The organism is Nostoc sp. MS1 (assembly GCF_019976755.1).
In the GTDB taxonomy this organism is placed as follows: Bacteria; Cyanobacteriota; Cyanobacteriia; order Cyanobacteriales; family Nostocaceae; genus Trichormus.
On the sequence record NZ_AP023441.1, the window covers coordinates 1,857,501 to 1,972,843 of the forward strand.

Genomic DNA, 115,343 nt, shown 5'->3' on the forward strand with positions numbered 1-115,343 from the left:
AGCTGCTTCGTCTAATCGCTGGATTCGATATTGCTGTCCCACTACCCCAAAAGGTAAACCCTTTGGTTTAGGCTCTTCCCCTTTCGCTCACCACTACTTGGGGAATCTCTATTGATTTCTTTTCCTCCAGCTACTAAGATGTTTCAGTTCGCTGGGTTGGCTCATACCTGTCTATATATTCAACAGGCTGTACATAGGGTTGCCCCATTCGGACACCTCCGGCTCAATGTTTGCTTCCAACTCCCCGGAGTATTTCGTCGGTAACCACGTCCTTCTTCGCCTCTGTGTGCCTAGGTATCCACCATTAGCCCTTATTAGCTTGACCACAATACATTGGTTTCCACCTGCATCCACTCAACACCCATTGGATGTCTGTGTCTGCCTGCTTATAAATCGCGTTTCTATGCAGTTTTCAAGGTTCTGGCTAGGCATTCACCCAGCAGTCTAACGAGTTTCTCTCTATTAGTTGCTGACTTTTTCCTAATTCTTTTTTTGTTAGCTTCTCGCTTCAGGTGGAGGTTAGCGGACTCGAACCGCTGACATCCTGCTTGCAAAGCAGGCGCTCTACCAACTGAGCTAAACCCCCATCATGAATTTTGGATCTTGGATTTGCGATTTTAGATTTAAAAATACAATCTAAAATCCAAAATTTAAAATCTAAAATTCTTCAGGTGGGCCATCCTGGACTCGAACCAGGGACCTCACCCTTATCAGGGGTGCGCTCTAACCACCTGAGCTAATAGCCCATATCGAACCAAATCATAGTTTGAAAGCTTCAACAATATCTACGACCGACCTAGAGTAGACCATCTCACTTCCTATTTGCTTTGTGCTTTCGGTCACTGAGTTGGGTAGGTCTCCCTAAAAAGGAGGTGATCCAGCCACACCTTCCGGTACGGCTACCTTGTTACGACTTCACCCCAGTCACCAGCACTGCCTTAGGCATCCTCCTCTCCGAAAAGTTGGAGTAATGACTTCGGGCGTTGCCAGCTTCCATGGTGTGACGGGCGGTGTGTACAAGGCCCGGGAACGAATTCACTGCAGTATGCTGACCTGCAATTACTAGCGATTCCTCCTTCACGCAGGCGAGTTGCAGCCTGCGATCTGAACTGAGCTACGGTTTACGGGATTTGCTTGACATCGCTGTTTAGCTGCCCTCTGTCCGTAGCATTGTAGTACGTGTGTAGCCCAAGACGTAAGGGGCATGCTGACTTGACGTCATCCCCACCTTCCTCCGGTTTGTCACCGGCAGTCTCTCTAGAGTGCCCAACTTAATGCTGGCAACTAAAAACGAGGGTTGCGCTCGTTGCGGGACTTAACCCAACATCTCACGACACGAGCTGACGACAGCCATGCACCACCTGTGTTCGCGCTCCCTAAGGCACCTCTTCCTTTCAGAAAAGTTCGCGACATGTCAAGTCTTGGTAAGGTTCTTCGCGTTGCATCGAATTAAACCACATACTCCACCGCTTGTGCGGGCCCCCGTCAATTCCTTTGAGTTTCACACTTGCGTGCGTACTCCCCAGGCGGGATACTTAACGCGTTGGCTCCGGCACGGCTCGGGTCGATACAAGCCACGCCTAGTATCCATCGTTTACGGCTAGGACTACTGGGGTATCTAATCCCATTCGCTCCCCTAGCTTTCGTCCCTCAGTGTCAGTACAGGTCTAGCAGAACGCTTTCGCCACCGGTGTTCTTCCTGATCTCTACGCATTTCACCGCTACACCAGGAATTCCTTCTACCCCGACCGTACTCTAGCTATGTAGTTTCCACTGCCTTGATGAGGTTAAGCCTCATTCTTTGACAGCAGACTTACATTGCCACCTGCGGACCCTTTACGCCCAATCATTCCGGATAACGCTTGCATCCTCCGTATTACCGCGGCTGCTGGCACGGAGTTAGCCGATGCTTATTCCTCAGGTACCTTCATTTTTTTATTCCCTGAGAAAAGAGGTTTACAACCCAAGAGCCTTCCTCCCTCACGCGGTATTGCTCCGTCAGGCTTTCGCCCATTGCGGAAAATTCCCCACTGCTGCCTCCCGTAGGAGTCTGGGCCGTGTCTCAGTCCCAGTGTGGCTGATCATCCTCTCAGACCAGCTACTGATCGTCGCCTTGGTGCGCTCTTACCACACCAACTAGCTAATCAGACGCGAGCTCATCTCCAGGCAATAAATCTTTCACCTCTCGGCACATCCGGTATTAGCAGTCGTTTCCAACTGTTGTCCCCGACCTGGAGCCAGATTCTCACGCGTTACTCACCCGTCCGCCACTATCTCCGAAGAGACCGTTCGACTTGCATGTGTTAAGCATACCGCCAGCGTTCATCCTGAGCCAGGATCAAACTCTCCGTTTTGAAGATTTTGTTTTTAGCTCATTGGCTGCTCTTTTTACACCTCAGCCTGGTGTTTTTTATTTTCTTGACGCAGGCTATTGTTGTATACTAGCTTTCAAACTATAATATTTTCAAGGTTCGGTTCCCTTGGAAGCGTCGCTCTTTCGCGTCCGCCTCTCAGGCACTTATCCAATATATCTAACCCAACTAGAACTGTCAACTACTTTTCCATCTTTTTTTGGAAAATACTTTTTCGTCTCCTTAAAATGTATGTATGGCAAGGGTTTAAAGAGTATGGAGTAGAGTCTATTGGATAGACTGCTCGGAAATACAATTACTTGTGGTCATGATGGTGACTGGTTGAGTACCCACTTTAACCATTGTCCGAAGGAACTAATGGCATTTAATCGCTTGACACCAGGCGCATGGGCTGAGGCAAGTCCATCAACTGCGACTAGGGAGGCGTACTGTAAACCTAAAAAGCTATCGACGGCTGCGTAAGGACCTCCAAGAGTAATTGCTCCGGCTGCATACATTTGTCCTTTACCATTGCGCATTTCTGAGATTTCAAAGTTATTGGCGACGGTTAAACGGCCCAGGTAGTTTAAAGGCAAATTGTATTGTTTAACCAAGTCTTCTAATAAAGGGTTGGCTTGCACTTTGGCATCTAACCCAGTGGCATCAACAATGAAATCGGCTGTGAGTTTCATTTGTCCGAAGCCTTTTTCTTGTATTTGGGTGATGGTACGATTTTGCGCATCTCTTTCTACTCCCATCACTTCGCCAAAGGTAATTTGATACCAGCCTTCTCTTAGTCCTTCTTCTGTAATACGTTGCCAGTCTTGGCGGTCGGCCGTGGTTGTACCACCCCAGTCTGTTAGTAAGCGTTTGCGTTCTTCTGGTGTGGCTTGTTCTAACATGACTCGGAGTTCACCACTCCAGCAAGCTTTTGGCCAGTTGAAGGGTTGAAATTCGTAATGGTTTTTGACTATGCGTGTGGCTTTTTCAAATTTGTTGCCTTTGGGTTTAGGCGATCGCATTAAATGCAAAACTGTAATATTAAGATTCTTTCGCCTTGCTTCATATATGCGCTGGACTATGCGGGAAGCTACAATTCCTCGTCCACGAATGAGGACTGTGCCGCCTTGGCGTTCTAAGTGTTCATATACATGATCGTGTGCTTCATAAGCATTCACGACAGATTTAAAGTCTTGATATTTTTCTCTATAAGCTTGTAAGTCTGGAAGAAACTGAATTGCTGGATAGCCTGTAGCTAAATGTATATAGCGACTGACAACAAAAGCATGATTGCCTTGTCCGCGAGAATAAGCGACACAGTATCTACCATCATCTGTTTTGCGAATTGCTCTAACTCGCCCGTAACGATAAATTTGATTCCAGGCGATACGTTTGGCTTCTCGGTCGATGGAGTCGAAGACATTGGCTGCACGGGGAGTGTAAGTTTCGGCAAAGGTTGGTTCAGCGAATATTTGCCATAAATATTGTAGTGCTGTGTTTAGCTTACCTTTTGTGAAATCCCGCCAAGCTTCGCGCCAAGCGTAACTCGGCCAACCCCAGATATTATCAGGGCAAGAGTCAGAGTTTGAGCGTAATCTTTCATGTAAAGGTATTTGAGAGTTTAGGCAAAGGCGTTTATAACGCGCATAAGGCTCTGATTCTAGTCCTAAAGATATTATTTTCTCAGCACGAACACCGCTAATTCGCAATAAATCAGTCCAAATAAAGCTACCTAGTCCTCCTCCAACCCCTAAATAATCACATTCATCCACAGGTAGTCCTGTGGCGTGGAGTGCTTGTACAGAAACCTGTTCTACTTGAAATGCTGGTGGGGGAAAATTACTTCCTAACGGTGTAATAGGCGGTGTTGGCGGTAGGTTGGGATCGGGAATATTGGTATTAGGATTAAATTGAATTAAGGAAGGCGGATTTGTGACTGGTGTAGTGGCATTAAAAATCAAAGCCACCATCATTATGTATGGGCCTATTTGTAATGTATCTCCATGAATGAGAACACCACGTTTTTGTTGTTGACCGTTGATGAATAGACCGTTAATGCTACCTTGATCTATTACTATCAGTTGGTTGTTTTCCCAAACAATCAGGGCGTGGTAACGAGAAATTTCATTACTATTAAGTAACAGTCGAGAAACACGTTGTCCTTCTAGTTCCACAGGTAAACGTGCAAATTCTCGACCAAAGGCTATAGGTAGAGCCAACTTTGGTTCTCGTCGTTCTCCTGTTGTTGGATCTTCCCAACTCAATTGTATTTCTAGGTTAGTCATTGGTTATTAGTCCATAGTCATTAGTGAGCCAGTCCTGTAGGCGGGTTTCCCGCCGTAGGGAACTGGCGAACCCGTAAGGGTCAAAAGTCCATAGTTAGTAAGTATTCCCACTTCTCTAGCTGATATCTCTTAGTCAACATTCCTTTAATTGGGTGCTACGAGTACGCTGACTGCGGCTGCTAGAGATGTGCCACACCAAGGGCAACCTACTTGCAGATTTTCTAGGGAGGATACGCGATGGCATTTTGGACACTCTAAACCATATATTCCTTGTGGTGGTGTAATTGGATGATTGTGATGTATCGGTGGTGGCGTTGGTTGTTGGCGTACTGGGGGTGTAACTGGTTGAGGTCTGGCTACGGGTGGTTGTGGTGGGGCTAGAATTGTGGCGGGAATAGTGTTGATAGTGACAGTAGTGACTTGGAGTTTGGCTTGCCCTAATTGGATAACACTGCCTTGATTTAAAGGTCTTTCTCCTTGGATAAGTTGCTGTCCATCTACAAGGGGGGGGTTTTGCGATCGCAAATTTCTGATATAAAAACTTTGCTGCTGAGGATTAAAAAAAATTTCTACGTGTAGACCTGATACAGTCGGATTGGTTAAAACAATGTCGCACCGGAGAGGATCTCTACCAATGCGGACAGTACCAGGATTTTTACTGGGCTGTTGTTCGTAAATTTGCTGAGTTTTATTCTGTCCAGAATCTTGCCACTGTAGAGTTAGTGCGTTCATTGTTTTAATTTGGATAACTCTTATTTGGTTACTTCAACTTCCTTCTGTGCGATTCCTAACATGAGTAAGGAGTATCAGGCAAGTGTTGAGAACAAACTTCAACAAACTTTTAGTAGGTTTGTGCAAGTTCAGTATGGGTTGTTATTAGTCACTAATAATTTATGAGTTTGTTAGGTATATTCTTTCAATTTTATCGATTGGATGCCAGTTTATCGGCTACGCGCGTGGTTTCTGGTAGGCGATACTTTGGTGTGCAACGCAATACGTAGTCAATGGCAGTAGGTAAACTGACTTTATGGCCTGGAGATACATATACAGGTTTGACTCCTATACGAGTTCGTAACACAGCACCAATGGTTTCGCCCTTATGAATTAATGGTTGCCAACTACCTCTGGTGTCTGGTAGTTCTTCATGTTTACCAATTAGTAAGGATTTAGCTACACCAATTGTTGGTCTATTGAGCAGTACGCCTAAGTGGCTGGCTATACCCAATCTTCTGGGGTGCGCTATTCCTTGACCGTCGCACAAAATAATATCTGGTGTTGTTTTAATTTTTTCTAAGGCATCAAGTACGGCTGGTATTTCTCGAAATGACAGGAAACCGGGAATGTAAGGGAAGGATGTAGGACGGTATGCTAGGTTGGTTTCGATGACTTGCAAATCGGGAAAACTTAGGACTGCAACGGCTGCGCGGCTAATTGTACCGTCGGCTTCAAAACCCATATCAACACCAGCTACGTACTCTACAGGTTGTTTAAACTGATCTTCTGTGATTACCTGACCCCGTAATTCTTCTTGAATGACTATGGCTTCTTCTACTGTCGAAGGCCAAGGATGAGGTTGATAAATCTTCATACTTAAAGATTGCGTATAAATACTAATTTTAGCAATTTCATTAAATTTACTTAGATAAAGAAAAGATTTTTAAATTTTTAAAATAGTGTTGTTTGTGTCGTTCAATTGGGAATCCTTAGCATAGAGGATTTATTGCCTAATTTTGGGCTTGATTTGCGTATGACACAGGCAAAACTGGTAAAACTTGCTAAACAGGGAAATACTCAGGCGATCGCATTTTTGATGAATCGTCATTTAAAACCCAAGGGTATTACGGCAAAAGTTATCTTGCAAGACACTTGCTTGCAGATAATGCTAGAGTCTGCCCAAGTTCCTAATCAGCAAGCCTTGGTTGCATTTGTTCACAAAGGAATTAATAGTTTAGGTACTACAGCTATTGAGAAGGTAAAAGTATATGGTCAGCAAGTGGGTGAGGAATTACCGACTTGGACTGACGAGTTTGAGATAAATATAAGAGAAGCTTTAGAAGAACCTCATGCTTTTACTATTTCTATCATCTTAAATAGTAATAATGAATGCGATTTAACAAATCATAATTTTGAAAATATTGCTGAACGAATGACAAATGACATTTTGTCATCTTGTAAAGATTATTTAATTAAAAAAGTAAGTGTAAGTAATGGAATATCTGTAGTTTCCAAAGAACGCCAATAAGTATTATTTTTAGTTTGTCATCGTAATTAATCTAGCAAAATATATCTACTCATTCTCGCTACATTTAACAGTTGAATTGTGTTAAATAATTTTTCTTGCATAACAAAAAGTATCACTTGTCTAGCTTAGATATATTTTTTAATAATTTAATATTGCTAATTTTATATTCATAAGTAATTATGGGCTTGAAAATTCTCTGAGGCTTTAGTAAGGATGATGAAAAAGCCAATTTTTTTAGAACAGGTCAAGTATAATCTAAAAGACCTTTCTTGGCCTGCATGGTTTCCATATCCCACTTCTTGGTTTAGGGCATTAATTTTAGTGCCAATCGCTTTACCAAGTACACATTTAATAGTATTTGGCTTAACAGGTATAATGATATCTGTTGTGGAAAATAGTCCTCTACTTTTATCGTTGTCTATTTTAGTTGGATTAATATTACCAGCCACGGTTTTAGCTTTCTTCTACCATTTTGTTTGGTATATGTGGCATAAGCGTCAATACAGAGGTTATTTATCTAAGCTTATGCCTAGTTTTATCAGTTTTTGGGAAGCTTTATATACTATTTTTGTATTAACTTTATCTTTCACTGTTATAATATCTCTTTTTTCGGAATTAGCTTTTCTAGATTGTAAAGTTGCTGAACGAGTAGAATTATTAAATGTATGTACTGGACGTTTTACTGAACGTGCAATTAAGTTAATTCTCAGCAGTATTAATAATGGAGATTTTCTGATTAAGCCTTGGTTTATAATTTGGTTTTTTACTGCTGGGTATCTTTATCAAGTTGAATGTTTAATTAGAAAGTTTTTGATTTATCAATTAAATAAAATATTTAAAAACAAAGCTGATATTCAGAATAATTATAGAGCAGAAGTTGAATTTGATGTTCAAAATGAGGTAGAACTAGCGTCAGTTAAAAAAAGAAGTAAACCACAACGTAAATTCGCAGTGAGTAACCAGAAATATAAGTCACAACCTCAAAGGTTGAAGCTGGGAAAGTTAATATTAAATTTATTGGTTTTAGTTGGCGCAGGAATATATTTCTATACTAAATTTCCAGAAATGAAGAATAATTTAAGTTCTTACATATCTGCGCCTAATTTAACTCCAACTATTAAACCTGATATGGGAATCTTTCAAAAAGGGTTTAATAAAGCACTCAATGCAGCCAATTTAACAAAAACCGCAAAGTCTTACAAAGAATGGAAAAAAGCTATAACTCAATGGCAAGCTGCGATCGCACTTATGAAAACAGTACCACCTTCTCACCCTAATTATGCGATCGCCCAACAACAAATTACTGAGTATAAAAAAAGTTTAGGCTACGCACAAGAAAATACAAAACCTGCTAAATAATTAAACGCTGTTTTGATAATATACAAGCAGAATAGCGATTTCACCCAGATTATGACAGGAAAACAGACACGGCGTAATTTTCTCATGACTAGTGCTGCTGTAACTGGAGGTATTGTGGTGACGACTGCTTTACAACGTAATGCTGCGAGTAATACTACTCCACCATCAGTAACGATGCCGGAACGCATTTTAGGACGCACAGAAGTAAAATTACCTATTTTTGGGTTGGGAGGTGCAGGACAAACTCCATTATCATGGGAAGGAAAACAGGCTGATGCTGAAGCAATTATCAACAAAGCTTTAGAACTGGGTATTCGCTATTTTGATACGGCTGCAAGTTACGGGCCGAGTGAAGATTATTTAGGCAAAGTTTTACCACCCCATCGTGCAAAGATATTCTTAGCTAGTAAGACTGATCAAAGAGATAGAGATGATGTATGGCGAGAATTAGAGCGATCGCTCAAACGTCTAAATACAGATTATCTTGATTTATGGCAATTACATCACGTTTCTTTTGCCGAAGAACTTGACACTATATTTAGTCCCTCTGGTGCAATTAAAGCTTTAGAAGAAGCCATTGCCCAAAAATTAGTAAGATTTGCAGGTATTACTGGACATCGTGATCCAGATGTAATTGTTGAAGGTTTACGTCGTTACCCTTTCCATACAACACTTATACCAGTTAATGCTGCGGACAAACACCACCCGCGTCCTTTCATTCCTGTAGTTTTACCAGAAGCGCAAGCCAAAAATGTTGGTGTCATTGCGATGAAAGTCCCGGCTTATGGAAGGTTGTTTAAACCAAATGGGTTGACAGGTATGGAACAAGCGATGGGATATACTTTATCTCAGCCTGGAGTTCATTGTTGTGTAATTGCGGCGGAAACTGTTGAGCAATTAGAAAGTAATGTGAAAGTAGCCCGTGCTTTTCAGCCTTTAGGTGAGAAAGAATTGACTGCGATCGCCCAACGTACTGCTAGTATTTGGGAAGATAGTACATTTTTTCGGAGTTGGACTTAATAATTCGTAATTCATAATTACAATACATAATCAACACATTCATATTTTTGTACGGCTTGGGAAATGTTGAGTTGTAGTAGCTTTTCTGTTCCTAATTCGTAGCTAATATTGGGTTTAGTTGGTGATATATTCAGTGTGCAGATAATTTCTGCGGCGACAGCTTTAGCTAATAATGGCGGTACAGAGTTACCGACTTGACGGAAGCCGTGCCATTTGGTGATATGAAATCTAAACCAGTCTGGGTAAGAATGTAATCTTGCTGCTTCTCTGACTGTAATACATCTTGGCGTATATGGATGAATTGGTCTAGGAGAGGTGAACGAACCTTTATACTTATCTGTTCCAGCCCTTAAAGTATTGCAGACACCGGCCGGATGTAATTTATGAAAACGGCTAATGGGTTCTCTTTCACCTGGGACTGTAGCGGCGAAGCGTTCGATGGTTGCTTGTGAATGTTTGGTTCTTAGGCTGGAGGAAAGAAGGCGGGAATCAAATAGGCGATCGTATGAATAATCATCTGCTACAGTTTTAATATTGCGGAGTATTGCAGCGTAATTACTTGGTTTACTATAATCGGCAATTGTCCAATCTTTTGTTAATAAATCTGTGTATTGTTCTACTTCTGGTAAATCTCCAATTGCTTCCCAAACAGTAGGGCAAACTGGAAGGTGAGACAAATGTTTTGCTTTCAATTTATGATAATTCACAGGCTTAGTTATTGGTTGAGGATATTTTGGTAATCCCATATCCTTCCTCGCACCAATGAGAAATAATCTTTCCCGTGCTTGCGGTACTCCATAATAAGCAGCATTGAGAATTTGGTAATTTTCTTCTACTTGATAGCCGTTAATTTTAAACTCGTAAATCAAAGCTTTGAGAATTTGTTTATGTTCGCCGATGGTAATTCCCCGCACATTTTCCATGACGAAAAATTTCGGTTGTAATTCTAGTACCAGCCGATGAAAATGAAATACTAAGGAATTACGGGGGTCATCAAAAATCCTTTTTCCCATCAATGAAAAGCCTTGACAGGGACTACCGCAGATGACAACATCAATTTCACGGTTGCCGATATTTGAGCGATCGCGGATTTCATTACCTGTTGTATTCTCTACACTTTTACATAAAACCGAGCAGAAAGGAAAGTTATATTCATGAACTGCACAGTGAATTGGATCAATTTCTACAGCCGCTAAGACATCAAAGCCTGCTTGTTCAAACCCCAGCGTCATTCCACCCGCACCCGCAAACAAATCTACAGCGATGGGTCTTTGCTGCAAAGGTTTGAGTTCTAAGTGCTGGGTGCGAATCATACCAATTTTGAATTTAAAACCTTTAGCTCAAAATTCCCGCTTATCAAACAATACTATTTATCGCTCTTTAATGTATTTTTAATTCAGGTGGTAATTTATAAATTATAAAAGTGTTTAAACTACTGCTTTTAGTATATTCTATCACATCAAATACTTAAAATTTGTTCTTGTAAAACATCTTCATAATTTACTTAAATAGAAACTAGCATAGTATTATCGGCACTATCCCAACTATCTTTATGGTCACTAGTCCCTTGACATTAAATCTAGACACAGTTCATCTTACAGACGAACAGTTTTATCAACTATGTCAAAATAACAGTGAATTGAAATTTGAACGCACTGCTACAGGTGAATTAATTATTATGCCCCCGGTTGGTGGTGAAAGTGGAAATAGAGAAGCAGACTTAATTATTGATCTCGGTAACTGGAACCGTCAAACGGGACTTGGCTATACTTTTAGTTCTTCTACTATATTTAAACTACCAAATGGAGCAGACCGTTCTCCTGATGCAGCGTGGATTCGTCGGGAACGTTGGGAAGCACTTACTCCTGAACAAAGACGGAGATTCCCCCCCATTGCGCCAGATTTTGTGATTGAATTAAGGTCAGCAACAGATGATATGGAAAAGTTGCGCCAGAAAATGCTGGAATATTTAGATGCTGGGGTGCAGCTAGGATGGTTAATTAATCCGCAACAGCAGCAAGTAGAAATTTATCGTCCAGGACAAGCAGTAGAATTGCAAAACCTGCCTACAGAATTATCAGGTGAAAATATATTACCAGGATTTAGATTGAGTTTGGATTGTTATAGTCAATAGTCATTGGTCATTAGTCATTAGTCCATAGTCAACAGTCCATAGTCAAAAGGCAGGAGGTAAAACTCTTGAATTTTGAATTGATTACTCCCTTTTTTCCATCATTTGCAAAATTTCTTTAGCTGCCCGATCGCACACTCCTAATTCTCCCAAACACTGGCGCATTTCTTGATAATCTGCCAAGGTTTGCGATCGCCGTTCAGGATTAAGTAATAATTCCATTGCCGCTTGAGTAATATTCTCTGATGTTGCGTCTTCTTGCAACAACTCTGGCACAATTGGCTTCATCACTACTAAATTAGTTGGTGACGCAAAGGGGATAGAACCTTTGAGAATTTTTCTGGCAATCCAAACTGTAACGGGATGCAAGCGATAAACTACAACTTGCGGCACGTTTAACAATGCGAGTTCTAAATTAACTGTGCCGGATTTGGTAATGGCAATATCGGCGGCGGCAAAAATTTCTTTTTGTTGTCCTGAAACAACTGTCGCCTTCAAACCATAACTCTTGATGGCTGACTCAATTGGTTGTCTGTAAACTTCCAAAGACAGAGGAATCCAAAAATGAGCCTCTGGTATTTGAATTTGAATATTTTGGGCAGCTTGAAAAATTGCTGGTAGGAGATATTTTAACTCTTGCCTACGGGAAGCGGGGAGGAGAGCGATCGCTTTCTGTTCTGGTGTAATGCCTAACTTAGTCCGTGCTTCTTCTCTACTGGGAACGTTCTGCATCCGGTCAACTAAAGGATGACCTACCCAGGTAACATCAGCACCATTGTCACGAAAATAACGGGCTTCTTCTGGAAAAATTGCCAGTAGTTTATCTGTAAAGCCAACTATACGAGAGGTATTACGCAAACTCATAGACCACACCCACTCCTGGGGTGCGATGTAATATGCTACAGGCACGTTTGGTAAATGCCTTTGCATATACGTACCAATACCGATATTTGGCCCCATGTAGTCGATTAATACTACCAAGTCTGGGGGATACTGTTTTAAATAGGCGATCGCTCGACGCTGTATTAGCAAAGTCGGCAATACATAAGGCAGAGACTCCAAAATCCCCATTGAACCAATACTACTGGTATTGCCCAATATTTTTGCTCCCGCCTCTGCCATCTTGTCGCCACCCAAGGCCACAATATCTAATTCCCAACCCACAGCAGCAGCTTGGCGTTTCAACGCCGCAATTAACAGCGATCCTTGCAAATCGCCAGAAACTTCCCCAGTGCTGATAAATATTCTGATGGGAGTAGAGAGTGGGGAGTGGGGAGTAGGGAGTGGGAAGTGGGAAATATTATTCTGCTCCTCTGCTCCTTTAGCTACCATCTCCTCCTGCCTTCTGCCTTGTCTTCGACACGCTCCGCGAACTGCCTCCTGCCTCCTAGTCATCACTCCCACCTGATTTACCTTTACCGGGAATCAAGCCGCGTCTTCCAGGCATTTGCGAGAGTAGCAGGAAGCGGCGCAGGTTTTGTAGGTGTTCGGTGTCTCCTAAAGATTCCAATTGTTCTAATGCTTCTTTAAAAGTTAAGTTAGAACGGTACAAAATACGGAAGGCTTTTCTGAGGAGTTGCAAATCGCTGGTTTCCATACCAGAGCGTTTGAGTCCCACAAGGTTAAGAGTTCTAATTCTGCCTGGGTTGCCTTCTACTAACATATAGGGCGGCACATCGCGGTCAATACGTGCCATTCCGCCTACCATTGCTTGTCTACCAATGTGTACAAATTGATGCACGCCTAAAACTCCGCTTAATCTGGCGGATGATTCTATGTGGACATGACCTGCTAATGCTACTGAGTTAGCGATAATTACGGAGTCTTCAATTATACAATTATGAGCAACGTGGACATAAGCCATTAACAAATTATTGTGACCAATAATTGTGGCTTGCCCGGCTCCGGTAGCACGATTAATAGTGACATACTCACGAATTAAGTTATTGTCACCAATTTTGACCCAGGTTGGTTCGCCTACAAATTTGAGATCCTGGGGTTCCATACCGATAGCTGCACCTGTAAAAATCTGATTTCGCGCCCCAATCTCACAAGGCCCTTCTAGCACCGCATGAGCGCCAATAATTGTTTCCGGGCCGACTTTAACATGCGCTCCAATCACAGCATAAGCACCGACTTGCACTGTTGAGTGCAGTTCCGAGTTTGGATGAATTACAGCAGTTGGGTGAATAAGCGTCTTCAAGGGTGAATCTCCAGAACTGTCTTGAGGAGCCAGTGCCTTGCTTTGGTTGTCAAAGTTTCAGCGCCTGGCGTTGCTGAGTATGTGAGTTTTCAGTGACCGATATGTCGGGCAAGCAAGTTGAGTGTGTGAGCGGCGAAAATCAAGAATTTATAAGATGCTATTGTGGCGATTTTTCTTTACTGCTATCCTATTTCAGGATTGAGTAAAGGTACTTCACGGCTGTACCTGTACCACGTAAGCTAAATTATCAGTTGATCAGCGAAAACATTAATTCGCCTTCTGCTGCTAGTTGTCCGTCAACTTCGGCACGAGCCTGCATTTTGCTGAAACGACGTTGTTTAATCCATAACAGTTCCACCGTCATTACCAGTTGGTCTCCCGGTACTACTTGGCGGCGGAAACGGACTTTATCAATACCAGCAAACACAAATAAACCATCTTCTAAGTCGGGTAGTTGTCTAATCACGATACCACCAACCTGTGCCATTGCTTCCACAATTAGCACTCCAGGCATTAATGGTCTACCTGGGAAATGACCTGTAAATTGTGGCTCGTTAACGGTGACGTTTTTGATACCTACCGCGCTTTTACCTGGTGTGTAGTCAATGATTTTGTCTACTAGTAAGAACGGGTAACGATGAGGGAGTAATTGCTGAATTTCTTCAGATGTAAAAGTCTTTTTAGGTTCCAGGGGTATTGCCTCCTCATGAGTTGGAGGTTGTTCAGTAGATGTGGGTGCTTTTACTTCAGAGAGAATTGACATTAGCAGTGTGGTTGGTAATCTGGGGGTTAACTGAGGTAGTGGGGATTTAGTGAGTGACAGCTAAGATTTTTTGTGCCAGTTGAATGTGTAAATTATGGCTAGCTTTATACGCTAAAAAATGAGCGCGGGGAAAATACCCCAACAAACTCAAATCCCCTACTAAATCCAAAATTTTATGACGTACTGGCTCATTTGCAAATCTTAATGGTGGATTTAACCAGCCATCAGGGCCACAAACTAGCGCATTATCCAAACTACCACCTTTAATCAACCCAGATTTCTGTAAATATTCGATTTGATGTAATAAACCAAATGTCCGTGCTGGGGCAATTTCTTGGGCAAAGCTTTCCGCCGCTTGGTTCTGCTTGGTAGTTAGTGACCAACTGTGCCATTGATTACCAATGGCTGGTAAGTCAAAATCAATACCGTAGCTAAAGCGGGTTTCCGATGCTGGGATAGCAGCAACAAAAGCATCATCTTGATAAATCCAAATTGGTGCGGAAATATCTAAGGGAACTGAGTTATCTGTAACTACTTGGGGTGCTAAACCAACTTTGGCAATACTACTTACCCATTCTTTAGCTGAACCATCTAGAAGCGGCACTTCTGGACCATCTATTTCGATACGAGCATTATCTACACCCATCCCCGCCAAGGCTGCTAATAAATGTTCGACTGTACGCACGCTGACTTGATCCTTCCCTAACTGAGTGGAAAGGACAGTCTCATGCACAGCCGCAACTTGAGCCGGAATTATGGGTGAATCTGGTAAATCTACTCGCACAAAGTAACGACCACTACCAACTTCAGCAGGCAGTACCCGTACTTTGGTATTTACACCACTATGCAGCCCAACTCCAGTCAGCGCGATCGCTCCTGCTAAAGTGTGCTGTTTAATACCTTCCTCATTCATCTCTGGTAAAGACCCTGGTGTTGACTATGGACTGTGGACTGTGGACTGTGGACTAATGACCACTTTAAAATCTTTCACCGATACCGAAGTTAATTCGGCTATCACCATTATCATTGATACCGTAGTCGATCCGAATCGGCCCCAGTGGTGATTGTACTCGCACACCCAGACCATAGCCATAGCCAGTACCATCTTTATTCAGGACTTCAGCTACTTTGTTTCCGGTTCCTAAGTCAGTACCGACATCTACGAACAACGCACCACTGACTACAGAAAAGACAGGGAAACGATATTCCACAGTTGCTTGGACATAGCTACGTCCACTACCTAAAGCACCTTCTTCATAACCCCGTACTGAGTTACTACCACCAAGGCTAAAAGCTTCATAGGGAGGCAAATCACCAAAGACTGTACCGCCTTGGACATTAAAAGCTAGGGTTTGCGGGCCTTTAGTAAAATTAAGGAACTTCACAGGAAGATATTGACTATAGCTACCCCGGAGTCTAGTTAGGAAAATACTACCTGAGCCTACTGGTACTGATTGGTCTATGCCAAAACGTAAGTAAGAACCGCTAGTAGGTTGCAAGGGGTTATTGCGGCGATCGCGTTGCGCTCCCAATTGTAACAGCAATAGATCATCTTCTCCTGTACCTGAGAAGGTGAGGGGAACAAGATCGCTGATGCGGTTGCCATTATCATCAAATACAGCGCCTTCTTTTCTTAATCTCCCGTCAGCATCACGGGTAGTTACTCGCTGATACTGAAAACCGGCTGAAGCTGTCCATTCTGCTCTTTCAAAGGGATTAGGTGCAAGAGGACGGGTGAAGGTAACACCGCCGCCTAAACGAGTTACACGGGGACGATCTTGTCTGCCTGTATCGGTGGGATTATTCGGGTCAAAGGTTCTGAGGTCTTCGTCTGGCCCGTCAAAAATTAAGGAAATTGAACTACGGCGGAAAATATTTGCTGTGTAAGAAGTACGGTAAGGATCGCCTGCTATCCAAGGGTCAGTGAAGCGTAGGTCAAACAGAAATAGTTCATTTTGTCCTAACTGGACTTCTGCACCTAGTTTTTGGTTTCTGCCGTTGAGGTTCTGCTGTTGATAGCTGACTGTACCAAACAACCCACTAGCAGAACTAATACCAGCACCAGCCGCAATGGAACCACTACTCCGTTCCACAACGTTAACGACTACATTTACCTTGGTGGGGTCTGTACCTGGGTCAAGGGAAACGTTGACATCTTCAAACAATCCTGTGCCAAATACACGTTGTAAGTCTTTTTGTACAGTGTTACGGTTGAACACTTGTCCTGGCTTTAACTGCAATTCTCGCGTGACGATATATTCCTGCGTCCGTCCCCGAATTGGTTCTCCTTTCTCGTTAACATCCTGACCTTCTTTGTTGCGGAAGCGGACGTTAATATTTTCTACCACCCCTTCTGCTACTTGTAGGGTAACAACTCCATTTTCAGAAACTTGTGGCGCACCAACTACGTTAGCGAGGACGTAACCTTGGTCTTGATAGCGTTTTGTTAATTGCTTAATCCCTTCTTGTAAATCACGTAAATTAAGGATTGTGCCGTATTGTTTACCGAAGATTTCATCAGCAGTTGCTTGGGGTAATACAGATGGAACGTTACTACCTGGGTTAGCTTGAATTTGGACTTTGGTTAACACAGGGTTGGGTTGGACAATAAAGCTAACTCTCACCCCTAAAGGTGTATCTTCTGGTACTGCTTGGACGTTAGAGAAAAAGCCTGTGCCAAAGATGGCATTAATATCTTCTTGTAACTGGGAACGAGTGGTTGTCCGTCCAGCTTGGGTACGAATTACGTTGTAAACTTGGGTTTCTAATTCGGGTGTGAGTTCACCTGATTGGGGTCTAATCAGAACTTCTGACACTAATACACGGGGTTCGTTATTTTCCTGTGGAGTGGTGTTTGGAGTGTTAAAGTTTTGGTTTCCAGGGGTTGGCGCTGGGGTAGTGCCAGGGGTTGGTGCTGGGGTAGTTTCAGGGGTTGGTGTTTGTTGTTGTGTTGTTGGGAAAGTTACTCCAGGCTGGGTGGTAGGTTGCTGTTCTGGTGCTTGTACAAGTTGTTGTGCTGATGATCTGGCTACGGTTTGGGGATTAGGAATTGGGGAGAGATTTTCTTTTTTCTGCGGTGATGGCGATCGCGTTTCTTTAACTGTAGCTGTCTGAGTATTATTTAAAGCCTGAGCTAATTTTGTCCTCACTTCCACAGGCGATTTACTCACAGGAGGCTGTTCAACGCTCAAGCTTGTCGAGGTCGTGTCTTCTAATGTCGGTACAATGATCTCTTTAGTTGCTGTTGCTGCTGACTTTGTTGATTTTTCTGAGGAAAATTCCCCATCTGGGGACGGAACATCTATCAGTGCTTTAACAGTTGTTGAATCGGACTGAGATTGTGAGACATTTTGTTCTAGCTGCTGAGTTGTTGCTGCTGGGAACGCCTCTAATGTTTGTTCTAAACTGCTAGGAGTTTGAGCATTAGCATTTAAAGAACTGGTTAAAGGTGCTGTAATTGCCACAGCTGCCACAAATACGGGAGATAAACGCATCTTCATTTAATTCCTTTCCTTCTCTTCACTCCACACACACCATTAACGGGCAATTGCCGTTTTAGTCATTAGTCATTAGTCATTAGTCCACAGTCGAAAGGCAGAAGAGGCTAGGTAGAGGATTTTTCCCCTGCCCCCTGCACCCTGCCCCCCTGCATCTTTCTCATCCCCCCATCTCCACTTGCTTAATAATTAAATTTAGATTGTCATTAATTTAACTTTTAATCTCTACTGCTTGTAGTACTCTTTGTAAAACCTCCTGGTAAGCATCTTCTACATTTCCCAAGTCTCGCCGGAAACGGTCTTTATCCATGACTCGACGATTAGGGTCGGTTTCTGTAGTGTTCCACAAACGGCAGGTATCAGGGCTAATTTCATCAGCCAAAAGCAATTGTTGTTGTGAATTTAAACCAAATTCTAGTTTGAAGTCTACTAGGGTAATACCACAACGCTGCCAGAAGTCTTTGAGGAACTCGTTAATTTGCAATGCTAGATGGGTAATTTCATCTACTTGTTCCGGTGTCGCTAGTTCCATCAACAGCAGGCGATCGCGTGTTAGTAGTGGATCTCCCAGTTGATCGTTTTTATAATAAAACTCTACTAGAGGCTGTTTTAAAACTGTACCTAGTTCTATGCCTGTTTGCTGACATAAACTGCCAGCCGCAATATTACGGATTACTACCTCTAAGGGTAAAATTTTGACTGCTTTCACCCGCATTTGGTTAGGGCTAGGGCTATCAATATAGTGAGTTTTAATCCCCGATGCTTCTAACTGCTGAAATAGCTGACTAGAAATGCTACAGTTTATCCTCCCTTTACCAAGGATGCTGCCGCGCTTTTGTGCGTTGAAAGCAGTAGCATCATCCTTAAAATCAGCCAGTAATATTTCTGGGTCGTCGGTAGCGTAGAGAATTTTCGCTTTGCCTTCGTATAGCTTGGAATGAACAGACATGGTGGGAGGTAAGGTTTGAGCAATGAGCAACTTTTGCCCTTTCGAGCTTCACCATTTTATCTTTAGTTATCACCATTAGCTATTCGCTTGTGTCAGTACCGATTTTGGATTCATGAAATTAGAAGCTACATCAAAAATGATGAATCTCTGACAAAAGTCCGCTCTCTTAACTTTTTTAGAGGTGATTAAACGCTAAATTAGCTCTCTCTTTTAGTAGAAGACTACCAATAAATAATTACGGTAATCTCATATTATTAATGTCATTTTTTATATAAGTATTAAAATATATGAAAATAAAAATAATTTTTGTAACTAATTAAATAGTTTAGTAGCAAAAAGTATATATTAATACTCTATTTGGTGAAATTGAAGATTATCTTTCAGTTTATAGATTGTGAAATTGAAGATTGGGCAAATTAGTTACTCTTAGGAGAGAAATCAACTACTTTACTTTTTAGCTTTGACAATTAACCTTGTAGAAAATGCTTATTTCAAAGATATTTTCAGTGTAAATACTAATTTTGAATGCCAAACTGTTACATTGTCGCATCCATATGGTTATCAGAGTGGTTGAATAAATAAAATTTGTTTGACTCTGGTTTGAAAGAGCGGATTTGATAAAATATCAAAAAAGGTTTTGCCCAGATACTTTGAAGATGTATTGCATAATACAAGAAATGAAATAAGCATTTTTAAATAATCAAATATAGTTGGTTTCAGTTAAATCAATCAAGAAGCGGTTGCTATTAGTAGTAGGGTGTGTATCACAAAGCTTATTTGTATAGGCTGCTAGTAATTTAGCTTCAGCTATTAAACCAGAAGGAGTCGAATTATATGGAGAAAACAACCATGAACAAAGAAAATTTCCTCTATCCCCGTGGGCGTTACTATGGTCAAGTAAAGCCAGAAAACTTAGTCTTTAATGCTAATTTACAAGAATTTGCACAAAAAATAAGTTATATTTGCAATTTAGAAACGAATGGGAAATTATCGCCTGAAGAAGCTTACGAGCAAATCAAAGGTCTGTGGAAAGAATTAAAACGTACGAAAAAACAACTGCAAATTGGGGAAAAACCGTTTCAGAACGATGATGGTAACTCTGAAAATTTTGACAAGTAAAATAATAGGTTAGCAGGGAAGGATATAAGAAGATTTTAGCTTTCTTCCTCTCATAATTAAGTATTAAACTTACTAGATGACTGGGAGCTTTTGAAGCTAGTAATTTTACCTATTTTAATATAATATTTGTTGTATTAATTGTAAAGATTACGGAGGAAAGCGATCGCTATAATTCCCGATTGAAAAGTGAGTTTGCTAAACCTCTCCCTCCTAACCTTTCTGAAAAAACCTTTGCAAATAGTATTGGTGTTTAAATTTTACTGTTGTGATTTCGCAGCATCGTGCAAATCTACTAAATTGTGACGCACACTAGCAGTATAAGGATGATCTATCCCTAATCGTCGCTCTAAAATATCCAAAGCTTGGATGAACAAAGCCTCAGCTTCGCTATATAAACCTTGAGAATAGTAAAAAAATGCCTGATTGTTAAGACTTATAGCAACATCGGGATGTTCTTCTTCCCACAATTGGCGTGTAATTACCAAAGTTTGGATAAAGACAGCTTCAGCTTCATTGAATTTGCTCTGACAGTAGTAAAGGACAGCCAGGTTGTTGAGGCTTGTAGCAACATCGGGGTTTTCTACTCCCAATAGCTTACTTTTAAGATCCAACGCCTGCAATAAAAAGCTTTCAGCTTGTTGGTATTTACCTTGAGAACGACAGATTTCTGCTCGGTTGTTCAGATGGGTGGCAACATCAAGATGTTCTTTTCCTAATAACTTCCTTCTAATAGCTAAAGCTTCAATATACAAAGGTTCGGCTTGGTTTATTTACCTTGGGAACAGTAGAAATAAGCTAGTTTGTTGAGACTAATAACTACTTCAGAATGTTCTGTGGCTAACAGTTTACGTCTAATTGCCAAGGCTTCGATGTATAACGGTTCTACTTCGCTATATCTACCTTGAGAACGGTAGAAATATGCTAGTTTGTTGAGGCTAATAGCAACATTAAGATGTTCTCCCCATAACTTGCGTGTAAGTTCTAATGCTTTGAAGTAAAAATATTCAGCAGGGCCATTTATACCTTGAGAATGATAAAAAGTTGCTAAGTTGTTAAGGCTAGTAACAACTGTTGGATGTTCTTCTCCCCAACGATTTTTAGCAAATTCTAAACATTGTATATAACAACTTAAAGTTTGCTGATATAAACCTTGCTCCTGATAAGATCGAGCGTTATTAACAAAGGATGAAATTAAATCATCTTTACTCAAGTTCATAAATAGTTTAAGTATTTAATTATACTATTATTTATGAGATATATAGGACTGATATAGGAATCCAATTTGATTTCTGTATCCCTTACGGGAGCGTAGCCATAAAATTCTCAGTATCTGTAGGGCGCAGTGCATCGGCAAAACCATGAGCTGATGGGCAATGCCCACCCTACTAACGTTTCTAGGCTAAAATGTTGCCTCATCTGCGTTCATCTGTAGCGATAAATTCAGCGTTTGCTTGCCGTTAGTGGTAAACAGAGGCTAAAATTTCGCAAAATTGGGGAACTGGGAGTTTATTTTTTGTTTCAAGATATGGGTGTTGCTAATGCTCACACATTTTGGTGAAATCTCTGTAGAAATAAATATGGTCTATTCCAGCTTGACGCTTCTTGCCAGCACAGCCATTAATTCTTTTAAATACAAACTCCTAACCCAACCCAAAACTGTTTGCATTGATGAGGCGATCGCTCAATTAGAATCAGAGGTGGCTGAATTGGAAAAATATGGACAAGAGTTATTAGCCCACAAACAGCAACAACAACAAGAAATGTTACAAGAAACAGTCACCCAAGGCATTGAAGAATTGGATATTTTAGCAAATAAAATTAATACTTTGGCTAGCCAATTAGAAGCGGAAATGTCCAATTTTAAAAAGATTGCTGTTAAGGTTAATCGCTCTTACCAAAACCTTCAGCAACTTTCTGACTCCCAACTTATGGAATGGAATGAATCTACGCTACGCCACTCTCGAACTATAAATATTTGGGAAGTTCATAATATAGCTATTCCCATCGTAATGAAACAAGGGAAAAAATTTATTATCACAACTAAAATAGTTGACCTGTTTAAAGCAGAAGAAATTGATGCCAAAACAAAAGCAAAACTTGCACAAAAGCGTAGGAGCGCATTAGAGGCTTGGTTAGTCAAACAAAATTCTTTTAAGGATAATTTAGATTGCTACAAATAAATTGAACGCCTTAACACACCCTACTTAAGATTTACTTTATAAATAGTCTCTTATATTTGCATTCTTATATAACTTTGAAGTGACGGTTTTAATGTTATCTGTAGGGGCGTATGTGCGCCCCTACCCAGGTATCTGCCACTATCTCATATCGTAACCAAACAGATTAGGGTCAACTTCCCCTAATTGCAAATCAGCTAAACCATACTCCGCCCATCGCCTTTCTACCATTGCAGCAACATCTGCATCAGACTCTAAAGGCGCACCCCATTCATGGTCTGTTTCTGGGGGAATCTTGGTAGTAGCATCAATTCCCATCCGTCCACCCAAGCCGATTTTTTCGCTAGCAAAATCTAAAGTGTCAAATGGCGTGTTTGGCAGGATGAATACATCCCTTGTAGGGTCAACTTTAGAACTGATTGCCCACACTACCTGACGCGGGTCACGGATGTTAATGTCTTTATCAACAACGATGACAAATTTGGTGTAAGTGAATTGGGGTAAGGCACTCCAAAAGGCCAAAGCTGCGCGTCTTGCTTGTCCGGGGTAGGCTTTATCAATGGAAATAATGGCCGCTTTATAACTGAGGGCTTCCATTGGTAAGAAGAAATCGACAATTTCTGAAACTTGTTGACGTAAAATTGGGGTATAAATCCGGTTAAGCGCGATCGCCATCATCGCTTCTTCTTTGGGTGGACGACCGCTAAATGTGGTCAAATAGATCGGGTCTTTGCGGTGTGTCATGCACTGGAAACGAATTAATGGAGAATCTTCCACGCCGCCGTAATAGCCCATGTGGTCGCCAAAGGGGCCATCAGGTAAAATTTCCCCTGGTGTAATTGTCCCTTCTAAAACAAATTCGGAATCTGCGGGTACTTCTAAATCTACCGTTTTACACTTAGCTAACTGCACACCGGAACCGCCATACAGCCCAGCAAATAACCACTCTGATAAATCTACAGGGATGGGTGTAGCGGCTGCCATGATAATTAAGGGATCTACACCAAGTGCGATCGCTACCTCTAATTTTTGACCACGTTCAGCCGCCTTACGTAAGTGTCTCGCCCCACCCCGCACCGATAACCAGTGGACTGTCATCGTATTTTTAGACTGCAATTGCAAGCGATAGACACCCACATTTGGCGTACCCGTTTCACAATCCTTAGTAATTACCAGTCCTAGCGTAATAATTTTGCCAGCATCACCAGGGTAAGGACGAATCAAAGGTAATTTATTGAGATCCAAGTCATCACCTTGAATCACCACCTGCTGACAAGCTGGAAAAAAGTCTCGCCCTGGTTTAGCCTTGATGACATCGAACAGCACTTTACCAAAATCTATAGCTTGAGAAATTTTCTTTGGTGGTTTTGGTTGTTGCAGCATACTCAGCTTTTTACCCAGAGTCTCCAACTCTTGGGGTTGCTGCATATTCATCGCCCAACATATTCTCTCCACCGTTCCCATCAAATTAACCGCCACGGGGAAAGGTGAACCTTTAACGTTTTCAAATAACAAACCCGGCCCACCTCGTTGCAGCATCCGGTTAGAAATCTCAGCAATTTCCAAATCTGGTTCAACCAAGGCAGAAATCCGCCGCAATTGCCCTTTATCTTCCAAAATCTTAATAAATCCCCGTAAATCTCTGGCCATAGTCAAACTAAATATTTAAGAAGTGTGAAGCGCCCTCTTATATTATTAGCCATTGGCTGTCTTTGTGTGTGGGGGGATGAGGAGGATGAGAGAGATGTGGTTCTCTGCGTTCGCGGAGCGTGTCGGAGACAGACGCTCCGCGTAGCTTGCTTCCACGGAGTGGTACGGCTACGCTCACCAGCCGGGAAATGAGGGGCCGAGGAGAATAACTGTTGACTGTGGACTATTGACTAATAACTAATGACCAAATTTAACTTGATATTAACCAGATAACTGAATTTTCTTAACCCTTTATCAATGCCAACTCCGCTATTGTATTTACGGTTAGGCATTATTTCTTATAAATAAGCACTACCCCGATCAAACATGGCGAGAATATACCGTGCCTTCCTGGCAGGCGCACTGCTGATTTTGCCCCTGCTAGGTTTATTTATTGTATATATTTAAAATTATTTATTCTTGACTTTGTTTATAGGAATTTAGATTTAGTAATTATTGCTTCATAGATTTTTCTTTAAAAATTTATTGAAAAATAATAGAAAGAAAAATTAATAATTTAAATATATCTTAACCAATGCTTAAACTTTTATTAACCTGAATAAAGTGTGATAAAAGTAACATAATCATGCTGTGATAAAAGCTGCAAGTAATCCTTAAATTACGAGGTAATATGAACTTCTCTGCCACCGCTTTACAGCGTGTATTTACTGCTGCTGTGGTAACATCTGCTGTTGCCGTTAGTCCTCTTTTTAGCGCGATCGCGCAAGCCCAAACTCTTAACGGTGCAGGAGCGACTTTCCCCGCTCCACTTTATGAAAGGTATGCGCGTGAAGTTAAAAAGAAACATCCAGAACTAAAAATTAACTATCAAGGAATTGGTAGTGGTGGTGGTATTCGCCAAACAATTGCCGGGACTGTTGACTTTGGTGGTAGTGATGCTGCAATGACCGATGCAGAAATTGGTAAAGTCAAGAATGGTGTAATTCTTGTACCTACAGCCGGTGGTGCAGTTTCTGTTGTTTATAATCTTCCCGGTGTCAATAATCTCCGCTTATCCCGTGCTACATTACCAGCTATTTTTGCTGGTCAAATTACTGAATGGAATGATCCCAAAATTAAGGCAGATAACCCTGGTGTAAATCTACCAAACCAACCAATTAGATTTGCTGTCCGTGCTGATAGTAGTGGTACTACCTTCATTTTCACCAATCATTTAAGTTCTGTTAGCCCTTACTTTAAAGGTAGAATTGGCGCTAACACTGCACCCAAATGGACTTTACCCAACGTCCTCAAAGGTAAAGGAAACCCTGGTGTAGCTGCTTTAGTAGCTCGTACTCCTGGGTCTATTGGTTACGTTGAATATGCTTACGCTGCTAAAAATAACCTGAGATCAGCACAAATCCAAAATAAAAAAGGAGAATTTGTTGCTCCTTCTCTGCAAACAGCTAACTCTGCACTATCAACCGTCAGTTTCCCAGACAATTACCGTGTATTTGTGGGTGATCCCAGCCAAGGTTATCCCATTGTCGGACTCACCTGGATGATGGTTTACAAACAGTACGCAGATGCGGCAAAATCTCAAGCCGTTAAAAAATGGGTTAACTGGGTTTTAACAGACGGTCAACAATATAATGATGACCTCAATTACACCAGAATCCCGGCTGGTGTGGCTAATCGTATAATGCAAACAGTTAATGGCAACGTCAAACCATAGTTTAAGGTTCTGACTTTTACTTCTCTAAATTGGGTGGACAGGTAGTCCACCCTTTAAGAATATAAATATTTTTAATAATGTAGTATCTAAAATTTACATGACAAATTTATCGCCTGCCGATTTTGATAATGAAAATCTGGGATTAACAGATAACGATGGCGCGAATTTTTGGTTAGACAGGGGTTTTACATGGCTAGTCTATACCTTTGCAGCGATCGCAGTAGCTGTATTATTCTTAATGAGTTGGATTGTATTCCTTGAAGCCAGACCAGCTATCGAGAAGTTTGGGCTTGGTTTTATTTGGGGACAAGATTGGGATACAGCTAATGAAATTTTTGGCGCATTACCTTATATATATGGAACTTTGGTAAGTAGTGCGATCGCTATTATCTTAACTGTGCCTGTGAGTATAGCAGTTGCCTTAGTAACTAGCGAAAAATTCTTACATCCATCAATCCAAACGGCATTAGCATTTATCGTTGAATTAATTGCAGCTATCCCTAGCGTCATTATTGGCTTGTGGGGAATTTTCATTTTTATTCCTGTTTTGGAACCTCCTCAAAAGTGGTTAGCAAGTAACTTTAAATGGATACCAATATTTAATTCTCAATTTCCCGTAGGTACAAATATGCTAACTGCGGGAATTATTCTTGCCATTATGATTTTGCCGACAATGGCAGCTATTAGTCGTGATGTATTGCTGGCAATACCCAAAGAACTACGCAGTGCTTCTATGGCGTTGGGTGGTACTCGCTGGGAAACAATATTCAGAGTATTATTACCAGCCGGATTTTCAGGAATTGTCAGTGCAGCCATGCTGGCGTTAGGAAGGGCTTTAGGCGAAACAATGGCTGTAACTATGGTAATTGGCAATTCTGCACAAATTAGTCTTTCCTTACTAGATCCCGCTTACACAATTCCTGCTGTCTTAGCTAACGAATTTGCCGAAGCACAACCGGGATTACATATTGGTGCTTTGTGTTATCTAGGCTTAATATTATTTGCCGTTACTCTAGGTGTAAATATTGCCGCTAGGTTATTAGTTCAATGGGTTGGGAGGAGAAATAGGTAGTTATTTAGTCAATAGTCAATAGTTAAAGTCTCCCTAGTTCTTACTCCCCATTTTCTCAATATGAGTAATTATCAATCATCAGAAATCAATAAAGCTATAGTCTCGGAGTTAATAAGTCCTCTACCACCCAGAAGGCTTATATTTACTTATTTAATGAATGCTCTTGCTTTTGCATTCTCTGCTTTAGCAATAATTCCTTTATTTTCAATTATTTGGGAAATTATTAGCCGAGGACTTGTTGGTTTAAAACCACAAATGTTTGTCAAAGCAGTAATTGATAATGGCTTTGGCAACGCCATTTTAGGCACTATTACAGTTGTAGCTATTGGTTCTGTATTAAGTATTCCTATAGGTTTATTTACAGGCATATTTCTAGCAGAATTTGGTCAAACTAGTCCCATAGCTAAGTTCGTGCGGTTTATTGTTAGTGTTCTAACTGGTGTTCCTTCAATTGTGGTGGGGATATTTGCTTATGGTTTGATAGTTTTAGCTACTAAACAATTTAGTGCGATCGCAGGTGGATTTGCTTTAGCCACAATCATGTTACCAATCATCGCCCTAACTACAGAAGAAGCCCTAAAACTTATTCCCATAGACCAACGCCTCGCCTCAGCAGCTTTAGGCGGAACACGTTTTCAAACTACTTTTCGTGTAGTTGTGACTGCTGCGCTACCCTCGATTACTACAGGTATTTTACTTGCTGTAGCTCGTGCGGCTGGTGAAACAGCACCCCTAATCTTCACAGCTTTGTTTAGTCTAGACTGGTCAGGCGGATTATTTGGCCCTACAGCTTCCTTACCAGTCTTAATTTATAACCTCTACAATGACCCTGACCCCGAAAGAAATCAGTTAGTTTGGACAACTTCTATAGTTTTACTTGGTTTAGTGTTGAGTGTTAGTTTAATTTCTCGTTTATTTACTCGTAAGAAGAAGATTAAATAAAAATCGAGTTTTTCATCAAGACTTTATTCCTGTTTTAAAACTATACGAACACGACAAAACCTAAATATACACACCGTCATACCTAGCAGCATATTTTACTTATACCAATCTAAGCAATCATCATGAATCAAAAGTTTATCCCGGCAATTAAAGTTAAAAATCTTAGCTTTTATTACAATACTTCCAAAGCCATTGAGGGCATTTCAATGGATATTTACCAAAACCATGTAACAGCAATTATTGGCCCTAGTGGTTGTGGTAAATCAACATTTATTAAAACTCTTAACCGTATCAGTGAATTAGAAGGCCCTGTCAAGGTAGAGGGAAGCGTAGATTTTTTTGGTCAAAATATTTATGACCCAAAGGTCAATATCAATAGACTACGCCGCCAAATTGGTATGGTTTTTCAAAGACCAAATCCCTTTCCCATGAGCATTTATGAAAATGTCGCTTATGGTGTGAGAATCTCTGCTAGAGTACAGCAATCAGATTTAGATGAAATTGTCGAGTCTGCTCTTAAAGGTGCAGCTCTGTGGCAAGAGGTTAAAGATAAACTCCATAAATCAGCTTTAGGACTTTCTGGAGGTCAACAACAGAGGCTTTGTATTGCGCGTGCTTTAGCAATTAAACCGAAAGTCTTATTAATGGATGAGCCTTGTTCAGCGCTTGACCCCATCGCCACAATGAAAGTTGAAGAACTGATCCATAGTTTACGCTCAGAATTGACGATCGCGATCGTTACTCATAATATGCAGCAGGCAACTCGCGTCTCTGATTTCACTGCTTTTTTCAGCACTGATGAAAGTCGTATTGGTCAAATGGTTGAATTTGGCGCAACCACTCAAATCTTTAGCAACCCCATCGACCCTCGCACACATGATTATGTTTCTGGGCGGTTTGGCTAATACCAAATTTGGATTGAAAGGCTTGAGTTAGGAAGCAGGAGGGAAGAAAGTTTAGTCTATTTTAGTTTTGTAATATAACGTGAGTTCGACGGAGCTAAAAAATGGCAGGAGGTAGAGCAGGCAAGTCTTTTGGATAAATATCAATAGATGGTTTTTTAGGCAAATAAGTATAAGCTGCCAAGCCTGCCATTAAATTAACCAAAAAGTTAAGTGGACTACGATGTCGAGAGTGTTCTATTTGACAAATATTTTTGAGATGGTCATTCACTGATTCAATGACTGCTCGTTTACGTAACAAAATTTTATCAAGCAACTTGACCAAGCGATTTTTCATGTTTTTCTTGGATTTAGTAATTAGCTCTAAACCTCGTTCGTATAACTCTTCAAATAATTTTTGTGAAACATATCCTCGGTCACCAAACAGTTTGCCAATCAAATCCTCAGTCATTTCTGGCACTGGCTTGCGGTCATCTACGTTGGCAGAAGTTAATTTAAATGCCAACAATTCACCTTGGTCATTAATTATCAAATGAAGTTTGAATCCGAAGTGCCAACCGACCGAGTTTTTGCCCCAATTTACTAATCCTTTAAATACTTTATGTGCATGGGCGCGGCAATTATGGCACACATTAATAGGCGTTGAATCAATAAAACTAATTCCCGTAATTTCTCCTGTCCTTGTATGCAAAAAGCAGCACAACAGCATTAAGCACCACGGCATCAATTCTACAAATCTGTTGTAGCTCACCAAGTTGGGAAATGCCCCACGCCAACCAGGTAGTACGTGCAATGTATAAAATTCCTTAAATGTTCGATATCCACTACCATGAAAGGCAATGACTATTGTCATCACTTCCGATATGCTCATCCTTGAGCGACTACGACGTTCTCCTGTTATCGATGGTAGCTGTGGGATCACTTGCCATAACTGTTCCCACTGTTTACAGAAATCATCTACATCACAGAATACTTGTGTAATATCGAGGCGAGATACAATAGTAGACATAGCCGAGACCCTGATTTTGTAATGATATTTTTTAGTCTCGGTCTTTTTTATGTTTTTTTCACCCTCTTGCCATAAATTTTACTGTTCTTTGATTTCCTTGTTCGCCAATTCCTTTTTATACTAGCTTTCTGGCTTTCTTCTCTCATCGAACTCACGTTAATATAGGTTAGTTTTTTCCCACCGTTCTACTGAAATCAATACAAACTATCCCGATTTGTAATTAATTCTTCATTAAGCAAAAAATAAATAGGTAGCAGATGTAATTTAATTGTGTCTAAGCAGTTATTAATTGGTTGATGACATTATTTGTATACTGAAATATTAATTTCTTAGGTAAAATTCCTGTGTGCGAAGGGCATTATGTCTTTCGCAAAGTTTTCATGAGGATGAGGAATTTTAAACAACATTTTCCCTACATCTTATGAAATAGAAGTTATTATATATCGTGTAAAATTAAGATACATGGGTATTTTACATGCTACATAAGTAGTATGTAATTTATATTATTTTACGCTGAATCTATCAGGTTTTTGGGCAGAAAAACCAAAATCATTCAGTAGATATACTGTTTACTAGTGTTCAACCCAATAAAGTTAACTTGTTGCTTGATACCAGTATACACAAGTCAATTTAAGCCTATGAGCAAAATACTACCTTGAACCAGACTTACAAGTAGGTAATAAGTTAATGATCTTCTAAACTGCTTGATTTTAACTAGCTGATATCTTACCACATTTATTTTTAAAGGAAAACCATTTTGATACAAATATTTGTCTAAAAAATACTGCTATTTAGCTATAAATGAATATTTCCTGGTATTCCTGATTTGGAACCATGATTATTCAATATTGGCTTCACAAACCGTGAAACAGCAGCACTGATTTTTACTAATTTGTCAAGTCAATATTTTTGATAAACATTTCTCAGCATGAATAAACTAATTCCAGCCATCAGAGTCAAAAATCTCAGCTTTTACTATGACACCCAGAAAATACTAGAAGAGGTGTCAATGGATATTTATGAGAATAAAGTGACTGCAATTATTGGCCCTAGTGGTTGTGGAAAATCTACTTTTATTAAATGCCTCAATCGGATGAATGAACTAGAAGCCGAAGTGCGAGTTGAAGGCAGAGTAGAATTTTATAATCAAAATATTTATGAGCGTCGGGTTAACTTGAATCGGCTACGCCGACAAGTAAGTATGGTACATCCCAAACCTAATCTTTTCCCCATGAGTGTTTATGATAACGTTGCCTATGGAGTGAAAATAGTTGGTTGGCGACCAAAATTAGAGATAGATGAAATTGTCGAGTCTGCCCTAAAAGAGGCTGATATTTGGGATGAAATCAAACATAAAATATATAAATCAGCGTTAGACCTTTCTGGTGGTCAGCAACAGCGTCTATGTATTGCCCGTGCTTTAGCTGTGAAGCCAAAAGTTCTGTTAATGGATGAACCTTGTTTTGGTCTTGATCCCATAGCCAGCATGAAGGTAGAAAGCTTAATTCAAAGTTTACGTCTTCGTTCTGAACTAACAATGGTAATAGTTAGCCACAACTTGTCTCAAGTTGCTCGCGTATCAGATTTCACAGCTTTCTTACAGCCTAATGAAAATCGGATTAGTCGGATGGTTGAATTTGGTCTGACCAAGAAAATGTTTAATACTCCTGCTGATTCTCGTACTCGTGAATATGTGTTAGCCCGTATGGGGTAATATCAATTCAAAATTCAAAATTCAAAATTCAAAATTAAGAAAGTGATACTTAGCATAGATTTGGGCGTTTGCATTTGTATCATATTTTTCATGAAATGGTGTGAATCAGAATTTTTCCTTTGTCCTCCTCGTCTTCTCTGTCCCTACCCCCTATAAACACATAGGGGAGAATAATCACGCATAACTTGACTAATCTCCCCCATCTTTGTATTTAGTTACTTTCCGCACCTGAATGTGAATCACAGGGAACACAAAATAAGAATTTTGCTATTGTTACTAACCAACACCAGATATGGAAGCACCTAACCAGCCGGCAAAGTTTGCTTGCTGTGTGGCATCGGGATTTTGCACTGGTAATAGCTGGTATTTTGTGGGTCGTGGTGAATCGAGAGTTACGGAATAAATACGTAGTTCATCTTGGTGGAAAACTGCTACCTGAATAGTATCATTTGCTTGATAATCTTTGAGGCGATCGCTCAATTGATGGGCTGTGATTTTAATACCGGCGATCGCTAGTAGTTCATCACCTGCATCAATCCCTGCCAGTTGTGCCGGTGAACCAGCTTCGACAAATTTAATTACTTCCCGGCCATTTTCCGTATTTACCTTGATTCCCAAGTAAGGTTCTTCCTCTCTTTCTGTAACCAACTGCAACCCAAAAGGTTCTAAGTATTGGTTAAATGGTAATTCTTCTGTGCCATCGATATAACGGGCAAAGAAATCTGTCAAATCAACCCCAGCTACCGATTCAATTACCGCCTGTAATTGTTCTGGAGTGTAGCCAATCTCGGCTTGACCAAACTTTTGCCACATTTGCCGCATCACATCATCCAAAGAACGCTGATTGCGATACCGCGCCCTAATTAGCAAATCTAGCAACAAAGAAACCATCTCTCCCTTTAAGTAGTAGGAGACTTGGGAATTGCCTGTATTGGTATCTGGGCGATAAAGTTTAATCCACGCATCAAAACTCGATTCAGACAGTGGCTGTACTTTCCGCCCTGGTGTGGTTAATAATCTAGTTATTTCCTTACTCCAATAGTTTAAGTAAGCCTTGGCATCATAAATGCCTGCTCTTAAAGGAATCAATAAATCGTAATAACTAGTAGTCCCCTCACAGAACCATAGAGAAGGTGTGTAATTTTCCTGATCGTAGTTAAACACTTCCAAGGCTTGGGGACGGATGCGCTTAACATTCCACAAGTGGAAGAACTCGTGTGCTACTAACTGGATGAAACGTTCGTATTTATCTTGAGAGCGGAATCCAAAACGCTGATAGATTAGAGAGCAGCAATTTTTATGCTCTAAACCTCCGTAAGCTTGAGCAAATAGATGCAGCAAAAAGACGTAGCGCTCATAAGGCAATCCGCCAAACATTTGCGCTTCTACTTGGATAATTTTTTGGGTATCTCTAATTAGCTGCTGTACTTGATAATTACCTTGTCCCCATATTGCCAGTTCATGAGGTTTTCCTAATACCTCAAAGTGATATGACTGGTGTTCCCCAATCTCAAAAGGACTATCTACAAGCGTATCAAAATCAGCCGCATAGAAAGTATTAGATTGCTCATTGACAGTAGGTAAGGGAGTAGTTATCCGCCATTGAGGATAGGGTGGGAGGACGGTAACGCGGATTGGTAAATTTTCCCATCCAGGTATTCTAAAAAACAATGCGGCCCCATTGAAGTAACCGTGAGTAGCATCTAAATGATTGGTTCTTACCGATAGTTCGTTTGCAAAAATTCGGTAGCGCACCGTTACTTCTGACACATCACCCTTATTGATTTGCCAGTGGTTTTTACTGATTTTACGCCAAGGTAGAACTTTATCTCCTGCAAAAGCAGTGAAATCTTGTAAATTCTTGGCGTACTCGCGCACCAAATATGATCCTGGTGTCCACACCGGCATTCTTAAGTCAAGAATTGGTGATGAATAGTTTACGATTTGCAAACTCACCTCAAATAGATGCGTCTCTGGTTGGGGCATTGCCACCAAATAATTAATCGTCGGCACGGTGTCCTGAACGCCAATATCGATACGAGGTGCTGTCGCTTCAGTCATCTGTAGTTAAAAGTGATAAGTTCTCAGTCAAAAGTCAATACCATACATAGTTAATAGTTAATAGTTACTGGTCAATAGTCAATAGTTAACCAATGCAGACTCAGCATTTTGGGGCGCATTGATACTAATCACAATGACACAGCCAGTATCAATCAGCCTACTAAAAGAAAACTCTCTAGTGCCAGCTATTACTGGGTTTCGCTCTTGCGGAGGAGACTTGCACAGCATTAACAGCCTATTTTACAAAGTTCATTTATTATATAAACGTAACATAATTAAATATTACGTTAAAATGAATTAACGCAGATTAAAAATTTAATATTTTTGTAATAATTCAGCATATGCAGCCTGAACACTAGCTTTTTTCTCCAAACCTCAGCACTCATTAATACCTGGTAATATATAAATTTTATCAAAACTACTATTAATTACAGACTAGGTATAGTCTCAGGAAAATGCAACTGCCACCAAATTCAAAGTTGATAAAATCTACTTTATAGATATTTGGGTAATATGCTGCTAATAATCGGAAAATATACACATTACAACGAATATTTTCTTAAACTTTCCCTGCTAAATTTAATAGTTGTTTAAAGTTTATGAGATAAATAATATCATTAACGTTATCAATTTTAATCCATCCCTTTTCATCTAACTTTTTCATAATTTTACTAGTTTCTTCAACACTAATTTCTGTAACTTCTGCTAAATCTTTGAAGGGAATATTAAAAATTTCCTTGCCGATATTCGATTCATGACCGTAACTTTCACCCAAACTAATTAAGGTGTGGGCTAATTTAACAGCCGGTGGTGAAGAACGAATTTGTAAACGTTGATTAATGTGTCGTAGCCTTCGCACCATGAGTTGTAGCATTCGATGATGCAACTGTGGATCTTTAAAAAGAATTTGAATAAAACGTTCTCTGGAAACGCTCAGTAATTTGACAGGCGAAAGAGCGATGACATCAGTAGAACGCGGAGATTCATCTAAAATGGCCATTTCTCCAAAAAAATCACCCTTGCCTAAAATTGCCAAAGCAACAGAATCATCACCACAAGTACGGCGTACTTTGACCCATCCAGACACAATAAAATAAACTGCATTACCCCAGGCATCTTCCATTAAAACTGCTCTACCTGTGGGATATTCATGATCGATTGCAACATTGAGTAGCCATTCTAAAGTTTGTGGGCTGGCTGTACTCAATAGGGGAAAAATATCACTAAAAATTTCAGTTTGCATGAAATATCTACTGAGAGTGAATTTGTTAAATAAAAAATAGAATATCTATTATAAGTTTTCAATTCAAAATATGGACATATATTGAGAAAAAACTGTAAATCTTCAGAGACTATTTATAAGGTAATTCTTAAGTAGGGTGCGTTATGGCTTCAGCCTAACGCACCGTTAGATCAGATGGTGCGTTAGGCGCTTCTATCAAATTTTTCATGAGAATTTATAGTCAAAGTCTGTGCCTAACACACCCTACAAGAATTTTATTTTTACTTTATAAATAACCTCTTAGATACTGATTTGCTTATTGGCGCAATGTATTTAAGAGTTTATCCATAAATATATTATAAAATAGGAAATGTATGAATAAGAACAGGCTCAAAAGCTGCTTTTCATAAAGATTTTATAATGAATCTATAGGGCTAGTACCTTAGATGGAACAAGTAAGAGTAGTACATCTTGCCTATGTAAAACCTTAAGTATAAATGTAAATTTGTCTTATATTTTTCATGATTGATTCCTCTCCTAACTGTTATTATTCTTAACTGTAAATTGGTCAAAGATAGTCTGGCTTGTCATTACAACATAACAATTATGGTAAAAATCGAAATCAGAGGTTTTACTGACGGCGTTATAACTTACTAACTGATTGTTCTTCATTATTATCCGTCAGTATTTTAACTTGATGGTCTAATTTTTCGACCAATCGAGTTAGGGTAGACAAAGCCTCTGATTGCTCAGATTTGAGGTGAGGATTCAATTGTAATTTTTGCTGTAACTCGTGCAGTTTATAAGTTAGTTGTTGGGAAATACCGATAACATCTCGACTCAGATGAGCTAACTGTTGCTGTTGATAAAATTTTAAAGCTGCGCCTCTAAGTACTTGTAATGTAGCCTCTTCGCCATTTAGCCCCGGCATTACACGTATACGCAATAATAAACGGCTGTCTTGGTATTGACATTCTTTTTCTATCTGTTGTGGTTCTGCAACTATACCCAAAGGAATTGCCGCAAAACGCTTCAATTCATTAAGCACTCCTTGAAAAGTAGACAAGGGTAAATTTTCTAATATGGACTGCAAAACTCCATTGTCACTCCAGATGATTCTTCCCCTGTATGGTTGTCTCTCCAAATACAAACGACCAATTCCCCCACCAAGAACTCGCCCTAGTAATTCTTCTAATAATTTTTTCGGTGGTAGGTTTATCAGTGCTTCAATAGGACTAAATAGTTCTGGCGTTTGTACTTGTAAAACAGTCAAGTCATTCAAGAGAACTGTGGGTGTTTCTTGGCTGGCAGTGGTTTCTAAAACATTATTGCTAGGTTGGGAATTACTTTGTGAATGGGAGATTTCCACAATGGCTGTTTCTAACTCCGAAGATTTGTGTAAGTAGGAGTTCGTATTTATACTCTCTAGTAAATGTGAACGTGTATCTAGCTGTTGTGCTGGTTTGGCTTCTAGGTCTGATGTGTTCTTATTGCTGAGGTATTTGGAAAGTAAAGTACGGTGAATTTCATCTGTAATTTTTTGGGTATTCATTGTGCCTTTAATATATGACACAATGCGGTTTACATATTCTAATGCGCCACTATCTTCTGGATTCACCATACCCAGCGATAGCTGATTATCTTGTAATTTTAAAGGCAAAATTTGGTGGTACAGGCAAACCTCAAAAGGCAAGAGACTGTCAATTAGTTGGAATATCTGCTCAAATTGAGACTCTGGCAATTCAGTAAGAGTGGGGTTAAATTGTTGTCTAGTTACTCCGGTATCAGCTGGTTTACCCTCTGAAGACCACATAGGTTTGCTTATTTTGTGTTTCTTTATATTCTATTTGGCAATTTGAGACTTGGCAGTCAATAAATATACTGAGTTAAACGAGCAACATTATTTAACGGTACTAAAACTAAAGCAGGTTATATCAATTTGAACAATATTTGCAACACATCCATTATCTGTAGGGACGTACATCTGTGCGCCCCTACTTAATCTCCCTTTTTAGTGGATGTTGTTCTTGAGATACAGTGTTATGTTGATCATCGGCGATATTCATCACCGCAATCACCGATTAATTGATACAAATTGCGTGATTGAGTAGAGATAGTGTTGATGCGATCAGTGAAGCTGGGCGTTCCGCGATCGCCATCTGCTGTATCTAAACTAAAACTAAATACCTTGGCGTTATCTTCAATATGTTCTGATCATTTTTTTTTAATTTTGAATTATCTATCGCCAGCCTTTTTCCGCTTGTTCTAGAACATAAGCCGCGACATCTTGTATTTCCTGTACGCTGAGACGGTCTTTATAAGCGGACATATTATTTTTACCATTAGCGGTGATAGATTCAACCGCTTCTAGAGAATCCATACCATATTTTTTTAATGCCTTCTTGTGCAAGTTCTTACCCCGTCTGACTATATTCCCACCATTCATATGACAACCAGCACAGTGAACTTTAAAGAGTTGTTCACCATTGGTTGTGTCTGCTGCTTTTACAGGTGAGGTGAAGGTGTAGAAGCAGAATAAAAGAGTTACTAATAGTAATTTGAGTAGTTTCTGCACTTAGCATCTCCGATAATAGTTTATTTTTCAGCAAAAATTATTATAAACATATTTATCTTCCCATAGGAGGAGAGCAATTTGTATATGACTTTCTTTAGTTAGATTTATTGAAGTTTATGTCGGAAGGAAGTAACCCAAGTATTATCTATTTATTCATAATATTAATGGAAGAATATCAGCAAAAATTTTATCCATATTATCTAAATCACGAGAGTTGAAAATGGCTAATAATATCAAACAACAAATCCAAGCAGATTTACAACAAGCAAAAGCAACTGGACAGTTAAAAAGCGAGCGAATTAGGGAAATTGTAAGAAGCGCAGTGGCTCAAGTATCTGCTGAGTTAAAAGAAGGGTCTAGTGAAATCCGTTCCCTTGTTAAAGATGCAGTTTCTACCGTAATTGAAAATCTGCAAGATAAAGGTACAGAGATTAAAGAAGAAGTAACAGCATCAATTGAAGGTGCAATTGAGGGAGCGAATACAAAAAGACACGAAGCTATAGTGAAAACTCAGTCTGAATTGCAGAGATTGCAAGCTCAAATTGATGGGGAAGAAGAGAAAATTCAGCAAGAAGTTGATGTAATTTTAGCGGAAATAGCCGAAACTGGTCAGGAAAAAACTGCCAGTACTAAAAATTCCATTGATGCTGCCATTGATGCTATCAAAAATAGCGATGAAGTTTCATTATTGCAAAAACGTTACGCACAATTACAAGCGCAATTATCAATTGTTAGAGCTAATTTAGCAGCACGTTACGGCGGACGTTCTGAAGAAGTCAAGAATTATCTAGACGAAGCTAAAACTTGGTATGAGCAGGCTCGTCCACAAGCAGAAGCCTTAGCTACACAAGTTGAGCAAAAAAGAACGCAAATCGATAATAAGCTTAGTGAAGCTGGCACATCCTTAGCTAGAAAAGAACACCAAATTAAGCAAACCCTACGCGAGTTATTACTAGCTACTGCTGATTTGTTTAAGGATAAAGACCATTCAGAACAAGATAAAACAGTTAGCCGTAAATAGTCAATCACAGATGGCAGGGAATTGCCTTAAAAGCCTTTATTGTCAATGTTTCGTAATTAGTTAATGTTTTAATCTATGTAGCGATCGCTATAATTAACAATATCCCTGGCTTACCGAAAGCAGGGATATTTATTATTGTGAAGTATTCATTGTTTGTCCACAGTATTTGGTGTTTATAGTGAATTTATTATCTATTCTTTTTTTACTGCCATACAAACAAAAAATAGGTAGGAATAACCCACCCATTTAACTAATCCAAAGATGTGGCATTAACTTTTAAACTAAACTTAGTAAATATCACCCTCTCTGTTGAATTGTTCATCATGTTTAGCAATCACCCAAACAGCATGGATGCTACCGGGAAGCCAACCTAAAACTGTTAACAAGATATTAATTAACAAAGTTGGGCCAACACCAACGGTCAAGAAAACCCCCAATGGAGGTAAGACTAAACCAAGAAGAAGACGAAGTAATTTCATGATATTTCTGTTACTTTTCAAAATTTACTTACATTGTCAAGAATTAACCAAACTACTAACTCCATCTCAGGAATTATCTAGAAGTTAATTCACTTTGTTGAGAAGGTAATTCAGCTTGAGTTGTGGTGCTTCCGCTTAAAACATTTTTCTCTACAAAGTAGTTGTTAATGAATGTGCTAGCGAAAGAAAGCACAACTGGCCCCAAAATAAAAGCGAGAAGACCGTGAGCGCTAAAACCGGGAACCAACGCTGCTGCTAACGTGAAACACAAACCGTTAACAATTAGAGAAAATGCTCCAAAAGTTACAAAGTTAAGCGGTAATGACAGAGCCGAAAGAACTGGTCTAAATGAGCTATTGATGAAACCAACCGCAACAGCAGCAATCATCGCAGCTGGGAAGTTAGCAATATTGACACCGGGTACTACTAAGTCAACAATTAATAGGCTTAGTGCTGTAGCTAAAACTGTTAAAAATGTTCCCAACATTTTCTTACCTAAAATTCAGTGATAAAGTTTTTCAATGTTCTATTACTATCTTGAATATTTAGCTAAATATCAGCATCTCTTACAAGATAGATAGCTTGTCTATCATCTGGAATATTTAGGTAATTCGTCATTTACTGTTTAACGGCTTTTATCGACAAACTAATCCGCTTTAATTTGGCGTTAACTTCTAGCACACGCACTTTTACCACTTGTCCTACTTTCACAATTTTCTTAGGGTCATCAACAAATCTGTCAGCTAGTTGGGAGATATGCACCAAACCGTCTTGGTGTACACCAATATCAACGAATGCGCCAAAGTTGGCAACGTTGGTAATAATACCTTCTAATTCCATTCCTTCTTGTAAGTCGGTGATTTCTTTAATCCCTTCTTTAAAGGTGGCGTATTTAAATTCAGCACGGGGGTCTCTCCCTGGTTTCTCTAACTCACTGAGAATGTCGCGCAGTGTGGGTTCGCCAACGGTATCGGTAACATATTTCTTCAAGTTGGCTTTCTTGAGCTTTTCGGCTATCTGTGTGACTTGATTTAAAGGTACATTTAAGTCAGAGGCGATCGCTTCCACTACGGCATAACTTTCTGGATGCACGGTTGTATTATCCAAGGGGTTCTCACCGCCACGAATACGCAAAAACCCAGCCGCCTGTTCAAAAGCTTTCGGCCCCAACTTGGGAACCTTCAACAGTTGGCGACGATTCTTAAAAGCTCCATACTGATTACGATAAGCGACAATATTGTTAGCTACTGCTGGTGTAATCCCAGAAACAAAAGTTAACAGTTCTTTAGAAGCAGTATTTAAGTCTACACCTACGTAGTTAACACAACTTTCCACAGTCTCATCTAACTTCTTTTTCAGCAACTTTTGATCAACATCGTGCTGATACTGTCCCACACCAATCGACTTGGGATCAATTTTCACCAGTTCCGCTAAGGGATCTTGTAAACGCCGACCTATACTAATTGCACCGCGCACCGTTAAATCTAAATCAGGAAACTCTTCTTGTGCTACTTTGCTTGCAGAATATATAGATGCGCCAGACTCATTCACCATCACCTTGATAGGTTTCCGGTCTAGTGCTTGTAATACTTGCGCCACAAACTCATCAGTTTCGCGGGAGGCTGTACCGTTACCAATTGCAATAAACTCAACCTTATATTTCTCAATCAAATTTTTGAGTGTTTGCGCTGCTTTTGTGCGTTGTTCCGCCGCTTGGTGAGGAAATACCGCCTGATATTCTAAAAACTTCCCAGTTTGGTCAATAATAGCTACTTTACACCCAGTTCTAAAGCCAGGGTCAATTGCCATAGTTGGTTTCATCCCGGCCGGCGCAGATAGCAGCAACTCACGCAAGTTTATTTCAAACGTCTTAATAGATTCAATATCCGCGTAGGTTTTCTTCTCCGCAATTACTTCGCTGATCAGGGAATTTTTCATCAGACGGTTAAAAGCATCCTTCAACATCGCTTGATAAAAATCTCGAATTGCGCGGACTTTTGTCTTAATTTCTTGAGATTCCAGGTAAGAAAGTATTAAATCTTCCTCAAAAGCAATATCAAAGCTTAAAATTCCCTCAGCCTCACCTCTACACAACGCCAACAAATTATGAGGAGCAATATTTCTAACTTTCGCTTGATAGTTGCGGTACATTTCAAATTTGGTTGTACCTTCTGGATACTCATCTTTAATGTGGGAAATAAAAACCCCATCTTCTAAGAGATAATCTCGAATATAGGCACGTAAATCAGCTTTTTCTGCCACTTCTTCCGCTAAAATATCAGCCGCACCCTTAAGTGCTTCATCAGCGCTGGTGACTCCGTTTGTTTCCGAAATAAATTTTGCTGCTTCATCTTGTAGCGATGCAGCCACAGAATTTTTTAAATTCAAAGATTTAATAAAATCTGCTAGAGGTTGTAGTCCTTTTTCTCTCGCAATAGTCGCGCGAGTGCGGCGCTTAGGACGGTAGGGTAAGTATAAATCCTCAAGTTCAGTTTTTTGTAAACAAGATACTATTTTTTCTTTTAGCTCATCTGTCAGTTTATTTTGTTCGGTAATAGCTTTTAAAATTACCGCCTTTCTCTCTTCTAATTCTGTTAAGTAAGTATACCTATCAGCTAAATCACGCAACTGCACTTCATTCATCTCATCAGTGCGCTCCTTACGATAACGTGCAATGAAGGGAATAGTCGCACCTTCCGCCAAAAGTTCCAGCGCGTTTTGCACCTGATAGGGTTTAAGTTCTAGTTCAGTTGCTAATAGTTGAGGAATGTTCAGCATTGAGTAATTAACGGGAAAAATTTACTTCTAAAGGTACTATCCTAGACTGTTGGTCTGGCTTTAGTAGTAACTATTAAGTTAATTTATCAAATGATTACAGAATATTGAAAAAAATACTGTTATTTTAAGTATGATACTGTTACACAACTTGCTAAGATGAGAGATTACTCATTAAAGAAGAAATATCTCTGACTTCGTTTTAGCAAAGAGTTAATTTTTTGTTTGGAAGGTAAGTAAAAATGCCTATGTTTTTTTTGGTTCCTCTGGTTGCGGGTTTAGCAACTGGTTACATATCAAAAAAATGTCAAGATGAGGTAGCTTATCTGACTGGTATATTTACAGTACTAAGTCTGGTTTTGAGTCTGGTGCTAGCACCTTGGCAAATTCAAGCCTTACTCCTAATTGCTGTGTTGGCTAGTACTAACAAGTTATTAAGAAAGAATTAGGGCGTTTGTGAATAGAAATATTAATTTCCAGATAAGATGCTTCCAACTCATTCACTCTCTCCTTGTAGGTTTCTGTGTGAATACATCTCATATATAATCAAATTCTATCAAGAATATAGACAAGATACTGGTATATACCCAGACAGCACATAAGCATCTTTTCTTTTACCAAAATATAAAGATTATAAATAACATCTGCACCGTAAAATCAAGTTTAGTTTTAGTAACAATTCTTTTTCTCCCCAACAGCATAAGTAGTTGAGATTACTGAAAATTAAACCTTGGACGTTGCTGTGCGGCTACAATTTTACGATCGCGCGTTTTGCAAAAATAGACAATTATTGCATATAAAGATTTTATGAAGCTGATTTAGTACATATTGTACCGTAGGTGCTTATATGCGAATATACTCAGCACAGCAAGTTAAATATATAGATATCAATTAGTCTAAATAGTAACCATTACGATCTTAATCTGCCTTCAAAAATGCTGGTGACTCAAATTCAGGTGTAGTTTTCCTATAAGATGACATTGATAGTTAAATTTCAGTAATTTCTAACGGACTAACGTGTAGTCTAGACAATACTCGTGTAATGTTCATTTTTCAAGGCTAAATGTATTTTAGGTAGAGATCAAATTTTACTTATTAGGCAAATATGTATCTATAAGGCTTGCAGATACCTTTTCTTTGACTAAAACTAAACAGAATCTATGAAAACATCCACAATCTTGCCTATTTTGTCAGCAATAGCATTAGCACCTATCACAGTAGGTTTGCTTGAAGTACCTGCTTCAGCTTTGACTCTTCAATTGGCTCCTGTTGATTTTCCTCCTCCTGGAGTTGGCGGCGGTACAGCATTTGGTTCGTTTGATTATAATACAGCTACCAACATAGCATCAAACCAAAATATTACTACAACAGCAGGCATTGATCCATCTGTTCTACCCGCATTTAACTACACGACATCCTCAAGTACTGCATTTCCTAATTCTGATAATGGGTTTTTCACTGTAAGTAACGGAATAAATACCTTAGCAAATGACAGATTGTTTATTTTCAGAGACAATTCCTCACTGCGAACTTTAGGTATTTATCTCACTGCTCAAGCAGTGAACAATACTTTGGGTGCAACTTATGCAGCCTATGTTGCTGAGGGCAACGTTGAATTTGGCAATTTAAGTACATTTGTTGGCAACTTGATAGCTGGAAACGTTTCAGCAGACTTAGGCTTCAGAATAAGTAGTGGTACATTAACTGCGGTACCTGAACCAATCACTATGGCGGGACTCGCTCTGGGTTCTGGATTTGGTGTACTACTTCGTAGAAAGTACAAAAAGCCGACAAGTGTCTCTAACTAGTTGAGCGTCTAATTTTGCAGATAGCAAGCGAAGCATACAAGCTAAAGCAAACACGATAAGGTAGATGTATTAGGCTTTATTGTTGTAGCTAATAGCTATAGTAAGGTTCGCTTTTCTTAAAATTAAAAGTTTAGTTTCTCCTCTAATAGAGTATTTTTCAAAGTTGTTCCCTGTGACTCGCTTCATTAAATATTCTTGTAAATTATCCACTAACTTGCCCAGAGCTTAGATGCGCTTGGCAATTACTGTAATGTAATGGATATATCAATTCATAAGTTTTCAGCAAGGTAATTTGAACAGTTAACCCAGCAAAAACAGCCAGTGAATAAATTCACAGACTGTTTTGATGATTGATAAATTACATTTGATGTATTTCTGTACCATTCAACGTTTTGTATTAAACAGTAATGTAATGTATTAGAGAATATCAACTTTAATTATTTGTGATTCTTATTAATGAGGTTTTATTAAAGAATTTAAGCTATGTTATTTTTATTAATAAAAATGTATTAAAATAGCAAACATTACATAAGAGTAAAATTTTCTGTATATCTAAACTTCTAGAGAAAAAGAGAAATAGCCTTGATTTATAAAAAGTAATTTGTTTTTAAAGACTATTAAAATAAAAAACATGCAAAACAAGTTATCATTCAGATTAAAAAGTGTAGAATTTTTATTATTAGCAATAGGAGGTTCACTAATAGCTATTAACTTAACAATAGCATGGAGAAACGGTGATCCAACTAGCTTTTACATAACGCTGTTATTTTTATTAACCGTATACTCTTTAATTAAAGAAAAATGTTATACTTTAGATTTAAAAAGTGAAATTTTATCTAGCTCTGTAGGTGCATTGCTTCTATTGGGGGTATTTATATACAGTACATTACCAATCAATATCGGAGTTTTATTCCTATTCCCTACTTTAACGTCAGGTTTGGGTTTAGCTCTATTAGCTTCTGGTTATAAAGGAATAAAACAATATTATAAAGAGTTATTGTTACTAAGTTTTCTTACTATACGTAGTTTAGTAATTATGTATAGATATAAAATAGATATATCTCTTTTAACTGCTAAACTATCTACAGCTATTCTTTGGTATACAGGTTTTAAAGTTAACCGTTCTGGAATAATGATTCATCTCCCTACAGGAAGCGTAGAAGTATATTCTGGTTGTTCTGGAATAGATGTAATTATGGACATGCTAAGTCTAGCAGTAATGTTCATAGCCATATTCGATCTGAGCTTAAAACAAAAATTTATTGTACCAATAGTTGCAGCCTCAGTAGGTTTTGTTGTTAATAGTTTTAGGGTTGCTTTAATGGCCATTATAGTAGGACAAGGGAATAAGCAAGCATTTCAATACTGGCATGATGGAGATGGTTCTATTGTATTTTCAATGATTGCTAGCCTTGTGTTATGTGGGTTTTGTTGGTTTTTACTCAACAGAAATGAGCAAGAACATAAAAATACTACACATCTTTCAGAATAATGTATTGGAAAGAAATTCGCTTTAAGTTTTTAGCATCCATCTTGGGTTTAGGAATATTAGTTACAGCTAAATCAATATTGTTTCCAAATCCAGACAAACCAAAAATTAGTAACTTTGTTTTTCCTCAAGAAGTACCTTTAGCACAATGGCAACCAACTTTGGTTAACTCTATAGAACATTCATCTATTGATAATCCTGACTTAATAGCGCAAAAACATTATAGATATGTGAGGAATAGCATACCTCTAGATATCGAAATGCGTTATTTAGGAAATTTTTATGAAGCAGATATTGGCATGTATCTAGAACGTAATTTTGGTATAAAATCATTTAAAATCATACGTCAGAAAAATGGAGTTGGCTTCTATGCTCTAGGTATAGATAAGCAAAAAGCTTATTTAAGTTCTTGTATTAACCCAAGAGGAAACAGTACTTTTACCCATGCACAGTTTAGAGATAACCGCTTTTCTAAAGATATTAGTTTTCATCGTATAATACCAATTCTCATAGGAAAAGAAGCACTTTTAGACAAGCGTTGTTTGTGGGTGTATTTATCTATTCCCGTACAAGGTTCTTCTCATGAAGAAGCTTACCAAGTATTAGAAAAAGCTTGGTTTTCTTGGTATCAGTGGTGGCAACCCCGATTTCCTGAACCTTGAATTTTAGTAAATGTAAATTTTGTAATGACTTTAAACTTATGGCTGAAACTGACATCCGTGAACCTAACACCCGTGATACTGATATTCGTGAATTTGTTGAATTAGAGTTTACAAAATTAAGTAAACTAGTAGGAACTATACAGCCTCTACTTGAGTTAATTAATCTGTGGCGAATACTTGGCTACGGCATGTTATTTTTGTCCTTATTAGACATAGTTGAAATTTTTGTTCCCCCAAGCTTTATGAATCCCAACTGGGAATTTCAAACAATGGGAAGATTAGTTAATCAAGTAGGCGTTCCACTAATTGCACTATTGTTTGTATTTTCTGGTAAATTGACCAAACGGGCTAAATGGGAACTGCCGATATTGGGATTAATATCTAATTTAACACTGTTAGTGGCTTTGTTATATATGCTACTAATTCCTTTAGGAGTAGTAAATACAGTACGTTTGTACAACACAAACATTGAACAAATTAGAACTGGCTATGAGCAAAGGCTCTCTCAAGCTAATCAGGTTGAAAAGCAGTTGAGCCAAACTTCACCAACAGAGATAGATAACTTAATCCGACGACAAGGTGGTTCATTAAATGGTAGAAATCCCCAAGATATAAAAAATCAAATTTTTTCACAACTAACACAAGCAAAGCAACAATTGAAAACCCAAAAGGAGACCAATCAGTCCTCTGTAACTTTGAATTTATTTAAAAATTCTGTGAAATGGAATTTAGGAGCTTTGATATCTGCTGTTTTGTTCTTTATTGTTTGGAAAGAAACACGTTGGGCTAGGAAGAGAGTAGTATAGTTTCTGATTACTCGCTGATAACGCTCTATTGATAGCTAGTATCAGCCTTCGCAAACAAATTTATTAGCGTACCAGAGAAACCCGCATAAGCGGGTTTTAAATTTAGGTTCTTCCTGTATTACCTGTAATAACCCATAAGAGTGAACGAACAACATCACGAAGAATACGAGGAATAGATTCTGATTGCTTTTGTTTAGATGATACTGAAATCGGAGTAAATACAATACCTTGGCTACCAAGAATGACCGTAGCGATCGCTTTCGCTCTGGGCATATGAAAATCTGACGTAATCAAATAAATATGATGAATCTCCTGTTCTTTTAAGTCATCTATAACAGAAGTAAAATTTGTTACCGTATCTACTGCTTCTACATCGATGTGTAATTTTGTTTTAGGAATATTGCGAAACATTTGTAGAGTTTTTCCAACATCTGGAGGAGAAGATATCCAGATTGGTAGGGAAGGATACCATGTAGCTAGTTCAGCAGCAACTTGTTCCCTAGCTGGATCACCTCCCAAAACTAGAAAAGCTTCGGGTTGTGGTGCCATATTAAGCGCGATCGCTAGCCTTACTGGAATAACTAATAGTAAAGCAATCAACAATCCTACTAAAGCCAAACTCCAGTAAGTTTTAAATTTTTTACCGTAATACCTTTTTTTCAAAGTTTTTCAATATTTATAGTTAACTTCAAAAACTAACTATTTCTCAATAAATTCATTTGATTGAGTTTCAAGCGATTGTGGCAAAGGTTGTTTATCAATAATTGCTTGATAAACTTTGCAAAGATTAACGGCAATACGATCCCAAGTATAATTATTGAAAATAAAATCACGAGCGCGATCGCCCATTGCTTTTGCTTGTTCAGGTTCAGTTAAACACTCTATTAAAGAGTCAGCAATAGCATTTGGACTAATCTCTACAACATGAGCTGCTTGTGCTGCTGCTGCTTCAGGAAAATTGCACCCAGTTGTAATTATACAGGGCAAACCTGAAGCCATTCCTTCCAAAATAGACATACTAAAACCTTCTGAATAAGAAGGTGCAACATATAAATTAGTGGCGGATAAAGCTGCATATTTTAATGAGCCATTCAACATTCCCGTAAAGGTAACTGCATCAAAACAGCCAGCCTGTAAAAAATAATTTTGAGCTTTTTCTAAAAAACCGATATTATCTGGCCCTGCTACTACTAGATGGGTATGAGGAAATTGTTGATGAACTTTAGCAAAAGCAGGAGCAAGTAAATCTAAACCCTTTTTAGGGTCAATACGACCAAGAAATAAAATCAAAGTTTTATTTTTAGTTTCAGGAAATTGTTGATAGAAAACTTCTGCCTCTGCTGGAAGTTCAAAGTCTTGGCGATGCACTCCATTAGGTACAAAAACACTGTGTTTGAACCTCAAAGCATTGATGTTTTGAAATTCTAAACTAGAGGTAGTTTGGATGGCTTGAGATTTTTGTATTAATTTATTCTCTATTATTGAATAATAAAGCTTTTTTTTCCACCCTTTATAAGATAAAGCCCACGGCTCTAACATTCCGTGAGGAGTTACAACATAGGGAGTTTGAGAAGATTTACATATCCAGTTGGCTATTGAGATAATTGGTGCAAATACTGTTTGTGTATGAACTATTTCATATTTTTTGACATTATTAAATAGCCATTTCACTAAAGAGTAACTGATAATAAAATCATCTTGATGCCAGCAAGGAAAATACTGTATTCGATAATTTTCTTGATTAATCCATTTATTTAATGGTACATCCAAATTATCTGTCCCATTAGCATTTGTTGTAATGAGATCAACACTAACGTCTAGACGAGCAATTCCTTCTATTAGCTCCTTGACAATTTTTGAAGTTCCACCATAGATAGTACTAATATAAGGAGCAACAAATAAGATTTTCATATTGAATATAAATAATTTACATAATAGGTTTTCTTACTATATCAATAGCTTTTAAAAGTCCGTCAGCAAACTTTTGGGGAGAAAATTTATCTACAATTTTTTGACTTAAATATCCCATTTTAGCTCTTGCAGCTGAATCCATTTGTTGAATGGCTAGCAAAGAAGCAGTTATTTGTTCTTGATTTTCAGGGTCAAATAACAAACCATTACTTCCATCTTCAACTAATTCATATCTTGCACCAACAGTACTGCTACATAAAATCGGCAACCCAGCAGCACAAGCTTCGTTTAACACTAAACCCCATTGTTCTTGTAAAGCAGGATGGATAAAAGCATGAGCCAAGCCATACCAATCACCTATAGATTGGTAAGTGATAAAACCAGGCAAATGAATACAATCTTGTAATTTTTGTTCCAAAATCAGATTGCGAATAGCAACTTCTTCTGCTCCACTACCGCAGATTACCAAATCCCAAGCTGTCTCAGCTCCTATTTTCTGACGATAAGCAGTATATGCTTCTACAAGTCGAAAGACGTTTTTACGTTTGATGAGGCGAGTTACTACTATAAAATAAGGTTTTTCAGGTATATTTGGCTGCCTTTGTCTAGCCGCAACAGGATCGAGCCTAGCTATTTGTGCTTTTTGAGTAAAATAATCATTGTCAACTGCATCGTAACCAAGAAAAATCCGTTCAGGGGAAAAACCTAACTTGATTAAATAGTCACGATGTAGCTTTCCACCTACAAGGGCTGCATCATATTTTTTTACATAAAGCCAAGATTTTAACTGTTCTTTCCACCACTGTCGTCTTTCGTCATCCCATTTACTCTCACTCATCAATATTTTAGGGATACGATGTTTTTGACACCAAGAAAGGGCAGCACGAGATATGGGAAATCCCCATCCGGGAATCACAACTACGTCGGGTTGTAAACTATCTAAACAAGAAGGTAGGAGAGAGGCTGGAACTTTAGATTCTTGATTGCGGGGAGTTGTGGGTGCTGTCGTTGCTGATGGTAATAAAGTTTTTAAAGGAAATGTAATTTCATGCTCTACATTACCCCAAGGATGTTCTTGAGTATTGTCTGTAACTTGAATTGCGCTAAGATTCCAGCCTTTTTGCTGACAAGCTACGTAGGTAGCACGCAGTCTTGCAGCGTGATAACCTCCAATATTATAGAAAATAACGGTTATATTCATAGCTAATAGTATTCTCAATACTCAAATTTATGTCTGAAAGTAAAACGGTTTTCCTATTAGATAGTTGCGTTTGAAATAACTTCGTTTTATCCACAGCAACAAAAAACAAGGCCAAAACGCCATACCAAACCAAGCATAAATTCCTGGCAAATCTCCTCCACGCAAAAGAGGTATGAGACAAGCACACAAAATAGCACGAATTAGGATGCTGGCAAAAGGATGAACTTTAGTAGTATAACGGACTATAGAGGCCAAAATTTTTCCATAAATAAAAGAACAAATAACAATTCCAGCAATTCCACCTTCGGCATAAAAGGAACCAATTAATGACGGTGAAATGCCTAACGTTCCTTTACCTTTATCAGTAGTCAGATTTAGTTTATTCATATAGCCGCCTACTGGTTTTTCAGACCACCAAGCTCTAGGTATGGGTCGCAGGAGAATTTCTAAATGCTCCATCCCTAAAGAGAAGGGTAAACGTTGAGGATAGACCTGCTGTATCATAACGAAACCATCAACCATATTGGCATCTTCGGCACTAAATGCCCGTTCCCATGCTGACTGCTTAAGAGCATCTTCTGAAGCCACAGTGGAGCGCATAGCACCTGCTACGGTAAACACAGTAATACCCAAAACAGCAATAATCATAAAAATAATCATGCGAGTTTTTGGACGATAGGAAGAAGATAAAATGATGGCACTAGCAAGCATCCATCCCAAAAATTGAAATCTACCAGTAGGACTAAAGGTGTAATAAGACACGCCTGATAGAATGGCAAAAGCCATGATTTTAGTACTCAGGAATTTAAAACCACCAAATTTCCAAACGCAAAGAATTAAGGTGGCAATTCCAATTAACACCATAGGAAATAAGTACAGGTAGCCGCTAACTTCAAAAGCTAATGACTTTCCCGATGCTACTTGTGCTGCTACCCGATAGCGAACATACAAAATTATAGGTAGTCCAAGTAAACCAAAACGAATGACTATAGGATGTAACCACGCTAAAAACTGACGATCAGCAATAGGTTTAATAATTGGTAGAGATTCTTTTTGGAACAATATATAAGTAGCTACCAAGCAAATCTGACCAAATACCATGTAATTTAGTGCAACTAAAGCATCTTGTGCGGTAATTGGACGAAATCCTCCTAATTCACCAAGAGTTACCCATTCGCCAAAGCCGCTAGTAACTGCCCAATATCGATAGGAGCTAATATAAAATAAGAAACTGTTTATAAATAGCGGGATTTCATCATTACGCCGCAGTATCCAAATCCCACTAAAAATAATCAATCCAATTTGTGTGTAAGCTAAATAAGAAAATTCAAATAATGGCATAAGGCAGAGCTTGAAGTTGTTGCTGTAATTTCGTCAGACTAAAATTAGTAATATCTATATGTCTTTGAGCAAAGGCTTCTAATTGCCGAGGATTATTTAAGCAAAAGTTAAGAGCTTGTGCGATCGCCACTCCACTAACATCTGATAGTATCAATCCATTAAATTGATCTGTTACTACCTCACCACAAAATCGAGAAGTGATAATCGGCAATTTCCAAGCTTGAGCTTCTAATTGAGTTAATCCAAAACCATCAGATAAGGTAGGAAATAGAAAAATATCTGCCTGCTGATAGTACATAGCTGTAGTACTTCTGGAAACTGAACCAATCCACTTTACTTTTTCTGGAGATGGTTGAGGTGTAGAAATACCTTGAGAACCAACTAACCAAAATTCTATAGGTTGATTTTTTAGAAGTTCAGCTGCTTCTAAAAGTGCAGCCAGACCTTTTCTTAAAATTACTTGTCCCAAAAACAGTACTCTTAATGGTCTGTGTTCTGAAAAAACAGGGGGATAAATCCTCTGAAAATTATATGATTGTTCAGGTGGCTGATAAGCCAAAGAAATGATATCTATTTTATGTTTAGGAATGCCTACTTGCTGTATAGCTTCACTTGACCAGAGTGAGTTGACAATAATTCTGTCAGCTAATAAACATTCTTGCTGCCATCTATCCCAGTAATAAGAGGGTGCTGGTTGCCAATTTGATTGATAAAAAGGGTGTTTAATATGTTCTTCCATTACCAACTTTTCTTCTAATGGCCCAGGGTCAATTTGACCTAGAATCGTGCGCCAACCTAGAGATTTAGCATAACGGAAAACTTCTAAAGCTGCATAACTATATGCGAATAAAGTAGGACGAAAATTCAATTGAGATAGTTGGGGAGTAAGCTTGTATAATGCTCTGGTAGCTCGTTTTTGAAACCAATTATTGCGTTCAATAATATTTTCCCATCCCGCAGATTTTTTGATTTTTTGAGTTATTTCAAAGCTAATCAATGAACTGGTAAAAGCATGAACTGAAGCTGTCGCTAAATCTGCATGAAATCTTTCCCTAAGATTAGCTAATAAGGGTTTGGGTAATCCATTTAGCAAATAACTGGATTGTAACCATGCGTCGGTGATTAAATGCACTAACTGTCCAGACTGGTTTAGCGATCGCGGTATGGCATAATGCTCACGCGCTCCCAGTTGACAACATATCCACATAGAAGATTTATTATTCAACAATTTAGACACGTAATTCTCTGTAACTACTATAAATAGAGGCTTGATTGTAAAAAATGGTTGATTTTATATACAATTTACAGTATTTTTACTTAAAAAAATATTTATATTTTTTTTATAAAAATAAAATTTCCGTAAAGATTCTACTTGATAGAAGATTGATATCAAGGTTAATCTATGAAAAATAGATTGAAGTTAAGATATCAGCTTCTCACAGCTATATTTTAACAATTAAACAAGCATTATTAAAGGTTAGACAATTCATAAATCTGACCAAAAATAGGATTCTACTACTTTGTAGATATTGCTGGATTATGCCTTTTTCTGAGGAATAGTCGAATTTAGCGTGAGTAAAGTTTTAGGAGCTTAAATTATGGATCGTCGCACATTTTTAATGCAGTTAGCTTTAGGCTCAGGAGCCAGTACATTATATGGATTTTTTCTCAACAACTCATCAGTAATAGCTCAAGAGAAATCAATACATAAGAAAGTTTTAATTAGTCAAACTACCATAAACAATTTCGTGAATGTTTATCAATTTGGTAGATTAGTTAGTGGTAAAACAAATAGAGATTCTGTAAGAATATCAAATGCTAGAATCATCCAAAAAGCTATTGATACTGTTGGTCAACAAGGCGGTGGAACTATTTATATACCGACAGGATATTACCAAGTTTCTCCACAAATTTTAATAGGTGATTCGCCATCATCAATTGTTATTAACCATGATAATATTACTCTAATTGGGGATGGTATTGGTAAGACTATTATTGAGAGTAGAGGTGCTTGGTCTCTGATCAATAACCAAGTTGTTAGAGGGCATGGAATTATGATTAGGGGTACTAACAATTCCTTTCAACCAAGAAAAAATATTACCATCAAAAATCTAGAATTATCTGGTGGTACCACTGGTTTCACTGGAAATCGTGGATGGCCTGCTAATCCAACCAATGGTGATGGCTGGGACATTACTCATAAGGGTATAGTGTTAGACTTTGATAAATATTTAGATAATATTACAATTGATTCTGTTTACGTACATGATTTTAGAGGAGAGGTAATTTATGCAGGGGGAATAGGTGTCGAAAAAGTTACTATATTAAATACAAAACTACATGCTTCTAATGCCTCAATGTTAAGCCTTGATGCTAATCTTAGCGTTACTAAATGCCAGTTTTCACAAACAGCTAATGCTTGGGTTGAGAATGCACCAGTTTCGCCGAATAAATCTTATTATTTTGATGAATGTATCTTTAAAGATTCTACAGCACATGGCTTAGTTGTCGCCCAAGGTAATTTTTCTGAAAACCGCAAAGTTATTGTAACTAACTGTAGTTTTTACAACTCGCATGGAGGGATTTGTCCTTTTGGTGGGGCTAGTAATTTTGTTGTGACGAAAAATAAATTCTACGATATTAACAATGCTTTATTCACCAGTGGAATTAATAAAAATATTGAATTTTACGAAAATCAAATATATGGACAAACACAGCCAGTAACTACGGCTTATTTATTTGGTCAAGTGTCTAACGTATTAATAAAAAATAATAGCCATCAAGCCGCTACAAATACTAACGTGTCAAAAGCTAGCTGCATTTTTTATTATGGTGATTTAAAAAATATAATTATAGATAATAATATATTTGAAAATTGCCGCACTCCTGAACAATTGGCGGAGCTTACTAATGAGCGTCCACTTTTCAAAAATAATCAGTACATTAATGTTGAGAGGCGCGACCTACAAGGGTCGGCGAATTTTTGGCAAGTATCATTACCTTATGTTATTGAACCAAAATGTGAAGAAGTAGTAGTGTCAAATATTACTAACAATTCAGTTATAACAATAGAAATGAATATTAGTCGTTATGTTGATGGTCAAGAGGTTTTAATTACAAGTGCTAGTGCAAGTGATAAAACGGTACTGATTGCAAGTAATTGTCAAACTATTAAATCTGGAACAGATATAGCCTTAACTGGCCAAGGTCAACAAGTAAGGTTAAAATTTGATAAATCTATTTCTAAGTGGTCTAGAGTCTAAGCAATCGTCATGAAACTTAGGTTTTGGTGTAGCAGGAGTCTTATTACGAAGTCTAGATTAATGACAATTTTATCAAATAGTTTTTACCTTTTAAAAAAGGACGCTGAGTGTAAGCCATGTCTAAAGTTATTGTTGTTTCATCAAAAATAGCTCCCACAAACTGAGGGATAAATTCAAAATTAATGCCAGCATATTGTGTCCAATTAGCGGGACTTAGACAAAAAGTAGCCAGAAAACAGACTAAAATGTATACCCAGAAAGACTTTGACATCGTTTTAGGTAGTTTCTTGCTATATCTCGGTTTCAAGCATTTTTGAGCCTCTGGTGTATTCTCCTTGCTATGTAATCTCCTTGCTATGTAAGGGTTTGAGGCTTATTTCTGCGTCAAAAATGTTTAAGTCCCGTTAGAGGGAATAGTCAGATTAGGTTGGTCTGCAAGCCCTGGCTCAAAAGCAATTTAATGCTGCATTGACTTTAATGACTGTAGTTAAGTGTAAGGTAATGTTTGCCACTGCCTGTAATGCTGCATTGACATATTATGTCGATAGCTTTTAAATTTTTGAATGTCACTAAATCCAGCATATTCTCCCTGAAATTGTCCCCAACGTCTGACTTTAATTCCTAAAACGACCCTAGATGCCAAAGTGCGAGATTGCCTAATTAATTTGAGTTGGGGAGGTACAAACCAATCATTCCACAACACATTGTTCCTAGCGCCATAGAAGTCCATGCGATGCCAATTACGTCCTGTGTTGGAAGCCGTGTGATGAATCAAGAAGTGAGGAAAGTGATAGCAGTACCAATTTTTTTGGAAAGCTCTAGCTGCAATCTCCATCTCTTCACCTTGGTGAATTAACTCTTCACGATAACCTCCTAATTGCAGAAAGCGTTCTTTATGTAGAAGATGACCACAGCCTACAAAACATCTGACTGGGTATGGTTGGTCATCAAAAGATTGGTTTTGATATTGTGCAAGTACAGGGTTGTAAATAGGAAAACTAAGGCAGAATAGATTGTCTAGTGATTCTGCAAATCTAATGGCTGCTTCTAAGGAACCAGATACAGGGTAAGAATCATCATCTAAACTGAGGTAATATTTAGTCTGGATCAAGTGCGCTATCTGGTTCCGTCGAACAATTAAACCTTTTGATTCTGGAAATCGTTGGAGCTTGATATGAGGTAGTACATCTGTAATATTGAAAGGAATAGATTCCTCCGAAGCATCGTCTAAAATTAGTAGAGGTAATGCTCCTAAACCCGCTTTACTAATATTGGTAAGTGTAATTTTCAAGTCTTGCCAGCGATTCTTAGTGGTAATACCAATAGTGACTAAGTTTGCTAGGTTTTCAGTTTCAGTCATTGCTCTGTTCGGTATTTAATCACTTTAGCAGGAACTCCTACTGCGATCGCATTTTCTGGTATATCTTTGGTGACAACACTGCCTGCACCAACTACAGCATCGTTACCAATTGTGACACCTTTGAGGATTGTGACATTAGCACCAATCCAGACGCGATCGCCTAATCTAGTTGGTTTAGAAACCATCGGTTGTGCCAGAGGTGGTAAATTTATATCCAGACCGTGATCGTGATCGGTAATATAACAACTAGGGCCAATACCACAGTGCTTACCAATAATTAGTGATAAAGTCGCATCTATGAATGTATTGCGGTTGATGTAAGTGTAAGCACCAATATAAATTTTGGGATGAGATAGAGGTTCGCCACTACATAGTAATGTTACACCTTGATCTAAAGCACAGAAACTTTCTATTTCAATATCATCAAAGTTTCGAGGAATATCAACCTGTCGCAACCAGACATAGCCTTGTAGTTTTACACCCATAGATTTATAGTATAAATTACGACAACGACTGCTTAAACCTTGCTGAGTTCGTTGTAACAAAAGCAGTCCAACAGCGATTATTTTCAAGGTTGATTTCCTTGTTTCAAACTACGTGAGCTATTTAGAGAAAAAATAATTTCTGCGATCGCTTGCAGTTTACCATTTAAAACAAAAGGTAGCGATATCCAACCTTTTGTTGATGTTAAAGATGCAAAAATACCAAAAAGTTGTAAAACTATCAATTTAATATAATCGCCTAAACTACATTTTTGTAAAATTTGAGTCATCACGTAGTGACGGTTCACCAAATCCATCTTTGCTAACACACCGGAATTATTTTTATGATCTCCTGGCTGGCTATCATGAAATATCCTTGCAGTACGAACGTTAGCCAACTTCCATTGTTTTCCCACCACTAAAGAAAGTGTTACATCCTCCATCAGAGAGTATCCTGTAAAGTTTGCTGGAAACAAGGGTTGAGGTAGTACTTCCCGCCTATAGAGAGTGCAGGTAGTGTTTAGCCATTCTACAGGGACAATTTCTGGTAAATTAGCGTCATCTTCTGGTAGCAGATTTAACCCTGGGCCGATGCACTTACCAGCGTATGTTGTTTCTAGACGACCATGAAGAAACATAAACAGCCAACGGCTAATTCTTCCTGGGGGTAGGTAGCGTTGATTTGTAATCATGGCATTGACACCACCCAGGTGAATATCACTTTGTAATGCTTTCCATAATCTGATTAAACACTCTGGCTCTAGCAAAATGTCATCATCCATAAGCCAAATAAAATTTTGGTTAGCGTGAAGCATTGCTTGATTACGCTGAGTCGCTGCACCTATCTCTGTTGCACGATAATATTTAATATCAGTAGTAAGTCCAGGAATTTGACTCTGACAAAGTTTTTGTGTAGTATCATCGCTAGACCCATCGATCACAATCATTTCCACAGGCTGTACGGACTGCTGTGCCAGACTATGAAGTGTTCGCGCTAAAGGTTGGCTACGGTTACGGGTAGGGACTATAGCAGAGATAGGAAGTTTCAGCATAGAATTATTAACGACTACGTTGTTGCCAACTGATGAAAATTTCCTCAAAAATGTCATCTAGCGATTTTGTCAAACTCCACTGTGGATAATGACTTTGCATTTTACTTAAGTCGCTAATATAGCAAATATGGTCTCCTTCTCGATTTTTATCTACATATTCATATAGCATTTTTTTACCACTTATAGCTTCAATTTTGGCAAATGCTTCTAAAATTGAGCAACTATTTTGTCGTCCTCCACCCAAATTATAAACCTCAGCACAACGAGGGTTTTCCCAAAAAGCATGAATAAATCGAGCAACATCAAAGGAGTGAATATTGTCTCTAACTTGTTTACCTTTATAACCGAAAACGCGATAAAGTTTAGCTTCTAAATTGCACTTAATTAAATAACTCAAAAATCCATGTAGTTCCACACCACTATGATTTGGCCCTGTTAAACAACCACCACGTAAGCAACAAGTTCTCATACTAAAATAACGACCATATTCTTGTACCATAATATCTGCAGCTACTTTAGAAGCACCAAATAAACTATGCTTGCTTCTGTCAATTGAGAAATCTTCAGCAATACCGTTTTGATAAGTTGCATCATCATATTCCCAACGAGTTTCTAGCTCTTTGAGAGGAATAGTATTTGGTCTATCACCGTAAACTTTATTGGTACTCATATGAACAAATATAGTTTCAGGAGAATACTTGCGAGTAGCTTCAAGTAAATTAAGAGTACCAACAGCATTAACATCAAAATCGTCAAATGGTCGAGATGCTGCTAAATCATGGCTTGGTTGTGCGGCGGTATGAACTAATAAGTTAGGGCGTATTTGCTCTATACATTGGAGAATGCCGACGCGATCGCGTATATCTAACTCGATATGCTGAAAATTCTTGTGTTTTTCCAAAATTCTTTGTTGGTTCCAGCGAGTATCACCAGAGGCACCGAAAAAGTCTGCTCTTTGATTGTTATCAATACCATAAACTTCCCACCCTTCGATGCAGAAATAATCTACTACTTCTGAACCAATTAAGCCGGAAGAACCCGTTACTAATAACTTATTCATAATCTGTCGATTCATATTTAGTCTGTTTATTTACTTAAAAATTTAGCAACAATATCCTGTTTAGAATAAAAGTTGGTCAAATGAATGTTATATTTTTTTGTCAATTTCTTAAATGTATTTTTCAGTTATGCTTACCCCAGTCGAGTGAATCCCAATAACTAACTTAACCACTCGCTGAACACTTACCATTCCCACTTAGAGCTTTAGCAAAATTTAATGATGTTTCCATTTCATAGGATGTGTGAACTTTACTTAATATCCGCCATAATATTCTTTTACTTTTTGTAAAATTACTAAAGCATCACTGCATTTAGAACTCATAGTGCTGGAGTAATTGAAGCCGAGACGTAAACTATGCTTAATTAAGCGTGGAATATTGGGTAACCCTAATCGGGAGTTTATGACCTGGTATCCACATTCATTAATCAAAAACTTTATTGAATTACAAGTAGATATCATATAAATATCATCAATAGCAATAAAGCCACCAATTCTCAGCAATCTATCAGAAAAATAGGCATCAATCATTGATTGTCCTAATCCATGCCCTCCATCAATTAAAATAAAGTCGAATTTTTTTTCAGACAAAATTACTTTGGGCAAATAAAATTCAGATAAATCTTCAACCCATTCTAAGTGATCAATATAACCCAGTTGCTCAATAACTCTGAGTCCTGTGCTTCCCGAATGTGTTTTTTGGTATGGGTCAATGGCAATATGTAAATCATTACATTTAAAATATGATTTTGCTGCTATTATTGCAGCAGCAGAGCCTCCACTAGCTAAACCAATTTCGAGTGTTGAAGCAAGTTGGAAGTGATTAACTAAAGAAGCCATCACTAAAGATTCAGATAAGGATACTGATGTTCCCGATGTATAGGGGTTGTTGGCATAATCCCGCTCTATAGTTTGTTGTAATTCTAGCGGTAATCTTGGAAATTCTAGATTCTTTGCAACATTACTCATAGGTCTTCTGTATGATCAACGTAGTAAATTAATTTTTTCGTGTTGCTACACGGAAAGATAAATATAGGAATCATACTTGAATCTTGCTAAGTATACTGAGAAACAAATCTTTATATGGCAAGCTTCCAGCCAATTTGGTTTTTCAAAAATCAAATATGAATCCTATATCTTAATAAAGCTATATTTTTACACTTCAAATCATAAAATATTAATTTAATTAATCACTATTTTGTCTTTGCCAATGAGAAAGCTTATTAGGATATCTTTTATTTTGGTCATACAAATCGATCAATTAATGACTGCATTTAGTGAAACTGTGACGCAAGTCTACCTTTTCGCTTTCCATTGTTACAAATTTTTGTAGCTTTGCAGTATGAACATAACGCTCTAGTTCAGATCAATTTATCTTGCTATGAACCAACCCGAATTGTGTTTAAAAGATATTCAAATCTACATTGCCATGTATGGTCACGCAACGCTCTTTCATGCCCTGCTTCTCGCAGTCTTTCTGCTTCTACTGGGTGGTCGAGGTAAAATTTGGTCTTGTCGACTAATTCTTCCGTAGAGAAATAAGTATCAATTTCTTTACCTAAGCGATAGAATTCCGTAATCTCATCTGTATAACCTGTTAAGTAACAAGTTCGACACATTGGAGCCTCAAAGTCTCTAAGGCGTACATGAGGAATTAATTTTGATCCAGGACGACCATCAGACCATACATTGCTGAAGTTAAGAACTACTTCATATTGTGCAAAAGTATCGCTAATATTGTCAGCAAAACCACAGGCAGCATTGGCTAGTATGGGAAATAGTTGGCGACTTTGATATCGATGAGTTAACTGGTTGATAGTTCTGCTGATTCCTGTAATCATACCTTGGCTTTGGAAATTACTCCAAGCTGCTTGAGCATAACTTTTAAGCGTACCTGGTTGAGATAATTGCCGACCTAAATATTCTGTCGGTTGGGATACTGATAATTTAACTGGATTTTTTACAGAGGGATGAGAAATCCAACCACTACCATAAATATCTACAGGAATTTGGTTGATTAGCATCTGTGCAAGTAAGCGATCACGATCTGCATAACGCTGACCAACAAAACAGGCTTTAGATTGACGAATTTTTCCAGCTACAGGGTGATAAATTTCTGGGTTTGCTCCCATCTGTACCCAGATCGGATTAGCACCAACTCCAATATAAAGCGATCGCGCCTCTTTTTCTGGATGCCAGGAAAAGCTTACTTTAGTCGCGATATGTGCCACAAGTTCAAATTGGTAAATACTATTACAGTAAAAATTAACTGTAGGAATACCCAGTCGATGAATTTCTTCAAATCCAGTAGGCTCAAAGTGAGCGTTGTAAAAGTAACTCAAAAATAAGTCTACGGGTTTTTGTTGATGAGCCTGTAGTAATTCATCTACAATCTTTTGTGTAATTTGCGAGCGAACTTCTTTTTCTTGTGGAGTGAAATCATCTGAGATTTGCATAAATCGACTAGCTGGCAACAAATCCACATTTGATTCAATAATTTCATGCCCTAACTGTTTTAATGCTGGGTAGAAATTGCTACTCCATAAATTACCATAGAAGTAGTTTGGATTAATAGAATGACGAACAGCACAAAATATACGCATTCACTTTATATAATTAATGTAATGATACGTGTTATTGAGATAATTTTTATCAAAAAGATGTTTTACATTTTTTATAGCAATTTTGGTAAATATTTAGTATTTGCTATGATTTTATATACCTTTTGTATTTGATTAATTAGGTGAATTTATATATACCTCAAACTCATTGATAACTAAACATCTTAGATATAGCCTTCATTCTTTTTTACATTAACTGAAATGTATCAGGTATTTAATTAATTGCCTGATAAAAACTTTGAACCACTTTGGTATAGGAGAAATAATCAACGCCTTTTACCAAAGCGTTAACTGCTAAATTAAACCGATACTCTGAACTTTCAGATAGCTTTTTTACTGAATTAGTAAGTGTACCTATATCTTGATTTTCAACTACTTCAGCTACGCCAGGATTTTCTTTTGCCCATCGAACTGCCGAACAATAATGTGGCCCCCAAATCAGTAGCGGTAGACCAATTACAGTATAGTCTGTGAGTTTACTAGGAAAACTCATCTCCATATTTGGGCGATCTTCTTGCTCAAAACTCATTGGTACAAACAAAATATCTGCGTCTTCTCGTAACTTATGAATTAACCGTTGTGAGGGAATTAGTGAGTGTACAATAATATTAGGTTTATTAAGTCCAATACGTTCGATAGATTCTGGAGTTAGAGAAGAATAAATAAGTAAGCGATCACCAGTTAGTTCCAAAACAGATGCTAAAGATATTAAGCTATTAGCATAAGCTCTAGTGTGTACTGACCCAGCATACGCAAATACAAGAGAACTATAAACTTGACTTAACTTATCAGGTGGTTGTTCAAATATAGAAACATCTCTTGCCCTCAAAGGATACAAAACACTACCTTTAACACCATACTGCTGCTCGTAATATTTCATCATGTAAGGTGAAACACAAAGTCTCGACTTAGCTTGCTTGTAGATACTGCCGAAAATTTGCTTTACTAAGTTTTTTAACTGTGGTAATACAGGTATAAAGGATGTCCATTCATCATGGATAATTAAATGTAGTGGTAAATCGTGTTTTTTTGCTAGTTCTGCCGCAGTTATCCAAGATAAACCATGAGCTACAGTTAAAATTGCTTCTGGTTGAAAGGATTTAATTAAATTATCGAGTTGATGCGATCGCCATTTCGCAGTCAAAAGGAGATAGGAAGTATACACATAAGTAAACCGACTATTTAACGCTCGATTGTAACCTACAAAAATTGTTTTATAAATAACATTTTTTAAGCGATTTGGCTTTTGAGATTTAGCAATATTACCTTCAACTATACACAGAATATTACCAGGGTATTCTTGCAATAAACGATATAATAATGCTGAACCAGCAACAGTAGATTCTACTGGAACATCACCTATATAAATCAAGCGAGGTATATGTGAATTTATCATAAAGCAAATCAACAATTATGGCTAAAAATTACATTAGATTTTTTATAAAAATTTGTATGACTCAACTTCCCAATAACTGTTAGGATTTTCTTGTTTTTTTCTAACGATTTTTTTGCCGGAAAAACCAAAGATATTTGTTAATATTTTTTTTATTTTAGGTATATTATGTATTTTATTTTGAATTATTTTATCTCTTAAAAAATGTTTAGACCATTTACAGTTATTTCTACAATTATTTAATATTAATTCACTTTCTTTAGCATAAAAATCTTCCTGACGTACTCTTTGATTAAAACGATATCTAAATCCTCCTAATGGAGAATGTGTTCCATATAAATCTGTATGTAAAAAAAATCTAGACCATAAATCAAAATCACCAGCAAATTTAAATTCAGTACGGATATGGCTGCCAGTTTTTGTCCATAAACTACGCCGCCAAAAAGTTGATTCCTGTTGAATCCAACCAATCCATTCTCCCCTACAAGGTGAATAGTAACCATCTAAAAAACCATCTTGGGAATAACCTGGAATTGATGAAAATCCCACACAAAACCCTTGATAATCATAAGCTGCGGGACTCAAAGTAGTTAACCACTCTATCTCTGGCAATTCAGACATAATACTGGCTACGGTATGCAACGAACCATTAAAATACATATCATCACTATTTAACCATGCCATAATCTCCCCAGTAGAATGAGCAAACCCTTTGTTAACAGCAGCATAATGTCCTTCATCCGATTCACTGCACCAAAAATACAAATGATTTTCATACTTTTTAATAATATCTATACTTCCATCTTTACTGCCACCATCAATAATAATGTATTCAAGATTTGGGTAATTTTGAGATAACACACTGTGAATTGTTGCTTCTAAAAATTCAGCTTGATTATAAGAAGGAGTGACTATAGAAATTTTAGGGTATTTTTGTAATAGCATTATATTTTATTTAGTTGACCACATACTGATAGGCTTGTATAGTTTGTGACACGGTTTTGTCCCAACTAAATTTCTGACTTTGCTGTAAACCTTTAGCAATCATGCGCTCTCTTTCAGCAGGATTTTCTAGTAAGAATAATAATTTATCAGTTAAATCAGATATAGAGGTTGGCTCAAACAACAAACCCGCATCGCCAACCACCTCTGGAATACTAGAACTATCAGAAGCAATTACTGGTGCTTGGCATATCATAGCTTCTAAAGGTGGTATACCAAAACCTTCATATAAAGATGGGTAAACAAATGCAATACAGTTTCGATAAAGTTTAGCTAAGTGTGCATCACTAGCAAAACTAAAATGCTGAATATGCTTACCTAAATTCATTTCATAAATTAATTTTTCCTCCATTATATCAAACGGTGTACCCACTACACAAAGTATGATATCTGGTACTTTAAAAGTAATTTTTGAAAAAGCAATTAGTAGTCTACTAAAATTTTTGTAATTGTTTCTCCAGCCTACATGGAGAAAGAAAGGCTGAGTAGGAATAATTTCATTTCCATACCCAATATTTGGGCTAAAATCTGTTGCTAGATGAGTTACATAAATTCGCTCTTCAGGTAATGAATATCTTGTCAAAAGGTCTTTTTTAGTGTTTTCTGAAACACATAAAATTACATCTGCTGCTAAGATTGCATTACGTTTTATTTCAGCTACCTGCCCATCTTTATCCATTAAATTAGCAAAAACTTCATGAATCATGTCATGAACAGTCAAAACCATAGGATACTTATTCTTTGTTAATTCTCTACGAGAGAGCAAAGAATAATAAGTAGGATGAAAAATTTGAGGTTTATCAAGTATTTCAACTGTTCTAAAATAATGTGGTTCAAGCCAATAACAAACTCTTCCTGGACGAAACCCAAATCTTTTGTAAGAACACAATTTTAAATTAGGGTGATATGGGTGTGGCTCTTGGCGAGAACGAACAGTAGTTAAAGTTGGATGATAATTTTTGGGTAATCTACTAATTAAATTATCGAAATATCGGCTAATACCACCTACTTTTTGCAGACTATATATTTGACCATCATATAAAATACGCATATTTTAATTTTCTTTCATAACTTAATACAAAGAAAAGAATAAAGCCTACCTGGTGCGTTATCAGAATGGGATAGGCGCTGTCTAAACTTAGTTTCTAAAAGTTTAGATTTGATAAAAATTGGCTTAAATAATTTACCAAATTTTCTTTCTAAGACGTTAGAAAAAAAAGCTTTTATCTCTGTATTGGATGTGGGATAATGGTTAATCACACTATCAAAAGAACCAAGACAATTTAGAATTTTAAATCCGGCTTTATGAATTACTAAAGTATAGTCTTTAAGTAAATAAGCATTTTCCCCACCATGCAATTGATGCAAAATATGGTTTTCAAGGAATTGTTGAAGTTGATTTTTATCACTAATAATATGTTCTCTAGTTGCAAAAAATAATCCATGCTTTTTTAATACTCTTGAACATTCTGTAACGCCTTGCTGTAAATCAGAAAAATGATGAAGTGATTGGCGAGCATATACAATATCAAAGGTTTCGTCTGCAAAAGGTAAAGATTCTGCGAAAGCCTGGGTAATAGAAATAGAGCCATTACTAACATATAAACTTAGTCTCTTTGCGGCTTCGAGTCCCACATCTGCACTAGCATCAGGGTCTACAGCAGTAACATCATGTCCTAACGACGCAAAGCTATAGGAAGCTATACCATTTCCACAACCAAGATCAAGTATTTTGAGTTTTTTATTACCTTTGTTTAATTTTAAGTAGTTTTTAACTTCAGCAAACTCTTCACTGCCATAAAAACGTTTTGCTGCAATGAAATTATCCTCATCAAGGTAGCAAAGTTTAACAAGAGCAGCATAATTATCTTGTGTTCTTAGCCAATTAACAGATTGTTCGTATGTAATGTTATTCATAATTTAAAAATAAAAAAATAAAATATTATCTCCTAAGATAATTAATAATATCTAAATGAATGACTAATTATTTTGAGTTTTTGTCAAGCTATGTTCTTGCCACGGAAAATCTACAAAAATCATCCCGCAATCAGAACCTCTATATATAGCTAAATGACTTCCTGTTTCTTCTATTTCAAAACTTATTACAGATTGATGATGTGCCAAGATTTCAACATTAGGAATATGGGCATCAATATCAATTGTATAAATATCAGGCATTAGAAAAAGCCCTGGGAAACAGATTTCTGATATATACTGACCATTATGAATTTCCTGCTTTAGTGATGCAGAACGATTAACAGTAAAAATTACCATACCATTAGAATTAAAAATTTTTATTGTTAATTCTAAATTATTAAAAATATGATTTGAAGCATATTCTAAACATACTTTTATAGGTTGTTTAACATCAAAAATAGACGTTATCTCGCATTCTACATTCAATAATGATATACGTTTAAAGTAAAAACGCGCATCTTGATTGCAAGTTTCTAATATTACAATTCCAGAAGTTACAGAACCATGAATTAGATATTTACTTGTGATACTACTTGCTTGACCCTCCTGATAAACTTTACCATTCATTAACCATATAGTACGTTCGCAGAGTGTAGTTACTGTAGCCATATTATGGCTAACAAAAAGAACTGTACGTCCTTCTTTGCCTACATCTTCCATTTTTCCTATACATTTTTTTTGAAATTGTCCATCGCCTACAGCAAGAACTTCATCTACAATTAAAATCTCAGGTTCTAAATGTGCTGCTACAGCAAATGCTAGCCTTACATACATTCCTGAAGAGTAACGTTTTACGGGTGTATCTAGAAATTTTTCTACTTCTGCAAATGCGACAATTTCATCAAATTTGTGTTTAATCTCTACTTTACTCATCCCTAAAATTGCGCCATTTAAGTAAATATTTTCTCTCCCTGTTAACTCTGGATGAAAACCTGTACCTACCTCCAATAAACTGGCGACTCGTCCTTTAATTTGGATGCGTCCTTTTGTTGGTTCTGTGATTCTGCTTAAAATCTTTAACAGGGTTGATTTACCTGCACCATTACGCCCAATAATACCAACTCGATCGCCTTGTTTAATTTCAAAGGAGACATCTTTTAAAGCCCAAAACTCCTCTTCATAATTGTGATGCTTTGATTGGTGTTTTTGAAATGGTTGCAGTAAGCCCTTAGTTTGTTTAACAATGCTCTCACGTAGTGTTGTATAACCTTTTTCTTGCTGATGCCCAATAGTATATTTTTTACTGAGATTCTCTACTCTAATTACCGTGTCTGACATTGTTTTTTTAATTAGCAGTTAATAAATTTTTTATTAAAAAGCAAGAAGATTGCATTATATACTCATGCGATCGCCTGCCTTAAACACCTGTATTAAATAGTACAATCAAATGATATTTATAAGGTATCTGGGTCTACACCAAGCGATCGCAACCTTTGAGCCAATATTTCAGCCCGTTGACGTTCTTGTTCAGCCCGTTGGCGTTCTTGTTCGGCGCGTTCCTCTGGAGTGAGAATCCAGTTACCTGTAACATCATACCAACGTATCAACAAACAGAAGGTTTGTTGATAACTTCCCTGCCAGACTCCTATCCCCAACTGCAATTCTTCAAACCAAAATTTATTTTGTATTTCTACTTCTTGATAACGGGTTGCTGTTAATTGAAACACTCGCAATATATTTTGATAGCGGTCAAATACAATGTAGTAAGGAATACGCAAATTTTGTTCATATACTTGCCACTTTGTTGGCGGCTTATTGGTATCTCTTAATGTTTGCCCTAAATCCTCTGCTTCTGTACCTGGTGATAATAGTTCTACTACTAAAAAAGGGGCAATTGCCTCTTGCCAAACAACATAGCTTAGACGCATTTGTTGTTGTTGTTGAGCGCGAAATACACCTAAAACCAAAAACCAATCTAGTCTTTTGTACCACAACCGATTACGAGCATCATAGTACAAATTCAAATCTGTACCTATGAACATTTCTCCCAGGGGATAGGTTGGCGGTTGAAAGGTTTCTCGCAAAAGTTGGGGTTGGAAATCGTGGAACTCGTCAGGCAAACCAGGCTCCTCTGGATCTTCGCTGGGCAGATCATACATGGTGGGCATTGTTTCCCACGCTGGACGCGGATGATTTTGCTCAGGTGTGTCTAAATCTTGAGGATCTTCACTGGGCAAATCATACATTGTCGGTAAGACTTCGCTGGGGGGACGTGGTGGGTCAGTTTGGTACATGACAGTCTCATTGCCAGAATGATCTACTCTATTTTAGGTAATGACTGATGATTTGAGATGTTTGCTACTAAATTATATCTGCAAATGTTCTTTCTGTTTTGCGGAAGTACCAAACTCCACTAATCAATAACACAAATACTAATCCTAAAGATAATACAAAACCTGGCAAGTATAAGCTTGATTCTCCTCCTAAAATTGCCCAACGAAAACCATCAATTACGCCAACAATTGGGTTTAATGAGTATAGAAATCGCCACTTCTGCGGGACTATGGTACTACTAAATCCTACTGGTGATATATATAAACCAAACTGGACGATAAACGGGACAATATAACGAAAGTCGCGGTATTTAACATTCAAAGAAGCCAGCCATAATCCTGCGCCCATTGAAGCAGCAAAGGCAATAGCGATAAAAAATGGTAATGTCACAATGCGCCAAGTAGGAACAAAGTTATACCAAGCCATTAATCCTAGTAAAATTATCCCCGAAATCATGAAATCTACGAAGCTAACTACTACTGCACTCGTCGGTACTATCAAACGGGGAAAGTAAACTTTCGAGATTAAGTTAGCGTTACCTATTAAACTATTGCTGCATTCTGAAAGGGAATTGGCGAAGAACTGCCAAGGCAACATTGCAGAGAATACTAAAATTGGATAAGGCGCACCCTGAGATGGTAATTTTGCTAGATTGCCAAACACAACTGTAAATACTACCATCGTCAAAAATGGACGAATCAAAGCCCAAGCAATGCCGATCGCAGTTTGTTTATACCTGACCAAAATATCACGCCAAGCCAGAAAATAAAATAGTTCTCTATAGCGCCATATATCTTTCCAATACTGCTGTTCGGTGCGCCCAGCTTCAATCACCAACTCTTGTTTGGAAACAATTTTAGTACTACTCATAGTTAGTTATTGATTGAAGATGAATACTATAAAAATTTTTAAAAGATTTAAGTTACAAATTGAAACCCAGCCAAACCTTGATAACTGACATCCCTAGCACTTCTTTTGGTAAACTCACCAACTGATGGGTTTCCTTGAGCATCAATCACTCCCGTCACTTGTTGCCATAATTCTGGCGGTGCTATGGATATGTCATAGGTGCGATCACTTCCAGTGGGGCGTAGCCCATCGCCTGACTTACGCACGTAGTACCATTTTGTTTGCTGACACTGTTCACACCAAAAAGCCTCTAACCATTCCCCCTCCAAAGGAATTGCCGTTTGATTGGCTACCAACATTAAAGCATTACGCCGACTAATACCTCTTTGTTGTAGTTGACCTGCTTGGTCAGCATATATTTTATATTTCTGACTGACGCTATCGAGATGGCAGCCATGAATTGGACAGTAGATAGCCCTTCTTTTAGAACGTTTCCGATTTCGATCACACCTTCTCTGCAATTTTACCCCCTGTATACATAAAACCATGAGTCAGGAAGGATTGTTGGAGGGACTGAGATCAATACGACCATCAAAGCCCAACTCCTAAAAACACTGGCAAAATATTTAGTTACAATTATGATGTTGCTCAGATACAGCACTTACCGCTATTATGCAATACAGTTTTTCTCTTAACCCTCTCCAGAAATAGTTTTCAGGTTTGAGGATGTACCTCATAGCTGCCGGAAGTGCTGTATTGTACAACTTTGAGAATTTTGTAAAGCAATTTGTTGTTAGATAAAAAATTTATTTATCTTGCGACTAATTACTTTCTAATCAGGCTATTCACCTTGTATATAACTCATGATATTTATATACCATGTAGTCGAATATTTGTGACCTTATTTATCTAATGTTTTTGGTAAATTACCAAACCTTTATAACGACAATAAGCTTACTTCACATTGCTCTGAGATACAGTCATAGTTTCATTAGTCGATACTGCACGTTGCAAAACACGTAAGTATTGTTGAGCTATAACTTTGGGTGTGAAGTGCGATCGCAAATATTGACGGCCAGCATCACCCATGCGTTGACCTACTTGGGGATCACGACTGAGGAAACGAATAAATTGTGCTAAACCTTCACCGTCCCCATTCTCAAATGTGCCACCGCAATTACCTTTAGCGACCATTTCTCTTAAATATGAAGATTTGGAACAAATAACCGCAAGTGGTCTCCCAGATGCTAAGGCTGAGTAAAATTTGCTGGGTACAACTAAACCTTCTGTGATTGAGTCCACACTTACTAGTGATAAATCACAGGCTGTTAAGGAATAGGGTAAGACTTGCTTATCCTGATAGGGAAGAAAAGTAAAATTCTTCAAACCTAACTCATTTACTTCCTTAATCAATTCTTCCCTTTTAGCACCACCACCAATACAGACAAACTGAATGGGTTCATCTTGCAATTGTTTTGCCGCTTCTAACATAGTATCTATGTCATGACAACGACCCATATTTCCTGAATAGAGTACAGTAAATTTATTAACTAAACCATACTCATGAGCAAACCAGTTCTCTTCCTTGGGAATTGGCACGATCGCATCTGGATTAGCCCAACTATGAATTACAGCTACTTTACCAGCGACTTGTGGACAATGAGATACTATTTTTTCCTTCATTGCCGGACTGAGTACCACAATTCCACTTGCTTTGAGCCAAATTTGTTTGTTAACTGTGTGCCACAAACTCGCCAGCCAACTCCGCTTAGAAACTACCCCCAGAGCGATCGCAATATCTGGATATAGATCATAAAGTATGCAAACGTAAGGTAGTTTGAATAACAAATAAGCTAAATATCCTATAATTGGTAAAAATGGTGGAGCAGTAGTAACTAAAAGTATATTGCTACGTCGCCAAGCTCTTAAGAGATACAAAAAAGCACGTAAGGTGTATAATACTCCATTGACAGCTTTACCTCGAATCCGCCCTGACCAAAGTTGCGCGGTACGTGATCGCTGTACTCTAACTCTATCTATCCATTCCACAGCCGGAGCGTTCTGAGATTGAAACGCATAACCAGGTTGGCTAGTAAATACTTCTACATTTACTTCCTGTAGACCTAACTGTTTTACCAGTTCTTCAATCAACTGCCCGGTAGGAGCGTAATCTGGAGGAAAAAACTGAGTGATTACCGATAATTTAATTGCCTTTTGAGTTTCCAAAAGGGCTTCATCTTTATTTTCTATCTGATTAGAAATGGATTGTACAAATTTTTTATTAATCCATTCATTAAGTCTCATCGGCTGTGTCCTAATTGAGAAACGAGAAATTTTGATTTTGACACTACCGAACTGCTCAAGCCATTAATTTTACTGTTCTGAAAATGTCGCCAAAATTCACCTCTAGACTTCTTGTATGAATATATTGAATAGACAATTATTCATAGGATAAAACCTAGACTATTCAGATAGTATGAATGCAACTTAGATATAGGGTGCGCCTATAGTTTTAGTAGGCTTAATCTAATTCATACAAGCAGTCTAAGTCTAAATTACTTTCATGTTTTAAAGCGTAACAAGAATTTATCAGACATCACTACAGAATGTCTATAAACCTCAAAATAATTCAAGTTTACTAGGTATTGTTTACTAAGCAAATAGTCTAAATTTAATGCTTTTTTAATACGGGAACACAAAATAGCAAAGCATATAAATCCTAAATACTCATTAGCTCTAATATTTATATTTTCCTAGTCATTGAATATTGATTACTTGAGTTGCAAGATTTCTGAGCATTTCTACAGAAGCCTTTATGATAAATGACCCATTTTTGCTCTTTATTTAGTAACTTTCATCTCATAGTTTTAAATACCTTGTATTGACTAAGTGTAATCACGAAATATACAATACCATGATTTAAAGAATCATTGTACTCTTTACAAAAAATTCATTTTAATAAAGGATTCTTTCTATACTTCTTCATAAAAAACATATTTTATAAATTATTTATAATTAAAATTTGTACAATATAAATAAGAACTCGTTACTATATGAGTGTAAGGACATCTAAATCAAACTAATTTAGTAACCTTTAACTTATTTTTAACCTAGACTATCTAGGCTATTTCTGGATAAAGCAAATTAGTAGTAAAGCAAAAGTATTTTACTCACCTTCGCTTTTACTAAGGCTAAAGCTTTAGCGCATAGCAAACTTACATAAATCTTAATATGGTTACAAGTCTTTTCCCAAGCACTCTATTCTGTAAATTTTGACTTCTATACTGTAGTGCCTCTTAACAAAGAACGCTATATAGACTTACTCTGTAAAGTCAATTGATATATACTTACGTGACATTTATAAAAGCAGTAACAATAACTGACTAAATCTTCACAATACAAAAATGCTTCCACATTTATAATCTAAGTATAAGTTGTACAAATCCTGATATATTCAGGATAAATTAAGAAAAAAGAATATTTTCATTTTAGTTATATTTTTTAATATAACTTTATTTTAATTTTGATAACTTGTATAATATATTTTACTTGGTAAATCGAATAATTACTGATGCGTTAGTATGTTACCAGTTGAATGTCAGCAGTTAACTTGCTAATTCAAAGAAGTCATAAGTTAATATACTCAACAGGTTATCAATAAATAAAATTTGAGGTAACTAACTACTTAGTAAATATTCTACTTAAAAGAGTATAATATAGCACCACATATCTCACATTCCATCTATATATCCGTAAGGTTTCGTAGCTGTAAAAACTCAATATATTATAGAAAGCCTTTTTTCCTGTTCCCCGTTTCCTATCTACGTGGATTGTTTCAGAAATCAAAGCTTATTCTTATCTATTGTTGATGCTGGCTTCTTTTGAGAACATCTAACAAAAAGTGATATGGATATTTTTCATAATTCATAGTAAATATAATTTTTTAAATAATCTTTAAATTTATACAATGAGTAAATATAATCATAATAATCATACTTTGCACACTGAACAAAACGGTACATCTAAGTCTTTATTGCCTCAACCACAACCTGTCCCAGTTCCCTGGCGTGAAGAAGAAGAGGAAAAGTTTAGTATACGGGATTGGCTAAATGTCATCAAAAGGCGATCGCGTGTCATAGCAGGAGTATCTATAGTCGTGATGACTATTGTGGCTGTAAACGTAATATTCCGTAAACAGCCGATAGAATATGAAAGCAGCTTTTTCGTGTTAGTGGAACCAGTGAGTGATGATAGCGAGGCGGTAAACGTTGTTAAAGATACTAATACTAATGATTCAAAACTAGATTATGATAGCCAAATTCTAGTTCTCAAAAGTCCTCAACTGATGAGAAATACTCTGCAAGAATTGAGAAAATCTTTTCCAGATGTTAGTTATCCATCTCTAGTAGAGTCTTTAACTATCAAAAGAGTGGGAGAAACTAAAATTATAGAGACTAGTTATAAGTCCAGTGATCCCAATCAAGTTAAAACCGTATTAGAACTACTTGCAAAAGATTATTTAGACTATAGTCAAAAAAGACGACAAACTAAGTTACGTCAAGGGATTAAATTTATTGAAGATCAGTTACCATCTATTCAAAAACGGGTTGATCAAATCCAACAAGAACTGCAATCTTTCCGTCAAAGGTATGATTTTAACAATCCCGACAATCGGGGAGAAAATCTTGATACTCAAGCAGCTTCCTTAGCTGGTACACAGCAAAGTACTAATTTACAGATAACACAAGTTCGTAATCAATTAGATGAGCTTCAAACAGACAAGGGAAGAAAAACTGTACTTAATGGTGCGGCTTTATATCAGCAGCTTTTAGGTCAGCTAACTCAATTAGATACGCAAATCGCTACAGAGTCAACACTATTACAAACGGACAACCCTAGACTACAAACTTTAAAAGAGAAACGAGATAGCCTGCTACCTGTATTGCAACAAGAAGAAAAGCGTATTTTAAATGTAAAAGAGGCAGAATTAAAAACTCAACTTCAATCTTTAGAAATACAAAGCCGAGAAACTGCTAAATTATTACAGCGACTTCAACAGCAACGCAAGCAAGTACCAATTTTATCCCGACAATATACAGAAATACAGCGCAGGTTACAGTTTGCTAACGACAGCCTGAATCGTTTCTTATCAAACCGCGAAACCTTACAAATTCAAATATCTCAAAATGAGTTAGGTTGGCAATTAATCCAACCACCTTCTGAACCTAAGTTAGTCAATGGTGCTAATAGACTACGTAACTTGATTATAGGTTTATTTGTGAGTTTAGGTGCTGGTGTTGGGGTAGCTATATTACTCGAAAAAGTATCTAATAGTTACAATAGCATACTCAAACTCAAGAAAAATATTAACTTTCCTTTGCTGGGGAATGTTCCTTTTGACAATGAAGTTAAATCCTTACAAGCTCGAACTTCCAAGTCAAAATTCCCTCAGTTGAAAGCCTTTAGTTCTTTGTTAGCAAGTAGTCAAGATACAGATGAAGTATCCGAAGTAACAATTACTCAAGAATATAGTAGTTATTCACCAGAATTTTTAGACTCATTAAGATTTCTCTATACAAACATTCAACAAATTAAACACAAGTCTCAAATACGTTCTTTAGTCATCAGTTCAGTCATGGCTGGTGATGGAAAATCTATTGTTGCTTTTTATCTAGCGCAAACAGCCACAGCAATGGGACTGCGAGTATTGCTTGTAGATGCTAACCTCCGCCAACCCATGATTCATAACCTAGCGAATTTAAAGAATTTATGGGGTTTGAGTAGTTTATTATCGACAAATTTACCAGTAAGTGAAGTTATTCACAAACTACCAACAATGGAGCAGTTGTCTTTGATTACTGCTGGCCCAGCACCAGAAGATCCAATAAAACTACTTGCTTCTGAAAAAATGAGGCAATTGATGGTAGATTTTCAAAACAGTTATGATTTAGTGATTTACGATGCTCCCCATTTCTTTGGTTTATCTGATGTTAGTATAATATCACCCTACACAGATGGCGTATTGATGGTGGTAAGAATTGGGAAAACAGATGCTTCTGTGATAGAGCAAGCTTTAGATTATTTGAAGATTTTGCCATTAAATATATTGGGTGTAGTTAGTAACAGTTAAGAAGGTGGTTCATAGTTATTTCTTGATTCTACAAATTACTCAACTGAAAAACATCTATGTCAGTGTGAGCAATTTACCTTAAAACTTGAATAGGAAAATATATATAGCGTTAGTAATCTGCTGAGGTACTAAATAATATTGTTAATAGAATTGGGTAGCCTCTGCGTTTCTCTACGCTTCCCTCAATATTCCTCTGCGTTTTAAAACATTGATTACCTACCTCACTTAAATGAATATCTTGATAAAGAATCATTAAATATTCAAAAAATTAAATATTTTTATTTGATGAATATTTGATGAAGTTGGTATCTATATCAATTGATTTACTGGCAATAATACTGTATGTTTACTACACACTGTTTATTCAGTTTTTGATTAACTATGAAGATTACGTCTGTTTTTTCTAGTTTGTTAGCCGCATCAGGAATTGCCCTGGCTGCAAGTTCTATAAACCCTGCGGCTGCTATTAGTACTACCTTTGGTTTCGAGAACATTACAACTAATCCTCCTACTACAGTTGGAGATTCTTTTGTTGGTAACTTTAGTTTGGATGTAGAGGATCTAGGTAACAACGCAGTTAGATTTGCGTTTAATAACAGTGTTCCTAATAATGCGCGTATTGATCAGGTAGCTTTTGGTGGTTCAGCAGCGTCTACTTTACTATCTAACTTCCAAATCAATGTTGGCAACGTTGGTATTGTGAACTTTCAATTAGACAATAATCCTAATTTGCCACAAAGTGGTAATATTGCAAATTGGGTTAGTACAGCTTTCTCTGCGACTAGAATCCCAGGAAACAATAACGCTAACTCAGTACAAACAAGTGAAATATTAGGGGTTAGTTTTACTGCTCAGGGTAACTACCAAGCTGTTATCAATGCCATTACTAATCGTACATTGTTAGCTGGTATCCACGTACCCGCCTTTCCAGGTGGTAGTGATAGCTTTGTCAACTCTAGCACACCTGTCCCCGAACCAATCACTATGCTTGGTCTTGGTGTAGGTACTGTAGGCTTGGGTGCATTAAAACGCAAATACGGCAAAAAAGAAACCCAAAAAAAAGTGACAGTTTAATCACCAATCAAATTGCTTTGATTAAAATAACAAAAAGGCTAGATTTTATCAAAAGTGTGTAATTTGTCTAACGAATATCTTAAATAATTTAAGTTATGTCAAACTAGGCAAAAAACACTACTTTTAATAGTTAAGTGTATTCCCTATTTTTCTTAAAAATTTAGAACATAGTCAACATTATAAGCAATAAGTAATTGAAAAAATTATTGTATCACTAGCTTATTTAGATATTCCTTAACTTAAATTTCAATGAATACTATTCATCACCATAACTTTCAGTAAAATCTACTTGTTCATAAAGCTCAAGTAGTGAAACTTGCAAACTAACAGTCTGAAGCGATAAATTTGCAGACTCGCCTTTCAATTCATTAAATAACCACTTATCTGTATCTGTCTTCACATATTGCATCACACGATATTCATACTGATCAATTAAAATGTATTCTTGAAATTCTGCAATTGAGCGATAGTAAAGAAACTTATCTCCTTGGTCATAATTTTTTGTAGAGTTAGATAAAACCTCTACAATTAATGATGGATTCATCACCGTAGTAGTGCTTGCTTCCATATAAACTGGCTGACCTTGAATTAACATCACATCAGGATAGGTATACTGCCGATAGCAAGGTATCCATAAACGCACATCAGCAATGTAAATCTTGTAATCTTGACCCCGCAAAGCTGCTTTTAAAGCAAAGGCAAAATTAAGAGCTATTTGATTATGATTAGTAGTGCCACCAGTCATCGGAATAATTTCTCCATCACGGTACTCGCTTCTAAACTCAGCCTTTTCCTCCATTTCTAAATATTCTTCAGGAGTGTAAGTACGCTTTTGAGTTGCTGTTTGCATAACATTTACCATCAATTGTTAGTAGTAAATAGGTGGACACGATTATTTAGAAGACGCATTTCGACTTCTCTACGAGACGCTACGCGAACGCTCAATGCTCGCTAACCTTATTAGAAGAGGGTTGAGCGCAGTCGAAACCCGGCGATCTCAAGTTAGATTTAATTTAGCCCTTAATGTAGAAGGACTAAAGTGCTTACTACAAACTTATCAAAACATAAAAAGTAGGGAAACCTCCACCGCCTATCTGCCATCTGTAGCTTTCACCGATTTGTTAGACTGATGACACCAGGATTTTTTCAGTCAAATCTCTGATAACGCCAGCAGACGAGGCTATTCATGCTTACAAGTACCCTACTTCTCTCAAACCAACTTCCTAACCTGCAATATTTCTCAACCCCAGAACGATTCGATGAAACATGGGAAGCGCCCTTAGCTACCCTTTTGGGTTTAGGACGGGCAGCAGGTGCGGACTTTGTGGAATTTTTTCTAGAACGCCGCAACTATATTAGTAGTTTGGCAGAAGACGATACAATTACCAGTATTTCCCCAAGCCTAGCCACAGGTGCAGGAGTCAGAGTATTTCGTGGCAAAGCCGACTGCTACGTCAGCACAAACGACTTATCATTCTCTGGCTTAAAAGCAGCTTTAGAAAAAGGTTTATCTATCCTGGGCTTACAATTACCAGCCCCTAACGCTTTCATCCCAGAAATTAACCTAGAATTACTCAGAGACTACGCCAGCAAACGCGGCAAAGATAGCTGGCTACCCCTGTGTAGTTCTATCCGGGAAATGGGAGAAATCCTTCTAGATGGGACAGCATACCTCAAGCAAAAAGCCAGCCATATACAATCACGCCGGGCTACATATTTCCGCGATTGGCAGGAAGTATTAGTTGCCGCTAGTGATGGCACATTTGCCCGTGATATCCGCCTGACTCAATCGGTGGGATTTAACCTACTGTGTGCTGATGTCGCTCATCGTGCCTCAATTGGTGAACGTGCTGGGAATACTAGCGATGCTAACTTCCTCAGAACTTGGGATTATCAACAAGCTTCCGAGCAAATTGCCGAATCTGCGGGTAAAATGCTTTATGCAGATTATGTAGAATCGGGTACATACCCCGTCATCATGGCGAATCACTTCGGCGGAGTTATTTTCCACGAAGCCTGCGGACATTTATTAGAAACAACCCAAATCGAACGCAACACCACACCCTTCGCTGACAAGAAAGGTGAAAAAATCGCCCACGAAAGCTTAACAGCTTGGGATGAAGGACGAGCCGATAATGCCTTCGGCACAATTGACATGGATGATGAGGGTATGCCAGCCCAAAGAACCCTGCTAATTGAAAAAGGTGTTTTGAAAAACTTCTTAGCAGACAGAACTGGTTCTTGGCGTACTGGACACCCCAGAACAGGTAGTGGCCGCCGTCAAAATTATACTTTTGCTGCTGCCAGCCGGATGCGTAATACTTACATTGCTACTGGCGATTATAAGATTGAAGATTTATTCGCCTCTGTGGATAAAGGTATTTACTGTAAAAAGATGGGTGGTGGTAGTGTTGGCGCTACTGGTCAATTTAACTTTAGTGTTGATGAAGCCTATTTAATTGAAAATGGCAAAATCACCAAACCATTAAAAGGTGCTACCCTCATCGGCGAAGCTAAGGAAATTATGAATAAGATTTCCATGTGTTCCCAAGATTTGGAACTCGCACCTGGTTTCTGTGGTTCTGTTAGTGGCAGCATCTACACAACCGTAGGACAACCCCACATCAAAGTCGATTCCATTACAGTAGGTGGACGCTAAGAATTTTAGATTTTAAATTTTGGATTTTGGATTGTGAATGAGCAGCAGTTTAAAAGGTTGCATCAATAAAAAACTTACGAGGAAAAACGTAATCCATAATATCCGCAAATCCAAAATTTAATCTACTTTACTCAAATCTAAGAGATTGTTTGAAAAGCAATTAATTGTTTTTTACCCCCCTTAGTCCCCCCTTGTAAAGGGGGGAAACAAGAAAAATTTAGTTTCCTCCCCTTTATAAGGGGAGGGTTAGGGAGGGGTGAAAAAATATTTGATACATCAATCACGACTTTTCAAACATCTTCTAAAATCTAAACTCTAAAATCCAAATTTGTCTGACTATGCCAAATATTCAAGAAATTGCATCTTACGCCCAAGACAATGCTCAAAAGCTGGGCATTCAAAAGTTTGATATTTATGGCTCAACTGTAGATGAAACTAGTGTACAAGTTGACCAAGGTGAACCGAAACAGGTTAAAGCCTCAAATCGTTCTGGGGTAACTGTACGTGTTTGGAATGAAGATAATACAATAGGCATTACTAGCACTACAGATGTAGATCCTAAAGGATTAGAATTGGCTTTAAAAACTGCTTACGAAGCTAGTTTTTTTGGTGTTAAAGAAAATGCGCCAGATTTTAGTCCAGAAGCTACTGTACCTATTGACAATACGTTAAATGAAAAAGCTCCCCAAGCTCCAGTTTCAGAACTTATAGACAAGCTGTTGCTAGCAGAAAAAGAATTGTTGGCTGCTCATCCAGCTATCCAAAGTGTGCCTTATAATGGTTTGGCACAAAGAGATATTGATAGGTTTTATCTCAATAGTGCAGGCGCTTTGAGAACTGAATCTGTTTCTTTAGCATCAGTTTATCTTTATAGCAAAACTGATGAGGAAGGGAAAAAGCCACGCAGTGCAGGGGCTTTTAGAATTAATCGTAGTTTAGACAATTTGGACATCAATGGATGTATCCAAGAAACTGCTGAGAAAACAATCAGTCATCTAAATTACGATAAAATTAAAACTGGTAAGTATCAGGTTGTCTTTTCTCCTGAAGCTTTCTTGAGTCTTCTAGGAGCGTTTTCTAATTTATTTAACGCTCAAAATATCCTTGATAAACAAAGTCTATCAACTCCCGATGATATAGGTAAACAAATTGCTTCGCCTTTATTGTCAGTTTATGATGATGCTTTGCATCCAGCTAATATAGGTGCAGAAACTTTCGATGGTGAAGGTACGCCCACTCGTAAGGTTGCGTTGATAGAAAGCGGTATTTTAAAAGCCTTTCTTCACAGCGCTGGAACTGCAAAAAGGTTGAATGCTCAACCTACAGGTAATGCTAGTATGGGGGCGAAAGTTAGTGTTAGTCCTAACTTTTACCATGTATTTGCATCTGGAGATTCTGCGCAAGCACTTAGTTTAGAAACAGCAGAGAATGTGGTTTTAATTGATGATTTACACGCTCTACATGCTGGTGTGAGAGCTTTGCAAGGCTCTTTTTCTCTACCCTTTGATGGTTGGTTGATTAATAAAGGTGAGAAAATAAGTATTGAATCAGCAACTGTTGCTGGTGATTTCTTGGAACTTTTGAAATCAATTATTTATGTAGAAAAAGAGGTGTCTTTAACTCCAGGTGGTGTGGCTCCTCGAATTTGGGTTGAGGAGTTGTCTATTACTGGGGAGTAGGTAGTAGGGAACAGGTGAAAGGGTATAGGTAACAAGTTTGAAGATGTTTTGTTACCTATACAAACCATTTTGATGTAATGAGTGAAGGTTTTTATGTTTCACTCATTTTTTTATACACCAAAGTAAAGTACATTAGGGCGGGCAGGATGCCCACCCCAAAAGATTGGTAACATTAATTTGTGCTAAATTTACTTATTAAGCGCAGTAAATTAGTGTTAAGTAGAAAGACTAAGTTAAACCTAACTTGAGATGATCGGGTTTCGACTCCGCTCAACCCTCGTCTAGTCAGCTTATCGGGCATTGAGCGTAGTCGAAATGCGTGTTCTAAATAATTATGTCCATTTACTTACCTAGCTTTGTTCTTGGATTTGTCCGATTTGGGCTGTGAGTTTTTCTTTATCCAACCTGCGTTTTCTGGCGTAAAGTTGGATGGTGGCTGCCATAAATATTACTAGGGCAAAAATTAGCCAAGCAGTGAGATCCGTCGGCAGATTATTTTTAAACACAGCCAGCATCACGATAACTACTAGCATAACTGTTGGTGCTTCGTTGAGCGCTCGTAACTGCTGACTAGTCCAGCGACATTCATCGGCGGCTAACTTCTTCATTAACCGACTACAGTAGTGGTGATAACCAATCAATAAAGCAACGCACAACAGCTTAAAGTGTAACCAACCTTGTTTTAAAACCTCTGGTTCTGTACTCACTAAACCGATCGCCATTGCTACAGTTACCAACATTCCTGGTGTGGTAATGATATTGTAGAGGCGTTTTTCCATAATTTGATACTGATTTTTCAGTATCGTCCGTGCTGGTTCTGGTTCCTGGTTAGCTTCCACATGATAGATGAACAACCTTACCAAGTAGAACAAGCCAGCAAACCAAACCACAATGCCAATAATATGAAATGCTTTAAACCAGGAATATGCCATGAATGCAACCTGCCTTTATCTATTCTGTTCTTTAATGATTGCAATTAACCTCATTATCAGGTTACGGCAAAATTTCGTCTGGCATCTAAGATAGATAAAGAACTTAGGAATGGGGAGTTGACAGTTGACAGTTGTTATTCTTATCCTGCCTCCTGTCTGCTGCATTCTACTCAGTTTCTTTGGTATCTGCCACTTTATTCGCCTTTGGCACTACCAGCACTTTATCAACGCGGTTCCCATCCATGTCCATTACTTCAATGCGCATATTTTGCCACTCAAAGTGATCTGTGGCTGCGGGAATGCGTCCCAGATGGGTAATCACAAAGCCACCAAGGGTTTGATAGCTACCCCGTTCTTCAAATTCCCATTCTTCTAAACCAAACATTTCAAAAAAATCTTCCACGGCTAACATGCCATCGAGTAGCCAGGAACCATCTTCTCTTTGCACAGCTTGGGGATCTTCTTCGTCATCGGCTGAAGGAACGTCGCCAACGATTTCGCTCATGATGTCGTTAAGGGTAACTAATCCTTGAATTACGCCGTATTCATCTACAACTAAGGCCATGTGAGTAATAGTCTGCTTAAATAGTTCCAAGACTTTTAAGCCACGGGTGCTTTCGGGAACAAATACAGGCTGACGCAATCCTACTGTTAAATCTAAGGCATCTCCGCGAAAACTACGGGCGAGTAAATCGGTAACGGGAATAATTCCCAGTACATTGTCTAGTCCTCCCTGACACACCGGATAACGGGAATAACCATTTTCGGTCATCTTTTGGCGATTTTCTTCGGTGGTGTCTTCTAAATCTAGCCAGACGATATCAGGACGGGGTGTCATGAAGGAACTGACTGGGCGATCGCCTAAACGAAACACTCGCTCTACCATGTCCTGTTCGGCTTCCTCAAAGGTTCCGGCCTCTGTACCTTGCTCGATCAGGATTTTAATTTCTTCTTCTGTAACTTGTGGTTCATCAGAAGGTGTAATGCCTAAAATTCGCAATACCAAGTCAGTAGAAGCACTCAACAAATGTACAGCCGGGGAAGCTAAAACAGCCAATGCACGCATTGGGATAGCCACAACAGACGCAATGCGTTCAGGATTGTTTAATGCCAGACGCTTCGGCACTAGTTCACCAACAATCAAGGATAGATAAGTGATGATCAAAACTATGATCCCGAAAGAAACTGGTTCACTATAAGGTGCTAAAAAAGGTATTAATTTCACGTACACTGCTAGTCTGCTAGCAATTGTCGCGCCGCCAAAAGCACCAGTCAGGATACCAATGAGGGAAATACCTATTTGCACCGTAGATAGGAAATTATTGGGAGACTCTGCCAGTTTTAGTGCTGCTTTTGCCTTAGCATCTCCTTGATTAGCGAGTTGCTGTAACCTTACCTTCCGCGCCGAGACAATTGCCATCTCGGACATAGAAAAAATACCGTTGGCAATAATTAGTACGAAAATGATTAAAATTTCAACAGTGATGGAGGACATGATTATGAATTGCCGCTATATAGAGCGAACTTCGCTCAATCCTTAGTATCCAGTATTTAGAGGGACTCTCACATAGTACATAGGGTAGTAGCTTTAACGCTTAGAAGCTAGAGACTAGGGGTTGATGTTTTTTATAGATTCCTGAACTTGTTCAGTATTATTGTTTCACAGATTATTAAGAGCAGTGTTAAGACTTTTAAAATAGTTGTTATAAGCTACCTCTCGATTTCTGTTCTGCAACGACTTCCAACTTATGTCATTTTCTTCTATTGTGCGTGCCTTAGCGCGATCGCCACTCACCACTGAGTTACTTTCTAAGCTCAATCGCCAACAGGATTTACGCCTCAACGGCATACCCCGTCTACCTAAAGGCTTGGTATCATCGGCATTAGCACAGAATAGTGGCAGTAATTTATTTGTTGTCTGTGCCACCTTAGAAGAAGCTGGACGCGCCTACGCACAGTTGGAGGCGATGGGATGGCAAACAGTACATTTTTATCCCACATCAGAAGCCTCTCCTTACGAACCTTTTGACCCGGAAACGGAAATGACTTGGGGTCAGATGCAGGTGTTGGCGGATTTGCTTAAGAGTCAACCCTTCTCCTTCGGAGACTCTAGCGCGTTGGCGCAGCCTCTGTCTACGACACGCTCCGCGAACGTAGAGAACGACTTCGCTCAGGGTAAACAGTCAATAGTCAATAGTCCACAGTCAATAGTCAATAGTCCACAGAGTAAAATTGCTGTTGTGGCTACTGTTGGCGCATTACAACCTCATTTACCACCACCAGATGCGTTTACGCCTTTTTGCCTTACCCTCAAACGGGGAATGGAATTTGATTTAGATACCTTCAGTGAAAAAATTACTACTTTAGGATACGAAAGGGTTCCCTTGGTGGAAACTGAGGGACAATGGAGTCGTCGCGGGGATATTGTTGATGTTTTCCCTGTGTCGTCAGAATTGCCAGTACGGTTGGAATGGTTCGGTGATGAGATTGAGCAAATACGGGAATTTGACCCAACTACTCAACGTTCCGCACTTGACAAAGTACCTCAAATCGTGCTTACGCCTACAAGCTTTGCACCTATTATTACAACTGCGCTCAAGGATAGTGCTGAGTTCCGATCGCTAAGTTCTGAGTTAAATTCTGACTCTTTTGCGGAGGACTCAGCAGTTATAGAAGGGACTCGGCGCTTTTTGGGTTTGGCTTTTGGGCAACCTGCATCAGTGTTAGATTATTTGCCTGAGAATACTTTAATTGCAATTGATGAGCCAGAACAGTGTCATGCTCATAGCGATCGCTGGGTGGAAAATGCTGAGGAACAATGGTCACTAGGAACTGGGGAAGCGGATCTAGGTGCTGTACAATTACCAAAAATTCATCGGTCTTTTGATGAGTGTTTGGCTGATCTGACTAAATTTAAAACTATATATTTATCAGAACTAGCTGAGGAAAATAGCGGGATTAATTTAGCTAGTCGGTCTGTACCAGTCACACCACATCAATTTGCTAAGTTAGCGGATACATTAAGGCAAGAGCGCGATCGCAATTTCTCAATTTGGTTACTCTCGGCGCAACCTTCCCGTTCTGTTTCCCTACTACAAGAACACGATTGTCCAGCGCAATTTATCCCCAATCCCCGCGATTATCAAGCAATTGATAAGCTAGTAATCAACCATACACCTGTAGCCATCAAATATTCTGGTTTGGCGGAATTGGAAGGTTTTATTCTGCCTACCTACCGCATAGTAGTCATCACAGACCGGGAATTTTACGGTCAACATTCCCTAGCTACACCAAGCTATATCCGTAAACGGCGCAAGGCGGCTTCTAAGCAAGTTGACCCGAATAAGCTACGTCCGGGGGATTATGTTGTTCACAGGAGTCATGGGATTGGGAAATTTGTCAAGCTGGAAAGTCTGACAATTAACGATGAAACCCGCGATTATATTGTCGTGCAGTATGCTGACGGTCTGTTAAGGGTAGCGGCTGACCAAGTAGGTGCTTTATCTCGGTTCCGCAGTACGGGAGATAAAGCGCCGGAACTGCACAAGATGACGGGGAAAGCTTGGGATAATACTAAGAACCGCGTCCGCAAGGCGATTAAGAAATTGGCGGTGGACTTGCTGAAATTATACGCCGCGCGAGCAAAACAAGAAGGTTTCGCTTATCCCCAAGATATGCCTTGGCAAGAGGAAATGGAAGACTCCTTCCCTTACCAACCCACAACCGACCAGCTAAAAGCTGTGCAAGATGTGAAAAGGGATATGGAAAGCGATCGCCCAATGGATCGGTTAGTATGTGGTGATGTGGGTTTCGGGAAGACAGAAGTAGCAATACGTGCCATTTTCAAGGCGGTAACTGCTGGTAAACAAGTTGCACTGTTAGCACCAACAACCATCCTTACCCAGCAACATTACCACACCCTCAAAGAACGTTTTGCACCCTATCCTGTAAATATTGGGTTACTTAATCGTTTCCGCACAGCCGAGGAACGGCGAGATATTCAAAAACGATTAGCGACGGGTGAGTTAGATGTCGTGGTAGGGACACACCAACTTTTAGGTAAAGGTGTGAACTTCAAAGATTTAGGATTATTGGTAATAGATGAGGAACAACGGTTTGGGGTGAACCAGAAGGAAAAAATCAAAACCTTGAAAACCCAACTCGATGTCCTGACTCTCTCCGCCACACCCATTCCCCGCACCCTGTATATGTCCTTGTCGGGGATCAGGGAAATGAGTTTGATTACCACACCACCCCCAACCAGAAGACCAATTAAAACCCATCTTGCACCCAAACAACCGGAAACCATACGCAGTGCAATTCGTCAAGAACTAGATCGAGGCGGACAAGTATTTTATGTAGTTCCCCGTGTGGAGGGAATTGAGGAAACAACAACCGCATTGCGGGAGATGGTTCCGGGTGCAAGATTTGCGATCGCCCACGGACAAATGGACGAGAGCGAGTTAGAATCAACCATGCTCACCTTTAGCAATGGTGACGCAGATATTTTAGTGTGTACGACAATTATTGAATCGGGGTTAGATATTCCTCGTGTCAACACCATCTTAATTGAAGATGCGCACCGCTTCGGATTATCGCAACTTTACCAGTTACGGGGAAGGGTAGGACGTGCGGGGATTCAAGCCCACGCATGGTTATTTTATCCTAAACAACGGGCGTTATCGGATGCGGCAAGGCAGAGATTACGAGCGATTCAAGAATTTACGCAACTGGGTTCCGGCTATCAATTAGCGATGCGCGACATGGAAATCAGGGGTGTGGGTAACTTGCTAGGTGCAGAACAATCTGGTCAAATGGAAGCCATTGGTTTTGATTTGTACATGGAAATGTTAGAGGAGTCAATTAGAGAAATTCGCGGTCAAGAAATTCCCAAAGTTGACGATACCCAAATTGACCTCAACCTCACCGCCTTTATCCCCGCCGATTATATTCCAGACATTGACCAAAAGATGAGCGCATATCGTGCGGTAGCGGCGGCGAAGTCGAAAGAAGAGCTAACGCAGATTGCAGCTGAGTGGAGCGATCGCTATGGTACTTTACCAGTATCCGCCAATCAACTCTTGCGGGTGATGGAACTCAAACAATTAGCGAAGAAATTAGGATTTAGCCGTATCAAACCAGAGAACAAACAGCACATAGTTTTAGAAACGCCAATGGAAGAACCTGCATGGAATTTACTTGCAGCGAATTTACCAGAACATCTCAAGACACGCTTTGTTTACTCTCCTGGTAAGGTGACAGTACGCGGTTTAGCAGTGCTGAAAGCTGATCAACAATTGCAAAGTTTGATTGATGCGATGAGTAAAATGCAGGGTGCAATTGCAGAAGCGGCTGTTGTTTAGTTCCTCGTTAATTAAACTACAAATGCAATCACATTTGTAGTTTTACCAAAAAATCCGAGCTTGTTTAGTAAAATCTTTTGACACTTTGGCTATCGATAATGGCTTTTGATGGACTCTTGTGTCGTTCCTGTTCTATCCGCACCCAATCTCTGAGACTGTTATGGATTAATAGCCAAGTCCCATCAATGGGTCAATTACGGAAATATGTGTAAACTGTCTGCTACTCTCCTAGCAGCCCTCGCCATCTTACTCTTTTTATTCATCTGCTACCAGAGGTTAAGTTGATTAGGTGGCTGCTGAAGTTGGTTCCAAGGTAGAGGGGGAACTGGTAGGCCATTTTGTTCTAGTAGCTGTTGGAAGTGACGGGCGTTGTCAGGCGATCGCTCTTCTAAAGGACAATGAACAAAGAAGTAAATACGCTTCCCTGCTTGTAACCATTGTTGAATTTGCTCCACCCATTCTTCCATGAAGGGTTGATTTACAGTTAAGTCAGGATGGGAAATAAACCTAATCAGGCTAAAACTTGTAGTAACGCTGAATTGTACAGGTAATTTCGGCTTCCGGCGTTCTGATGCCAACTGGGGGTCATCTTCTCCACTGTAAATAGGGCGTGAATCTAGTAGTACCCTTCCCACGCCCAAAGTTTCTAAAAGCTGTGTTAAGTTACTTCTGTGAGATTCTTGATACCAGTCAGGATGTCTTACTTCTAACGCCAGTAGTGCTGTTGTGCGCGGCCAAGCTTCTAAAAAACTAGCCAAATCATCAATTAATGTTGGTGCATAACTCGGCGGTAGTTGGGCAAATATGGGGCCGAGACGTTTACCTAAAGGACGCATCCCTTCTAGAAATGATAAGGCTGTGGGAATGTAGGGTTTTAATAAACCTTGATGAGTAATATTCTTTGGTAATTTCAAACAAAACTCAAAGCCAGCAGGTGTTTCTCTTGCCCAACGGTTAATGGTTTCTTGGTTTGGGACTGCATAGAAAGTTGTATTACCCTCTACCGTAGTGAAGCGACGGCTGTAGAGGTGAAGAAATTCTGAAGCACGACTCCCTTGAGGATAAAGTTCACCTACCCAACCCTTATAAGCCCAAACAGCACAACCGATAAAGAAATTCACAAGCTTTGATCGAAAGTCTACACTTTATATTAAAAGGCATTTGGGGCTGGGGAGATGAGGGAGACAAGGAACAAATAGTTATAGTTACTCATCACTCACTACTCACCACTCCCCACTCCCTACTCCCTAATTTTCATCTCGCCCGTGAACTTGAGCCGGTGGGCTAGTTGCTTCTACAGCCGTGAATGGCTCTAGAATTTTATAAGTATGACTTGCACCTTTGGGAACAACCCAAGAACTGCCGGGTTCGAGAAGGATCATTTGTCCTTCGATGTGTAACTCGGCGCTACCGTTAATTACATAACCAACGGTTTCATATTCGCGGCTGGTTGGTTGTTTATCTTCATTCGGTTGTTCGTTTTCCCAAAGGCGCATGGCAAGAGATTTGCCTGATGCTAAATATTTCTGACCGAGTTTTCCTTTGGGGGAATTGTGAGAGTCGATTTTTTTAACGCTGGTATCACTCATATTTAATTACCTTGAGGTTTAAGTACGACTTTGATGCAGTTATCTTTTTTGTTTTTGAAAATCTCGTAACCGTGGGGTGCTTGTTCTAGAGGAAGGGTGTGAGTAATGACGAATGAAGGGTCAATCTCACCGTTTTGAATACGTTCTAATAACGGTCTTAAATATCTATGGACGTGGGTTTGTCCCATTTTCCAAGTTAAACCCTTATTCATCGCCGCCCCCATCGGTATTTTGTCGAGGAAACCACCATACACACCAGCGATAGAAACATGACCACCTTTAGCGGCAGACACAAGCACTTGTCTTAATGCGGTTGGTCTATCTGTTTCTAGTCTGACAGCTTGTTTTACTTTGTCGTATAAAGCCATCGCATCTGTACCGTGGGCTTCCATACCGACTGCATCAATACAAGCATCGGGGCCGCGTCCACCAGTCATCTCTTTGAGGGCTTCCCCAACATCGACTTCCTCGTAGTTGAGGACTTCTGCATGGCATTGTTCCTTAGCCATCTTCAGGCGTTCAGGAACGCGGTCGAAAGCGATAACTCTTTCCGCACCCAACATATAGGCGCTTTTGATTGCAAATTGCCCAACTGGGCCGCAACCCCACACAGCTACAATATCGCCGGGTTTGATGTCGCAGTTTTCCGCCGCCATGTAGCCGGTTGGGAAAATATCAGTTAAAAATAATACTTTTTCATCTGGTAGATTATCGGGGATTTTCAGCAAGCCGACATCTGCAAAAGGCACACGGGCGTATTCTGCTTGACCGCCAGCGTAACCGCCGAATAGGTGAGAGTAGCCAAATAGACCTGCTGGAGAGTGACCCATCTGCTGCTCTACCAACCAAGCGTTAGGGTTGGAATTATCACACAAAGACCATAAGTCGCGTTGGCAGAAAAAGCAGGAACCACATGAAATAGTGAAGGGAACAACTACGCGATCGCCTATTTTGACATTTTTGACAGCGCTACCTAATTCTACCACTTCCCCCATGAACTCATGCCCAAGGATATCGCCACTTTGCATTGTGGGAATGTAGCCATTATATATGTGTAAATCTGACCCACAAATAGCTGTTGAAGTAATTTTAATAATTGCATCACGCGGGTTAAGAATTTTTGGGTCAGGTACAGTTTCTACCCTGACATCATTTGCCCCATGCCAGCAAAGAGCTTTCATAATTATTAGTCCTTAGTCATTTGTCATCAGTCATTAAGTATTAAGAGGCGCGATATTTGCGCCTCTATTGATGATTTGTCTAGTGATTATTGATTAATAAAATCACACTAGATATCAATTATTAACTGCGGCTTCTAGCTTCTCTTACACGTTCAGGCTGTTGATAATAGCCACCTTCATTCTGAGTATTTGAGTTAATGGTTTCGCCTACTTTTCTTTGTACGGACTTTGTAAACTCTTTTGTTGATCTTGGTGTTTCTTCGTCCAAGTTTAGCTTCTCACGCACGTTATCAGCAGCACCTTTGAGGCGATTTTGAGTATTTCTTATTTGATTATCGTTGCCGATACCTTCGTTATCAGGAGTACCTTTGTAGTAAATACCTTCTGGAGTTTTAACGGTATCAGCTTGAGCAATCATAGCAGTACCAGAACTGAAAGATTGACCTACAAAAAAGGTTGCTGCTACTAAGAAAACAACCAGAATTTGACGAAGCAGAATATTTTGTACCCAGGAAATTACTCGATTCATAAAAATCCAATCCTCGATTAGATGATGTGTATATTGTTCTTTGAATAAACGCGCTTTAGCCTCTATCTACAACCATATTTAAAATCAGTAATTAGTAGTAGTTTTTGTTGAGAAATAACACTAATTATCTATTTAAAAAATGGGTGTATAAATTCTCTGATAGGATGTCCATCCTAAATTCTGGGCAGGCAAGATGCCCACCCCAAAAAATGGATGATTTATTTTTGGGAATCCTTAGCCCTTATCCTTACGGTTTGAGGACAACTTTGACACAATTATCTTGTTTTTGTTGGAATATATGATAACCGTGGGATGCTTGTTCTAGGGGTAATTGATGGGTAACTACAAACGATGGATCGAGTTTACCTTCTAGGATGAGTTGCAGTAACAAATTCATGTATTTTTGACCGTGCATTTGTCCCATTCTGAAGGTTAGACCTTTATTAAAAGCTGCACCCAGTGGTATTTTGTCTATAAACCCACCATAAACACCCATAATTGAAAGTGTGCCACCTTTACGACAAGCAATCATCATTTCCCGCAATACGTGAGGACGGTCGGTTTCTAGCCTTAGCTTTTGCTTAGTTTGGTCGTAGAAGTCTTCTATACCCACACCATGTGCTTCCAAACCCACAGCATCGATGCAAGCATCAGGGCCGCGTCCGCCAGTCATCTCTTTTAACGCTTCCCCAGCATTAACTTCTTCGTAATTAATGACTTCGGCTTTAGCATACTTTCTCGCCATCTCCAAACGTTCGGGAAAGCGGTCTATAGCGATAACTTTTTCAGCACCCATCATATAGGCGCTTATCATGGCGAACTGTCCCACAGCGCCGCAACCCCACACAGCAACAGTATCACCGGGTTGAATATCGCACATCTCTGCACCCATGTAACCTGTAGGGATAGCATCAGAGATGAATAGCAATTTTTCATCGGGGATATCTGCTGGAACTTTCACTACACCCACATCAGCAAAGGGGACGCGGATATATTCAGCTTGTGCGCCAGCGTAACCACCTAATAGATGAGAATAACCATAAATGGCTGAGGTGATATTACCGTAGAGTTTTTCTTCTAAATAGGTGTTGGGGTTGGAGTTGTCACACAGCGACCACAAATCACGCTGGCAATAGTTACATCTACCACAACCAATTGTAGAAGGAACAACGACGCGATCGCCTATTTTTAAATTCTCAACTCCGCGTCCAACTTCGACCACTTCCCCCATAAATTCGTGACCGATAATGTCACCTTTCTGCACTGTGGGAATATAGCCGCCGTAAATATGTAAGTCAGAACCACAAATAGCTGTGGAAGTAATTTTAATAATCGCATCACGCGGGTTAAGAATTGTCGGGTCTGGAACCGACTCCACCCGTACCTCATTAGCACTTTGCCAGCAGACAGCTTTCATAATTATTTAGTCATTAGTCATTGGTCATTAGTCATTAGTCCATAGAGAGGGAAACGGGAAACAGGGAAAAGCTTTTTCTCCCATCTCCCCCTACTCCCCACTCCCTACTCCCTACTCCCTACTCCCTCATCTCCTACCAGTAGGCTGTCCTTCAGTTGTAGCGATTTCCCCTGCTTCCATCAGCATTTTGAAGCGGCGTAGTTCATCACCTATTTGCTGTTCTGGTTCTTCGCCAAAGAGTTTGGCTATAGCAGCAGTTAAGCCGCCGCCTGGGACATTGTATTCTAAGACTACCTTCACTTCCGTACCGCGATCGCCTGGAGCTTTTTGAAAGCGGATGAAGCCGGAGTTTTCCACATCTGCGCCTTCTACAGAAGCCCAAGAAATAAACTCATTTTCTCGGTCTTCCAAAATATCAGCATCCCACTCTACGTTATTACCTAAAGGTGCATTGGCTATCCAATGAGAGCGTTTTTGGTCATACACCTTCACAGATTTGAGATGCTTCATAAAGGTGGGCAAATTCTCAAAGTTGTGCCAATAACGGTATAGTTCATCGGCTGGCTTATTAATTGTTACCGTCTTTTCAACTCTGATGGGTTTATTGATTCCTATTGCATCTTGCGCTTGTTGAATTGTGCTTTGTTTAGTTGCACCTTGGTAAATCAAACCGCCACCAGCTAAAGCCGTCAACACTCCCCGCAGCGAGGCTTGTCTTAAACCCAACAATACCATAGCCCCACCGCCAATCAGAGAAGCCCAACGTTCAGTCTCACTAGCTTGGCTATTCCCTTGTTTATCTCCAGATGTTAAAGTCACTCTTTTTTCCTCCTAATAAATGTGGGGAGTAGTGAGTGGGGAGTGGTGAATAAAAGGACACTAAGCAATAATCACGGTTTACTACTTATTTCCACATCTTCCCCTACTGCCTACTCCCTACTCCCCACTCCCTTCCTATATCGATACAGCTGACCCTGTTGTTGGCTGAGGAGACTGGACTGTAGCACCTGTGCGTGTGCGGTAAAGTGCTGTTAATCGCTGCTCGTATTTCACCAAGTCTTTGTAAATCTCTTTGAAAATAGCGGTTGCTATGGGGTCAGTGTACATAGCGCTGAGATTGCCAATATCACCAATACCTGTTTGTACATCTCCCAAAGCGCTGCGTATTTGGAATATGTCATCGCTACCAGTCATAGCGGTTTTCACTTTGGCATATTGGTTAGCGATGTTTGCACCTAGAGATGGTTTTTCACCAAGTCTAGTTAAGTAGCTTTCTAGATACTCAATATGGCGTTGTTTATTAGTAATCATTTCTTGGAACAACGCTTTTGCTTCTGCATCTGACTCTTTTTCAAAATACTTCTGCAACGCTTCTAGAGAGTAACGTTCCCCACTTAAAGCAGTATTGATGCCTCTAACAATATCGCCTTTAGTGGAACCGCCCCAAGCATCAGCCAGCTTCCACCACTCGGCGCTAGTGTCTTTTTCATCTGGTAGAGCAACATCTTTACCGCCATAACCCAGACGACTCAAAATAGCCGTGGTGAAAATTGCTAAGTCTCCAGGTTCACGGGATGTAATCAAGTTTCCGTCAACAACTAGCGCCTCATCTAAATAATTTGCGCCAGCATTAATCATGTCTTTGCTGATAGCGATAAAGCCGGTGGCGCGTTTACCTTGCAGTAAGTCACCTTCGATTAACACTTGTGGCCCGTGACATACAGCCGCTACCAGTTTGCCTTGCTGCATCGCTTCTTGGACGAAGCGAACTGTATTGATATTACGCCGCATTTTATCAGGAGCCATGCCACCAGGGATAATTACGGCATCAAATTCAGATGCGATCGCCTCGGTCGTAGTACCATCAGCTTGAACTGAAAGTCTACCCCGCTTTCCCTTATATTTTTCGTTCATCCGCGAACCGAGGACAAGCACCTCAAACCCTGCTTGTTTTAAGCCGTTGCAAGGAACGGTAAACTCTGCATCTTCTACCGCTTGTTCAATGAGAATAGCTACTTTTTTCTTGCTTGAATGATTATGATTCATAGTCATATTTTCCCTGTGTAATGAGCGCTGCTTCTAAAGATAAAAATTGATAATTAGGCTGAAAATTTGCTGTTAAGCTATGTGCCAAACATTTCTTCATAATCATGTGAGAAATGCTGATGCAATTTAGCAAATGCTTCTGGGTTAATTGCACTTTGCAACACTGCAAAAACAGCACGCACATGAATTGCGGTGGTTGTCGGTTCTAGACTTTCCTTCTGACTCACCCGCATAATAAAATCTTGTAAGCTAAAGCTTTGGTCTGGCTCACCTTCTCTACCTTGTAAACACTTGCTCAATTCCTGGGGTAATTCATGAGCTAATTCTTGAGCTTCTTCCCCAGAAATCCGCTCTTTAATAGTTTCTAAAGTGGCACAGGTAGCTTTTTGTGCCTCGTCACGGGAGTTTGATTGAGCGAGGCTTTGTACATGGGTAATAAATTCGTCGTATTGCACTTTCTACCTCCACTGATACCAATTCAAAATTCGTCTTGAAAAGTTTCCTACGGCGGGAAACCCGCCTAAAGAACTTTCCGCAAAATTCAAAAAAACAGATTTAGTATAGGTTTGGGCGTTGGCATATGTATAATCTTTTTTGTGAAATGGTATGAGAAAAACCAAGGTGAAAAAATAGATTTTTCAAATAAAAGTAAATAAGTATAAATACATCTTTAATCAATAGCAAAAGTAATTATGAGCTAAAAGACTTTAAATAAATTATTTTTGGGTTAAAAACTCTTAGCTCATAACTAACTGATTCAACTACAAGTGGCTTGACCTTGATTTCACATTTCTCAGATTAGGCTGGAATAGCTAGTTTTACGTCGTTCTCAAGAGATAGATCCTTTTATTTCTAAAGTTGTACACCTTATGTAAGACAACTTAAGGAAAATAAAAGGCTATTGTGAAAATATAGAAAATGAGAAATATTATGACAAAAGAAACTGATAATCAAGAAATTAACTTAGATGATTTGCCACAGGAAGTTACTGAATCCTATGGTACTGGTGTCAAAGACTTACCCGGATACAATCTCGGTACAGGTCATGAGTATACAGAAAGTAGCCCTGAATTTGACATTGGTAATAGTCATGAGGATAATTACTGGGCAGATACAGTAGGTGATGAGGCTGTAGGCGGTACGGTTGCAATGCCTGAGCAAGATGTCACCGAGGAGATAGAAGCGGCTGTAGGCTTGGAAATGAATGATAAATCCTTCCTCCGCACCAATGATATTTTAGAACAGCGTGATGATAAGCGCTGGGAATTAGACCCCAAGTCTTCTGAAGATTACGAAGAACATAGGCCATAACAAATAAAGCCGTTACATATTTGCTGGATGATTTACGGCTTTTGTGGGATGGGCATCTTGCCCGTCCCTTGTATTTTGGGGCGCTCATGATGCCTCTTGATTCAGTAACGCCAAAAGTTCAGCCTGGTAAACAGATAGGGACGCACAGCTAACTGTACGTCCCTATTAAACTAACATCTTTTATTTAATTGTTAGAAGCGGTAGCCTACACCAGTTTGTAAGCTCACAGCATCAGCATCACTATCTTTGTAGGCATCAATACCCCACTTAGCATCACCGTAAATCACGATGTTTTTTGCCACTTCAGATTCAGCACCAAGAGTAACTACAGGTGCATTCTTGTTACCTAACTGGCTGGCTTTCCCTTCATCAGTTTGGAAAGAGTAACCACCACCTATATACACATTAGTATTTTTGGCAATAGGTGCATCATAGGTCAAAATAGGCATGATTGCTGTTGAATCTCCACCAAACAAGGCCGCACCACGAATAGAGACTGGTGTATTGGTGATAGCGTAGCGTCCTTGCACATTTCCACCAAATGTTGCGGCATCGTTTTGTCTGCCGCCATTAGTGACTCCAGCGCCAATACCTGCACCAATATAACTACCTGCCAAACCGTTTGTCTGATTATTTTCTGTAGTTTGAGCAGAAGCAATGCCAGCGCTTAAAACTACGGCTGCAACAGCAAATGTAGAGGCGGCAATTTTTGCGAGTTTCATATTCTTCTTCTCCCCACCGGGGTTTTGTTTTCTCTTTGTTTTCTATTACTAGAATCTCTTTTTTTACTCGATTAGAACTCATACATTTAGATCACCTGATTGGGTGATTTTTAACTCACCCTATTGGTAATGCAAGCTCAACTAAATAAATCTTTTGTTGTGAAACTTATATTGATAATAAAAAACCTCCAGCTATAGACAAGAAAACTGGAGGAAGAATTGACAAAATGTTTAAATTTACAAGCTACTTTGAGCCAACTTTTTCAGGTAGGTTACGCGGTGGTATGATTCGTCCTTCGTAAAATTGTTTCTGAAGATTATTTAATGCCAACCATGCAGCACCAAAAGCAAGTGGTGTAACTGTCTCCAGGAAAAGAACAGGAATTGATTGAATATCCAAAAATAAACTGAGTAGAGGGTAACTTGCCAAGGAAACACCAGCTATTACTCCACTCCAGAACTTCAACTTTTGGATGTTCTTTAAAGCCTTTCTACAACTAGCACATTTTGTTGTGTGAGAGTAATATCTTTCTAGGAGTTGTTCTTTGGGTATGGCTGGAGAAAAGGCTTCTCCAGGAAATGGTTCAGCGTTGTAATTGTTTCGCAACTGATGCAATTCAAAAACAAAACTATCGGCTTTTGTTGGTAAGTAAAATGCTTTAGCGAAATTAGGACTACCACCTTTAGCTTGAAGATATCGTTCTTGATAATGGAGGAAAATTTGATCGTCTTCTAAAACACCATTTTGACCCAAGTGATTGTACCAACGTGGTCTAAGCTTGATGAAAATACTCGGCAGTTTAGAAGCAAATTTGAAGGGAAAACGAGCAAACAAACGACACTCGCCTTTACGAATGGGCGTGGCGTAAACAACTGTGAGAATACGCGCTTTTTCACTGTTGATATCATGCCACATTAAAGACGGGGCAACGAAGGTTGTAGATATTTCTGATTGTCCGGGTTTGATACCTTGATGCCAAACGCCTTTAAACCCATGTTTATCTGATTTAACTACCTCTAATTCCAAAGGTGCAGCGTTTTTTCTATTCCCAACTGTCTGATGATGAGTGTAGGCCACATGGCTGGGGTCTAGTATGTTTTCTAGAAGTGTCAGTGCATCATAAGGCACATCTCTAAAGGTATTCATGACTACCCAATCATCAGATCCATCTTGCAATGGTTCCACTACAGGAATTTTAGTTTTGACAGCGTTGTCTGAGTTGCCAATATAGACAAATAACATCCCCTGACATTCGGTTGTAGGATAAGATGCTACACAAGCGCGTTTGGAAGTTTGGGCTTGTCCGCCTTGGGGTTGTTGGGGTATATGCTGACAGCTACCGTCACCTGAAAAAGTCCAGCCGTGATAAGGACATTCTAATAGTCCATCTTCGTTAATTCTGCCTTCAGACAGTGGCGCTAAACGATGGGGACATTCATCTATAAAGGCTTGCCATGATTGAGATTTTTGCTCCCACCAAATGACAATATCTTTACCCAAAAGTGTAAAAGGCGTTGGTTTGGATTTATCTAAATCTTCTAAATAGTGAACTGGATACCAAGCTTCCTGCCAGTCGAAAGTGTAGGGGTCACTGCCACCTGGTAATATTTCTTCTGTAGTCTCTTTTTCTAGAGTCTGGTTGATGTCAAGCATAGTTTACAAATATTCATTAATATCTCTAGAATAATACTTTAAACTGCAAATGCCCTATCGCTTCATGTTCTGTATTCCTGAAAAATCATCGAAATAGCGAGTATACTGTACCCGAACTCAGGGAATTGAGGACATCTATGTTTATTGATGCGAATTTTGCAGATATTCAAAACCATTGGGCAAAAACTTCTATTATTGCAACTGTTAGACGAAACATATTCAGAGGTTATCCTGATGGGACTTTTCGCCCTTCTGCGTCTGTAACTCGTGCTGAATTGGCCGCAATTATTTACACAGCTTTTGGACAGCAACCGTTGGTGCGTCCTGGGATTACTTTTAAAGATGTTCCGGCTAATCACTGGGCTGCTAAGGCAATAGCAGCAGTATATCAGGCAAAGTTTTTGTCTGGGTATCCTGATGGTTCGTTTAAACCCAGTGAACTCATCTCGCGTGTGCAAACTTTAACCGCTTTAGCCTCTGGCTTGAATTATCAGGCAACACTAGAGCCTAGCAGTACCCTGAGAAAACACTATGATGATTGGCAACAGATACCTAATTATGCTGTAAATGCGATCGCAGCCGCTACGGAAAAGGTAGTGATTGTTAATTATCCAGATATCAGACGCTTACAGCCCAATCAAAATGTTACCAGGGGTGAAGTAGCGGCATTTATTTGTCGCATTCTGAATATTCCTACTGTGCCTATTCAATATCTTCCCGGTAGGGAATTATTTGTAATTGCACCACAATTTGATACGGCTGATTCCTTTTCGGCAGGCTTGGCAAGAGTGCAGAAAGATAATCAATGGGGTTATATCGACAAAACCGGAAAATTTGTGATATCACCACAGTTAAATGAAGCACATCCCTTTTCTGAAGGATGGGCTTTAGTCAAAGAAAATATACAGCGCTCACTCTCAGTTTAATTTATGGAAATTCGGGGTATTTGGCTAACTACAACTGCTAGCCAAGTTTTTGACTCTAGACGAAATATTGCTGAGGCGATGGACTTTCTCGCTACCACTGGGTTTAATGTCGTGTTTCCCGTTGTTTGGAATAACGGTTTAACTATTTATCCCAGTCGGGTGATGCAGAATAATTTCGGAGTTGCTATTAACCCGCGATTTCAAGGTAGAGATCCTTTAGCTGAATTAATTATTGAAGCCAAACGAGTCAATATAGCTGTTATCCCTTGGTTTGAATATGGCTTTGCTAGTTCTTATCAAAAAAATGGTGGTTTCCAACCAGGATATTACTCAACCTTGAATTAAATTTGTAAGGCTTTAAACCACTTATTCACAAAGGAATTGATAGTTTGTTTAATTTGATGCTTGCGATTCCATTTTTGGAAAGCCATTTCATAATCTTCGCCTTTGGTTTGAAATGTGTTCCAAACATCAAGACCTAGTAACAAACTGCAAAATAGAACTAGGTATAACGACCAAGTGATAGTACCGCCACCAATGAAATCTACTAATAAGAGAAAAGCATTAACAATGGCATAATTACCAGCACGCTTTTTAAATTTTGTCAGGCGGTAAGTATTAAAGGCTTGCCTTTGCCGTAATTCGTGGTGTTGCGATCGCCAATCTATTTCCGCTAACTGCAAATTGTCAGGTGATATTTCTAACTCAGTAGCAATTTCTAACAGTTGCTCATAACTAAACTCTTTATCTTGGTCGTCAGCTTGCCGGGCGATCGCCAATTGTAAAATTCGCTGTACGTCTTCTTGGCTATAAGAACGGAGACTGTTAGGTTCAAATGCCGTCATAACTGCTATCTCTTATTATTAATGTTTGTTAGCAATCTATCGCCCGTCAACTGTGAAACAGTTTGGCTGAATTATAACTACTGCACAACTCTACAATAGCAAATTTATTTATTGGTCATTATTTATTGGTCATTAGTCATTAGTCATTGGTCAACAGTCCATAGTTCTGCTCCCTTGTCTACTTTATTCGGGTTAGCCAATGGTAACAGCAATGAGCTTAATCATTTCTGATGAGATTGTATTTGTATCAGTATTGAACATTTCTGGGGTAAGTAAGTGGACACAATTATTTAGAAGACGCATTTCGACTACGCTCAATGCTCGTTAACCTTATTAGAAGAGGGTTGAGTTTCGACTACGCGGTAATCGAGCGTAGTCGAAACTCAACTCCCGCGCAGTCGAAACCCGGCGATTTCACGTTAGGTTTAATTTGGTCTTTCTACTTAATAGGTAATAGGAAAAAACCCATTACCTACTACCTATTCGCCAAATATTGATACATCTGCCAACGTGCATCAACTTCAGCCTGAGCCTGTTCTAGCAATTGTTTAGCTAACTGGGGCTTACTTTTGGTCAACATCTTGAAGCGAGTTTCTTGGTACATTGATTGCTCTACTGATTGAGTAGGCGATCGCATATCTAACTGTAGAGGATTTTTACCCTGTTGTTGCAACAGTGGATTATAACGATACAACAACCAGCGTCCAGAATCTACCAGAGTTTTTTGGTGCTGCATCCCCGTCGCCATGTTGATACCGTGGGCGATGCAATGGCTGTAAGCAATAATTAAGGATGGGCCGTCAAAGGCTTCTGCTTCTAAAAATGCCTTGAGTGTTTGGTCATCCTTCGCACCTAACGCTACACTCGCCACATACACATTATTATACGTCATCGCCATTAAGCCCAAGTCTTTCTTAGGCGCAGGTTTACCACTGGCGGCGAATTTAGCAACGGCTGCCCTTGGGGTGGCTTTGGAAGATTGCCCCCCGGTGTTAGAATAGACTTCTGTATCCATCACCAAAATATTGACATTGCGACCACTAGCTAAAACATGATCGATACCGTGAAAGTCAATGTCATAAGCCCAACCATCACCACCAATTATCCAGACGCTTTTCTTGACTAAATAATCAGCTAACGATTTTAGATTTTGGATTTTGGATTTTAGATTAGAGTCCAAGGTTTGGATATTATCTAACTTCTGGCGCAAAAGTGTTATTCTTTGGCGTTGTTCCCAAATATCAGCCTCAGTTTTCTGTTCTGCATTCAGAATAGACCCAACCAGCTGATCACCAACTTCTGCACTGAACTGTTGCAGAAGTTCCGCCGCAAACTCAGCTTGCTTATCCAATGACAGACGATAACCAAAACCAAACTCAGCGTTATCTTCAAATAAACTATTAGACCAAGCCGGGCCGCGTCCTTCGGCGTTTTTCGTCCAGGGGGTAGTCGGGAGGTTTCCGCCGTAGATGGAAGAACAACCTGTGGCGTTAGCAACGACTGCGCGATCGCCAAATAGTTGTGTTAATAGTTTTACATAAGGTGTCTCACCACAACCAGCACAAGCACCGGAAAACTCAAACAACGGTTCTAGTAGTTGCTGCTGGCGAATTTGGTTAAGTTTTAACTTAGTTCTATCAGGGTTGGGTAAACTCAAGAAGAATTGCCAGTTTTTCCGCTCCTGTTCTCGCAAAGGTAACTGCTGTGCCATGTTAATGGCTTTAAGTGAAGGTTCGGCTTTATTTTTGGCGGGACAGACATTGACACAGACCTCACAACCTGTACAGTCTTCCGGTGCTACTTGGATAGTAAATTTTTGCTGGGCAAAGTCTTTATCCTTTGCATCCACCGACTTAAATGTAGATGGTGCATTCTCCAACTCACTGGGCTGATATACCTTAGCGCGAATTGCCCCATGTGGACAAACCATCACACATTTACTGCACTGTACGCAGACATCCTCATCCCAAACAGGTATTTCTTCCGCAACGTTCCGCTTCTCCCATTTAGCCGTACCTGTCGGAAATGTCCCATCTGGTGGTAGTGTACTTACAGGTAAGTCATCACCTTGCCACACCATGATTTTTCCCAGAACGTCCCGCACAAACTTAGGGGCGCTGGTGGGAAAGGGAAGGTTAGATGGGAATGTTTCTTCATCTATCCATTTCCCTTTTTCCTCAAGAGGAACTTTGACTTGGTGCAAATTCTCTAAGGTTTGGTCAACCGCTTGTAAATTCATGCGGACAACTTCCGCCCCTTTCTTACCATAAGTCTTTTCAATCGCTTGTTTAATTTTGGCGATCGCGTGCTCCTGTGGCAATACTCCCGCTAAAGCAAAGAAGCACACCTGCATAATTGTGTTAATACGTCCACCCATCCCACTATTACGGGCGACTTGGTTAGCATTGATGACGTAGAGTTTGATTTGCTTATCAAGAATTTGCTGCTGTACTTTTGCGGGTAAATTTGACCAAACAGTATCCGCATCATGAGGACTATTTAACAATATAGTCGCCCCTTGTGCAGCAGCTTTTAAAACTTCGATACGTTCCAAAAAGCCCCAGTGATGACAACCAATAAAATTGGCTTGGTCAATTAAGTAAGTCGAACGAATTGGTTCCGGCCCAAAGCGCAGGTGCGAAACTGTCATTGAGCCAGATTTTTTGGAGTCGTAGACAAAGTAACCTTGGGCGTAATTGTCTGTTCCTTCGCCAATAATCTTGATGGAGTTTTTATTCGCCCCGACTGTACCATCAGAACCCAAGCCGTAAAACATCGCCCGCACTACATTATCAGGTTCCGTTGAGAAACTAGGGTCATATTCCAGGGATGTGTGCGTTACATCATCATGAATACCGATAGTAAAATGATTCTTCGGCGTAGCTTGTGCCAAATTATCAAACACAGCCTTCACCATCGCCGGAGTAAATTCCTTTGAGGACAGCCCGTAACGACCACCAACTATTGATTTTAGATTTTGGATTTGAGATTTTGGATTTGCTTCATGGATAGCTGTTACGACATCCAAATACAACGGTTCCCCGGCGCTTCCTGGTTCCTTGGTGCGGTCGAGGACTGCGATCGCCTGTACACTCTTAGGTAAAGCCTGGATAAATCTCTCGACATCGAAGGGGCGGAATAGTCTTACTTTGAGAACTCCTACTTTTTCCCCAAGGGCGTTAAGATAATTTACTGTCTCATGTACTGTTTCACAACCGGAACCCATGAGAATAATCACGCGATCGGCATCACTCGCGCCGTGGTATTCATATAGTTGATAATATCTGCCTGTACGTTCCCCGAATTTATCCATAATGCTTTGGACAATTTCAGGACAAGCATTATAGTAAGGATTCGCACCTTCGCGGGCTTGGAAAAAGACATCAGGGTTTTGGGCTGTACCCCGCAATAGTGGACTTTCGGGGGTCAGGGCGCGGGCGCGGTGGGCGAATACTTTCTCTTCGTTGATGAGCGATCGCAAATCATTATCTGATAATAATTGCACTTTCTGCACTTCGTGGGAAGTACGAAAGCCATCAAAGTAGTGCAGAAATGATACCCTAGTCTCTAAAGTAGCTGCATGAGCGATGAAAGCGAAATCATGAGTTTCCTGCACCGAAGCCGAACACAACATGGCAAACCCAGTACCACGGGCGGCCATCACATCACTATGGTCGCCAAAAATTGATAGGGCGTGGGTAGCCAAGGAACGGGCTGCAACGTGAACTACAGTGCTTGTCAGTTCACCTCCAATTTTGTAGAGGTTGGGTATCATCAACAACAGCCCTTGGGAAGCAGTAAAGGTTGTACTTAAAGAACCCGTTTGTAAAGCCCCATGCACAGCCGCCGCCGCACCGCCTTCACTCTGCATTTGTACCACACTGGGAACTGTACCCCACAAGTTAGGACGACCTTCCGCCGCCCAAGCATCAGCCCATTCACCCATTGCCGAAGAGGGGGTGATAGGATAGATGGCAATTACTTCATTTAATTTATAAGCAACACGGGAAACAGCCTCATTCCCGTCGATAGTTGCAAAGGTTTGGCTCATAGTCTGCTGGTTGTCCTAGTCTCTATGTACTTTCAACATGTGGAGACAGAAGAATTAATAGCAATTTAAAATTCAAAAAGTTAGATAATTAATTCTGATGAATTGATATCAGTGGTTTACATCAAATTTGTAAAGTAATTATGTATAAAAATGAATATTGACTGCGGCTATTAATTCAACTGTTTAAAAATACTCCACATCTGAGTATTGCATCCACAATACTTTATATATATACAATCTATTAAAAATGTACTCTTTTCATCAAGATATTAATTAATAAGCTTTTTAGAACATTTATCATCTTCTCTGGGGTAGAGGTTCTAGCATTCCTCTGTGTTTCCGTATTTCTGTGTTTAAAATACTGCATCTTTTTGGCTTTGAGGAGTGTAAATTATGTCTTTTTAATTGTATTTTCTTGTCAAAAAAATATACTCTATTACCCAGCCAACTTATATATTAATAGTTAGTAAATATCTAAAATTCCAGTTTCTCTAAGCTGCATCAACAACATCTAAGGAAAAAAAATTACTCAAAATCAAGGATTTTCTCAGATGAAATTACTTCCTCGTTATGCTCGTATTGTTTTACAAGCTAGTCTTTGTGTTACAAGTTTTATTAGCTTTGCCACTTTTAAATTTACTCCAGCATCAGCACAAGATGTAACAGTAACACCAACAATACCTACGTTTACAGTAGAAAAAGGAGGATTTTCGGGTGTCATAACATATATTACTCCTAGTGCTTATGTTAGTTCTATTGCGGCTGAGAAAGTTTCTCCATCTGGAACTTATTTAGCAGGAGTTGACGGCTACGGTACATATATAGTCAAAGGATCTGCATATATTGATCCCATAACTCATCTATCAGTCCCGACCATAATACTCTTTACCGGCCCCACATTACCACTTCCAGCCGCAGTAGCAAATCCTGTAGCAACTGCAATAGGTAATAAACTACTTTACGGCAACCTAACATTGGATGAATACACAGCCATAATTAGGTCTGTTACTCCTGGTTTATTTTAGAAAAATACTGAAGTTAAAGTTTTGTTTTCTACTTTCCCAGTTAATTCTGTTCAGGACAAGTATCTACAAAAGTTAATCAAATCATTTACTACATCACACTGAAATTTACCTTTTAAAATCGCCAACCCCCTTCAAAACTAACTCCAAAACTATCTCCATTCATACCAATATTAGATTGCCAAAAATTATTACTATCATCAGAACTATACTTGATAGTCAATCCATAGGAAAAATCGTTAGTTCTATTTATTATGCCTTGATTATTTTCTTTAAAATTTTGCAAATAAGCACCAATAGCCCAATTCTGATTTAGTTTTTGAGTTCCTGCTAAGGTGTAGAAAATATCATTACTAATTTCTAAAGAACTATTTAGCTCTAAACCTGTACTGAATAATAACTTACCTTGTAAAAAAACTGCTTGTGTTAAATACCCTTGATAACCAACAAATATAAGTGCTGGAACTAAAGAATAGTTTAAGTCTTGATTTTGATGATAAAAAAAGTAGCTTAGATTTAGGTAAGCAGGATTTTGAGAATTTGCTGCACTATTCCAATAAAAGCGTAAAGCCGGAATATGAGTAGTAATTGCTTGAGTTTTTCCTTTTTCATCAAATTCCAAATAACTATTTGTATAACTTAATACGCCATTAGCATAGATACCCAATGTTGGTTCAGGTAATCCTAAACTATTATTTGCAACATTAAATGCGGAGTCTGAATTTAAGTTAAACCAGACACCAGAATTAACGCTGTAATTCCAGCGTTCAGAAGAACCAGTCCATAAAAATTCTAGTGCAGGTAGAAATAGATATCCTTTAAAAGTATGCAGTTTAGTAATGATTTCGCCAACTTGACTTAATTCAATATGGTCAAAAGCCAAATCAAAAGAACGAATACTCATTGGTACTTCTGTAGTTGCTGCTGAGTTCCAGTTTTGTACAAACTGCTGACCGTTAGAATTAATTAAGGTTACTTGTGCGGCTGAAGCGCGGTTACTGGGACGAATAGATGTTTGTTCTAACGGGATAGGTACACCAATAAATGTCAAAGGCCCGAAGCTTCTATTGGAAATATCTGCTTTAGAAATGAAAGTTTGACCTGCTTTCCAAGTACTACTTCCATCTACAAACTGAACTGCACGCCGATAATTTCCAGTACGAATTTGTAAAATGCTAGAACTATTGGGTGTAATTTTACTAGGAAAAGTAAATATTCCAGAAACTTGGCTTAAACTACTATTGCGATTACCTAATAAAAGTGTTCTATTAAGTATTTGGTTAATTTGTCTTATTTGTTCTGGTGTGGCTTTTGTATTTAAGTGAGCAAAATTCTCTTGTTGAGAAAATCTCTTTTTAGCTTCTTGTAAACTTTGTTGTAACAGTGGAGGATGAATTAATTCAAAAACTCCTCCCATGAGCATTCCTAATGTAGTGTTAGCAGTTTGTAAATCATCTATTTTTCCTTGATTGGCTAAGGTAGATAAAGAAATACCAGGGTTACTAAAAATATTATTGTAAGTTGCTTGAGTTTTTACAGGATCATATTGTAATAAGATTCGATTGTGAGGACGACTTATGTAAAGTCTCTGCCAGTAAGAGTTTTCTTGTTTATCACTTAATCTAATAGTATTTAATCTTTGTCCTAAAGGAACCCAATATAAGGAATTTAAGTAATATAAATCCCGTTCTTTCTGACTGAGAAAAGGATTAATTAAAATATTGAGCAGTGACCAATTATCAAATTGTCTACCCTGACCAATTTTTAGCCCTGGTCTAGATGTCATTTGAGGTTGGAATCTAGTTGGTTCACCTGTTAAGAGATTACCCCAAGAAAACCCTATTTTTGCTAATGTATCTTGGGAAACTACTGTTCCTCTGGTAAGACTGCCAGCATCTAATAGCGGTTGTAAATTACTGGTGGGGAATGTTTGCAAAATTAGAGGAGCATTATCTGCATCTAACAATTCAAATAAGGAACCACCACCTTTAGGATTATATGTCGTAGCAGTACCAAAATTAGAAATTCGAGGAATGCTAGTAATTGTAGAATTGCTATTTCCACTATCGATAATAATTCTAGGTGTGGGAGAACCCGGTGGAGTAGTAACTTCTGCTGCAATAGATTGAATCGAGAATTGATTGGTGTTAATTTCTCCGGTTAGGTCTTTAAATGCTTGAGGAATAACTGAAACTGCTTGCATTCCCCAAAGCTTTTGAGTTAAGACAGTCAGTTGTCTGCTTTCAATTTCTGTTGATTGACCTTGGTCAAAAACTCCTGCTTGCCAACCTTGCGTCTCCATAACAACTCGATTATCAGGTAGCGACCAATAGAATTGATTTTCTTTTGGGAAATTAGCAAAAATTACGTGGTCAACTATTGGCTTATCAGATGCAAAATTAAAAGAAAAATTAATATAATTTGTATTGTTGCTAGGCTTAAATGTAGAGGAGAATTTTACTTCATCTGTAGGGTAAACTATCCAAGGATATTTATTAGAACTGTTACTCAAAGAATCGAGTATTAAAAGCTCTAAATTTTTCTTATTTAAACCTGGAGTTTGATTTTGTGTATCTGGAATATTTGGTTTTGGCTGGCTCGAATCTGAATCGGGTAATATATTAGTAGGTAATTCTGGTATGTTAATATTAGGAAATACTTTAACTGGTGCTGAATTGAAATTTTGAACAATCTGATATTTTCTTAATTGATGAATAGGTAAAGTTTTAATAGAGTCTTTATCTGTAGTTATGTTTAAATCAAATATATACTCTAGTAAACTTCTATTTGTATAGACTTTGTTTTCTGCATCTGCTTTGCTCAATATTAATAAATTAATTAATAAAATTATGAGCAATGATAGATTATGCCAACAATAAACTAATCTATATAACACAGGATGAAATCTACATAAATTTAAGCATTTTTTTATCTACGTTGCACGACCGTTTTAACTTATATTAAATTTAATAAAGTTACCAATTGGAAACTAAGCTTTAATACATATAAATTTAAAGCTAATTACTAATAGATTTTTTAGTAGAATTAGATGGCTTGAAAAATTTGCTGTAATCTTCAGTGGAACAATCAATGCTTGGCGTTAATTCACAGAAGATTGTAAACGAGTTAATTAGTTAATTATATTGAACTAAAGATAGAATTAATGTTAGTTAATGTATATTTTTTATCTATCATTGTTATGTCATGAAACTCACTACAGATTATGCAAAGTTTGAGTTCAGAGGACAATATTTTACCTGTAAATTATACAAGTGTCTACCTTTTATAGCGACTGCTGGATTAGGTATATTAATACGTACTAAGAAAATTATTTGTAGTTTTTGAAAGAGAGAATGCGAGATTTCTAATTCTTCAATATAGTTTTTATCTATACCTATCTTTACCAGATAATCAATCACTGCACCTAGCGCGATCGCATCTGACATTGCTGGTGTCTCTGTTACAAATTTATCAAGTGTATCTACAGACGCACAAAGGTTAATGAATATTGTGTGTTTTTTGCTGATTGATTGTAGAAGATGGACGCGGCACAATTGTATTACGGATTAACAGTAAAGGAAGACATAAGAAGCCCAAAGTCATTACAACCGCAGTAATTATCCACACAGCTAATCGATTGGGTTGATAGTCGCCACGTTCAATCTGCCAGAATACTTGATTGTAACGCCATGCAGCTAGAGCGATCGCTAAAATTCCACACAGTACCAGAATAATCCCCAAGTTTTCCGAGTTGAATGTGGGATTTGTCGTAGTCTCTCGTTGTGTAATTGTAGTACTAAGCTGACGGAGAAATAGCCCAAATCTAGCAATAGCGAACCCAAAACCTATTAAGGAAATAGAAGTACGTAACCAAGCTAAAAAAGTTCGTTCATTGGCTTGATGTTCTCGCTGACGGTCTATTTTCGACAGCTTATTCATAAACTCCCCCCTAATTCCCCAAATACAGTCTATACCAGAAGGTAGGAGGCAATTAATTGTTGACTGTTGACTGTTGACTAATGACAACTGACCACTGACAAAATAAGCTAAAATTCAAGTATAACAAGCATTTCCCGCTCAGTGATAGCCCATGCTGGAGACTCTGCAAACACAAATTTATCAACTGGAACAATTTGCCAATACTCTGGTATCAGACCAACTAACTCACCTGAGTTTGCTGAGTATTGGTATCATTTTCGCCGCAGGGTTACTTACCAGCCTTACGCCCTGTATGCTTTCCATGCTGCCAATTACTATTGGTTATATTGGTGGTTATGAAGCTAAAAATCGTTGGCAAGCTGCCGCACAATCAACATGGTTTGCGTTAGGTTTAGCAACTACACTGGCAGGTTTAGGCATTATAGCCGCAGTTGTGGGTAAGGTCTACGGTCAAATCGGCATTGGATTACCGATTATTGTTAGTATTATCGCCATCCTCATGGGTTTGAATTTGCTAGAAGCACTACCTCTACAATTCCCATCTTTTGGTGATACTAATTGGATTTCCCAAGATTTACCCTCTGGGGTGCGTTCTTACGCCATTGGCTTAACTTTCGGCTTAGTCGCCTCCCCTTGTAGCACACCAGTTTTAGCCAGTCTGCTTGGTTGGGTGGCGAGTACGCAAGATTTAATTTTAGGCGGTGTTTTGTTAATTTCTTACACAGCCGGGTATGTAACTCCGTTAATTTTGGCAGGTACTTTCACCGCATCAATTAAAAAGTTACTAGAATTGCGTCGCTGGTCTGGTTGGATTAATCCGGTTAGCGGTGCATTATTAGTAGGATTTGGTGTATTTTCTCTAATTTCTCGGATACCTCTTGGCAGTTTTTAAGCAATGACTATAGATAATTCAGCTTCCACAGCATCCCCTTGGTGGTCAGTACCGGGAAAGGTTTTACGGCGAGAGTTTTTACCTGTACTGACAGATTTACGTCTAGCGATCGCACTCCTATTAATCATCGCTGTTTTTAGCATTACTGGTACTGTCATCGAACAAGGGCAATCACCAGCATTCTATCAAGCTAACTACCCAGAACACCCGGCCCTATTTGGTTTCCTCACCTGGAAGGTAATTCAAGTAGTTGGTTTAGATCATGTTTATCGGACTTGGTGGTTTCTCTCATTACTGGTTTTATTCGGAACTAGCCTGACAGCTTGTACTTTCACCCGTCAATTACCAGCCTTAAAAGCCGCCCAACGTTGGAAATATTACGAAGAACCACAAAAATTTCAAAAACTCGCTTTAAGTGCAGAACTAGATACTGGTTCTGTCAATTCTTTAATTCAATTATTACAAAACCGTAGTTATAAAATTTTTCAAGAAAAAGATGATATCCTCTACGCCCGTAAGGGAATAGTCGGACGTATTGGCCCGATTATCGTGCATATAGGGATTGTAACTATCCTCTTGGGCGGAATTTGGGGGGCGATGACTGGATTTGTTGCCCAAGAAATGGTTCCTAGTGGCGATACCTTCCAGGTGAAAAATATTATCGATGCGGGGCCTTTAGCACCCGCCCAATTCCCCAGAGATTGGTCTGTACGAGTTAATCGTTTTTGGATTGACTACACCCCAAAAGGTGGCATTGACCAATTCTACTCAGATATGTCCGTCTTAAATAACGAAGGCAAAGAAGTTGACCACAAAAAGATTTTTGTCAATCAACCTCTGCGTTATCACGGTGTAACTTTTTATCAAACCGATTGGGGTATTTCTGCTGTGCGTGTCCGCGTTAACAACAGCCCCATTTTCCAGCTACCAATGGTACTGTTGAATACCAAAGGTCAAGGCCGTATCTGGGGAACTTGGATACCTACTAAGCCGGATATGAGTGAGGGCGTTTCCCTATTAGCCAAAGACTTACAAGGCATGGTGTTAATTTACGATGCTAAAGGCAAGCTTGTTGATACTGTTCGTAATGGGATGTCTACTCAGGTCAATGGTGTTACTTTGAAAATTTTAGATGTAGTCGGTAGCACTGGCTTACAAATCAAAGCCGACCCAGGTATACCAATTGTTTATACTGGCTTTGGTATACTGATGCTTGGTGTGGTGATGAGTTACTTCTCACACTCACAAATCTGGGCATTACAAAAAGGCGATCGCTTATATGTTGGTGGTAAAACCAACCGCGCCCAAGTAGCTTTTGAACAAGAAGTTTTAGATATTTTAGACCGTCTTAGTTCACAGTCTGTGCAAACAAATCATCAACAGTCATAAATACAATGGGGAAGGCGTTAATTATAATTATGACTTACGCAACTGGCACAAATAGGGGGTAAGGCTGCACTCTACCTGGCGTAACCCAAGCCAAAATTGTACAAGCGATATGATTTCTTTGGAGTCTAGCTTTCCGAGACTGACAAAACTAGTAAAATAAATCTCAATTCAGCGTTGGTCTTGTAATCGGATGCAATTACACAAGCAAAGACGCAAGCGTGGTGTTATTCTTAGTCTCCCAGGATTTCAGAAACTTCAGGAGGCTAGGCAACGGCTAGAGATTTTAGAAAACGATGGAGCAAGATTTACTATCGAAGAACTGAGTTACCGTACTCAGCTTGCTCCTTTTACAGTTTCTAAGGTTTTGGCACGAGAGGAAGGCGTTGATAAACAAACCTTGGAATACTTTTTTAGAACCTTCAACTTAGAGCTAACCTCTAACGATTATTTCAGAGCCGGGAAACAAGCAGAGGAGCAAGGGAGTAAAGGCACAGAACTGAATACATTCCCCCCAAATCATACCGACTGGGGAGAAGCTGTTGATGTCTCGATTTTTTTTGGGCGGACAGAGGAAGTCAGTAAATTAGAATACTGCATCATACATGACCGTTGCCGACTTGTGGCACTGTTGGGTATGGGGGGAATTGGTAAGACTTCCCTTTCTATTAAGCTGGCGCAGCAAATTCAAGGCGAGTTTGAGTTTGTGGTATGGCGTAGTCTGCGCAATACTCCACCATTGACGGAGTTGCTATCCAACTTGCTACATTTTTTTGCTGATGGTCAACTGGTGAATTTATCGGATAATACTGACAATCTGATTTCCCAATTTATGGGGTATTTGCGATCGCACCGTTGTCTGGTCATCCTAGATAATGCAGAATCTATCTTAGCTAGTGGTGAATCTTCTGGGCGCTATCAACAAGGTTATGCAGATTATGGTTATCTGCTCAAACAAATCGGTGAAGCAGCGCATCAAAGCTGTGTGGTGTTAACGAGTCGAGAAAAACCGCCAGAAATAACTGCTTTAGAGGGTGAGAATTTACCTGTACGGTCAATGCAACTTCCGGGGTTAAGTGCGATCGCTGCTTTAGAATTAATTAAAAGCAAAAGCTTCTTTTCTGGTGCTGATAGCGACTGGCGACAATTAATTCAACATTATGCAGGTAATCCCCTGGCTTTAAAAATCATCGCCACGACTATTCAAGAATTATTTGCTGGCAATATCACTGAATTTTTTGCCCACGGTTCTACTGTATTTGGTAGTATTTACGACTTATTAGCAGAGCAATTTCATCGCCTTTCGCCATTGGAAAAAGACCTAATTTACTGGTTAGCGATTAACCGCGAACCAGCTACTATTAATGATTTACGGGCAGATTTGGTCTTACCAGTATCGTCAATGAAACTGCTGGAAGCTCTAGATTCCCTAAGTAGAAGAAGTTTGATTGAAAAAAAATCACTTCCCCTTATCTCTGTACAGTTTACATTGCAACCTGTAGTCATGGAGTATGTCACAGGTCAGTTAATTGAGCAAGTATGTACAGAAATCCAAAATACACAAACAAAACCCCAATTGTTAAATAGTCACGCCTTAATTAAAGCTACTGCTAAAGATTACATTAGAGTTACTCAAACCAAATTAATTCTGCAACCAGTAATCGAAAATCTCCAGCAAAATCTCCGCAGTAACCAAGCAATTGAAACTCAACTAACGCAGACTTTACAAACAATCAAAAATCAAACCTTTCCTATCAACCTAGAACCCGGATACGCAGGTGGGAATATTCTTAATCTCCTGTGTCACTTGCAAGCTGACCTCACAGGCTACGACTTCTCTCAGTTAACGATTTGGCAAGCTTATCTGCAAGATACTCCTCTCAAAAGAGTTAACTTCGCCTATGCTGATTTGTCTAAGTCCATTTTTGCGACAACTTTTAGCAACATCATCACTGTAGCTTTTAGTCCCGATGGTAAAAAAATAGCTACTGGTCATTTTGATGGGTACTTAATTCTCTGGGATGTAACTAACGGTCAAAAGTTAATTGAAAGCCAAGCGCATATAGGTTTAACTTGGTGTGTGGTGTTTAGTCCAAATGGCAATACTTTAGCAACTGTAGGACAAGATGAAACTATCAAAGTTTGGGATGTAAAAACTGGTCAGTGTTTGCAAACTTTACAAGGACATAGCGGCGGTGTGGTATGTGTCATCTTCGCCAAAGCTGGCAATATATTAATTAGTAGTAGTGTTGATGCTGATATCAGAGTTTGGGATATTAGCAGTGGCGAATGTACTCAAATACTAAAAGGTCATAGCCGGAGAGTTTGGTCAGTGGCTTTGAGTCCTCAAGGCGATATTCTAGCTAGTGGTAGCGAAGATAGCAGTGTGAAACTATGGAATTTAATTACAGGTGACTGCATTGCCACATTACAAGGTCATACAGACTGGATTAAATCGGTAGCTTTCAATTCTTCAGGAATCCTTGCTACTGGTAGCTTAGACCAAACTGTGAGACTGTGGGATATAAATAAGCGTGCTTGTCTGGGAGTTTTAGTAGGACATCAAAATGGCATACTAGCGATCGCCTTTATTAACGATCAAATCCTCGCTAGCTGTAGTATAGATTGTACAATTCGCCTCTGGGATATTACCACTGGGCAATGTGTGAAAATCTTGCCAGGACACGCTAATTCTGTAAATGCGATCGCCTCTAATCCTCAAGGTACTATACTTGCTTCTGGTGCTGATGATTTCTCCCTGAGAATTTGGGATATTGCCACTGGGGAGTGTTTGAAAATCTTCAAAGGTAGGAATAATTGGGTAAAATCAGTAGCTTGGAGTCCTGATGGTAAAGTAATTGCGGCTGGGAATGAAGACCGCACCGTGAGGTTATGGACAACAAATGGAGAATGTCGTAGCTTATACGGACATACAGACTTAATTTTTGCCGTAGATTTTACCCCTGATGGTCGTATAGTTGCTAGTGCCAGTGCTGATACCACAGTTAGATTGTGGGATGTAGCCACAGGTGAGTGCATCAAAGTTTTATCTGGGCATATAGGTATGGTAACAGGGGTTGCCTTTAGTCCTGATGGGAAGTTGTTAGCCAGCACCAGTTATGACAACGCTAGTAGGTTGTGGGATACAGCAACAGGACAACTTTTAACTAAATTCCCCGTCCACTTGGGAATGTCAGTTGCTTTTAGTGCTGATGGGAAAAAGTTAGCGTTTGGTGGATTTGATTATACCGTCACAGTTTGGGACTTAGCCACAGGTAAACCCTATCGCCACATTACAGGTCATCATAACTGGGTTTGGTGGATTGCCTTTAGTCCCGATAATAAAACCTTAGCAACGGGTAGTAGTGTAGAGAGAGTGATTAAACTGTGGGATATCGAGACAGGGGAATGTCTGCAAACACTGCAAGGACATGAACAGATGTTATGGGCGATCGCCTTTAGTCCCGATGGTAGTATCTTAGTTAGTACCAGCAGTGATAACACAATCAAACTCTGGGATGTCGCTTCCGGGAATTGCTTAGACACTATCGCAGGACATAATCATTGGGTAATGTGCGCCGCCTTCAACCCTCAAGGTAATATGCTAGTTGCTGGTGATGGCTATGCTGCTATTAAGATTTGGGATCTAACCACAAAACAGTGTATCAACACCCTCAAAGCCGAGCAAATTTATGAACGAATGAATATTCACGGAGTTAGAGGTTTAACAGAAGCACAAAAATCAGCGTTGCTAACTTTAGGTGCGGAGTGTTGATCTGACTTTTCACGTTATACCACGTATTCAATGAAATAGTATGAGATAGATAAATCTAGTTCTACTACTCATCGACGAGTATCTGAGATAGATGAATCCAGTTCTACTACTCATCGACGAGTATCTGAGATAGATGAATCCAGTTCTACTACTCATCGATGAGTATCTGTGATACATGAATCCAGTTCTACCACTCATTGATGAGTATCTGAGATAGATGAATCCAGTTCTACTACTCATCGACGAGTATCTGTGATAGATAAATCCAGTTCTACTACTCATCGACGAGTATTTGTGCTAGATGAATCCAGTTCTACCACTCATCGACGAGTATTTACTTATGAAGCGTTGACAGCTTTTGCAGATTTACCTTTACTAATAGCCTTAAAACGCTCCCCTAACTGTTCAGCCACAGATTTTAAACCAGGAGTTTTTTTTGCTGCTGTTTTAACGTAATCATAAACTGTCAAACTACTAGTCATGGTTTCACTACCAACGGCAAGTAGAGTATCATCAACTTGCTCAGTGATTTGACGCATAGAGATTAATATCTCGTTGAGCGTAGTAGCTAATTGATAATCACAGACAAATTCCCCAACATTAAAACTAGCTGGCAGAATTTCGGGGTTAGACTGAGCAGCCATAATGCTATTGTTAACAAAAGCTAGGCTTTTATCACCCATTTTCACTAACTTACGCCGTTCTTCCATGCTAAGAGTGATGAGAAAAGGTAATTTATTTTGGATGGTTTGTAGCGCTGCTTTGATTTCTTTGATATCTTCTGGCGACAGAGTGGCGTTAATATTTTGGTAGGGCATCCTATATTCACCGTGGAAATTATAGATATGAAGTAGCAATACTTGCTAAGTATATAGGGCTGGCTGAATAAGGGCGAAAGATAGCAGAATGAAGAGTTTCAGGGTCAGGAAAGAAAAATAAGGTGAAAAGAAAAAGGGTAAGATAAGTAAAAATCCTTGTAGCAAGTTGCGTTAAAATGTATCGAAGAGCGCAAAAGCAAGAAAAAGCAGCAGAAAACTTTGAACTACCCTTTGGGGGAAAACTAGCGTCAGATAACCGATGGGTAATCATGGCGAACATGATACCTTGGTCAAAATTTGAAGCAGAGTACGCAGAAATATTTTCAGCAAGAATGGGAGCGCCAGCCAAAACATTTAGAATGGCGTTGGGAGCATTAATAATTAAAGAAAAATTAGGAATAAGTGACAGAGAGACAGTAGAACAAATTCGGGAGAACCCGTATCTGCAATACTTTATAGGAATGTCAGCATATAGTAATGAATCTGCATTTGACCCGTCAATGCTAGTTCATTTTAGAGAAAGGATAGATATAGAATTAGTCAATAAAATCAATCAAGAAATAGTCAGGAAGATGTTAGAAAATAAACAGGAGGTAGAAGTAAGAGCAAAAAAGCCAGAGGTCGAGGATTCAAAAAGTAAGCCAGCCAATAGAGGAAAATTAATATTAGATGCTAGTTGTGCGCCAGCAGACATAAGTTATCCGACAGATTTAGGATTATTAAATCAAGCCAGAAAGCAAACAGAAACAATCATAGATACATTATATAAGTCCTTATTAGTAAGAAATATCAACAAACCAAGAACCTACAGAAACAAAGCAAGAAAGGATTATTTAGCAGTAGCCAAGAAAAGAAAACCAACAGTTAAAGAAAGAAGGAAAGCTATCAGAAAGCAACTGCAATATATCAACAGAAATTTAACTCATATTCAGCAGCTAATAAATTTAGGTGCGTCACTATTAAAACTGAGCAACAGTCAATATAAGATGTTGCTAGTAGTAGCAGAAGTTTATCGTCAACAGTTATGGTTATATGAAAATCAAAAAATTAGTATACAAGACCGCATTGTCAGTTTAAACCAACCACACATTCGTCCGATTATCCGAGGTAAAGCCGGGAGAACAGTAGAGTTTGGGGCTAAGTTTTCAGCTAGTTACTATGATGGCTATGTATTTTTAGACCATATTAGTTGGGACAACTTTAACGAATCAGGAGACTTAAAATCACAAGTAGAAGCATACAAAAACTACACCGGATATTATCCTGAATCAGTTCATGTTGATAAGATTTATCGGACGAGGGAGAATCGAGCTTGGTGTCAAGAAAGGGGAATTAGAATTAGTGGCCCACCACTAGGTAGACCCCCCCAAAATGTCAGCCCTGAAAAGAAGAAACAAGCCGCTTATGACGAAAGGATTCGTAATTGTATTGAGGGCAAGTTTGGACAAGGTAAACGAAGATTTAGCCTTGGTAGAGTTATGGCTAAACTTCCTCATACTTCTTTCACCGCTATTGCCATAACTTTTTTAGTTATGAATCTTTCTACTCTGCTATTACGGCTTTTTTGTGTATTTTTTTGCCTATTTTTCAAAACTGAGTCTTTTTTTACTTCTTCTATTATCG

General features: G+C 38.9%; 92 protein-coding genes, 2 tRNA genes and 2 rRNA genes (2 of these 96 cut by a window edge). 32 read left to right on the forward strand and 64 right to left on the reverse strand.

The genetic code is table 11. The features are described from left to right. The 7 genes from NSMS1_RS08080 to nfi all read right to left on the reverse strand — a co-directional run. Positions 1 to 325: ribosomal RNA gene (locus NSMS1_RS08080) — 23S ribosomal RNA — on the reverse strand; it reaches 2,503 nt to the left of the window's first position. 188 nt (positions 326 to 513) lie between these two features. Continuing rightward, positions 514 to 586: transfer RNA gene (locus NSMS1_RS08085), tRNA-Ala, on the reverse strand. Between the two features lie 86 nt (positions 587 to 672). Next, positions 673 to 746 (reverse strand) — tRNA-Ile (locus tag NSMS1_RS08090). A 119-nt stretch (positions 747 to 865) separates the two neighbouring features. Beyond that, positions 866 to 2,354 (reverse strand): 16S ribosomal RNA (locus tag NSMS1_RS08095). The 16S and 23S rRNA genes sit together here with 2 tRNA genes alongside, the layout of an rRNA operon. Before the next feature lie 323 nt (positions 2,355 to 2,677). Continuing rightward, a complete protein-coding gene (locus NSMS1_RS08100) occupies positions 2,678 to 4,636 on the reverse strand; it encodes an FHA domain-containing protein (RefSeq protein WP_224092412.1) in 1,959 nt (652 codons plus the stop codon). Between the two features lie 144 nt (positions 4,637 to 4,780). Next, the gene (locus tag NSMS1_RS08105) at positions 4,781 to 5,368 is read right to left on the reverse strand and encodes an FHA domain-containing protein (RefSeq protein ID WP_224092413.1); all 588 of its coding nucleotides are present in this window, start codon (positions 5,366 to 5,368) and stop codon (positions 4,781 to 4,783) included. 190 nt (positions 5,369 to 5,558) lie between these two features. Beyond that, positions 5,559 to 6,224, reverse strand: coding sequence for a deoxyribonuclease V (nfi, locus tag NSMS1_RS08110; protein ID WP_224092414.1), 666 nt, complete (start codon positions 6,222 to 6,224; stop codon positions 5,559 to 5,561). Positions 6,225 to 6,383: 159 nt separating this feature from the next. Here nfi and NSMS1_RS08115 point away from each other — a divergent pair, with 159 nt between their 5' ends. The 3 genes from NSMS1_RS08115 to NSMS1_RS08125 all read left to right on the forward strand — a co-directional run bounded on the left by NSMS1_RS08115 (position 6,384) and on the right by NSMS1_RS08125 (position 9,257). After that, a complete protein-coding gene (locus NSMS1_RS08115) occupies positions 6,384 to 6,878 on the forward strand; it encodes a hypothetical protein (protein ID WP_224092415.1) in 495 nt (164 codons plus the stop codon). Positions 6,879 to 7,091: 213 nt separating this feature from the next. Continuing rightward, the gene (locus NSMS1_RS08120; RefSeq protein ID WP_224092416.1) at positions 7,092 to 8,237 is read left to right on the forward strand and encodes a hypothetical protein; all 1,146 of its coding nucleotides are present in this window, start codon (positions 7,092 to 7,094) and stop codon (positions 8,235 to 8,237) included. A gap of 51 nt (positions 8,238 to 8,288) precedes the next feature. Then, a complete protein-coding gene (locus tag NSMS1_RS08125) occupies positions 8,289 to 9,257 on the forward strand; it encodes an aldo/keto reductase (protein WP_224092417.1) in 969 nt (322 codons plus the stop codon). A 17-nt stretch (positions 9,258 to 9,274) separates the two neighbouring features. On the opposite strand, the gene NSMS1_RS08130 is transcribed toward NSMS1_RS08125, so the two are convergent. Beyond that, a complete protein-coding gene (locus NSMS1_RS08130; RefSeq protein WP_224092418.1) occupies positions 9,275 to 10,570 on the reverse strand; it encodes a DNA cytosine methyltransferase in 1,296 nt (431 codons plus the stop codon). A 239-nt stretch (positions 10,571 to 10,809) separates the two neighbouring features. Here NSMS1_RS08130 and NSMS1_RS08135 point away from each other — a divergent pair, with 239 nt between their 5' ends. Beyond that, positions 10,810 to 11,391, forward strand: a complete 582-nt coding sequence (locus tag NSMS1_RS08135; RefSeq protein WP_224092419.1) for a Uma2 family endonuclease — start codon at positions 10,810 to 10,812, stop codon at positions 11,389 to 11,391. A gap of 81 nt (positions 11,392 to 11,472) precedes the next feature. Here NSMS1_RS08135 and lpxB read toward each other — a convergent pair whose 3' ends face one another. The 6 genes from lpxB to purC form a co-directional block, all read right to left on the reverse strand. After that, the gene (lpxB, locus tag NSMS1_RS08140; RefSeq protein ID WP_224095166.1) at positions 11,473 to 12,639 is read right to left on the reverse strand and encodes a lipid-A-disaccharide synthase; all 1,167 of its coding nucleotides are present in this window, start codon (positions 12,637 to 12,639) and stop codon (positions 11,473 to 11,475) included. 136 nt (positions 12,640 to 12,775) lie between these two features. Beyond that, positions 12,776 to 13,591, reverse strand: a complete 816-nt coding sequence (gene lpxA / locus NSMS1_RS08145) for an acyl-ACP--UDP-N-acetylglucosamine O-acyltransferase (protein WP_224092420.1) — start codon at positions 13,589 to 13,591, stop codon at positions 12,776 to 12,778. A gap of 247 nt (positions 13,592 to 13,838) precedes the next feature. Then, positions 13,839 to 14,354 carry a 3-hydroxyacyl-ACP dehydratase FabZ gene (gene fabZ, locus NSMS1_RS08150; RefSeq protein ID WP_224092421.1) on the reverse strand — a complete coding sequence of 172 codons (516 nt, stop codon included), beginning with the start codon at positions 14,352 to 14,354 and terminating at the stop codon, positions 13,839 to 13,841. 46 nt (positions 14,355 to 14,400) lie between these two features. Continuing rightward, positions 14,401 to 15,252 carry a UDP-3-O-acyl-N-acetylglucosamine deacetylase gene (lpxC, locus tag NSMS1_RS08155; protein WP_224095168.1) on the reverse strand — a complete coding sequence of 284 codons (852 nt, stop codon included), beginning with the start codon at positions 15,250 to 15,252 and terminating at the stop codon, positions 14,401 to 14,403. Between the two features lie 79 nt (positions 15,253 to 15,331). After that, on the reverse strand, positions 15,332 to 17,848 hold the full coding sequence (locus NSMS1_RS08160; protein WP_224095170.1) for a BamA/TamA family outer membrane protein: 2,517 nt from the start codon (positions 17,846 to 17,848) through the stop codon (positions 15,332 to 15,334). A gap of 214 nt (positions 17,849 to 18,062) precedes the next feature. Further along, complete coding sequence (gene purC / locus NSMS1_RS08165; RefSeq protein WP_224095172.1) at positions 18,063 to 18,800, reverse strand: phosphoribosylaminoimidazolesuccinocarboxamide synthase; 738 nt, start codon at positions 18,798 to 18,800, stop codon at positions 18,063 to 18,065. Between the two features lie 849 nt (positions 18,801 to 19,649). On the opposite strand from purC, the gene NSMS1_RS08170 reads away from it, so the two are divergent. Next, entirely contained in the window at positions 19,650 to 19,919 is a 270-nt protein-coding gene (locus NSMS1_RS08170; RefSeq protein ID WP_224092422.1) for a hypothetical protein, read from the forward strand. Between the two features lie 257 nt (positions 19,920 to 20,176). Here NSMS1_RS08170 and NSMS1_RS08175 read toward each other — a convergent pair whose 3' ends face one another. Then, positions 20,177 to 20,671 (reverse strand): tetratricopeptide repeat protein, encoded by a 495-nt coding sequence (locus NSMS1_RS08175; protein ID WP_263432564.1) that lies wholly within the window; start codon positions 20,669 to 20,671, stop codon positions 20,177 to 20,179. 14 nt (positions 20,672 to 20,685) lie between these two features. Beyond that, positions 20,686 to 21,135, reverse strand: a complete 450-nt coding sequence (locus tag NSMS1_RS35040) for a tetratricopeptide repeat protein (RefSeq protein WP_263432565.1) — start codon at positions 21,133 to 21,135, stop codon at positions 20,686 to 20,688. Positions 21,136 to 21,457: 322 nt separating this feature from the next. Between NSMS1_RS35040 and NSMS1_RS08185 the strand changes: the two genes are divergently transcribed. Continuing rightward, positions 21,458 to 22,099, forward strand: a complete 642-nt coding sequence (locus tag NSMS1_RS08185; RefSeq protein ID WP_224092423.1) for a hypothetical protein — start codon at positions 21,458 to 21,460, stop codon at positions 22,097 to 22,099. 138 nt (positions 22,100 to 22,237) lie between these two features. Here the strand turns inward: NSMS1_RS08185 and NSMS1_RS08190 are convergent, their stop codons facing one another. After that, on the reverse strand, positions 22,238 to 23,746 hold the full coding sequence (locus NSMS1_RS08190) for a UbiD family decarboxylase (protein WP_224092424.1): 1,509 nt from the start codon (positions 23,744 to 23,746) through the stop codon (positions 22,238 to 22,240). Positions 23,747 to 23,770: 24 nt separating this feature from the next. Between NSMS1_RS08190 and NSMS1_RS08195 the strand changes: the two genes are divergently transcribed. The 5 genes from NSMS1_RS08195 to pstB all read left to right on the forward strand — a co-directional run bounded on the left by NSMS1_RS08195 (position 23,771) and on the right by pstB (position 28,379). Beyond that, complete coding sequence (locus NSMS1_RS08195) at positions 23,771 to 23,938, forward strand: hypothetical protein (RefSeq protein WP_224092425.1); 168 nt, start codon at positions 23,771 to 23,773, stop codon at positions 23,936 to 23,938. A 478-nt stretch (positions 23,939 to 24,416) separates the two neighbouring features. Next, complete coding sequence (gene pstS, locus NSMS1_RS08200; RefSeq protein WP_224092426.1) at positions 24,417 to 25,460, forward strand: phosphate ABC transporter substrate-binding protein PstS; 1,044 nt, start codon at positions 24,417 to 24,419, stop codon at positions 25,458 to 25,460. Positions 25,461 to 25,557: 97 nt separating this feature from the next. After that, positions 25,558 to 26,532 carry a phosphate ABC transporter permease subunit PstC gene (pstC, locus tag NSMS1_RS08205; RefSeq protein ID WP_224092427.1) on the forward strand — a complete coding sequence of 325 codons (975 nt, stop codon included), beginning with the start codon at positions 25,558 to 25,560 and terminating at the stop codon, positions 26,530 to 26,532. Between the two features lie 60 nt (positions 26,533 to 26,592). Continuing rightward, positions 26,593 to 27,474 (forward strand): phosphate ABC transporter permease PstA, encoded by an 882-nt coding sequence (gene pstA / locus NSMS1_RS08210; protein ID WP_224092428.1) that lies wholly within the window; start codon positions 26,593 to 26,595, stop codon positions 27,472 to 27,474. A 122-nt stretch (positions 27,475 to 27,596) separates the two neighbouring features. After that, positions 27,597 to 28,379 (forward strand): phosphate ABC transporter ATP-binding protein PstB, encoded by a 783-nt coding sequence (pstB, locus tag NSMS1_RS08215; RefSeq protein ID WP_224092429.1) that lies wholly within the window; start codon positions 27,597 to 27,599, stop codon positions 28,377 to 28,379. A gap of 94 nt (positions 28,380 to 28,473) precedes the next feature. Here pstB and NSMS1_RS08220 read toward each other — a convergent pair whose 3' ends face one another. Then, on the reverse strand, positions 28,474 to 29,385 hold the full coding sequence (locus NSMS1_RS08220; RefSeq protein ID WP_224085629.1) for an IS982 family transposase: 912 nt from the start codon (positions 29,383 to 29,385) through the stop codon (positions 28,474 to 28,476). A 928-nt stretch (positions 29,386 to 30,313) separates the two neighbouring features. Here NSMS1_RS08220 and NSMS1_RS08225 point away from each other — a divergent pair. Continuing rightward, entirely contained in the window at positions 30,314 to 31,099 is a 786-nt protein-coding gene (locus NSMS1_RS08225; RefSeq protein ID WP_224092430.1) for a phosphate ABC transporter ATP-binding protein, read from the forward strand. Positions 31,100 to 31,375: 276 nt separating this feature from the next. On the opposite strand, the gene NSMS1_RS08230 is transcribed toward NSMS1_RS08225, so the two are convergent. The 4 genes from NSMS1_RS08230 to petJ all read right to left on the reverse strand — a co-directional run bounded on the left by NSMS1_RS08230 (position 31,376) and on the right by petJ (position 36,957). After that, positions 31,376 to 33,160 carry a M61 family metallopeptidase gene (locus NSMS1_RS08230; RefSeq protein WP_224092431.1) on the reverse strand — a complete coding sequence of 595 codons (1,785 nt, stop codon included), beginning with the start codon at positions 33,158 to 33,160 and terminating at the stop codon, positions 31,376 to 31,378. Positions 33,161 to 33,719: 559 nt separating this feature from the next. After that, positions 33,720 to 34,403, reverse strand: a complete 684-nt coding sequence (locus NSMS1_RS08235; RefSeq protein WP_224092432.1) for a Crp/Fnr family transcriptional regulator — start codon at positions 34,401 to 34,403, stop codon at positions 33,720 to 33,722. Positions 34,404 to 35,025: 622 nt separating this feature from the next. Beyond that, entirely contained in the window at positions 35,026 to 36,195 is a 1,170-nt protein-coding gene (locus NSMS1_RS08240; protein WP_224092434.1) for a pilus assembly protein PilB, read from the reverse strand. A 426-nt stretch (positions 36,196 to 36,621) separates the two neighbouring features. Next, the gene (gene petJ, locus NSMS1_RS08245) at positions 36,622 to 36,957 is read right to left on the reverse strand and encodes a cytochrome c6 PetJ (RefSeq protein ID WP_224092436.1); all 336 of its coding nucleotides are present in this window, start codon (positions 36,955 to 36,957) and stop codon (positions 36,622 to 36,624) included. A 220-nt stretch (positions 36,958 to 37,177) separates the two neighbouring features. On the opposite strand from petJ, the gene NSMS1_RS08250 reads away from it, so the two are divergent. Beyond that, a complete protein-coding gene (locus tag NSMS1_RS08250) occupies positions 37,178 to 37,978 on the forward strand; it encodes a histidine kinase (protein WP_224092438.1) in 801 nt (266 codons plus the stop codon). Positions 37,979 to 38,265: 287 nt separating this feature from the next. On the opposite strand, the gene NSMS1_RS08255 is transcribed toward NSMS1_RS08250, so the two are convergent. From NSMS1_RS08255 to NSMS1_RS08265, 3 genes are all read right to left on the reverse strand, one after another. Continuing rightward, positions 38,266 to 38,457 (reverse strand): YqaE/Pmp3 family membrane protein, encoded by a 192-nt coding sequence (locus NSMS1_RS08255; RefSeq protein ID WP_096679044.1) that lies wholly within the window; start codon positions 38,455 to 38,457, stop codon positions 38,266 to 38,268. A 73-nt stretch (positions 38,458 to 38,530) separates the two neighbouring features. Then, complete coding sequence (locus NSMS1_RS08260; RefSeq protein WP_224092440.1) at positions 38,531 to 38,944, reverse strand: phage holin family protein; 414 nt, start codon at positions 38,942 to 38,944, stop codon at positions 38,531 to 38,533. Positions 38,945 to 39,075: 131 nt separating this feature from the next. Then, positions 39,076 to 41,235, reverse strand: coding sequence for a Tex family protein (locus NSMS1_RS08265; RefSeq protein ID WP_224092441.1), 2,160 nt, complete (start codon positions 41,233 to 41,235; stop codon positions 39,076 to 39,078). Between the two features lie 239 nt (positions 41,236 to 41,474). Here NSMS1_RS08265 and NSMS1_RS08270 point away from each other — a divergent pair, with 239 nt between their 5' ends. The 5 genes from NSMS1_RS08270 to NSMS1_RS08290 all read left to right on the forward strand — a co-directional run bounded on the left by NSMS1_RS08270 (position 41,475) and on the right by NSMS1_RS08290 (position 45,997). Next, positions 41,475 to 41,681 carry a hypothetical protein gene (locus tag NSMS1_RS08270; RefSeq protein WP_224092442.1) on the forward strand — a complete coding sequence of 69 codons (207 nt, stop codon included), beginning with the start codon at positions 41,475 to 41,477 and terminating at the stop codon, positions 41,679 to 41,681. A 711-nt stretch (positions 41,682 to 42,392) separates the two neighbouring features. Then, a complete protein-coding gene (locus NSMS1_RS08275) occupies positions 42,393 to 43,040 on the forward strand; it encodes a PEP-CTERM sorting domain-containing protein (RefSeq protein WP_224092444.1) in 648 nt (215 codons plus the stop codon). A 631-nt stretch (positions 43,041 to 43,671) separates the two neighbouring features. After that, positions 43,672 to 44,532 (forward strand): cyanoexosortase A, encoded by an 861-nt coding sequence (gene crtA, locus NSMS1_RS08280; RefSeq protein ID WP_224092445.1) that lies wholly within the window; start codon positions 43,672 to 43,674, stop codon positions 44,530 to 44,532. Further along, entirely contained in the window at positions 44,532 to 45,191 is a 660-nt protein-coding gene (locus NSMS1_RS08285; RefSeq protein ID WP_224092446.1) for a cyanoexosortase A system-associated protein, read from the forward strand. Before crtA ends, NSMS1_RS08285 begins: the two co-directional genes overlap by 1 nt. Before the next feature lie 38 nt (positions 45,192 to 45,229). Next, positions 45,230 to 45,997, forward strand: a complete 768-nt coding sequence (locus NSMS1_RS08290) for an HpsJ family protein (RefSeq protein WP_224092447.1) — start codon at positions 45,230 to 45,232, stop codon at positions 45,995 to 45,997. Positions 45,998 to 46,099: 102 nt separating this feature from the next. Here NSMS1_RS08290 and NSMS1_RS08295 read toward each other — a convergent pair whose 3' ends face one another. From NSMS1_RS08295 to NSMS1_RS08315, 5 genes are read right to left on the reverse strand one after another with little or no spacing between them, the layout of a single operon-like run. Then, positions 46,100 to 46,660, reverse strand: a complete 561-nt coding sequence (locus tag NSMS1_RS08295; protein ID WP_224092448.1) for a YdcF family protein — start codon at positions 46,658 to 46,660, stop codon at positions 46,100 to 46,102. A 36-nt stretch (positions 46,661 to 46,696) separates the two neighbouring features. Continuing rightward, on the reverse strand, positions 46,697 to 47,908 hold the full coding sequence (locus NSMS1_RS08300) for a glycosyltransferase (protein WP_224092449.1): 1,212 nt from the start codon (positions 47,906 to 47,908) through the stop codon (positions 46,697 to 46,699). Between the two features lie 16 nt (positions 47,909 to 47,924). Beyond that, on the reverse strand, positions 47,925 to 49,109 hold the full coding sequence (locus NSMS1_RS08305) for a glycosyltransferase family 4 protein (protein WP_224092451.1): 1,185 nt from the start codon (positions 49,107 to 49,109) through the stop codon (positions 47,925 to 47,927). 27 nt (positions 49,110 to 49,136) lie between these two features. After that, a complete protein-coding gene (locus NSMS1_RS08310; protein WP_224092453.1) occupies positions 49,137 to 50,450 on the reverse strand; it encodes a hypothetical protein in 1,314 nt (437 codons plus the stop codon). Then, positions 50,437 to 51,687: a glycosyltransferase family 4 protein gene (locus tag NSMS1_RS08315; protein ID WP_224092454.1), complete on the reverse strand. Its 1,251-nt coding sequence runs from the start codon at positions 51,685 to 51,687 to the stop codon at positions 50,437 to 50,439. The genes NSMS1_RS08310 and NSMS1_RS08315 overlap by 14 nt, the downstream gene beginning before the upstream one ends. Positions 51,688 to 52,048: 361 nt before the next feature. Between NSMS1_RS08315 and NSMS1_RS08320 the strand changes: the two genes are divergently transcribed. Continuing rightward, positions 52,049 to 53,713 (forward strand): glycoside hydrolase family 55 protein, encoded by a 1,665-nt coding sequence (locus NSMS1_RS08320; protein ID WP_224092455.1) that lies wholly within the window; start codon positions 52,049 to 52,051, stop codon positions 53,711 to 53,713. A 487-nt stretch (positions 53,714 to 54,200) separates the two neighbouring features. On the opposite strand, the gene NSMS1_RS08325 is transcribed toward NSMS1_RS08320, so the two are convergent. The 15 genes from NSMS1_RS08325 to NSMS1_RS08395 all read right to left on the reverse strand — a co-directional run bounded on the left by NSMS1_RS08325 (position 54,201) and on the right by NSMS1_RS08395 (position 70,084). After that, positions 54,201 to 55,073: a glycosyltransferase family 2 protein gene (locus tag NSMS1_RS08325; protein WP_224092456.1), complete on the reverse strand. Its 873-nt coding sequence runs from the start codon at positions 55,071 to 55,073 to the stop codon at positions 54,201 to 54,203. Then, positions 55,070 to 55,645 carry an acyltransferase gene (locus tag NSMS1_RS08330; RefSeq protein WP_224092458.1) on the reverse strand — a complete coding sequence of 192 codons (576 nt, stop codon included), beginning with the start codon at positions 55,643 to 55,645 and terminating at the stop codon, positions 55,070 to 55,072. Before NSMS1_RS08330 ends, NSMS1_RS08325 begins: the two co-directional genes overlap by 4 nt. After that, positions 55,642 to 56,607 (reverse strand): glycosyltransferase, encoded by a 966-nt coding sequence (locus NSMS1_RS08335; protein WP_224092460.1) that lies wholly within the window; start codon positions 56,605 to 56,607, stop codon positions 55,642 to 55,644. The genes NSMS1_RS08330 and NSMS1_RS08335 overlap by 4 nt, the downstream gene beginning before the upstream one ends. Before the next feature lie 7 nt (positions 56,608 to 56,614). Further along, positions 56,615 to 57,667 carry an NAD-dependent epimerase/dehydratase family protein gene (locus NSMS1_RS08340; protein ID WP_224095175.1) on the reverse strand — a complete coding sequence of 351 codons (1,053 nt, stop codon included), beginning with the start codon at positions 57,665 to 57,667 and terminating at the stop codon, positions 56,615 to 56,617. Positions 57,668 to 57,919: 252 nt separating this feature from the next. Beyond that, a complete protein-coding gene (locus tag NSMS1_RS08345) occupies positions 57,920 to 58,633 on the reverse strand; it encodes a class I SAM-dependent methyltransferase (protein ID WP_224092462.1) in 714 nt (237 codons plus the stop codon). Between the two features lie 410 nt (positions 58,634 to 59,043). After that, positions 59,044 to 60,267, reverse strand: a complete 1,224-nt coding sequence (locus NSMS1_RS08350; RefSeq protein ID WP_224092464.1) for a glycosyltransferase — start codon at positions 60,265 to 60,267, stop codon at positions 59,044 to 59,046. 232 nt (positions 60,268 to 60,499) lie between these two features. Further along, positions 60,500 to 61,681: a glycosyltransferase gene (locus tag NSMS1_RS08355; protein ID WP_224092466.1), complete on the reverse strand. Its 1,182-nt coding sequence runs from the start codon at positions 61,679 to 61,681 to the stop codon at positions 60,500 to 60,502. Positions 61,682 to 61,723: 42 nt separating this feature from the next. Beyond that, a complete protein-coding gene (locus tag NSMS1_RS08360; protein WP_224092467.1) occupies positions 61,724 to 62,623 on the reverse strand; it encodes a glycosyltransferase family 2 protein in 900 nt (299 codons plus the stop codon). A gap of 10 nt (positions 62,624 to 62,633) precedes the next feature. Beyond that, entirely contained in the window at positions 62,634 to 63,731 is a 1,098-nt protein-coding gene (locus NSMS1_RS08365) for a glycosyltransferase family 4 protein (protein ID WP_224092469.1), read from the reverse strand. Positions 63,732 to 63,745: 14 nt separating this feature from the next. Next, positions 63,746 to 64,597: a class I SAM-dependent methyltransferase gene (locus NSMS1_RS08370; protein ID WP_224092471.1), complete on the reverse strand. Its 852-nt coding sequence runs from the start codon at positions 64,595 to 64,597 to the stop codon at positions 63,746 to 63,748. Positions 64,598 to 64,660: 63 nt separating this feature from the next. Continuing rightward, positions 64,661 to 65,935: an ABC transporter ATP-binding protein gene (locus NSMS1_RS08375; RefSeq protein ID WP_224092473.1), complete on the reverse strand. Its 1,275-nt coding sequence runs from the start codon at positions 65,933 to 65,935 to the stop codon at positions 64,661 to 64,663. Positions 65,936 to 66,051: 116 nt separating this feature from the next. Further along, positions 66,052 to 66,891, reverse strand: a complete 840-nt coding sequence (locus NSMS1_RS08380; RefSeq protein WP_224092475.1) for a Uma2 family endonuclease — start codon at positions 66,889 to 66,891, stop codon at positions 66,052 to 66,054. A 67-nt stretch (positions 66,892 to 66,958) separates the two neighbouring features. Next, on the reverse strand, positions 66,959 to 67,801 hold the full coding sequence (locus NSMS1_RS08385) for an ABC transporter permease (protein ID WP_224092478.1): 843 nt from the start codon (positions 67,799 to 67,801) through the stop codon (positions 66,959 to 66,961). Between the two features lie 47 nt (positions 67,802 to 67,848). After that, a complete protein-coding gene (locus NSMS1_RS08390; protein ID WP_224092479.1) occupies positions 67,849 to 68,301 on the reverse strand; it encodes a hypothetical protein in 453 nt (150 codons plus the stop codon). 433 nt (positions 68,302 to 68,734) lie between these two features. Beyond that, a complete protein-coding gene (locus NSMS1_RS08395; RefSeq protein WP_224092480.1) occupies positions 68,735 to 70,084 on the reverse strand; it encodes a glycosyltransferase family 4 protein in 1,350 nt (449 codons plus the stop codon). A 1,693-nt stretch (positions 70,085 to 71,777) separates the two neighbouring features. On the opposite strand from NSMS1_RS08395, the gene NSMS1_RS08400 reads away from it, so the two are divergent. Next, a complete protein-coding gene (locus NSMS1_RS08400; RefSeq protein ID WP_224092481.1) occupies positions 71,778 to 73,910 on the forward strand; it encodes a GumC family protein in 2,133 nt (710 codons plus the stop codon). 381 nt (positions 73,911 to 74,291) lie between these two features. After that, a complete protein-coding gene (locus tag NSMS1_RS08405; protein ID WP_224092482.1) occupies positions 74,292 to 74,984 on the forward strand; it encodes a PEP-CTERM sorting domain-containing protein in 693 nt (230 codons plus the stop codon). Between the two features lie 256 nt (positions 74,985 to 75,240). Here the strand turns inward: NSMS1_RS08405 and NSMS1_RS08410 are convergent, their stop codons facing one another. Next, positions 75,241 to 75,834 carry a Uma2 family endonuclease gene (locus tag NSMS1_RS08410; RefSeq protein WP_224092483.1) on the reverse strand — a complete coding sequence of 198 codons (594 nt, stop codon included), beginning with the start codon at positions 75,832 to 75,834 and terminating at the stop codon, positions 75,241 to 75,243. Between the two features lie 336 nt (positions 75,835 to 76,170). Here NSMS1_RS08410 and NSMS1_RS08415 point away from each other — a divergent pair, with 336 nt between their 5' ends. Both NSMS1_RS08415 and NSMS1_RS08420 read left to right on the forward strand, forming a co-directional pair. Next, a complete protein-coding gene (locus NSMS1_RS08415; protein ID WP_224092484.1) occupies positions 76,171 to 77,643 on the forward strand; it encodes a TldD/PmbA family protein in 1,473 nt (490 codons plus the stop codon). Positions 77,644 to 77,981: 338 nt separating this feature from the next. Beyond that, positions 77,982 to 79,322 carry a TldD/PmbA family protein gene (locus NSMS1_RS08420; RefSeq protein ID WP_224092485.1) on the forward strand — a complete coding sequence of 447 codons (1,341 nt, stop codon included), beginning with the start codon at positions 77,982 to 77,984 and terminating at the stop codon, positions 79,320 to 79,322. A 350-nt stretch (positions 79,323 to 79,672) separates the two neighbouring features. Here the strand turns inward: NSMS1_RS08420 and hemJ are convergent, their stop codons facing one another. Further along, complete coding sequence (hemJ, locus tag NSMS1_RS08425) at positions 79,673 to 80,254, reverse strand: protoporphyrinogen oxidase HemJ (RefSeq protein WP_224092486.1); 582 nt, start codon at positions 80,252 to 80,254, stop codon at positions 79,673 to 79,675. A 166-nt stretch (positions 80,255 to 80,420) separates the two neighbouring features. Then, the gene (locus NSMS1_RS08430) at positions 80,421 to 81,749 is read right to left on the reverse strand and encodes a hemolysin family protein (RefSeq protein WP_224092488.1); all 1,329 of its coding nucleotides are present in this window, start codon (positions 81,747 to 81,749) and stop codon (positions 80,421 to 80,423) included. Between the two features lie 253 nt (positions 81,750 to 82,002). On the opposite strand from NSMS1_RS08430, the gene mfd reads away from it, so the two are divergent. Continuing rightward, complete coding sequence (gene mfd / locus NSMS1_RS08435; RefSeq protein WP_224092490.1) at positions 82,003 to 85,617, forward strand: transcription-repair coupling factor; 3,615 nt, start codon at positions 82,003 to 82,005, stop codon at positions 85,615 to 85,617. Between the two features lie 266 nt (positions 85,618 to 85,883). Here the strand turns inward: mfd and NSMS1_RS08445 are convergent, their stop codons facing one another. The 8 genes from NSMS1_RS08445 to NSMS1_RS08480 form a co-directional block, all read right to left on the reverse strand. Continuing rightward, complete coding sequence (locus NSMS1_RS08445) at positions 85,884 to 86,738, reverse strand: DUF72 domain-containing protein (protein WP_224092492.1); 855 nt, start codon at positions 86,736 to 86,738, stop codon at positions 85,884 to 85,886. Positions 86,739 to 86,864: 126 nt separating this feature from the next. After that, positions 86,865 to 87,206, reverse strand: coding sequence for a cupin domain-containing protein (locus NSMS1_RS08450; RefSeq protein ID WP_224092494.1), 342 nt, complete (start codon positions 87,204 to 87,206; stop codon positions 86,865 to 86,867). A 2-nt stretch (positions 87,207 to 87,208) separates the two neighbouring features. Beyond that, positions 87,209 to 88,387, reverse strand: coding sequence for a zinc-dependent alcohol dehydrogenase (locus tag NSMS1_RS08455; protein WP_224092496.1), 1,179 nt, complete (start codon positions 88,385 to 88,387; stop codon positions 87,209 to 87,211). 121 nt (positions 88,388 to 88,508) lie between these two features. Next, positions 88,509 to 88,916, reverse strand: a complete 408-nt coding sequence (locus NSMS1_RS08460; protein WP_224092497.1) for a hypothetical protein — start codon at positions 88,914 to 88,916, stop codon at positions 88,509 to 88,511. Between the two features lie 247 nt (positions 88,917 to 89,163). Continuing rightward, positions 89,164 to 90,333: a zinc-dependent alcohol dehydrogenase gene (locus NSMS1_RS08465; RefSeq protein WP_224092498.1), complete on the reverse strand. Its 1,170-nt coding sequence runs from the start codon at positions 90,331 to 90,333 to the stop codon at positions 89,164 to 89,166. A 126-nt stretch (positions 90,334 to 90,459) separates the two neighbouring features. Then, positions 90,460 to 91,152 (reverse strand): SRPBCC family protein, encoded by a 693-nt coding sequence (locus NSMS1_RS08470; protein WP_224092499.1) that lies wholly within the window; start codon positions 91,150 to 91,152, stop codon positions 90,460 to 90,462. A 135-nt stretch (positions 91,153 to 91,287) separates the two neighbouring features. Continuing rightward, positions 91,288 to 92,385 carry a DJ-1/PfpI/YhbO family deglycase/protease gene (locus NSMS1_RS08475; protein WP_224092500.1) on the reverse strand — a complete coding sequence of 366 codons (1,098 nt, stop codon included), beginning with the start codon at positions 92,383 to 92,385 and terminating at the stop codon, positions 91,288 to 91,290. A 71-nt stretch (positions 92,386 to 92,456) separates the two neighbouring features. Beyond that, a complete protein-coding gene (locus tag NSMS1_RS08480) occupies positions 92,457 to 92,834 on the reverse strand; it encodes a DUF2267 domain-containing protein (protein WP_224092501.1) in 378 nt (125 codons plus the stop codon). A 475-nt stretch (positions 92,835 to 93,309) separates the two neighbouring features. On the opposite strand from NSMS1_RS08480, the gene NSMS1_RS08485 reads away from it, so the two are divergent. After that, positions 93,310 to 93,690 (forward strand): DUF6335 family protein, encoded by a 381-nt coding sequence (locus NSMS1_RS08485; protein WP_224092502.1) that lies wholly within the window; start codon positions 93,310 to 93,312, stop codon positions 93,688 to 93,690. Between the two features lie 191 nt (positions 93,691 to 93,881). Here NSMS1_RS08485 and NSMS1_RS08490 read toward each other — a convergent pair whose 3' ends face one another. Together NSMS1_RS08490 and NSMS1_RS08495 are read right to left on the reverse strand one after the other, a co-directional pair. Further along, positions 93,882 to 94,412, reverse strand: coding sequence for an outer membrane beta-barrel protein (locus NSMS1_RS08490; protein WP_224092503.1), 531 nt, complete (start codon positions 94,410 to 94,412; stop codon positions 93,882 to 93,884). A 244-nt stretch (positions 94,413 to 94,656) separates the two neighbouring features. Beyond that, a complete protein-coding gene (locus NSMS1_RS08495; RefSeq protein ID WP_224092505.1) occupies positions 94,657 to 96,066 on the reverse strand; it encodes a Rieske 2Fe-2S domain-containing protein in 1,410 nt (469 codons plus the stop codon). A 137-nt stretch (positions 96,067 to 96,203) separates the two neighbouring features. Here NSMS1_RS08495 and NSMS1_RS08500 point away from each other — a divergent pair, with 137 nt between their 5' ends. Next, positions 96,204 to 96,992 carry an S-layer homology domain-containing protein gene (locus tag NSMS1_RS08500; protein ID WP_224092507.1) on the forward strand — a complete coding sequence of 263 codons (789 nt, stop codon included), beginning with the start codon at positions 96,204 to 96,206 and terminating at the stop codon, positions 96,990 to 96,992. A gap of 3 nt (positions 96,993 to 96,995) precedes the next feature. Next, complete coding sequence (locus tag NSMS1_RS08505) at positions 96,996 to 97,337, forward strand: family 10 glycosylhydrolase (RefSeq protein WP_224092508.1); 342 nt, start codon at positions 96,996 to 96,998, stop codon at positions 97,335 to 97,337. Here NSMS1_RS08505 and NSMS1_RS08510 read toward each other — a convergent pair. Further along, entirely contained in the window at positions 97,334 to 97,837 is a 504-nt protein-coding gene (locus tag NSMS1_RS08510; protein ID WP_224092509.1) for a 2TM domain-containing protein, read from the reverse strand. The genes NSMS1_RS08505 and NSMS1_RS08510 overlap by 4 nt on opposite strands. 475 nt (positions 97,838 to 98,312) lie before the next feature. Continuing rightward, positions 98,313 to 101,888 carry a pyruvate:ferredoxin (flavodoxin) oxidoreductase gene (gene nifJ / locus NSMS1_RS08515; RefSeq protein WP_224092510.1) on the reverse strand — a complete coding sequence of 1,192 codons (3,576 nt, stop codon included), beginning with the start codon at positions 101,886 to 101,888 and terminating at the stop codon, positions 98,313 to 98,315. A 551-nt stretch (positions 101,889 to 102,439) separates the two neighbouring features. Here nifJ and NSMS1_RS08520 point away from each other — a divergent pair. Then, positions 102,440 to 102,913 (forward strand): hypothetical protein, encoded by a 474-nt coding sequence (locus NSMS1_RS08520; protein WP_224092511.1) that lies wholly within the window; start codon positions 102,440 to 102,442, stop codon positions 102,911 to 102,913. 112 nt (positions 102,914 to 103,025) lie between these two features. Here the strand turns inward: NSMS1_RS08520 and NSMS1_RS08525 are convergent, their stop codons facing one another. From NSMS1_RS08525 to NSMS1_RS08535, 3 genes are all read right to left on the reverse strand, one after another. After that, on the reverse strand, positions 103,026 to 105,734 hold the full coding sequence (locus NSMS1_RS08525) for a hypothetical protein (protein ID WP_224092512.1): 2,709 nt from the start codon (positions 105,732 to 105,734) through the stop codon (positions 103,026 to 103,028). Positions 105,735 to 106,131: 397 nt separating this feature from the next. Next, complete coding sequence (locus NSMS1_RS08530; protein ID WP_224092515.1) at positions 106,132 to 106,356, reverse strand: hypothetical protein; 225 nt, start codon at positions 106,354 to 106,356, stop codon at positions 106,132 to 106,134. Positions 106,357 to 106,408: 52 nt separating this feature from the next. Next, positions 106,409 to 106,849: a YidH family protein gene (locus tag NSMS1_RS08535; protein ID WP_224092517.1), complete on the reverse strand. Its 441-nt coding sequence runs from the start codon at positions 106,847 to 106,849 to the stop codon at positions 106,409 to 106,411. A gap of 151 nt (positions 106,850 to 107,000) precedes the next feature. Between NSMS1_RS08535 and NSMS1_RS08540 the strand changes: the two genes are divergently transcribed. The 3 genes from NSMS1_RS08540 (at position 107,001) to NSMS1_RS08550 (ending at position 112,902) form a co-directional block, all read left to right on the forward strand. Next, complete coding sequence (locus NSMS1_RS08540) at positions 107,001 to 107,741, forward strand: cytochrome c biogenesis protein CcdA (RefSeq protein ID WP_224092519.1); 741 nt, start codon at positions 107,001 to 107,003, stop codon at positions 107,739 to 107,741. 3 nt (positions 107,742 to 107,744) lie between these two features. Continuing rightward, on the forward strand, positions 107,745 to 109,130 hold the full coding sequence (locus NSMS1_RS08545) for a cytochrome c biogenesis protein (protein ID WP_224092521.1): 1,386 nt from the start codon (positions 107,745 to 107,747) through the stop codon (positions 109,128 to 109,130). 190 nt (positions 109,131 to 109,320) lie between these two features. Continuing rightward, entirely contained in the window at positions 109,321 to 112,902 is a 3,582-nt protein-coding gene (locus NSMS1_RS08550) for an NB-ARC domain-containing protein (RefSeq protein ID WP_224092522.1), read from the forward strand. Between the two features lie 338 nt (positions 112,903 to 113,240). Here NSMS1_RS08550 and NSMS1_RS08555 read toward each other — a convergent pair whose 3' ends face one another. Beyond that, positions 113,241 to 113,720, reverse strand: coding sequence for a hypothetical protein (locus NSMS1_RS08555; RefSeq protein ID WP_224092523.1), 480 nt, complete (start codon positions 113,718 to 113,720; stop codon positions 113,241 to 113,243). Between the two features lie 176 nt (positions 113,721 to 113,896). On the opposite strand from NSMS1_RS08555, the gene NSMS1_RS08560 reads away from it, so the two are divergent. Further along, on the forward strand, positions 113,897 to 115,343 hold the 5' portion of the coding sequence (locus NSMS1_RS08560; protein WP_224085439.1) for an IS5 family transposase. Its footprint extends 56 nt past the window's final position; the window shows 1,447 of its 1,503 coding nt (coding positions 1-1,447); its start codon is at positions 113,897 to 113,899; its stop codon lies off the right edge, out of view.

Coding starts and splice junctions, on each gene's coding strand:
- NSMS1_RS08465 (WP_224092498.1), bottom strand. CDS start 90,333: ATGAAAGCTGTCTGCTGGCAAAGTGCTAATGAGGTACGGGTGGAGTCG.
- NSMS1_RS08230 (WP_224092431.1), bottom strand. CDS start 33,160: ATGACTGAAGCGACAGCACCTCGTATCGATATTGGCGTTCAGGACACC.
- NSMS1_RS35040 (WP_263432565.1), bottom strand. CDS start 21,135: ATGAACTTGAGTAAAGATGATTTAATTTCATCCTTTGTTAATAACGCT.
- NSMS1_RS08530 (WP_224092515.1), bottom strand. CDS start 106,356: ATGTCAGATGCGATCGCGCTAGGTGCAGTGATTGATTATCTGGTAAAG.
- NSMS1_RS08505 (WP_224092508.1), top strand. CDS start 96,996: ATGGAAATTCGGGGTATTTGGCTAACTACAACTGCTAGCCAAGTTTTT.
- NSMS1_RS08455 (WP_224092496.1), bottom strand. CDS start 88,387: ATGAAAGCTCTTTGCTGGCATGGGGCAAATGATGTCAGGGTAGAAACT.
- NSMS1_RS08555 (WP_224092523.1), bottom strand. CDS start 113,720: ATGCCCTACCAAAATATTAACGCCACTCTGTCGCCAGAAGATATCAAA.
- NSMS1_RS08405 (WP_224092482.1), top strand. CDS start 74,292: ATGAAGATTACGTCTGTTTTTTCTAGTTTGTTAGCCGCATCAGGAATT.
- NSMS1_RS08135 (WP_224092419.1), top strand. CDS start 10,810: ATGGTCACTAGTCCCTTGACATTAAATCTAGACACAGTTCATCTTACA.
- NSMS1_RS08500 (WP_224092507.1), top strand. CDS start 96,204: ATGTTTATTGATGCGAATTTTGCAGATATTCAAAACCATTGGGCAAAA.
- NSMS1_RS08370 (WP_224092471.1), bottom strand. CDS start 64,597: ATGAATAACATTACATACGAACAATCTGTTAATTGGCTAAGAACACAA.
- NSMS1_RS08290 (WP_224092447.1), top strand. CDS start 45,230: ATGGCTGAAACTGACATCCGTGAACCTAACACCCGTGATACTGATATT.
- nifJ (WP_224092510.1), bottom strand. CDS start 101,888: ATGAGCCAAACCTTTGCAACTATCGACGGGAATGAGGCTGTTTCCCGT.
- pstS (WP_224092426.1), top strand. CDS start 24,417: ATGAACTTCTCTGCCACCGCTTTACAGCGTGTATTTACTGCTGCTGTG.
- fabZ (WP_224092421.1), bottom strand. CDS start 14,354: ATGTCAATTCTCTCTGAAGTAAAAGCACCCACATCTACTGAACAACCT.
- NSMS1_RS08420 (WP_224092485.1), top strand. CDS start 77,982: ATGCCAAATATTCAAGAAATTGCATCTTACGCCCAAGACAATGCTCAA.
- pstA (WP_224092428.1), top strand. CDS start 26,593: ATGAGTAATTATCAATCATCAGAAATCAATAAAGCTATAGTCTCGGAG.
- NSMS1_RS08460 (WP_224092497.1), bottom strand. CDS start 88,916: ATGAATCGAGTAATTTCCTGGGTACAAAATATTCTGCTTCGTCAAATT.
- NSMS1_RS08125 (WP_224092417.1), top strand. CDS start 8,289: ATGACAGGAAAACAGACACGGCGTAATTTTCTCATGACTAGTGCTGCT.
- NSMS1_RS08490 (WP_224092503.1), bottom strand. CDS start 94,412: ATGAAACTCGCAAAAATTGCCGCCTCTACATTTGCTGTTGCAGCCGTA.
- pstB (WP_224092429.1), top strand. CDS start 27,597: ATGAATCAAAAGTTTATCCCGGCAATTAAAGTTAAAAATCTTAGCTTT.
- NSMS1_RS08285 (WP_224092446.1), top strand. CDS start 44,532: ATGTATTGGAAAGAAATTCGCTTTAAGTTTTTAGCATCCATCTTGGGT.
- hemJ (WP_224092486.1), bottom strand. CDS start 80,254: ATGGCATATTCCTGGTTTAAAGCATTTCATATTATTGGCATTGTGGTT.
- NSMS1_RS08270 (WP_224092442.1), top strand. CDS start 41,475: ATGCCTATGTTTTTTTTGGTTCCTCTGGTTGCGGGTTTAGCAACTGGT.
- NSMS1_RS08250 (WP_224092438.1), top strand. CDS start 37,178: ATGGCTAATAATATCAAACAACAAATCCAAGCAGATTTACAACAAGCA.
- NSMS1_RS08185 (WP_224092423.1), top strand. CDS start 21,458: ATGCTCACACATTTTGGTGAAATCTCTGTAGAAATAAATATGGTCTAT.
- NSMS1_RS08260 (WP_224092440.1), bottom strand. CDS start 38,944: ATGTTGGGAACATTTTTAACAGTTTTAGCTACAGCACTAAGCCTATTA.
- NSMS1_RS08100 (WP_224092412.1), bottom strand. CDS start 4,636: ATGACTAACCTAGAAATACAATTGAGTTGGGAAGATCCAACAACAGGA.
- NSMS1_RS08160 (WP_224095170.1), bottom strand. CDS start 17,848: ATGCGTTTATCTCCCGTATTTGTGGCAGCTGTGGCAATTACAGCACCT.
- NSMS1_RS08485 (WP_224092502.1), top strand. CDS start 93,310: ATGACAAAAGAAACTGATAATCAAGAAATTAACTTAGATGATTTGCCA.
- NSMS1_RS08360 (WP_224092467.1), bottom strand. CDS start 62,623: ATGCTATTACAAAAATACCCTAAAATTTCTATAGTCACTCCTTCTTAT.
- NSMS1_RS08380 (WP_224092475.1), bottom strand. CDS start 66,891: ATGTACCAAACTGACCCACCACGTCCCCCCAGCGAAGTCTTACCGACA.
- NSMS1_RS08275 (WP_224092444.1), top strand. CDS start 42,393: ATGAAAACATCCACAATCTTGCCTATTTTGTCAGCAATAGCATTAGCA.
- NSMS1_RS08220 (WP_224085629.1), bottom strand. CDS start 29,385: ATGTCTACTATTGTATCTCGCCTCGATATTACACAAGTATTCTGTGAT.
- NSMS1_RS08240 (WP_224092434.1), bottom strand. CDS start 36,195: ATGTGGTCTTCAGAGGGTAAACCAGCTGATACCGGAGTAACTAGACAA.
- NSMS1_RS08510 (WP_224092509.1), bottom strand. CDS start 97,837: ATGACGGCATTTGAACCTAACAGTCTCCGTTCTTATAGCCAAGAAGAC.
- NSMS1_RS08495 (WP_224092505.1), bottom strand. CDS start 96,066: ATGCTTGACATCAACCAGACTCTAGAAAAAGAGACTACAGAAGAAATA.
- NSMS1_RS08105 (WP_224092413.1), bottom strand. CDS start 5,368: ATGAACGCACTAACTCTACAGTGGCAAGATTCTGGACAGAATAAAACT.
- NSMS1_RS08305 (WP_224092451.1), bottom strand. CDS start 49,109: ATGAATATAACCGTTATTTTCTATAATATTGGAGGTTATCACGCTGCA.
- NSMS1_RS08535 (WP_224092517.1), bottom strand. CDS start 106,849: ATGAATAAGCTGTCGAAAATAGACCGTCAGCGAGAACATCAAGCCAAT.
- NSMS1_RS08385 (WP_224092478.1), bottom strand. CDS start 67,801: ATGAGTAGTACTAAAATTGTTTCCAAACAAGAGTTGGTGATTGAAGCT.
- NSMS1_RS08355 (WP_224092466.1), bottom strand. CDS start 61,681: ATGATAAATTCACATATACCTCGCTTGATTTATATAGGTGATGTTCCA.
- NSMS1_RS08310 (WP_224092453.1), bottom strand. CDS start 50,450: ATGCCATTATTTGAATTTTCTTATTTAGCTTACACACAAATTGGATTG.
- NSMS1_RS08375 (WP_224092473.1), bottom strand. CDS start 65,935: ATGTCAGACACGGTAATTAGAGTAGAGAATCTCAGTAAAAAATATACT.
- NSMS1_RS08235 (WP_224092432.1), bottom strand. CDS start 34,403: ATGCAAACTGAAATTTTTAGTGATATTTTTCCCCTATTGAGTACAGCC.
- NSMS1_RS08320 (WP_224092455.1), top strand. CDS start 52,049: ATGGATCGTCGCACATTTTTAATGCAGTTAGCTTTAGGCTCAGGAGCC.
- NSMS1_RS08120 (WP_224092416.1), top strand. CDS start 7,092: ATGATGAAAAAGCCAATTTTTTTAGAACAGGTCAAGTATAATCTAAAA.
- NSMS1_RS08410 (WP_224092483.1), bottom strand. CDS start 75,834: ATGCAAACAGCAACTCAAAAGCGTACTTACACTCCTGAAGAATATTTA.
- NSMS1_RS08190 (WP_224092424.1), bottom strand. CDS start 23,746: ATGGCCAGAGATTTACGGGGATTTATTAAGATTTTGGAAGATAAAGGG.
- NSMS1_RS08545 (WP_224092521.1), top strand. CDS start 107,745: ATGACTATAGATAATTCAGCTTCCACAGCATCCCCTTGGTGGTCAGTA.
- NSMS1_RS08340 (WP_224095175.1), bottom strand. CDS start 57,667: ATGAATAAGTTATTAGTAACGGGTTCTTCCGGCTTAATTGGTTCAGAA.
- NSMS1_RS08170 (WP_224092422.1), top strand. CDS start 19,650: ATGAACAAAGAAAATTTCCTCTATCCCCGTGGGCGTTACTATGGTCAA.
- NSMS1_RS08540 (WP_224092519.1), top strand. CDS start 107,001: ATGCTGGAGACTCTGCAAACACAAATTTATCAACTGGAACAATTTGCC.
- purC (WP_224095172.1), bottom strand. CDS start 18,800: ATGTCTGTTCATTCCAAGCTATACGAAGGCAAAGCGAAAATTCTCTAC.
- NSMS1_RS08115 (WP_224092415.1), top strand. CDS start 6,384: ATGACACAGGCAAAACTGGTAAAACTTGCTAAACAGGGAAATACTCAG.
- NSMS1_RS08300 (WP_224092449.1), bottom strand. CDS start 47,908: ATGAAAATCTTATTTGTTGCTCCTTATATTAGTACTATCTATGGTGGA.
- NSMS1_RS08520 (WP_224092511.1), top strand. CDS start 102,440: ATGAAATTACTTCCTCGTTATGCTCGTATTGTTTTACAAGCTAGTCTT.
- NSMS1_RS08335 (WP_224092460.1), bottom strand. CDS start 56,607: ATGCTGAAACTTCCTATCTCTGCTATAGTCCCTACCCGTAACCGTAGC.
- NSMS1_RS08395 (WP_224092480.1), bottom strand. CDS start 70,084: ATGAGACTTAATGAATGGATTAATAAAAAATTTGTACAATCCATTTCT.
- nfi (WP_224092414.1), bottom strand. CDS start 6,224: ATGAAGATTTATCAACCTCATCCTTGGCCTTCGACAGTAGAAGAAGCC.
- NSMS1_RS08450 (WP_224092494.1), bottom strand. CDS start 87,206: ATGAGTGATACCAGCGTTAAAAAAATCGACTCTCACAATTCCCCCAAA.
- NSMS1_RS08265 (WP_224092441.1), bottom strand. CDS start 41,235: ATGCTGAACATTCCTCAACTATTAGCAACTGAACTAGAACTTAAACCC.
- NSMS1_RS08430 (WP_224092488.1), bottom strand. CDS start 81,749: ATGTCCTCCATCACTGTTGAAATTTTAATCATTTTCGTACTAATTATT.
- NSMS1_RS08350 (WP_224092464.1), bottom strand. CDS start 60,267: ATGCGTATATTTTGTGCTGTTCGTCATTCTATTAATCCAAACTACTTC.
- mfd (WP_224092490.1), top strand. CDS start 82,003: ATGTCATTTTCTTCTATTGTGCGTGCCTTAGCGCGATCGCCACTCACC.
- NSMS1_RS08415 (WP_224092484.1), top strand. CDS start 76,171: ATGCTTACAAGTACCCTACTTCTCTCAAACCAACTTCCTAACCTGCAA.
- NSMS1_RS08225 (WP_224092430.1), top strand. CDS start 30,314: ATGAATAAACTAATTCCAGCCATCAGAGTCAAAAATCTCAGCTTTTAC.
- pstC (WP_224092427.1), top strand. CDS start 25,558: ATGACAAATTTATCGCCTGCCGATTTTGATAATGAAAATCTGGGATTA.
- NSMS1_RS08130 (WP_224092418.1), bottom strand. CDS start 10,570: ATGATTCGCACCCAGCACTTAGAACTCAAACCTTTGCAGCAAAGACCC.
- NSMS1_RS08345 (WP_224092462.1), bottom strand. CDS start 58,633: ATGAGTAATGTTGCAAAGAATCTAGAATTTCCAAGATTACCGCTAGAA.
- NSMS1_RS08255 (WP_096679044.1), bottom strand. CDS start 38,457: ATGAAATTACTTCGTCTTCTTCTTGGTTTAGTCTTACCTCCATTGGGG.
- NSMS1_RS08365 (WP_224092469.1), bottom strand. CDS start 63,731: ATGCGTATTTTATATGATGGTCAAATATATAGTCTGCAAAAAGTAGGT.
- NSMS1_RS08550 (WP_224092522.1), top strand. CDS start 109,321: ATGCAATTACACAAGCAAAGACGCAAGCGTGGTGTTATTCTTAGTCTC.
- NSMS1_RS08475 (WP_224092500.1), bottom strand. CDS start 92,385: ATGACTATGAATCATAATCATTCAAGCAAGAAAAAAGTAGCTATTCTC.
- NSMS1_RS08325 (WP_224092456.1), bottom strand. CDS start 55,073: ATGACTGAAACTGAAAACCTAGCAAACTTAGTCACTATTGGTATTACC.
- crtA (WP_224092445.1), top strand. CDS start 43,672: ATGCAAAACAAGTTATCATTCAGATTAAAAAGTGTAGAATTTTTATTA.